The 110,572-nt window shown below is 70.2% G+C and carries 108 protein-coding genes and 1 pseudogene (1 of these 109 cut by a window edge); 55 read left to right on the forward strand and 54 right to left on the reverse strand.

Features of this window, described 5'->3' with window-relative positions:
- Positions 1-831 (forward strand): DNA translocase FtsK (locus BLT59_RS07625; RefSeq protein WP_139174026.1); only part of this gene is annotated, 831 nt, incomplete at its 5' end.
- Positions 832-1,107: 276 nt separating this feature from the next.
- Positions 1,108-2,004 (forward strand): LolA family protein, encoded by an 897-nt coding sequence (locus BLT59_RS07630; protein WP_091778144.1) that lies wholly within the window; start codon positions 1,108-1,110, stop codon positions 2,002-2,004.
- Positions 2,005-2,011: 7 nt separating this feature from the next.
- On the opposite strand, the gene BLT59_RS07635 is transcribed toward BLT59_RS07630, so the two are convergent.
- Positions 2,012-2,752, reverse strand: a complete 741-nt coding sequence (locus BLT59_RS07635; protein ID WP_091778146.1) for a lysophospholipid acyltransferase family protein — start codon at positions 2,750-2,752, stop codon at positions 2,012-2,014.
- 160 nt (positions 2,753-2,912) lie between these two features.
- Here BLT59_RS07635 and xth point away from each other — a divergent pair, with 160 nt between their 5' ends.
- The gene (gene xth / locus BLT59_RS07640; protein ID WP_091778148.1) at positions 2,913-3,722 is read left to right on the forward strand and encodes an exodeoxyribonuclease III; all 810 of its coding nucleotides are present in this window, start codon (positions 2,913-2,915) and stop codon (positions 3,720-3,722) included.
- A gap of 230 nt (positions 3,723-3,952) precedes the next feature.
- A pseudogene (locus BLT59_RS07645) lies at positions 3,953-4,132 on the forward strand (hypothetical protein); the annotation flags it as partial.
- A 306-nt stretch (positions 4,133-4,438) separates the two neighbouring features.
- On the opposite strand, the gene BLT59_RS07650 reads toward BLT59_RS07645, so the two are convergent.
- Positions 4,439-6,769, reverse strand: a complete 2,331-nt coding sequence (locus tag BLT59_RS07650) for an FdhF/YdeP family oxidoreductase (RefSeq protein ID WP_091778150.1) — start codon at positions 6,767-6,769, stop codon at positions 4,439-4,441.
- Between the two features lie 117 nt (positions 6,770-6,886).
- Between BLT59_RS07650 and BLT59_RS07655 the strand changes: the two genes are divergently transcribed.
- From BLT59_RS07655 to BLT59_RS07680, 6 genes are all read left to right on the forward strand, one after another.
- Positions 6,887-7,141: a hypothetical protein gene (locus tag BLT59_RS07655; protein WP_091778152.1), complete on the forward strand. Its 255-nt coding sequence runs from the start codon at positions 6,887-6,889 to the stop codon at positions 7,139-7,141.
- Positions 7,142-7,354: 213 nt separating this feature from the next.
- Entirely contained in the window at positions 7,355-8,137 is a 783-nt protein-coding gene (locus tag BLT59_RS07660) for an SDR family NAD(P)-dependent oxidoreductase (RefSeq protein WP_091778533.1), read from the forward strand.
- 90 nt (positions 8,138-8,227) lie between these two features.
- A complete protein-coding gene (locus tag BLT59_RS07665) occupies positions 8,228-8,524 on the forward strand; it encodes a hypothetical protein (protein WP_244513897.1) in 297 nt (98 codons plus the stop codon).
- A gap of 134 nt (positions 8,525-8,658) precedes the next feature.
- Positions 8,659-8,973, forward strand: a complete 315-nt coding sequence (locus BLT59_RS07670; RefSeq protein ID WP_091778156.1) for a hypothetical protein — start codon at positions 8,659-8,661, stop codon at positions 8,971-8,973.
- 138 nt (positions 8,974-9,111) lie between these two features.
- Positions 9,112-9,414, forward strand: coding sequence for a GCG_CRPN prefix-to-repeats domain-containing protein (locus BLT59_RS07675; RefSeq protein ID WP_091778158.1), 303 nt, complete (start codon positions 9,112-9,114; stop codon positions 9,412-9,414).
- 179 nt (positions 9,415-9,593) lie between these two features.
- Positions 9,594-10,061, forward strand: coding sequence for a hypothetical protein (locus tag BLT59_RS07680; RefSeq protein ID WP_091778160.1), 468 nt, complete (start codon positions 9,594-9,596; stop codon positions 10,059-10,061).
- 151 nt (positions 10,062-10,212) lie between these two features.
- Here the strand turns inward: BLT59_RS07680 and ssb are convergent, their stop codons facing one another.
- Positions 10,213-10,782 (reverse strand): single-stranded DNA-binding protein, encoded by a 570-nt coding sequence (gene ssb, locus BLT59_RS07685; protein WP_091778161.1) that lies wholly within the window; start codon positions 10,780-10,782, stop codon positions 10,213-10,215.
- A 168-nt stretch (positions 10,783-10,950) separates the two neighbouring features.
- Positions 10,951-11,970: an NADP-dependent oxidoreductase gene (locus tag BLT59_RS07690; protein ID WP_091778163.1), complete on the reverse strand. Its 1,020-nt coding sequence runs from the start codon at positions 11,968-11,970 to the stop codon at positions 10,951-10,953.
- A 124-nt stretch (positions 11,971-12,094) separates the two neighbouring features.
- On the opposite strand from BLT59_RS07690, the gene BLT59_RS07695 reads away from it, so the two are divergent.
- Together BLT59_RS07695 and BLT59_RS31205 are read left to right on the forward strand one after the other, a co-directional pair.
- Positions 12,095-12,493: a DUF4174 domain-containing protein gene (locus BLT59_RS07695; protein WP_091778165.1), complete on the forward strand. Its 399-nt coding sequence runs from the start codon at positions 12,095-12,097 to the stop codon at positions 12,491-12,493.
- A 137-nt stretch (positions 12,494-12,630) separates the two neighbouring features.
- Entirely contained in the window at positions 12,631-12,807 is a 177-nt protein-coding gene (locus BLT59_RS31205; RefSeq protein WP_164706367.1) for a hypothetical protein, read from the forward strand.
- A 14-nt stretch (positions 12,808-12,821) separates the two neighbouring features.
- Here the strand turns inward: BLT59_RS31205 and BLT59_RS07700 are convergent, their stop codons facing one another.
- The 3 genes from BLT59_RS07700 to BLT59_RS07710 all read right to left on the reverse strand — a co-directional run bounded on the left by BLT59_RS07700 (position 12,822) and on the right by BLT59_RS07710 (position 14,694).
- Positions 12,822-13,196 (reverse strand): hypothetical protein, encoded by a 375-nt coding sequence (locus BLT59_RS07700; RefSeq protein ID WP_139174029.1) that lies wholly within the window; start codon positions 13,194-13,196, stop codon positions 12,822-12,824.
- Positions 13,197-13,306: 110 nt separating this feature from the next.
- Positions 13,307-13,696 carry a hypothetical protein gene (locus BLT59_RS07705; protein WP_175543965.1) on the reverse strand — a complete coding sequence of 130 codons (390 nt, stop codon included), beginning with the start codon at positions 13,694-13,696 and terminating at the stop codon, positions 13,307-13,309.
- Between the two features lie 68 nt (positions 13,697-13,764).
- Positions 13,765-14,694, reverse strand: a complete 930-nt coding sequence (locus BLT59_RS07710) for a protein-methionine-sulfoxide reductase heme-binding subunit MsrQ (protein WP_091778170.1) — start codon at positions 14,692-14,694, stop codon at positions 13,765-13,767.
- A 205-nt stretch (positions 14,695-14,899) separates the two neighbouring features.
- Here BLT59_RS07710 and BLT59_RS07715 point away from each other — a divergent pair, with 205 nt between their 5' ends.
- The 11 genes from BLT59_RS07715 (at position 14,900) to BLT59_RS07765 (ending at position 29,532) form a co-directional block, all read left to right on the forward strand.
- Complete coding sequence (locus BLT59_RS07715) at positions 14,900-15,910, forward strand: aldo/keto reductase (RefSeq protein ID WP_091778172.1); 1,011 nt, start codon at positions 14,900-14,902, stop codon at positions 15,908-15,910.
- A 361-nt stretch (positions 15,911-16,271) separates the two neighbouring features.
- Positions 16,272-17,036, forward strand: coding sequence for a ribosome maturation factor RimP (gene rimP, locus BLT59_RS07720; RefSeq protein WP_091778173.1), 765 nt, complete (start codon positions 16,272-16,274; stop codon positions 17,034-17,036).
- Between the two features lie 64 nt (positions 17,037-17,100).
- Entirely contained in the window at positions 17,101-18,735 is a 1,635-nt protein-coding gene (nusA, locus tag BLT59_RS07725; RefSeq protein ID WP_091778174.1) for a transcription termination factor NusA, read from the forward strand.
- A 23-nt stretch (positions 18,736-18,758) separates the two neighbouring features.
- Positions 18,759-19,481: an RNA-binding protein gene (locus BLT59_RS07730; protein ID WP_091778176.1), complete on the forward strand. Its 723-nt coding sequence runs from the start codon at positions 18,759-18,761 to the stop codon at positions 19,479-19,481.
- A gap of 76 nt (positions 19,482-19,557) precedes the next feature.
- Positions 19,558-22,497: a translation initiation factor IF-2 gene (gene infB, locus BLT59_RS07735; protein WP_091778178.1), complete on the forward strand. Its 2,940-nt coding sequence runs from the start codon at positions 19,558-19,560 to the stop codon at positions 22,495-22,497.
- A 103-nt stretch (positions 22,498-22,600) separates the two neighbouring features.
- Positions 22,601-23,029, forward strand: coding sequence for a 30S ribosome-binding factor RbfA (gene rbfA, locus BLT59_RS07740; protein WP_091778180.1), 429 nt, complete (start codon positions 22,601-22,603; stop codon positions 23,027-23,029).
- Positions 23,030-23,130: 101 nt separating this feature from the next.
- Complete coding sequence (gene truB / locus BLT59_RS07745) at positions 23,131-24,111, forward strand: tRNA pseudouridine(55) synthase TruB (RefSeq protein ID WP_244513907.1); 981 nt, start codon at positions 23,131-23,133, stop codon at positions 24,109-24,111.
- 134 nt (positions 24,112-24,245) lie between these two features.
- The gene (locus tag BLT59_RS07750; protein WP_091778537.1) at positions 24,246-25,631 is read left to right on the forward strand and encodes a dihydrolipoyl dehydrogenase; all 1,386 of its coding nucleotides are present in this window, start codon (positions 24,246-24,248) and stop codon (positions 25,629-25,631) included.
- Between the two features lie 84 nt (positions 25,632-25,715).
- Positions 25,716-28,328 (forward strand): histidine kinase dimerization/phosphoacceptor domain -containing protein, encoded by a 2,613-nt coding sequence (locus BLT59_RS07755; protein ID WP_091778184.1) that lies wholly within the window; start codon positions 25,716-25,718, stop codon positions 28,326-28,328.
- On the forward strand, positions 28,328-28,918 hold the full coding sequence (locus BLT59_RS07760) for a biliverdin-producing heme oxygenase (RefSeq protein WP_175543971.1): 591 nt from the start codon (positions 28,328-28,330) through the stop codon (positions 28,916-28,918). The genes BLT59_RS07755 and BLT59_RS07760 overlap by 1 nt, the downstream gene beginning before the upstream one ends.
- Before the next feature lie 167 nt (positions 28,919-29,085).
- Entirely contained in the window at positions 29,086-29,532 is a 447-nt protein-coding gene (locus tag BLT59_RS07765) for a DMT family transporter (RefSeq protein ID WP_091778188.1), read from the forward strand.
- Positions 29,533-29,643: 111 nt separating this feature from the next.
- Here the strand turns inward: BLT59_RS07765 and gmk are convergent, their stop codons facing one another.
- The 7 genes from gmk to BLT59_RS07800 all read right to left on the reverse strand — a co-directional run bounded on the left by gmk (position 29,644) and on the right by BLT59_RS07800 (position 36,659).
- The gene (gene gmk / locus BLT59_RS07770) at positions 29,644-30,306 is read right to left on the reverse strand and encodes a guanylate kinase (RefSeq protein WP_091778190.1); all 663 of its coding nucleotides are present in this window, start codon (positions 30,304-30,306) and stop codon (positions 29,644-29,646) included.
- Positions 30,307-30,358: 52 nt separating this feature from the next.
- Positions 30,359-31,234: a YicC/YloC family endoribonuclease gene (locus tag BLT59_RS07775; protein ID WP_091778192.1), complete on the reverse strand. Its 876-nt coding sequence runs from the start codon at positions 31,232-31,234 to the stop codon at positions 30,359-30,361.
- 268 nt (positions 31,235-31,502) lie between these two features.
- Entirely contained in the window at positions 31,503-32,918 is a 1,416-nt protein-coding gene (gene mltG / locus BLT59_RS07780) for an endolytic transglycosylase MltG (protein ID WP_091778194.1), read from the reverse strand.
- A gap of 151 nt (positions 32,919-33,069) precedes the next feature.
- Complete coding sequence (gene mutM / locus BLT59_RS07785; protein WP_091778196.1) at positions 33,070-33,960, reverse strand: bifunctional DNA-formamidopyrimidine glycosylase/DNA-(apurinic or apyrimidinic site) lyase; 891 nt, start codon at positions 33,958-33,960, stop codon at positions 33,070-33,072.
- Between the two features lie 124 nt (positions 33,961-34,084).
- Positions 34,085-34,720 carry a Smr/MutS family protein gene (locus tag BLT59_RS07790; protein WP_091778198.1) on the reverse strand — a complete coding sequence of 212 codons (636 nt, stop codon included), beginning with the start codon at positions 34,718-34,720 and terminating at the stop codon, positions 34,085-34,087.
- The gene (locus BLT59_RS07795; protein WP_091778200.1) at positions 34,717-35,913 is read right to left on the reverse strand and encodes an MltA domain-containing protein; all 1,197 of its coding nucleotides are present in this window, start codon (positions 35,911-35,913) and stop codon (positions 34,717-34,719) included. The genes BLT59_RS07790 and BLT59_RS07795 overlap by 4 nt, the downstream gene beginning before the upstream one ends.
- Positions 35,914-35,945: 32 nt before the next feature.
- A complete protein-coding gene (locus BLT59_RS07800; protein ID WP_091778202.1) occupies positions 35,946-36,659 on the reverse strand; it encodes a Tim44/TimA family putative adaptor protein in 714 nt (237 codons plus the stop codon).
- A gap of 346 nt (positions 36,660-37,005) precedes the next feature.
- On the opposite strand from BLT59_RS07800, the gene secB reads away from it, so the two are divergent.
- On the forward strand, positions 37,006-37,506 hold the full coding sequence (gene secB, locus BLT59_RS07805; RefSeq protein WP_091778204.1) for a protein-export chaperone SecB: 501 nt from the start codon (positions 37,006-37,008) through the stop codon (positions 37,504-37,506).
- Between the two features lie 19 nt (positions 37,507-37,525).
- On the opposite strand, the gene BLT59_RS07810 is transcribed toward secB, so the two are convergent.
- Positions 37,526-38,404: a LysR family transcriptional regulator gene (locus BLT59_RS07810; RefSeq protein WP_091778206.1), complete on the reverse strand. Its 879-nt coding sequence runs from the start codon at positions 38,402-38,404 to the stop codon at positions 37,526-37,528.
- An 87-nt stretch (positions 38,405-38,491) separates the two neighbouring features.
- Here BLT59_RS07810 and BLT59_RS07815 point away from each other — a divergent pair, with 87 nt between their 5' ends.
- From BLT59_RS07815 to BLT59_RS07825, 3 genes are all read left to right on the forward strand, one after another.
- Positions 38,492-39,052 (forward strand): DUF4865 family protein, encoded by a 561-nt coding sequence (locus BLT59_RS07815; RefSeq protein ID WP_091778208.1) that lies wholly within the window; start codon positions 38,492-38,494, stop codon positions 39,050-39,052.
- 23 nt (positions 39,053-39,075) lie between these two features.
- Positions 39,076-39,468 carry a tautomerase family protein gene (locus BLT59_RS07820; RefSeq protein ID WP_091778209.1) on the forward strand — a complete coding sequence of 131 codons (393 nt, stop codon included), beginning with the start codon at positions 39,076-39,078 and terminating at the stop codon, positions 39,466-39,468.
- A gap of 115 nt (positions 39,469-39,583) precedes the next feature.
- Entirely contained in the window at positions 39,584-40,816 is a 1,233-nt protein-coding gene (locus tag BLT59_RS07825) for an MFS transporter (protein WP_091778211.1), read from the forward strand.
- A gap of 219 nt (positions 40,817-41,035) precedes the next feature.
- Here BLT59_RS07825 and BLT59_RS07830 read toward each other — a convergent pair whose 3' ends face one another.
- The 8 genes from BLT59_RS07830 to BLT59_RS07865 form a co-directional block, all read right to left on the reverse strand.
- A complete protein-coding gene (locus BLT59_RS07830; protein WP_091778213.1) occupies positions 41,036-41,911 on the reverse strand; it encodes an RNA polymerase factor sigma-32 in 876 nt (291 codons plus the stop codon).
- Between the two features lie 315 nt (positions 41,912-42,226).
- Positions 42,227-42,832, reverse strand: a complete 606-nt coding sequence (locus BLT59_RS07835) for a CarD family transcriptional regulator (protein WP_091778215.1) — start codon at positions 42,830-42,832, stop codon at positions 42,227-42,229.
- A 458-nt stretch (positions 42,833-43,290) separates the two neighbouring features.
- Positions 43,291-43,629, reverse strand: a complete 339-nt coding sequence (fdxA, locus tag BLT59_RS07840) for a ferredoxin FdxA (protein ID WP_091778217.1) — start codon at positions 43,627-43,629, stop codon at positions 43,291-43,293.
- A 218-nt stretch (positions 43,630-43,847) separates the two neighbouring features.
- Positions 43,848-44,141, reverse strand: a complete 294-nt coding sequence (locus BLT59_RS07845) for an RNA-binding S4 domain-containing protein (RefSeq protein WP_091778219.1) — start codon at positions 44,139-44,141, stop codon at positions 43,848-43,850.
- Between the two features lie 12 nt (positions 44,142-44,153).
- The gene (locus BLT59_RS07850) at positions 44,154-47,387 is read right to left on the reverse strand and encodes a helicase-related protein (RefSeq protein ID WP_091778220.1); all 3,234 of its coding nucleotides are present in this window, start codon (positions 47,385-47,387) and stop codon (positions 44,154-44,156) included.
- A gap of 198 nt (positions 47,388-47,585) precedes the next feature.
- Complete coding sequence (locus BLT59_RS07855) at positions 47,586-47,903, reverse strand: hypothetical protein (RefSeq protein ID WP_091778222.1); 318 nt, start codon at positions 47,901-47,903, stop codon at positions 47,586-47,588.
- A gap of 96 nt (positions 47,904-47,999) precedes the next feature.
- A complete protein-coding gene (locus BLT59_RS07860) occupies positions 48,000-48,290 on the reverse strand; it encodes a DUF1330 domain-containing protein (protein ID WP_091778224.1) in 291 nt (96 codons plus the stop codon).
- Between the two features lie 72 nt (positions 48,291-48,362).
- Complete coding sequence (locus tag BLT59_RS07865; RefSeq protein WP_244513898.1) at positions 48,363-49,304, reverse strand: DUF3108 domain-containing protein; 942 nt, start codon at positions 49,302-49,304, stop codon at positions 48,363-48,365.
- A 352-nt stretch (positions 49,305-49,656) separates the two neighbouring features.
- On the opposite strand from BLT59_RS07865, the gene rpmB reads away from it, so the two are divergent.
- A complete protein-coding gene (gene rpmB / locus BLT59_RS07870; protein WP_091778228.1) occupies positions 49,657-49,959 on the forward strand; it encodes a 50S ribosomal protein L28 in 303 nt (100 codons plus the stop codon).
- A gap of 278 nt (positions 49,960-50,237) precedes the next feature.
- Here rpmB and cobT read toward each other — a convergent pair whose 3' ends face one another.
- The 4 genes from cobT to BLT59_RS07890 all read right to left on the reverse strand — a co-directional run bounded on the left by cobT (position 50,238) and on the right by BLT59_RS07890 (position 54,485).
- On the reverse strand, positions 50,238-52,145 hold the full coding sequence (cobT, locus tag BLT59_RS07875) for a cobaltochelatase subunit CobT (protein WP_091778230.1): 1,908 nt from the start codon (positions 52,143-52,145) through the stop codon (positions 50,238-50,240).
- 5 nt (positions 52,146-52,150) lie between these two features.
- A complete protein-coding gene (locus BLT59_RS07880; protein WP_238194729.1) occupies positions 52,151-52,648 on the reverse strand; it encodes a DUF29 domain-containing protein in 498 nt (165 codons plus the stop codon).
- 17 nt (positions 52,649-52,665) lie between these two features.
- On the reverse strand, positions 52,666-53,649 hold the full coding sequence (cobS, locus tag BLT59_RS07885; RefSeq protein WP_091778232.1) for a cobaltochelatase subunit CobS: 984 nt from the start codon (positions 53,647-53,649) through the stop codon (positions 52,666-52,668).
- Between the two features lie 209 nt (positions 53,650-53,858).
- Positions 53,859-54,485, reverse strand: a complete 627-nt coding sequence (locus BLT59_RS07890; protein WP_091778234.1) for a J domain-containing protein — start codon at positions 54,483-54,485, stop codon at positions 53,859-53,861.
- Between the two features lie 109 nt (positions 54,486-54,594).
- On the opposite strand from BLT59_RS07890, the gene BLT59_RS07895 reads away from it, so the two are divergent.
- Both BLT59_RS07895 and arfB read left to right on the forward strand, forming a co-directional pair.
- The gene (locus BLT59_RS07895; RefSeq protein ID WP_091778236.1) at positions 54,595-54,891 is read left to right on the forward strand and encodes a BolA family protein; all 297 of its coding nucleotides are present in this window, start codon (positions 54,595-54,597) and stop codon (positions 54,889-54,891) included.
- 250 nt (positions 54,892-55,141) lie between these two features.
- Entirely contained in the window at positions 55,142-55,573 is a 432-nt protein-coding gene (arfB, locus tag BLT59_RS07900) for an alternative ribosome rescue aminoacyl-tRNA hydrolase ArfB (RefSeq protein ID WP_091778238.1), read from the forward strand.
- 18 nt (positions 55,574-55,591) lie between these two features.
- Here arfB and BLT59_RS07905 read toward each other — a convergent pair whose 3' ends face one another.
- Positions 55,592-56,386, reverse strand: coding sequence for a YoaK family protein (locus BLT59_RS07905; RefSeq protein ID WP_091778240.1), 795 nt, complete (start codon positions 56,384-56,386; stop codon positions 55,592-55,594).
- A gap of 69 nt (positions 56,387-56,455) precedes the next feature.
- Positions 56,456-57,403, reverse strand: a complete 948-nt coding sequence (locus tag BLT59_RS07910) for a class I SAM-dependent DNA methyltransferase (protein WP_091778242.1) — start codon at positions 57,401-57,403, stop codon at positions 56,456-56,458.
- 68 nt (positions 57,404-57,471) lie between these two features.
- On the opposite strand from BLT59_RS07910, the gene BLT59_RS07915 reads away from it, so the two are divergent.
- From BLT59_RS07915 to BLT59_RS07930, 4 genes are all read left to right on the forward strand, one after another.
- On the forward strand, positions 57,472-58,527 hold the full coding sequence (locus BLT59_RS07915) for a ligase-associated DNA damage response exonuclease (protein ID WP_091778244.1): 1,056 nt from the start codon (positions 57,472-57,474) through the stop codon (positions 58,525-58,527).
- A complete protein-coding gene (locus BLT59_RS07920) occupies positions 58,524-60,242 on the forward strand; it encodes a cisplatin damage response ATP-dependent DNA ligase (protein WP_091778246.1) in 1,719 nt (572 codons plus the stop codon). Before BLT59_RS07915 ends, BLT59_RS07920 begins: the two co-directional genes overlap by 4 nt.
- Entirely contained in the window at positions 60,239-60,706 is a 468-nt protein-coding gene (locus BLT59_RS07925; RefSeq protein ID WP_091778249.1) for a secondary thiamine-phosphate synthase enzyme YjbQ, read from the forward strand. The genes BLT59_RS07920 and BLT59_RS07925 overlap by 4 nt, the downstream gene beginning before the upstream one ends.
- 144 nt (positions 60,707-60,850) lie before the next feature.
- A complete protein-coding gene (locus tag BLT59_RS07930) occupies positions 60,851-61,642 on the forward strand; it encodes a flagellar hook basal-body protein (RefSeq protein ID WP_091778251.1) in 792 nt (263 codons plus the stop codon).
- Between the two features lie 10 nt (positions 61,643-61,652).
- On the opposite strand, the gene BLT59_RS07935 is transcribed toward BLT59_RS07930, so the two are convergent.
- The 3 genes from BLT59_RS07935 to BLT59_RS07945 form a co-directional block, all read right to left on the reverse strand.
- Positions 61,653-63,188, reverse strand: coding sequence for an efflux transporter outer membrane subunit (locus tag BLT59_RS07935; protein WP_091778253.1), 1,536 nt, complete (start codon positions 63,186-63,188; stop codon positions 61,653-61,655).
- A gap of 143 nt (positions 63,189-63,331) precedes the next feature.
- Positions 63,332-66,481 (reverse strand): efflux RND transporter permease subunit, encoded by a 3,150-nt coding sequence (locus BLT59_RS07940; protein ID WP_091778255.1) that lies wholly within the window; start codon positions 66,479-66,481, stop codon positions 63,332-63,334.
- A gap of 16 nt (positions 66,482-66,497) precedes the next feature.
- Positions 66,498-67,820, reverse strand: coding sequence for an efflux RND transporter periplasmic adaptor subunit (locus tag BLT59_RS07945; RefSeq protein ID WP_091778540.1), 1,323 nt, complete (start codon positions 67,818-67,820; stop codon positions 66,498-66,500).
- A gap of 293 nt (positions 67,821-68,113) precedes the next feature.
- Here BLT59_RS07945 and BLT59_RS07950 point away from each other — a divergent pair, with 293 nt between their 5' ends.
- The 3 genes from BLT59_RS07950 (at position 68,114) to BLT59_RS07960 (ending at position 73,886) form a co-directional block, all read left to right on the forward strand.
- The gene (locus BLT59_RS07950) at positions 68,114-69,121 is read left to right on the forward strand and encodes a CobW family GTP-binding protein (RefSeq protein WP_091778258.1); all 1,008 of its coding nucleotides are present in this window, start codon (positions 68,114-68,116) and stop codon (positions 69,119-69,121) included.
- Positions 69,122-69,230: 109 nt separating this feature from the next.
- Entirely contained in the window at positions 69,231-70,502 is a 1,272-nt protein-coding gene (locus BLT59_RS07955) for an O-antigen ligase family protein (protein WP_091778260.1), read from the forward strand.
- A 54-nt stretch (positions 70,503-70,556) separates the two neighbouring features.
- Positions 70,557-73,886 carry a GAF domain-containing hybrid sensor histidine kinase/response regulator gene (locus BLT59_RS07960; protein ID WP_091778262.1) on the forward strand — a complete coding sequence of 1,110 codons (3,330 nt, stop codon included), beginning with the start codon at positions 70,557-70,559 and terminating at the stop codon, positions 73,884-73,886.
- Between the two features lie 33 nt (positions 73,887-73,919).
- Here BLT59_RS07960 and BLT59_RS07965 read toward each other — a convergent pair whose 3' ends face one another.
- From BLT59_RS07965 to maiA, 4 genes are all read right to left on the reverse strand, one after another.
- Positions 73,920-74,234, reverse strand: a complete 315-nt coding sequence (locus BLT59_RS07965; protein WP_091778264.1) for a hypothetical protein — start codon at positions 74,232-74,234, stop codon at positions 73,920-73,922.
- A complete protein-coding gene (locus tag BLT59_RS07970; protein WP_091778266.1) occupies positions 74,231-74,542 on the reverse strand; it encodes an EthD family reductase in 312 nt (103 codons plus the stop codon). Before BLT59_RS07970 ends, BLT59_RS07965 begins: the two co-directional genes overlap by 4 nt.
- 65 nt (positions 74,543-74,607) lie before the next feature.
- The gene (locus tag BLT59_RS07975) at positions 74,608-75,939 is read right to left on the reverse strand and encodes an NAD(P)/FAD-dependent oxidoreductase (protein WP_091778268.1); all 1,332 of its coding nucleotides are present in this window, start codon (positions 75,937-75,939) and stop codon (positions 74,608-74,610) included.
- Between the two features lie 128 nt (positions 75,940-76,067).
- Positions 76,068-76,715, reverse strand: a complete 648-nt coding sequence (gene maiA, locus BLT59_RS07980; RefSeq protein WP_091778270.1) for a maleylacetoacetate isomerase — start codon at positions 76,713-76,715, stop codon at positions 76,068-76,070.
- A 140-nt stretch (positions 76,716-76,855) separates the two neighbouring features.
- Between maiA and moaB the strand changes: the two genes are divergently transcribed.
- The gene (moaB, locus tag BLT59_RS07985) at positions 76,856-77,413 is read left to right on the forward strand and encodes a molybdenum cofactor biosynthesis protein B (protein WP_091778272.1); all 558 of its coding nucleotides are present in this window, start codon (positions 76,856-76,858) and stop codon (positions 77,411-77,413) included.
- Positions 77,414-77,497: 84 nt separating this feature from the next.
- On the opposite strand, the gene BLT59_RS07990 is transcribed toward moaB, so the two are convergent.
- Both BLT59_RS07990 and BLT59_RS07995 read right to left on the reverse strand, forming a co-directional pair.
- Positions 77,498-78,946: an amino acid permease gene (locus BLT59_RS07990; protein ID WP_091778274.1), complete on the reverse strand. Its 1,449-nt coding sequence runs from the start codon at positions 78,944-78,946 to the stop codon at positions 77,498-77,500.
- A 134-nt stretch (positions 78,947-79,080) separates the two neighbouring features.
- Positions 79,081-79,611, reverse strand: a complete 531-nt coding sequence (locus tag BLT59_RS07995) for a hypothetical protein (protein ID WP_091778276.1) — start codon at positions 79,609-79,611, stop codon at positions 79,081-79,083.
- A gap of 164 nt (positions 79,612-79,775) precedes the next feature.
- On the opposite strand from BLT59_RS07995, the gene BLT59_RS08000 reads away from it, so the two are divergent.
- On the forward strand, positions 79,776-80,882 hold the full coding sequence (locus tag BLT59_RS08000) for a PA0069 family radical SAM protein (protein ID WP_091778278.1): 1,107 nt from the start codon (positions 79,776-79,778) through the stop codon (positions 80,880-80,882).
- Between the two features lie 99 nt (positions 80,883-80,981).
- Here BLT59_RS08000 and BLT59_RS08005 read toward each other — a convergent pair whose 3' ends face one another.
- From BLT59_RS08005 to BLT59_RS08015, 3 genes are read right to left on the reverse strand one after another with little or no spacing between them, the layout of a single operon-like run.
- Positions 80,982-81,698, reverse strand: coding sequence for a ribonuclease HII (locus BLT59_RS08005; protein ID WP_244513900.1), 717 nt, complete (start codon positions 81,696-81,698; stop codon positions 80,982-80,984).
- Positions 81,699-81,736: 38 nt separating this feature from the next.
- Complete coding sequence (locus tag BLT59_RS08010) at positions 81,737-82,783, reverse strand: glycosyltransferase family 4 protein (RefSeq protein WP_091778280.1); 1,047 nt, start codon at positions 82,781-82,783, stop codon at positions 81,737-81,739.
- Between the two features lie 11 nt (positions 82,784-82,794).
- Complete coding sequence (locus BLT59_RS08015) at positions 82,795-83,610, reverse strand: UDP-2,3-diacylglucosamine diphosphatase (RefSeq protein WP_091778282.1); 816 nt, start codon at positions 83,608-83,610, stop codon at positions 82,795-82,797.
- 517 nt (positions 83,611-84,127) lie between these two features.
- Between BLT59_RS08015 and BLT59_RS08020 the strand changes: the two genes are divergently transcribed.
- The 8 genes from BLT59_RS08020 (at position 84,128) to BLT59_RS08060 (ending at position 94,877) form a co-directional block, all read left to right on the forward strand.
- Positions 84,128-85,336 carry an aminotransferase class V-fold PLP-dependent enzyme gene (locus tag BLT59_RS08020; RefSeq protein ID WP_091778284.1) on the forward strand — a complete coding sequence of 403 codons (1,209 nt, stop codon included), beginning with the start codon at positions 84,128-84,130 and terminating at the stop codon, positions 85,334-85,336.
- 103 nt (positions 85,337-85,439) lie between these two features.
- Positions 85,440-86,384: a D-2-hydroxyacid dehydrogenase gene (locus BLT59_RS08025; protein WP_091778286.1), complete on the forward strand. Its 945-nt coding sequence runs from the start codon at positions 85,440-85,442 to the stop codon at positions 86,382-86,384.
- Between the two features lie 209 nt (positions 86,385-86,593).
- Positions 86,594-87,457, forward strand: a complete 864-nt coding sequence (locus BLT59_RS08030; RefSeq protein WP_091778288.1) for an NADP-dependent methylenetetrahydromethanopterin/methylenetetrahydrofolate dehydrogenase — start codon at positions 86,594-86,596, stop codon at positions 87,455-87,457.
- Between the two features lie 10 nt (positions 87,458-87,467).
- Positions 87,468-88,109, forward strand: coding sequence for a methenyltetrahydrofolate cyclohydrolase (gene fchA, locus BLT59_RS08035; RefSeq protein WP_091778290.1), 642 nt, complete (start codon positions 87,468-87,470; stop codon positions 88,107-88,109).
- A gap of 433 nt (positions 88,110-88,542) precedes the next feature.
- The gene (locus BLT59_RS08040; RefSeq protein ID WP_091778292.1) at positions 88,543-89,721 is read left to right on the forward strand and encodes a malate--CoA ligase subunit beta; all 1,179 of its coding nucleotides are present in this window, start codon (positions 88,543-88,545) and stop codon (positions 89,719-89,721) included.
- Between the two features lie 18 nt (positions 89,722-89,739).
- Positions 89,740-90,630: a succinate--CoA ligase subunit alpha gene (gene sucD / locus BLT59_RS08045; protein ID WP_091778294.1), complete on the forward strand. Its 891-nt coding sequence runs from the start codon at positions 89,740-89,742 to the stop codon at positions 90,628-90,630.
- Positions 90,631-90,967: 337 nt separating this feature from the next.
- On the forward strand, positions 90,968-93,718 hold the full coding sequence (locus BLT59_RS08055; protein ID WP_091778298.1) for a phosphoenolpyruvate carboxylase: 2,751 nt from the start codon (positions 90,968-90,970) through the stop codon (positions 93,716-93,718).
- 187 nt (positions 93,719-93,905) lie between these two features.
- A complete protein-coding gene (locus BLT59_RS08060) occupies positions 93,906-94,877 on the forward strand; it encodes an HpcH/HpaI aldolase/citrate lyase family protein (protein ID WP_091778300.1) in 972 nt (323 codons plus the stop codon).
- Positions 94,878-95,049: 172 nt separating this feature from the next.
- On the opposite strand, the gene BLT59_RS08065 is transcribed toward BLT59_RS08060, so the two are convergent.
- The 4 genes from BLT59_RS08065 to BLT59_RS08080 all read right to left on the reverse strand — a co-directional run bounded on the left by BLT59_RS08065 (position 95,050) and on the right by BLT59_RS08080 (position 97,722).
- Positions 95,050-95,901, reverse strand: a complete 852-nt coding sequence (locus tag BLT59_RS08065; RefSeq protein ID WP_175543966.1) for a glycosyltransferase family 2 protein — start codon at positions 95,899-95,901, stop codon at positions 95,050-95,052.
- Positions 95,898-96,491: an SAM-dependent methyltransferase gene (locus BLT59_RS08070; protein ID WP_091778304.1), complete on the reverse strand. Its 594-nt coding sequence runs from the start codon at positions 96,489-96,491 to the stop codon at positions 95,898-95,900. The genes BLT59_RS08065 and BLT59_RS08070 overlap by 4 nt, the downstream gene beginning before the upstream one ends.
- Complete coding sequence (locus BLT59_RS08075) at positions 96,488-97,225, reverse strand: PIG-L deacetylase family protein (protein WP_091778306.1); 738 nt, start codon at positions 97,223-97,225, stop codon at positions 96,488-96,490. The genes BLT59_RS08070 and BLT59_RS08075 overlap by 4 nt, the downstream gene beginning before the upstream one ends.
- 173 nt (positions 97,226-97,398) lie before the next feature.
- Positions 97,399-97,722 (reverse strand): helix-turn-helix domain-containing protein, encoded by a 324-nt coding sequence (locus BLT59_RS08080; protein ID WP_091778541.1) that lies wholly within the window; start codon positions 97,720-97,722, stop codon positions 97,399-97,401.
- A gap of 219 nt (positions 97,723-97,941) precedes the next feature.
- On the opposite strand from BLT59_RS08080, the gene BLT59_RS08085 reads away from it, so the two are divergent.
- Complete coding sequence (locus BLT59_RS08085) at positions 97,942-98,457, forward strand: META domain-containing protein (RefSeq protein ID WP_091778308.1); 516 nt, start codon at positions 97,942-97,944, stop codon at positions 98,455-98,457.
- Between the two features lie 94 nt (positions 98,458-98,551).
- Positions 98,552-98,716: a hypothetical protein gene (locus BLT59_RS31210; RefSeq protein WP_175543967.1), complete on the forward strand. Its 165-nt coding sequence runs from the start codon at positions 98,552-98,554 to the stop codon at positions 98,714-98,716.
- Positions 98,717-98,748: 32 nt separating this feature from the next.
- Here the strand turns inward: BLT59_RS31210 and BLT59_RS08090 are convergent, their stop codons facing one another.
- Positions 98,749-98,964 carry a hypothetical protein gene (locus BLT59_RS08090; RefSeq protein ID WP_091778311.1) on the reverse strand — a complete coding sequence of 72 codons (216 nt, stop codon included), beginning with the start codon at positions 98,962-98,964 and terminating at the stop codon, positions 98,749-98,751.
- 109 nt (positions 98,965-99,073) lie between these two features.
- Positions 99,074-99,352, reverse strand: coding sequence for a hypothetical protein (locus tag BLT59_RS08095; RefSeq protein WP_091778313.1), 279 nt, complete (start codon positions 99,350-99,352; stop codon positions 99,074-99,076).
- 157 nt (positions 99,353-99,509) lie between these two features.
- Between BLT59_RS08095 and BLT59_RS08100 the strand changes: the two genes are divergently transcribed.
- Positions 99,510-100,043: a gamma carbonic anhydrase family protein gene (locus BLT59_RS08100; RefSeq protein ID WP_091778315.1), complete on the forward strand. Its 534-nt coding sequence runs from the start codon at positions 99,510-99,512 to the stop codon at positions 100,041-100,043.
- A 39-nt stretch (positions 100,044-100,082) separates the two neighbouring features.
- On the opposite strand, the gene ppa is transcribed toward BLT59_RS08100, so the two are convergent.
- Both ppa and BLT59_RS08110 read right to left on the reverse strand, forming a co-directional pair.
- On the reverse strand, positions 100,083-100,616 hold the full coding sequence (gene ppa, locus BLT59_RS08105) for an inorganic diphosphatase (RefSeq protein ID WP_091778317.1): 534 nt from the start codon (positions 100,614-100,616) through the stop codon (positions 100,083-100,085).
- A gap of 111 nt (positions 100,617-100,727) precedes the next feature.
- A complete protein-coding gene (locus BLT59_RS08110) occupies positions 100,728-101,234 on the reverse strand; it encodes a GNAT family N-acetyltransferase (RefSeq protein WP_091778319.1) in 507 nt (168 codons plus the stop codon).
- 195 nt (positions 101,235-101,429) lie between these two features.
- On the opposite strand from BLT59_RS08110, the gene BLT59_RS08115 reads away from it, so the two are divergent.
- Positions 101,430-102,155 carry a tyrosine-protein phosphatase gene (locus tag BLT59_RS08115; protein WP_091778321.1) on the forward strand — a complete coding sequence of 242 codons (726 nt, stop codon included), beginning with the start codon at positions 101,430-101,432 and terminating at the stop codon, positions 102,153-102,155.
- Between the two features lie 4 nt (positions 102,156-102,159).
- Here the strand turns inward: BLT59_RS08115 and BLT59_RS08120 are convergent, their stop codons facing one another.
- Positions 102,160-103,017: a prephenate dehydratase gene (locus BLT59_RS08120; RefSeq protein ID WP_091778322.1), complete on the reverse strand. Its 858-nt coding sequence runs from the start codon at positions 103,015-103,017 to the stop codon at positions 102,160-102,162.
- A gap of 24 nt (positions 103,018-103,041) precedes the next feature.
- The gene (locus tag BLT59_RS08125; protein ID WP_091778324.1) at positions 103,042-103,785 is read right to left on the reverse strand and encodes a 3-deoxy-manno-octulosonate cytidylyltransferase; all 744 of its coding nucleotides are present in this window, start codon (positions 103,783-103,785) and stop codon (positions 103,042-103,044) included.
- A 310-nt stretch (positions 103,786-104,095) separates the two neighbouring features.
- On the opposite strand from BLT59_RS08125, the gene BLT59_RS08130 reads away from it, so the two are divergent.
- From BLT59_RS08130 to BLT59_RS08140, 3 genes are all read left to right on the forward strand, one after another.
- Positions 104,096-105,073, forward strand: coding sequence for a c-type cytochrome (locus tag BLT59_RS08130; protein ID WP_091778326.1), 978 nt, complete (start codon positions 104,096-104,098; stop codon positions 105,071-105,073).
- A gap of 141 nt (positions 105,074-105,214) precedes the next feature.
- Positions 105,215-106,396 carry a multidrug effflux MFS transporter gene (locus BLT59_RS08135; RefSeq protein ID WP_091778328.1) on the forward strand — a complete coding sequence of 394 codons (1,182 nt, stop codon included), beginning with the start codon at positions 105,215-105,217 and terminating at the stop codon, positions 106,394-106,396.
- A 71-nt stretch (positions 106,397-106,467) separates the two neighbouring features.
- A complete protein-coding gene (locus BLT59_RS08140; RefSeq protein ID WP_091778330.1) occupies positions 106,468-106,737 on the forward strand; it encodes a hypothetical protein in 270 nt (89 codons plus the stop codon).
- Positions 106,738-106,826: 89 nt separating this feature from the next.
- Here BLT59_RS08140 and BLT59_RS08145 read toward each other — a convergent pair whose 3' ends face one another.
- Together BLT59_RS08145 and BLT59_RS08150 are read right to left on the reverse strand one after the other, a co-directional pair.
- The gene (locus BLT59_RS08145; protein ID WP_091778332.1) at positions 106,827-107,330 is read right to left on the reverse strand and encodes a GNAT family N-acetyltransferase; all 504 of its coding nucleotides are present in this window, start codon (positions 107,328-107,330) and stop codon (positions 106,827-106,829) included.
- Positions 107,331-107,394: 64 nt separating this feature from the next.
- Positions 107,395-108,591 (reverse strand): MFS transporter, encoded by a 1,197-nt coding sequence (locus BLT59_RS08150; protein ID WP_091778334.1) that lies wholly within the window; start codon positions 108,589-108,591, stop codon positions 107,395-107,397.
- Between the two features lie 62 nt (positions 108,592-108,653).
- Here BLT59_RS08150 and BLT59_RS08155 point away from each other — a divergent pair, with 62 nt between their 5' ends.
- Positions 108,654-109,472: an AraC family transcriptional regulator gene (locus BLT59_RS08155; RefSeq protein WP_091778336.1), complete on the forward strand. Its 819-nt coding sequence runs from the start codon at positions 108,654-108,656 to the stop codon at positions 109,470-109,472.
- A 7-nt stretch (positions 109,473-109,479) separates the two neighbouring features.
- Here the strand turns inward: BLT59_RS08155 and hmpA are convergent, their stop codons facing one another.
- A protein-coding gene (hmpA, locus tag BLT59_RS08160; protein WP_091778338.1) for an NO-inducible flavohemoprotein crosses the window boundary here: on the reverse strand, positions 109,480-110,572 show its 3' portion. It continues 149 nt past the right edge of the window; only the last 1,093 of its 1,242 coding nucleotides appear in the window; its start codon lies beyond the right edge, outside the window; the stop codon is at positions 109,480-109,482.

The raw sequence follows: 110,572 nt of genomic DNA on the forward strand, positions 1-110,572 counted from the left end.
CGCCACACCGGCGAGGCGGTGTACGAGGACGAGGCGATGGACCTGGCGCCGCTGCCCTACATCGTGATCGTGGTCGATGAGATGGCCGACCTGATGATGGTGGCCGGCAAGGACATCGAGGGGGCGATCCAGCGTCTGGCGCAGATGGCGCGGGCGGCGGGCATCCACCTGATCATGGCGACCCAGCGGCCGTCGGTGGACGTGATCACCGGCACGATCAAGGCGAACTTCCCGACCCGGATCAGCTTCCAGGTGACGAGCAAGATCGATAGCCGCACGATCCTGGGCGAGATGGGCGCCGAGCAGCTTCTGGGTCAGGGCGACATGCTGTTCATGGCCGGCGGCGGGCGCACGACGCGCGTGCACGGGCCGTTCTGCTCGGACAGCGAGGTCGAGACCGTGGTCGCCCACCTCAAGCGCCAGGGCCGCCCAAGCTACCTCGACGCCGTCACCGCCGACGATGCATCCGAGGAGCCCGCCAAGGAGGGCGGCCGGTCCGGCCGGGGCAAGGCCGCCGCGGCCGACAAGGCCGAGCGGTCCGACGAGTCCGAGGAGGAGGCTCCCGTCTTCGACATCGGCGCCTTCGCGGCGGCGACCGGCGGCGAGTCCGACGACCTCTACAAGCAGGCGATCGAGGTGGTGCTGCGCGACCAGAAGGCGTCGACCAGCTACATCCAGCGTCGTCTGCAGATCGGCTACAACCGCGCCGCCTCGATCATGGAGCGGATGGAGATCGAGGGGATCGTCGGCCCGGCCAACCATGCCGGCAAGCGCGAGATCCTAGTCGCCGGCGCGCCGCACATGTCGAGCGGCATGTACGACGACGAGTGAGACGCTGTCCGGGCCGCTTCCCCACGGGGCGGCCCGGACGTCGCATCTTCGCCACAGGGCGAGGTTCTAACGGGCCGCTGCGAAACCCTCCCATCCTCGTGAGCGGAGCGAACCAATCCCGGGCAGCGCGCCATCCGGCGCCGTGGCGCTCCTGGATTGCTTCGCTCCCCTCGCAAGGACGGGGGCGCCGAGATTTCCGCATCGGCCTGCAAACGTCATGTTCCGCCCTCAGCTCGCCGCCGGAGCCCACCAGCGGCTCCTCAGGAGACTCTGCCGATGATCGGCCGCCGCATCCGCACAGCCGGCTCCGTGATCGCCGCCGGGCTGTGGCTCGCGACCGTCAACCCGGCCGCGGCGCAGGTGGGCGCCTTCATCGACAGCCTGTTCGGTCACAAGGAAGAGCCCGCCCCTCAGCCGGAGGCCGCCCCGGCGGCGCCCGCGCCGGCCAAGAAGCCCACGCCCAAGGCCAAGGAGGCGAGCAAGGAGGCGAAGCCCGGCAGCGCAAAATCCGGCAAGGCCGGCGACAAGGCCGACCGCAAGCCGACCGAGCCGAAGGTCGCGGCGGTGGGTGCGCCGACGGCGATCGTCACCGGCGACTCGGCCGATCCCGCAACGCTGCTGGCGCAGGCCAACGCCTACTTCAACGGCATCGGTACCCTGACGGGCAGCTTCATGCAGATCGGCGCCGACGGGCGCCGGATCGGCGGCAAGCTGACGCTCGCCAAGCCCGGCCGCCTGCGCTTCGACTACGACCAGCCCTCGCCGCTGGAGGTGATCGCCGACGGCACCTCGGTGGCGGTGCGCGACCGCAAGCTCAACACCCAGGACCTCTACTTCATCGCCCAGACGCCGCTGAAATTCCTGCTGCGCGAGAAGATCGACCTCGCCCGCGACCTCACCGTCACCGACGTGGCGAACGACCCGGGCGGCGTGCGCATCAGCCTGGAAGACCGCGCCACCCTCGGCGGCACCTCGAAGATCCAGCTGTTCTTCGATGCCGAGATGAAGACCCTGTCGCAATGGCGGATCACCGACCCGCAGGGCTACGTCACCACGGTGACGCTCTCGAACCTGCAGAAGGGCAAGAGCGTCGACGGCAGCCTGTTCTTCATCAATTACGGGCGCGCCGAGGACAAGGCGATGCAGCAGCAGATCCAGCAGTCGCAGCAGTGACGGGCCGTCACGCCGCCTTCGCGTCGATCCCGCCGGGGGCGGCTCCGCGCCAGCGGTCGAGCTCCCGATCGATCGCCCCCTCGGTGCAGCGCAGGAACTCCGCGGCCGGCAGGTTCGGGGCGACCGCGGCAAGGTAGCTCACCACCACCGTGCCGGACCGGGTCGCGGCACCTCCGGGCCAGAACAGGCCGGAATTGAGCGCCACCGGCACCACCGGCAGGCCGAGCCGGCCGTAGAGCAATTCGACGCCGCGCTTGAAGCGCAGGGGGGCGTCGATCCCGCCCCGGGTGCCCTCGGGGAAGATCAGCACCGATCGGCCTGCCGCCACCGCCTCCCGGCCGCCGTCGATCATGGTGCGCAGGGCCTGGGTGCCGTTGGCGCGGTCGATGACGATCATCGGCGAGCGCCGCAGGAACCAGCCGACCACCGGGATCGCCAGCAGCTCCCGCTTGGCGACGATCGCCACGTCCGGCACCAGGACCAGGAAGGCCAGCGTTTCCCAGGTCGATTGATGATTGGCGACGATCAGGCAGGGTTCGGCCGGCAGGTGCTGGCGGCCCTCCTCGACGTAGCGCAGCCCGACGATGCGCCGCAGCCCGACCAGGATCCCGCGCGCCCAGAGCCGCGTCGCCCGGCGGATCGGCCGCTGCGGCGATCCGGACAGGAGGAAGATCGCCAGCGGCGCGAGGAACAGGGTCGTCCACGCGGCCCAGTAGAGGGCGAACAGGAGGGAGCGGGCATATGCCATGGCAGGGCCTCGACGAGGGGCCCGGGACAGGGCGGGGTCTGGGCATAGCGCCTACCGGTCGCGTGCGCACGGCCTTTTGCCCGACTGACGGTGAGCGGACTGTCGCGGGCCGCGAAATCGGCTATCGGAGCGCAACACCGTCAGAACCCCAGCGCCGCCCGTGCAATTCACCGTCACCACCTGGAACATCAACTCCGTGCGGCTGCGCATCGACCTGGTGCTGCGCTTCCTGGCCGAGCACAAGCCGGACGTGCTCTGCCTCCAGGAGACCAAGTGCCCGGACGACGCCTTCCCCCTGAAGGCCCTGCGCGGCTCCGGCTACGAGCACGTGATGTTCGCCGGGCAGAAGGGCTATAACGGCGTCGCGATCCTCTCCCGCCTCCCCCTGCAGACCCGCAGCGTGATGGGCTTCTGCGAGCGGCCGGATGCCCGCCACATCTCGGCGGTGCTCGGACCGGAGGCCGGGGCCGCCTCGGGCATCGTGCTGCACGATTTCTACGTCCCGGCCGGCGGCGACGTGCCGGACCGTGACCTCAACCCGAAATTCGCCCACAAGCTCGACTTCCTGGCCGAGCTGCGCGCCTGGGGCGGGAAGCGCGTCTCCGGCCCGGCCATCCTGATGGGCGACCTCAACGTCGCGCCGTTGGAGCACGATGTCTGGTCGCACAAGCAACTCCTCGACGTGGTGAGCCACACCCCCGCAGAGACGGAGGCGCTGGAGATCCTGCGCGGCGAGGCGGGCTGGATCGACACGGCGCGCCACCTCACCCCGGAGCCGGAGAAGATCTACACGTGGTGGAGCTACCGCTCCCCCGATTGGTCGGCCGCCAACAAGGGCCGGCGCCTGGATCACCTCTGGGTCTCGCCGGACCTCGCCGGGACTGTCCGCAAGGTCGAGGTGCTGCGCGAGGCCCGCGCCTGGGAGCGCCCTTCCGACCATGTCCCGGTGACCCTGACGCTGGAGCTGTGAGCGGGGGCGGAACTGCGGCGCGGTCCGAGCATTGCCCGCTCACGAACCCGTGATGTGAGCGAGCCCCGATGCGCAAGATCCTGATCGCCTTCCTTCTTCCCAAGGTCGTGTCCTACCTGCGCCGCCGTTACGGCGGCCAGCCGGCCGGACGCACCCGCGCTTTCTGAGACGATCCGGTACCTGCGCCCGGCCTTTGACGGCCAGGCGCAGGCGGCGACAGCCGGGGCAGCCTGAATGCGCGTGTGATCGTCCACGACGAGGAGCCGCGCCCTGGTGACGGCGAGGAGAGCTACGTCGGCAAGGGGCTTCGCGCCGGCCGGGCGGCGCTGATCACGGGCAGGGATCCCGGCATTGGCCGGGCGGTGCCCATCGCCTATGCCCGCGAGGGTGCCGACGTGGCGATCGCCTATCGCGAAACCGATCGAACCTGCTGGCTCCGCAGGGGATCGCGGTGAACTGCGTAGCACCGGGACCGGTCTGGACGCCGATCCAGCCGATGCTCTGAGCGGCCTCCGATTGCCGCCCGCCGGCGCCGAGGCGACACTCCCGTCAAATACGTGCCGACCGAAGCGCCTCAGGGCAGCGCGACATCCGTGCACGCGGCGCCGCTGGATTGCTGCGCGCGAGAACGGCACTGGAGCCAACGGCCGGCCCCGGGGCGTGCCCTGTTCCCGCGATGCCGGGCAATGGCCGCGCAGGCGCTCACCGCCGTGTGCTCACCCGGTGGCGTATTCGAGCTGCGGCGCGAGAACCGCATCGCCGTCGGCGTGGACCGTGACGGGGATGGACTTGGCGGCGGGCGTCTTGCTGCCGATCGCGTAGTGCCAGATCGGCATCAGCACGTTGCATTCGGGGTAGTAGCCGCCGATGCAGCCGACCGGGATGTCGTAGGCCACGACCAGCAGGCCTGAGAGCTTGCGGTCCACGCCGTCGTCGGCGACCGTCCGGAGCGTGACGGATTGGCCGATCTTGAGGCCCCGCCGGTCGATGTCCGAGCGGTTCATCAGCACCACCTTCCGGGTGTTCTTGATCCCCCGGAAGCGGTCATAATAGCCGTAGACCGTGGTGTTGAACTGATCGTTGCTGCGCAACGTCATCAGGCGCAGGGAGTCGTGCCCGACATCGGGCATGTCCGCATCCTCGTCGAGCCCCGTCGGGGTGACGAAATTGGCCTGGCCCGATTCCGTGTGCCATTCGCGCCGATTCGCCGGCAGGTCGCGCTGGAAGCCGCCGGGCTCCCACATGCGCCGCTCGTAATCCCAGAACGAGTCCGGCAACGTCTCGCCGATCTCCCGGCGGATCTCGGCGTAATCCTCGCTGTAGGCCTCCCAGCGCACGCGCGGATTCGGATCGAGCACGCGCTGCGCCAGCTCGCAGATCAGCCGGATCTCGCTGATCAGGTGCGGCGAGGCCGGCCGGCGCAGGCCGCGATTGCCATGCACGCAGGCCGAGGTGTCCTCCATGGAGAGCACCTGCTGGCCCTTGGACGTCTCGATGATCTCCAGGCGGCTGATCACCGGCAGGATGTAGCTGATCGCGCCCGGCAACAGTGCGGTCCGGTTGAGCTTGGTGATGACGTTGACGGTGAGGGGAATCCGGCGCCAGGCCGGCTCCATCTGGCCATGGTCGGGGATGGCGCGGGCGAAGTTGCCGCCCAGCATGACGAAGGCGCGGATCTCGTCCCGCAGGACCGCCTCGCAGACCTCGACGGTGTTGTAGCCCGGCTCGCGGGGCGGCTCGAAATTGAATTGTCGTCCCAGCCGGTCGAGGTCGAACAGCTCGGGCTTCTCGGTGATCCCCATCGTGCGCTGTCCCTGCACGTTGGAATGGCCGCGGATCGGGCAGATCCCGGCGCCGGAGCGGCCGATATTGCCGCGCATCAGGAGCAGGTTCACCAGCATCTGGACGGTCTCGACCCCGGCCCGATGCTGGGTCAGCCCCATGCCGTAGACGCCGATCACCGCCTTCGCGTGGCAATAGACATGGGCGGTCGATTCCATGTCGGCCCGGTGGAGGCCCGAGCGGCGCTCCAGCTCGTCCCAGTTCTGGGCGCGCAGCCAGGTGGCGAAGGCGTCGAAGCCGTGGGTGTTGTCGCGGATGAAGGCCTCGTCGAGGACGGCGTCGCCGCCCCGGGCGCGGGCCTCGTCGTGCTGGGCGAGAACCGCCTTGCAGATGCCGGCGATGGCGGCCAGATCGCCCCCCGCCTTCACCTGATGGTACTGCGAGCTGATCCGCGTCGCCTTCCCGGTCAGCATCTCGGTGGGCGATTGCGGGTTCAGGAACCGCTCCAGCCCGCGCTCGCGCAGCGGGTTGTAGGTGATGATCGGAACGCCGCGCCGGCTCGCCTCCTGAAGCGGATGCAGCATCCGCGGCGCATTGCTGCCGGGATTCTGGCCGAAGAACATGATGCAGTCGGAATGGGCGAAGTCGTCGAGCGACACGGAGCCCACGGACTGGCCGATGCTCGCGGGCAGCGCCACCGAGGTCGTCTCGTGGCACATGTTGGACGAGTCCGGCAGGTTGTTGTTGCCGTAGAGCCGGGCGAAGAGCTGGTAGAGGTAGCTCGCCTCGTTCGACAGGCGGCCCGAGCTGTAGAACGCGGTACCCTTCTGCCGGTCCTCGACGGCACGCAATGCGCGGGCAATTTCCTCGACGGCGTGGCCCCAGGAGACCGGCACGTACTTGTCGGTGGCCGGGTCGTAGCGCAGCGGATGGGTCAGGCGGCCGGTCTGCTCCAGCTGGTAATCGTCCCAGTCCAGCAGCTCCGTGACCGTGTGGGTGGCGAAGAAGTCCGGTGTGCAGCGATGGGCGGTGAGTTCCCACGCCACGGCCTTCACGCCATTCTCGCAATATTCGAAGGGAAGCGGATTCGCGGGCTTCACCCAGGCGCAGCTGTTGCACTGGTAGCCGTCGACCTTGTTGTGCCGGCTGAGCGCGATCGGTCCGCTCGCCAGGACGCCCTCACGCCGCAGGATGTTGCCGACCGAGAGGGCCGAGCCCCACCCGCCGGCGGGGAGGCGGTAGGGCTTGAATTCGGGCTTGTCCAAGGGGCGATCTCCGGATCGTGCCGCCGGGATACAGCGGCCGCGTCGCGACGTTCTCCGTTGAAACCGCGGGCGTGATGCTTTGTTCGTGAGAATAGTTTGATCCTAACGGAGGTTAGTATGGCCGTCGGCCGAGATTACATGCTGAAAAAGCCTTCCGGCACGTCGAGCCCGAAGCTGTTCCTCGACACGCAGGTCGTGCCGCTGGCCGCCAATATCGCGGGAAGCCTGGAGGTCGCGCTGGACCGCGTCGCGGCGCGCACGGGCGTCCGGCCGGCGCTGATCCTGGCCGGCGCGACCGGCCTGATCGGCCTCGGCCTGATCCGCCTGTTCACGCACCGGAGCGCGGCGAACGACCGGTTCGACCGGTTCTGAACGGCGGCCCCGAACACCAATCGTCGTGAGGCCGATGTTCGAGGAGACCCTCGACGGCGCCCGCGCGATCAATCAGACCTTAACCGCGGATCGGTTCTCAACGGCGGGACGGCCCTGCAGGCCTCCCGGGCCCGGCATGCGGCGATCGCGCCGCTGCGGACTCGAACCCTGCGCCGTGCCATCCGGGCGCGGCCGACCCCGACGGAGACGATGATGAGCGACGCCCAAGTCCGGACCGCGCTGGTGACGGGCGCCGCCCGCGGCATCGGGCTCGCCACCGCAAACCGCTTCCTCGCGGACGGCTGGAATGTCGCCCTGCTCGACATCGACGGGCCGGGCGTGGCGGCGGCGACCGAGCGGCTCGGCCGTCCAGAATCCGCGCTGGCGGTGACGGCCGACGTCTCCGAGCCCGATGCGGTGGCGGCGGCGATCCGGCAGGTCGCCGAACGGTTCGGGCGTCTCGACGCCCTGGTCAACAATGCCGGCATCGCGATCTTCAAGCCGCTGATGGAGACCACGTTCGCCGACTGGTCGCGGGTGCTGGCCGTCAACCTGTCCGGCGCGTTCCTGTGTACGCAGGCGGCCGTCCCGCTCCTATCCGAGCGCGGCGGAGCCATCGTGAACATCACCTCGATCTCGGGCCTGCGCGCCTCGACGCTGCGGACGGCCTACGGCACCAGCAAGGCGGCGCTGGCGCAACTCACCAAGCAGCAGGCGGTCGAATTGGCCCAGCACGGGATCCGCGTGAATGCGGTTGCCCCCGGCCCGGTGGACACCGCGATGGCCAAGGCGGTCCACAGCCCCGAGATCCGCGCGGATTATCACGACGCCGTGCCGCTCGGACGTTACGGGCTGGAGACGGAACTCGCGGAGGCGATCGTCTTCCTCTGCTCGGAACGCGCCTCTTTCATCACCGGGCAGCAGCTCGCCGTGGACGGCGGCTTCGAGGCAACCGGCATCGGCCTGAAGACGCTGCGGGGTGAGCGGAACGCCTGAACGCGCCGCCGGCCCCATCAGCTTTGTCCGGACAGAGTTCGTTAACCCTGTCGCCGTAGCTCGGAGGCTTGGTCAACAGGCGCGGATACCATGCCGAGACTCGGCTCCATGATCGTCGACGGTCTAGCGTTCCTCCTGGTGTCGATCTCCCTCGCGGCGGTCGTCGTCGGCTACGAGCGGAACCTGCCGGATCCGGCCGCGCCGCCGTCACGGGTCGCCGAGAGCGCCCCCATCTGGGCCGACCCGGACACGACCGGGTCGATCACGCCGGCGGCGTCGGGCGAGGCCTCCCGCTGGGTGGATGCACAGTTTCGGCTCCCGCCTTCCGGAGGGGATCGGGCAGACCGCGCCGCCGGCGGATCCTGGGTGAACCCGCCGCGCCGCTGAGACGTCCACATGTCGACCGTCAAGGCGGTTCGACCTGGCGCCGGTTGAAGCGGCGCCGCGATTCGGGCGATCACAACTGATCGTTAACTATGGTTGCCGAACCTTCCACCGCACAGCGAAGCGGAGGAGCACGCATGGCGCGCGACGGCAACCGACCCCACCCCAGCGCCCTGGCCCGGTATCCGGTTCCGATCGAGCTGATCTCGGCCCTGTTCCGCGCCGACGACGCGGAGCGAGACCGGCTGCTCGCGCCGATGCCGGCCTACGGCCGCGCCCGGATCGCCGCCTATTGCGCGGACCACGCGCGGCTCGAGGCGCTCGGCCTGAAGGTCGCGCGGTCCTGCGACGAGGCCATGCTGGTCAAGGCCGCAGGCCCGGCGCTCGGCGCCGATCTTTTCGTGCGCTCACGCGCGGGCGCACCGGCCCAGCTCCAGCGTCAGGCCGCTTGACCGACCCGTCACGTGCGGCCGGACCCTCCGATGCCGTCGGATTGATGAATGCCGGGGCCCGTCCCGGTTCAGAGCGGCCGGCGCATCCTCCTGTCATCGGCCCGGCGAACCCGGTCCGCAGGTTCAGGAGATCGTGTGATGATGCGCTCCAAGATGCTCGGTCTGGTCGCCGTGGTGACGGCGGGTCTCGCAACCGCCACGGCGGCGAACGCGGCACCGTTGGGCTACGGACCGCCGGATGCCGGGGTCATGATCCAGCGCGTGGCCGGCGGCTGCGGCCCGGGCTTCCACCCCAATCCCTGGGGCCATTGCCGGCCCAATGATCGCGGCTGGGGCTGGGGCGGCCCCCGCGGACCCTATGGCGGCCGGCCGGGTTACGGTGGCCCCGAGCGCGGTTACGGCGGCTACGACGGCCCGCGCCGGTCCTACGGCGGCTGGTGACCCGCGACCGTCCGGGTCGCCGTGACATGCTCGGCGCGCGACAGCCCGCTCCGCTTGTGCCGGATCAAGGCACGACCGCTCCCGTGTCCCGCCCGAACGGCCAAACGCATATTCACGGGGACATAGAGCCGTATTAATCTCTTCCGGGACGCCACATAGTGTCCCGGAGATTTTTCGTCATGAGCCGCTATGTATTTGCATCCTTGATGATTGTCGGCCTGGCCGCCGGAGCCTCGCCGGCTGCGGCGCTCTCCACCAAGGATTGTTCGGTGAAGTACCAGGCCGCCAAGCAGGCGGGGACGCTCAACGGGCAGAAGTGGAACGACTTCCGCAAGGCCGAATGCGGTGCGGCGGCCGACACCGCGCCGACGACCGCACCCAACCCGGTCTCGCCGACCGCGGCGACCACCGCGCCGCCGGCGACGGGTTCGCGCGCCGGGACGGCGCCGTCCGCCGCATCCGGGTCGGCCTCCTATCCCCGCGCCATCGATCCGAAATACGCCAAGGAATCGGCCGGCAAGGCCCGGATGCACACCTGCCTCGACAGCTACAACGCCGCCAAGGCCGCCGGCACGCTCGGCGGGATGAAGTGGATCGAGAAGGGCGGCGGCTACTACTCGGCCTGCAACAAGCAGCTCAAGGGCTGAACGGCGGCGTTCCGGGGCATTGAAGGCGGGCAACCCGGAACCGTCGCCGACGCGCGATCTGGGCGCGTCGGCGGGTCCGGATCCCGGGCTCCGCTGCGCGAGCCCGGGATGACGCGGTGAAACGGCGCAGCCGCTGGGGGCGGAAAAGATCCTAGAACGGGATGTCGTCGTCGAGGTCGTAACCGCCGCGGCTGCCACCGCCGCCGCCACCACCGCCCGAGGAGGCCGGGGCCGGTCGCCGTTCGCCGCCCTGAGCGCGGCCGCCGCCGAAATCGCCGCCGCGCTCAGCGCCCCGGCCGCCGCCGAAGTCGCCGCCGCGGCTGATCTGGCCGCCGCCCTCTTCCTCGCCGGCGAAGTCGCCGCCGCCGCCGCGCCCGTCGAGGATCGTCATCTCGCCGCGGAAGCGCTGGAGCACCACCTCGGTCGTGTACTTCTCGACGCCGGAATTGTCGGTCCACTTCCGGGTCTGGAGCTGGCCCTCGATGTAGACCTTCGAACCCTTGCGCAGGTACTGCTCGGCCACGCGGGCGAGGTTGTCGTTGTAGATCACGACCGAGTGCCACTCGGTCTTCTCCTTGCGCTCGCCGGTCGCCTTGTCCTTCCACGACTCCGACGTCGCGAGCCTCAGGTTGCAGACCGGGTCGCCCGAGCCGAGGCGGCGCATCTCGGGATCCCGCCCGAGATTGCCCACCAGAATCACCTTGTTGACGCTGCCCGCCATCGCTCTCTCCTCGTCGTACGGATCTCACAGGGCATCTGCCCGGCGGCGCGCGAACCATGCGCCCGGGCCTCCGGAGCGGCAACCTGCGGAGCGGGCTTGTGCCCGCTTTCCGCAGCGCCGCCGGGTCCGTTTGTTCTACATCTGTTCCCAATCGGCAGCAAGACGCTCTCAGGCGACGCGCACGACAAGCTTACCGAAATTCCGGCCCTTCAACAGGCCGATGAACGCCTCCGGAGCGCTCTCCAGCCCCTCGACCACGTCCTCGCGGTAGCGGACGCGCCCGTCGTGGATCCAGGCGCCGACCTCCTTGCGGAACGTCTCCGCCTGCTCGGCGAAATCCCAGACGATGAAACCCTGGATGTGCAGCCGGTTGGTCAGGACCGACCGCATCAGGCCGGGCAGGCGGTCCGGGCCGGGGGGCACCTCGGTGGCGTTGTAGGCGGAGACGAGGCCGCAGACCGGGATCCGCGCAAACGGGTTGAGCAGCGGCATCACGGCTGCGAAGACCGCGCCGCCGACATTCTCGAAATACACGTCGATCCCCTTCGGGCAGGCGGCGGCCAGCGCTCCGGGCAGGTCGGATCCGCGATGGTCGACCGCGGCGTCGAAGCCGAGCTCCTCGGTGAGGTAGCGGCACTTCTCCGGACCGCCCGCGATCCCGACGGCGCGGGCGCCGTGGATCTTGGCGATCTGACCGACCAGGGATCCGACGGGGCCGGCGGCGGCGGCCACCACGACGGTCTCTCCGAATTTCGGCCGGCCGATATTGAGAAGGCCGGTATAGGCGGTCATGCCCGGCATCCCGAGCACACCGAGGGCCGTCGAGGGCGGGGCGGCATCGGGATCGACCCGGCGCGAGCCCTTTCCATCGGTGACGAAGTATTCCTGCCACCCCGCGAAGGCCGTCAGCAGGTCGCCCACGGCGTGATCCGGATGGTTGGAGGCGACGACCTCGCCCACCGTCTCGGCGGTGATCGGCGCGCCGATCTCGACCGGGGTCGCGTAGGATTTCGCGTCGCTCATCCGGCCGCGCATATAGGGGTCCAGGGACAGCCAGCGGGTGCGCAGGAGGACCTGACCGGGCCCGGGCTGCGGCACCGGGACCTCCTCCAGGCGGAAGTTCTCGGGCCGCGGCTCGCCGTGCGGGCGCGAGGCCAGGACGATGCGGCGGTTCATGGCAGTGGGCATGGCGGACTCCCGGAGACTGTCTGTCGCACCCGATCTGGGGCGCCGGGCCGCGGAGGCAAAGGCGCGGCGGTGATCGCGCGGGCCGGTCGCGCGTTGTCTCGTCTCGTGAGCGGGGAGCGTCGGCATGCGGGAAACGGCTTTGGGGCTCGGGCTGGCGGCGATGGCGGCGGGGGCTGCCCTGGCCGGTCCCCTTGACGATTATCGCGACCGCGCGCGGGTGCTGGTCCTCTCGGCGCCCGAGGCCGGGGATGCGCAGCTGCGGGCGCAGCGGGCGGCCCTAGGTTCGGTCCGCACCGGCGCGGCCGAGCGCGACCTCGTGGTGCTGGAGGCGATCGGCTCCGGGGCGGAGGCGCGGGATCTGCGCGACCGGCTCGGCCTTCCGGCTGACAGCTTCCGGGCCGTGCTGATCGGGAAGGACGGGGGCGCCAAGCTCACCGCCGCGACCCCGATCGCGCCGCAGACGCTGTTCGCCATGATCGACGCGATGCCGATGCGCCGCGCCGAGATGCGCGGGCCTCGGTAGGGCCGGATCCCCTGTGAACAGGCAGGTCGCGGACACCAACGGTTAAGCCTACCGGCCTATCACCGGACCGTGTCGACGGCCGCGTATCGGCCGTCCGTTGAGGCCCGCCAGGACGCTCGGACGAGACGCTCGAATCGATGACTCGACAACAAGTCGCCACCGCCATCCGCCGCCTCGTCGACCTGCAGGTCGAGGATATCGAGCGCGCGGTCCGCGACGGCCACAAGACCATCGCGCTGAACGAGCTGGCGGATCTGAACCGTCAGCTCAAGGCCTTCGCGGCCGCCCTCAAGAAGGCGCCGGCCCGCATCTGAGCCGGCTCCCCACGCTACCAGCGCGGCCCGCCCCAGCGGCGGGGCGGGATGTCCTCCGGCGGCGGCGGCGGGGGCGGCCCGCGGTCGACGACCGGCTCGTCACAGACCCGCACCCGGCGCAGCACCGGCGCGCCATCCGGATCGAACCGACGCCGCACGAATTCCCGGAAGGTGTCGGGGGGCGCCGCGGTGAAGCGGGGGCCTCGGAATTCCGGTTCGGCCCGCGGCGGCGGAGGCAGGGGCCTCTGCTCGGGCTCCTCCTCCTGAGCGGGGCCGCCATAGCCGTGCGGCTGCGGATAGGGACCGTCGAAATCGGCGGCCAGTGCCGGGCCGGCAGCGAGGAGCAGGGCGCAGATACCGGTGCGCACGAGGAGACGACGAGCGGGCACGGGGGCCTCGGCGTGATCGGGCGCGCGGGGATCGCGGCCATCATCGCCGGAGGGTGCGCCGGAGCGCCTGAACCGCCGCCGTGTGGCGATGTCGGCTGCCGTTCAGCCGGCTAGTTCTGCATCGCGTTGACTTCGCACTGGGCGTAGTCCGCACTCGCCTTCACGTAGGCGTTGAGCTTCTGAAGGTAGGCCTCGGCGATCGGGCGGAAGGCCTGCGCCTGCAGGTTATAGGCCTTGATCGCGTCGTTGTAGCTGTAGGCCTCCCAGCCCGGGCAGCCCTCCTTGGCGTCGAGGCAGGCGGGCTTGGCCGGAAGCGCCGGCTTTGTCGGCCGGGCGGAGGCCGGCGGCGGCTCGGGCGGCGCGCAGGCCGCCGCGGCCGGTGCGGGGGCCGCCTGGGGTGGCGCGGCGGGGGCCGCCTTGGCGGCCGGCTTCGCGGGCGGGGCCGCCATGGCGGCGGTCGAGGCGAGTAAGCCCGCGATCAGGAGAAGCGTGCCGCGCATGGCGTCTTGAAAGCTCCGCTCGGCCCGGAACCGCCGGCGGCGGAGGACCGGGAGCGGGTTCTGCGGCATCAGGCCGGCGGCGACAAGGCCTCCCGCGTGGGCTCCCGCGTGGCCTCCCGGCGGGGCGGGTGCGCCGGCCGTCTGCTCGGTGCCTGCCCGGCCGCGCGCGGCTTCGGACCCCGCACCAGCGCCATGGCCGGCAGCGACAGCCCCACGGCCAGCACCCACCAAGCCGGCCGGATCGGGCCGGAAAAGTCCAGGTTGGCGGCGAGCACGAGGTTGGCCGGGACGCCGCTGGCAAGACCGTACCACGCCGCTTCCAGCCCGGCGGTCGCGAGGGCGGCGAGTACCGCCAGGAGGAGGAGCGACCAGGGCCGTTCCGGCCACTGGAAGCGCCGCATCGCCCGCCAGCCCATCAGCAGCAGGAACAGCCCGGCGGAGAAGACCGGGTCGGTGACGTCGATCTTCGACTGCAGGAAGTAGTGGGCCAGCGCCAGCACGGCGATCGTGTAGGTAAGCCGGTGCAGCCGGTTCCAGTTCGGGCCGAGATGGCGGATCGCCGCGTCCGTGGAGGTCAGCCCCAGGGCGATCAGGCCGACCAGGGCCGCGAAGCCGATCGTCAGGTAGAGCCGGAGCGCGATCTCCGAGACGACCTTGGTCAGGATCAGGTTCTGGTCGACCGCGTAGAGGGTGAGATGGGCCACCGCGTAGGCCATCACGGTGACGCCGAGCATGCGCCGGACGACGATGACCTTCGGCCAGTCGGCGAGGCGGCGCAGCGGCGAGATCGCCAGCGAGAAGAGCAGGAAGCGCACCGCCCACTCGCCGGTGGCATGGATCAGCGCCGTGATCGGCTTCGCGCCGAGGGCGTCGAGCCGGTAGGCGGCCGCGAGGTACAGGGCCGGCGCGATGCAGGCGAGGAACACCGCGAGCTTCAGCCAGGACAGGCGGCCGGCTCGGTCGAGCCAGGGGAGGGGGACGGCCAAGCGATCGATCATGGATCCGAACGGTAGCTTCTCGGTGGACGACGGCGGTGCGGCGCCGGGGATAAGCCCCGGGCTGGAACGGCTGCCCCGGCCATCGGTGCCGCCACGGGGCGGTTCGCCGCGGCCGCGCAGCGGTTACAGGGACGCGTTGACCTGTGTGGTTGACCTCTCCGCCCCTGGAGCGAGATAGCGGGGCGACGGACACCGGATGGATCCCATGCAGTACCGCAATCTCGGCCGCTCCGGCCTCAAGGTCTCGCCGATCTGCCTCGGCACGATGATGTTCGGCGGCCCCACCGACGAGGCCACCGCCGGCCGCATCGTCGGGAGCGCCCGGGAGGCGGGAATCAACTTCATCGACACGGCCAATGTCTACACGGACGGCCGCTCCGAGGAGATCACCGGCCGGGCGATCGGGCCTGAGCGCAACGCCTGGATCCTGGCCACCAAGGTGGCCAACCCGACGGGGCAAGGCGTCAACGACCGCGGCCTGTCGCGGGTCCACGTGATGAAGGCGGCCGAGGACAGCCTGCGCCGGCTCGGCACCGACTTCATCGACATCTACTACCTCCACAAGGAGGATCACGACACACCACTGGCCGAGACGGTCCGGGCGATGGCCGACCTCGTGCGGGCGGGCAAGATCCGCCATTTCGGGGTCTCGAATCACCGGTCCTGGCGGGTCGCCGAGATCTGCCGGCTCTGCGACGAACTCGGCATCGACCGGCCGGTGGTGAGCCAGCCCTACTACAACGCGTTCAACCGCATGCCCGAGACCGAGCATCTGCCGGCCTGCGCCCATTTCGGTCTCGGGGTCGTGCCGTACTCGCCGCTGGCCCGCGGCGTGCTCACCGGCAAGTACGACCCCGACGCGCCGCCGCCGGCCGAGTCCCGTGCCGGCCGCCAGGATACGCGGATGATGCAGACCGAGTGGCGCCCGGAATCCCTGCGGATCGCCCGGACGCTGAAGGAGCATGCCGAGGCCCGCGGCATCACGGCCGGCCAGTTCGCCACCGCCTGGGTGCTGAACAACCGCCTCGTCACCGGCGTTATCGCCGGTCCGCGCACGGAGGCGCAGTGGCAGGAATATCTCGGCGCCCTCGACTACGCCTTCACCCCGGAGGACGAGGCGCTGGTCGACGGGTTCGTCGCCGCCGGCCACCCGACGACGCCGGGCTACAACGATCCGGCCTATCCCCTGGAGGGGCGGGTGCCGAGGAGCGGCTGACGGCGCTTGAGAGCGGCCGATCTGCAAACGACCGCCTCATCCTGAGGTGACCGCGTCAGCGGACCTCGAAGGCGGGGTCCAGGGATCGCTGCGACCGCTGGAGGGTTCCTTCGAAGCCTCCGCTGGGCTCCGGCACCTCAGGATGAGGGCGAGATTTGGAAGAGCCGGGCCGCGCGCTGCAGCGGATCTGCCTTGCGCTCCCGGCGAAGGGTCGCTATCTATCCCTCAACAGTTCTGATGGCAGTCGAAAGGCTGCGGTTCGGGAGTGGGCCCCACCGGGTCCGCTCTTTTTTTTCGCCGCGCGAACCGCACGCCGCGGGCGAGCCAGGCAGAACGCCGCAAAGGTTGCGCGCTCAAATCCATGTCGTCCGAGATCGAAGCGGATCTGTCCGAGAAGCGCCTCGTCCGCGAGGCCGGCGTTGCTGCGCGTGTCGCGCAGACAATCGAGGGTCCGATCCAGGGCCTGGGCTTCCGGCTCGTCCGGGTGAAGATGTCCAACATCAACGGCTGCACCGTGCAGATCATGGCGGAGCGGCCGGACGGCACCTTCACCATCGACGATTGCGAAGCGGTGAGCCGTGCGATCTCGCCGATCCTCGATGTCGACGATCCGGTGGGTGGCGCCTACAATCTGGAAGTCTCCTCGCCGGGGATCGACCGGCCGCTGGTGCGGGTCTCGGATTTCGCCCGCTGGGTCGGCTACGAGGCCAAGGTCGAGCTGAGCCCGCCGCTCGACGGGCGCAAGCGCTTCCGCGGCATCCTCGGCGCGCCGGATCCGGCGGGCCTCACCGTGCCGATCGATCTGCCCGACGTGAAGGAAGGCCTGCCGAGCCGCATCGATCTGCCGCTCAAGGACCTCGCCGAGGCCCATCTCGTCCTCACCGACGAGCTGATCCGCGAGTCGCTCCGCCGCGGCGGTCCGGCCCCCGGCCACGAGGATGACGAGGCCGAGGACGAGGCGCCGGCCGAGGACAGTGCGGCGCCGCCTGCGCGAAGCCCGTTCCGGCCGCAGGGGCCGAAGAAGGCCAGCCCCGCGGCCAAGCCCAAGCATCCGGCCCGGGCCGGTCCCAGGAAGCCGGTCGTCACCAAGGCGTCCCGGCTCAAGGACCGCGACTCCCTGCACTGAGACCCCAGCGTCGGCCGTCCAGCGGCCGGCCCGAAGATTTGACGGAAGAGAAGGACCGAAACCGATGGCCGTCGTCAGCGCCAACAGGCTCGAACTCCTCCAGATCGCCGACGCGGTCGCCCGCGAGAAGGTGATCGACCGCTCCATCGTGATCGACGCGATGGAGGAGGCGATCGCCAAGGCGGCCCGCTCCCGCTACGGCGCCGAGACCGACGTTCACGCCGAGATCGACAACAAGACCGGGGCGCTGCGCCTGTCGCGCCATCTCCTGGTCGTCGATCAGGTCGAGAACGACGCCCGCGAGATCACGCTGGAGCAGGCCCGCCGCTACAATCCGGGCGCGCTCGTCGGCGACGTGATCTCCGACACCCTGCCGCCCTTCGATTTCGGCCGGGTGGCCGCGCAATCGGCCAAGCAGGTCATCGTCCAGAAGGTGCGCGACGCCGAGCGCGCCCGCCAGTTCGACGAGTACAAGGACCGCATCGGCGAGATCCTCAACGGCATAGTGAAGCGCGTCGAGTACGGCAACGTCATCGTCGATCTCGGTCGCGGCGAGGGTATCGTGCGCCGGGACGAGATGATCCCGCGCGAGACCTTCCGCCCGGGCGACCGGATCCGCTCCTACCTGTTCGACGTGCGCTCGGAAGTGCGCGGGCCGCAGATCTTCCTGTCGCGCTCGCACCCGCAGTTCATGGCCAAGCTGTTCGGCCAGGAAGTGCCCGAGATCTACGACGGCATCGTCGAGGTGAAGGCGGTGGCCCGCGATCCGGGATCGCGCGCCAAGATCGCGGTGATCTCCCGCGACGGCAGCATCGACCCGGTCGGCGCCTGCGTCGGCATGCGCGGCTCGCGCGTGCAGGCCGTGGTCGGCGAGCTGCAGGGCGAGAAGATCGACATCATCCCGTGGTCCGAGGACGAGGCGACCTTCATTGTCAACGCGCTCCAGCCCGCCGAGGTGGTGAAGGTGGTGCTCGACGAGGAGGCCGACCGGATCGAGGTGGTGGTGCCGGACGATCAGCTGTCGCTCGCCATCGGCCGCCGCGGCCAGAACGTGCGGCTGGCCTCCCAGCTCACCGGCTGGGACATCGACATCCTCACCGAGGCCGAGGAATCGGAGCGTCGCCAGAAGGAGTTCGCCGAGCGGACCCAGGTGTTCATGGAGGCGCTCGACGTCGACGAGACCGTCGGCCAGCTGCTCGCCGCGGAAGGCTTCCGCAACGTCGAGGAGATCGCCTACGTCGACATCCAGGAGCTGTCCGGCATCCAGGGTCTCGACGAGGAGACCGGCACCGAGATCCAGGCCCGCGCGCAGGACCACCTCGCCCGGATCGAGCAGGCCCACGACGCCCGCCGGACCGAGCTCGGCGTCGCCGACGAGCTGCGCGAGATCGAGGGCATCACCACGCCCATGATGGTCGCGCTCGGCGAGAACGACGTGAAGAGTGTCGAGGATCTGGCGGGCTGCGCCACCGACGACCTCGTCGGCTACACGGAGGGGCGGGGCCCCGAGGCCGTGCGCCATGCCGGCTACCTCGACGGGTTCGACCTGTCGCGCGCCGAGGCCGAGGCCCTGATCATGGCTGCCCGCCTGAAGGCCGGCTGGATCGAGGCCTTGCCGGAGCCGGAAGGCGAGGAGGGCGCGGAAGGCGCCGAGGCCGCCGAGGGCGATGAGGCCGCCTCCGCACGGGCCGAGGCCTGAGCGAGAGTCGGCGCGGAGGCGCGATGGCCGCGGTCGACACGACCTTGCCCGAGGACGGGCTGGTTGCCGGGGGGCTCGATGCCGGCCCCGGCCGCCGCGCGCCTGAGCGGACCTGCATCGTCACCCGCGTCGCCCAGGCGCCGGAGGCGATGATCCGGTTCGTACGCGGGCCGGACGGCAGCGTCGTGCCCGACCTGCGCGCCAAGCTTCCGGGCCGCGGCGCCTGGGTGAGCGCCCGGCGCGAGACGGTCGCCACCGCCGTGCGGAAAAACCTGTTCTCGCGGGCCTTCAAGGGGCCGACGCCGGCCGCCCCCGACCTGCCGGACCGGATCGCCGCGGCGCTCCGGGAGGACCTGCGGCAGGCGATCGCGATGGCCAACAAGGCGGGCTGCATCGTGGCGGGCTTCTCGAAGGTCGAGGCCGCGATCGGCGGCCAGCCGGGTGCGATCGCGGTGATTCACGCCGCCGAGGCGAGCCCGGACGGCCGGCGGAAGATCGCCGCGGCCTTGTACCGGCGCCGTGGCGAGGCCATGTCAAGGATCCCGATCATCGATGACCTGTCCGAAGACGAATTGGACATGGCCTTAGGTCGGGATCATGTGATACACGCTGCGCTCGTCGCAGGAGCCGGAGCCGCCGGCTGCCTGTCGCGTTGGCGTCGGCTACGCTCCTTCGAGGGCGCCGCCGCGGCGACCGGGGAGCCCGATCCAGCCCGAATCGGCGGGATCGACGAAGCCTCACGTTGACGACGCAGGACGGATTTGGCCGGCGCCACCGGGCGTCGGTTCACGGGACGATGGAAACCCTCAGGGTTCAGGCTGAATGAGCGATACGAACAACCCGGGCGACAAGACTCTGAATCGGACTTCCCCGAAGCCGCTGTCCCTCAAGCGGCCGATCGAGGCGGGCACCGTGCGTCAGAGCTTCTCCCATGGCCGCTCCAAGCAGGTCGTGGTCGAGACGGTGAAGCGCCGCGTCATCGGCGCGGCGCCGGCCGCCCCCACCCGTGAACCTGCGCCCGCGCCGCGTCCGGCACCGGCCGCGCCGCCGACCGCCGCTGCCCCGCGCCCCGCTCAGCGGCCGGCCTCGGGCGTGGTCCTGCGCACGTTGAGCGAGCAGGAGAGCGCCGCCCGCGCCGCGGCCCTCGCCGACGCGCAGCGCCGTGAGGCCGAAGCCCGCCGAAAGGCCGAGGCGGAAGCCGAGGCGCGCCGCCAGGAGGCCGAGGCTCAGGCCCGCCGCGAGCGCGAGGCCGCCGAGGCCCGCCGCCGCGAGGAGGAGGAGCGCAAGGCCGCAGCCGCTGCGGCCGCCGCGGAAGCGGCCGAGGCCGCCAAAGCTGCTGCCGCGGCTCCGGCGCCCGCGCCTGCCACTCCAGCTCCCGCCGCCGAGGCGCCGGCCGCTGCGCCGTCCAGCCCGGCTCCGGCTCCGGCGTCTGCCCAGCCCGCAGCCACGCCGGCTCGCCCGGTTGCGGCCCCGGCCCGTCCGGCCGCTCCGGCGCGTCAGCCCGAGGCCGCGCGTCCGGCCGCAGCGCGTGCCGCGCCCGCCGCCGCGGCTCCGGCCGCTCCGCGTCCGCCGCTGACGCCGCGCCCCTCCACGGGTGAGCCGCGCAAGACCATCACGGCAGATTCGCGCAAGCCGCGCGACCTCAACTTCATGGCCCGGCCCGCCCCGGCGCCGGAGCCCGAGAAGAGCGCGACGCCGGCGACCGCCGCGCGTCCCGCCGGTGCGGGCGCGGCTGCGCGTCCCGCCGGTCGCGGTGCCCAGACCAACGACGACGAGTCCGAGACCAAGCGGGTCATCCGCCGTCCCGGCATGCCGCTCAAGATCATCACCCCGCCCAAGACGCCGAAATCGCCGGGCGGCGACCGCAACCGCGGCCGTCTGACCATCGCGACCGCGACGTCGGGCGAGGACGAGCGCACGCGCTCCGTCGCCTCGTTCCGCCGCCGCCAGCAGCGGATGAGCGGTCGGGGTCATGTCGAGCAGAAAGAGAAGCTGTCTCGCGAGGTGACCATCCCCGAGACGATCACCATCCAGGAACTCGCCAACCGCATGTCGGAGCGGGCCGTGGACGTGATCCGCATGCTGATGAAGCAGGGCCAGATCCACAAGATCACCGACGTGATCGATTCGGATACCGCCCAGCTCATCGCCGAGGAGCTCGGCCACACGGTGCGGCGCGTCGCCGAGTCCGACGTCGAGGAAGGCCTGTCGTCCGACGAGCCGGATCTGGAGGAGGATCTCGATCCCCGTCCGCCGGTGGTCACCATCATGGGCCACGTCGATCACGGCAAGACGTCGCTGCTCGACGCGATCCGCAAGGCGAACGTGGTCGAGGGCGAGGCCGGCGGCATCACCCAGCACATCGGCGCCTATCAGGTCGCGGCCCCGTCCGGCGACATGATCACCTTCATCGACACCCCGGGCCACGCGGCGTTCACGTCGATGCGCGCCCGCGGCGCCAAGGTCACCGATATCGTGGTGATCGTGGTGGCGGCCGATGACGGCGTCATGCCCCAGACGATCGAGGCCATCCAGCACGCCAAGGCGGCGGGCGTCCCGATGATCATCGCGGTCAACAAGATCGACAAGCCGGATGCCAAGCCGGAGCGGGTCCGCACGGAACTGCTGCAGCACGACATCCAGGTCGAGTCGATGGGCGGTGAGACCCTCGAGTTCGAGGTCTCGGCCAAGACCGGCGCCGGTGTCCCGGAGCTTCTGGAGGGTATCCAGATCCAGGCCGAGATCATGAACCTGCGCGCCAACGAGAAGCGCGACGGTGAGGGCACGGTCATCGAGGCGCAGCTCGACCGCGGTCGCGGCCCCGTGGCCACGGTCCTGGTCCAGCGCGGCACCCTGTTCACCGGTGACATCGTCGTGGCGGGCGCCGAGTGGGGCCGCGTGCGCGCCCTGATCGACGACCTCGGCGAGAACGTCCAGTATGCCGGCCCCTCGGTGCCGGTGGAGGTGCTGGGCTTCAACGGCACGCCCGATGCCGGCGACCGCGTGACCGTGGTGCCGAGCGAGGCCCGCGCCCGCGAGGTCACCGAGTACCGCGCCCGCCAGAAGCGCGAGCGCCAGAACGCCCGGACCGGCGGTGCCAACCGCTCGCTGGTCGACATGATGCGCGACCTCAAGGAAGGCGCCGGCCGCAAGGAGCTGCCGGTCGTCATCAAGGGCGACGTGCAGGGCTCGGTGGAGGCGATCTCGGGCGCGCTCGAGAAGCTCGGCAACGACGAGGTCGCGGCCCGCATCCTCCTGTCCGGCGTCGGCGGCATCACCGAGTCTGACATCACCCTGGCGCAGGCGTCGAAGGCGGTCGTGATCGGCTTCAACGTGCGCGCCCTCAAGGAGGCCCGCGAGGCCGCCGAGCGGGCCGGCATCGAGATCCGGTACTACAACATCATCTACGACCTCGTGGACGACATCAAAGCCACGCTGTCGGGGATGCTGCCGCCGACCCTGCGGGAGGATCGCCTCGGCGAGGCGACCATCCAGGAGGTCTTCGAGGTCTCGAAGGTCGGCAAGGTCGCGGGTTGCCGCGTCACCGACGGTATCGTGGAGCGCGGCGCCCATGTTCGCCTGATCCGCGATAGCGTCGTGATCCACGAGGGCAAGCTCAAGACGCTCAAGCGCTTCAAGGACGATGCGAAGGAAGTCACCTCCGGTCAGGAGTGCGGCATGGCCTTCGAGAACTTCGAGAACATGCGCGCGGGCGACGTGATCGAGTGCTATCGGGTCGAGGAGATCCGCCGCACCCTCTGACACGCCGGACTCTTCCGGACAGGGCGGCCGCGGCACCTGCCGCGGCCGTCTTTTCTTTTTCAGGACGTGAGCCGTCCGCTTCGGCGGAGAGGCCCGAGACAGAATGGCCCAGAAACCGACCTCCACCGGCCCCTCGCAGCGTCAGCAGCGCGTGGCCGAACTCGTGCGCCACGCGCTCGCCGAAGTGCTCCAGCGCGGCGACATCCAGGATCCGGTGCTCGGCACGCATGTCGTGACCGTGCCGGAGGTCCGGATGTCGCCGGACCTGAAGCTCGCCACCGCCTATGTGATGCCGCTCGGCGGCCTCGACGAGGCGCCGGTGATCGCCGCCCTGGAGCGCCACCGGAAGGTGCTGCGCCAGGAGGTGGCGCGGCGGGTGAACCTGAAATACGCGCCTGAGCTGCGGTTCCGGCGGGACGAGACCTTCGACGAGGCGGCGCGCATCGACAAGCTGCTGCGGGATGAGCGGGTCCAGCGCGACCTCGAGACCGGGCACGAGGACGACGAACCGGAGACCGGGACGGGGCATTGAGCTCCGATACCAAGCAGAAAGGGACGGGGCATCGACCCCGGGGACACGCGGACATGACGGTTTCCATGGAAGATTTTCCGCCGGCCGAGCACCAGGCTCCCATGCCGAGTGCTGAGCGCCGTGGTCCGGAGGGCCGCCGTCCCCAGCGCGGACCGCGTCCCGACCGCCCGAAGCGCCGGGACGTCTCGGGCTGGGTCATCCTCGACAAGCATGTTGGCATGACCTCGACCCATGCGGTCGCCGTGGTGAAGCGTGCTTTCAACGCCAAGAAGGCGGGCCATGCCGGCACCCTCGACCCGCTGGCCTCCGGCATCTTGCCGATCGCGCTCGGCGAGGCGACCAAGACCGTCCCGTTCGTGATGGATGGCCGCAAGGCCTACCGGTTCACCGTGCAGTGGGGGATCGAGACCGACACCGATGATGCCGAGGGGCGTCCCGTGGCGACCAGCGACGCCCGTCCCGACCGTGCCGCGGTCGAGGCGGCGCTACCGGTCTTCGTGGGGGCGATCGAACAGGTGCCACCGCGCTATTCGGCGATCAAGATCCAGGGCGAGCGCGCCTACGATCTCGCCCGCGAAGGCGAGACCGTGGAACTGGTTGCCCGGCCGGTGCAGATCGACCGGCTCGCGGTCGTCGAGCACGACGGCGAGCGTACCGTGATCGAGGCGGAGTGCGGCAAGGGCACCTATGTGCGGGCGCTCGCCCGCGACCTCGGCCGCATGCTCGGCTGCTACGGCCACGTGGCGGCCCTGCGCCGAACCCGTGTCGGGCCCTTCTCGGAGGCTGAGGCCTGCCCGGTCTCAGCCCTGACCGACGGAAGTCCCGAGGCGGCGCTCGCCTTCCTGCGTCCGGTCGAGACGGCCCTCGATGCCATTCCGGAGGTGGCCGTCTCCCGCGATCTGGGCCTGCGCCTGATGCGCGGGCAGCCTGTGATCCTGCGGGGCCGGGATGCTCCCGTCGCGGGCAAGGTCTTCGCGACCTGCGCCGGCATTCTCGTCGCCGTGGGCGACGTGGAGCGCGGCGAACTGATCCCGCACCGGGTATTCCACCTCGGCGGCACGGCGCCCGGCCGCAGCTCCTGAGCTCCCGGCTCCGCATTGCCCGATGCGGCGCGTGCGGAGCCCCGGCCGGTCCAGGTCGGGTTGAGTCGTGATCGCGCGGGCGGAACGAACCTGAGCCGTCACGCTTTGGCTCCGGCGAACGGTCCGGGATGCTGATGCGCGAACTCGACTACGACGTGGCGGTGATCGGCGCCGGGACGGCCGGCATCGCCGCCCATCGCGCCGCTGCGGCCTCGGGGGCGCGGTCGGTGCTGATCGAGCGCGGGCCGGGCGGGACGACCTGCGCGCGGGTCGGCTGCATGCCGTCGAAGCTCCTGATCGCCGCCGGCACCGCCGCCCATACGGCACGCAGCACCGACCTGTTCGGCATCCGGGTCGCCGACGTCGCGGTTGACGGGCCCGCCGTGCTGCGCCGCCTCCGCGCGGAGCGCGACCGGTTCGTTGCCAGTGTGTTCGATGGACTCGGCGATCTGCCCGATCACGCGCGCCTCGACGGCACGGCGCGGTTCGAGAGCGACCGCACGCTGCTGATCGGCGATGCGATCCGGATCCGGTTCCGGGCGGCCGTCATCGCCACCGGTTCGAGCCCGATCGTACCGGAATTCCTGCGGGAGCTCGGCGCGCGCGTCCTGACAACCGACACGCTCTTCGAGATTCCCGATCTTCCCGATTCGCTGGCTGTCCTCGGGGCCGGGGCGGTCGGGATCGAGATCGCCCAGGCGATGGCACGGCTCGGCGTTGCCGTCACGGTCATCGATACGGGCGAGGCCGTCGCCGGCTTGAGCGAGCCGGGGCTCGTCCAGCAGGCCGCCGAAATCTTCGGCTCGGAGCTGGATCTTCATCGGGGCGCCGAGATTCGGGCCGCCGCTCCGGACGGCGACGGCGTGTGTCTCCACTGGACCGACCGCGACGGGCGCGAACAGGTCACGCGGGCGTCGCGGGTGCTGGCCGCCATCGGACGGGCACCGAACCTGGAGCCCCTCGGGCTGGAGGCGGTCGGCCTTCGCCACGGCGCGGACGGCCTGCCGGATTTCGACCGGCGCAGCCTCGTCTGCGCGGGTGCGCCGATCCTGATCGCGGGCGATGCCGATGGCTGGCGGCCGGTCCTGCACGAGGCCAGCCGCCAGGGGCGGATCGCCGGCGCCAACGCGGCCGCTCTGGCTGCGGGGCGCGCGCCCGCGGCGCCGGCACCGTGGACGAGCCTCGCAATGGTCTTCACCCATCCCCAGGCGGCCGTGATCGGCGCACCGTACGATCCGGAGGACGACGGACGCGTCATCGGCGCCATGGATTTCTCCGATCAGGGGCGCGCCCGCGTCGAGGGGCTGAACCGCGGCGGCATTCGGATCTGGGCCGATCGGTCCGGGCAGCTGCTCGGCGGCGAAATGCTCGGTCCTGCCGTGGAGCACCTCGCACATCTGCTTGCTTACGCGGTCGCCGACAAGCAGACGGCCCAGTCCGTGCATGATCGGCCAGTATATCATCCTACGGTTGAAGAAGGGCTGTTCAGTATTATGTCTACGATCATACAGAAGATCTGAGGTGTTGATCGTGCCGACGTCACACGCATTGCGCCCGACGGCTCCCGTCGCCATACCCGTCTGAATGCGCCGGTTTCGTTCTTGATGCCGCCCAGCCAAGCCCCCCATACGGACGTCGATCTCGACGTCATCGCACCGGATGCGCTCGATCGCCTCGACCAGGGCGTGATCGCGCTCGATGCGGCCGGCACCGTCGTGGCCTTCAGCGAGGGCGCGAGCACGATCTCCGGCCTGTCGCGCGAGGCCGTCCTCGGACGCGACTATTTCCGGGACGTGATGCCGGGCACCAACGTGCCGAGCTTCCGGGGGCGGTTCCTGGCGGGCGCGCGGCGCGGCGCCCTGGACGAGACCTTCGATTACGTGTTCGGCCGGCTGCCGCAGCCGCTGCGTGCCCGGATCCACATGCGTCACGGACGGATCGCCGGCACGGGTCCGGTAACATGGCTGACCATCGATCCGGTCGAGAGCCTCGGGGCCGACCGGTCGCGCGAGGCCGTGGTTGCGGCGATCGGCCGGCGGGTGCGGGCCGAGCCGGTCGATGCCAGCCTCTGCGAGCGGGAGCCGATCCATATCCCGGGCTCGATCCAGCCCAACGCCGTGATGCTCGCAGCCGACGCCGGGACTCTTCTGGTGGTCGCCTACTCGGCCAATGTCGGAGAGATCATCGATCCGATCGAGCCGCCGCTCGCGGGCCGGCCCCTGGCGGACGTGCTCCCGGCGGATTTCGTCGCGGCGCTCCGCGCGCGCCTGGCAAGCGGGACTTTCCAGCACGGCACGGCGGTGCGCCGGACCGTGACGGTCCCCGGCCGGGGCGCATACCACGCGATCGCCCATGCCCATGCGGGCCGGCTCATCGTCGAGATGGAGCTGGAGCCGGATTCGGTCGAAGATTTCGCCACCGCCAGCCAGATCGATACCGAACTGGCTGTCGGGCGCCTGCGCGGGGCCGAGACGCTTGCGGAGGCAGCCCGGATCGCCGCCCTAGAGATCCGGTCGCTCACCGGGTTCGAGGCGGTCCTGGTCTACCGCTTCGACACGGACTGGAACGGCGAGGCCGTGGCTGAGGACAAGGCGCCCGACTGGTCGCGCAGCCTGTTGGGTCTCCACTTCCCTGCTTCCGACATCCCGGCCCAAGCCCGCGCCCTCTACACCAAGGCCAAGAGCCGCTTCGTCATCGACCGTGACAGCGTGCCGGTCGGGCTGGTCTCGGCGCCCGGCTCCGGAAACGGCCCGATCGATCTGACCTTCGCCCAGCACCGCACGCTTTCGCCGATCCACCTGGAGTACCAGCGCAACCTCGGCGTGAACGGCTCCATGTCGATCTCGATCATGGTCGAGGGACGGCTCTGGGGCCTGATGATCGGTCATCATCGCCGTCCGCACTACGTCACGCCGGAGACCCGGGCGGCCGCCACGGTGCTCACCGACGCCTTCGCCATGCGGGTGCAGGAGATCGAATCGCGCCGGCTCTGGGCCGAGCGGCAGGCGCATCTCGACGTCGAAGGGCGCCTCGTGCGTGGCCTGACTCGTTCCGACGACTTCGTGGCCGCCCTGACCGGTGGGACGACGACGCTGCTCGACCTGTTCAGCGCCACGGGCGCCGGCATCGTCTCCAGCGATCGGGTCACGCTGATCGGTCGGACGCCGCCGGCCGACATGGTGGCGGCGATCGCCACCTGGCTGCGGGCGCGCGTGCCGGCGGGCGAGGTCGGCTACAGCAGCGACAGCGTCACGGTGGATTATCCGGAGGCCGGCCCGCATCGGGAGATCGCCAGCGGCCTGCTCGCCGTCTTCGTCGACGCCTCGCGCGAGAACCTGCTGCTCTGGTTCCGGCCGGAAGTGTCCAGCACGGTCACCTGGGGTGGCGACCCGCGCAATCCCGTGCTCGCCGGCAGCGGTCCCGTGGCCGTGCTGCCCCGCCGCTCCTTCGAGCGCTGGGTCGAGGAGCGCACCGGCTTCGCCGCTCCTTTCGCGGAATGGCAGATCCAGCTCGCCGGCTCCCTGGCGGAGGCGGTCGAGGGTGTCGTGCTGCGCCAGCGGCGCAAGATCGACGAGCTGACCGGCCTGCTCGCCGAGAAGGAGCGCCTGCTCGAGCAGAAGGATCTGCTCACCCGGGAGATCGACCACCGGGTCAAGAATTCCCTGCAGATCGTCTCGGCCTTCCTGCAGATGCAGCGGCGCCAGATCGCCGACGGCGAGGCCCGGCAGGCCTTCGCCGACACCTCCGCCCGGGTGATGAGCGTCGCGCGGGTGCATGACAGCCTGTACCAGGCGGAACGGTTCGACGAGGTCGATCTCGGCCAGACCATCGAGAACCTGTGCAGCGACCTCGCGGGGCTCGCCGGCGACGGCCACGCCGTCGATCTCTCGGCGGAGCCCGGCCTGATGGTGCCCTACCGCAAGGCGGTGGCGCTCTCGCTGATCGCCACGGAACTCGTCACCAACGCCTTCAAGTACGCGGCCACGCCCGAAGGCATCGGCCGCGTCGAGGTGAGCGTCTCGGCCTCCGGCCCCGGCGAGGTCCAGCTGCGCGTCTGCGACGACGGCGCCGGCCTGCCGGACGACTGGGCCGATGCGCGAGCCCGCAGCAAGGGCTCCGGCCTGGGCATGAAGCTCATCCGGGCGATGCTCGACCAGATCAACGCCAAGCTCACCGTCGCCAACACTCCCGGCGCCTGCTTCACGATCACCGCGTGATGTCCCGCGACGGCCTGCACGCGCGGCTGCGCGCCGCGACCGATCCGGCCCACCGGGCTCTGGAGGCGTCCCTCGACTGGCAGGCGCGGGTGGCGACGCTGGACGGCTATCGCGACCTGCTGGGGCGTCTCTACGGGTTCCACGCGGTGTGGGAATCCGCTATCGCGGCCGGGCTCGCCGACGAATCGTTCCTGGCCCCGCGCCGCCGCCTCGCCCTGGTCGCGAGCGACCTCGACCATCTCGGCCTTCCGCCCTCCGCGATCACGGCACTTCCGAAGCCGGTCTCCCCGATGCTCGACGGGCCGGCTGCCGCCACGGGCGCACTCTACGTGCTGGAAGGATCGACGCTCGGCGGCCAGCTGATCGGCCGGCACATCGCCGGGCTGCACGGCTTCTCGAGCGCGGGTCTCGCCTATTACCGCGCGCACGGACCCGCCGCGGGGGCAATGTGGGCTGCCTTCCGGAAACGCCTCGAAATCTTCGGTGACGATCCGGTCGCGGAGGCCGCTCTCACCGGCGCGGCCGTGTCGACCTTCTCGGCGATGCGCGCGTGGCTCTGTGACGGTCCGGAGACACCGGCCGCGACCTGACCGGCTCAGGTTCGGCCCACAGGGCGCATCACGGCGCGGATGCGGTCGCGATGCGCGTGTTCCGGCATGCCGAAAATGCATGGGCGCGGGACAGTACGGCATTTGACGGCCTCGGCCCGGACGGTTGTCAATGGCGCCCGCCCCCTGACCCAGAGGCCCGCCCCTCGATGCTCGCCTTCGCGCTTTCCGCCCTGCTCGCCGTTCTGGCGGGCGCCGGTCTCGTCCTGCAGCAGATCCTGAACGCGAATCTCCGCGCGGGCCTCGATTCCGCGTCCTGGGCCGGCGTCTCCAGCTACGCGGTCGGCCTTGCCTGCATGGCGCTCCTCGCCGCCGCCCTGCGCGATCCGGTGCCGACGGCGGGCGTGGCCGAGCGGATCCCGTGGTGGACCTGGAGCGGCGGCCTGTTCGGCGCGGTGTTCATCGGCCTCGCGATCCTGCTCGTCCCGAAGCTCGGCGCCGCGACCTTCTTCGCCCTCTTGGTCACGGGCCAGATGCTCGCCTCGGTGGTGTTCGATCAGGTGGGCCTGCTCGGCCTCGCGCAGCGGCCCGTCGATCTGCCGCGCCTCCTCGGGATCGCGCTCCTGATCGGCGGCGTGGTGCTGATCCGCCGCTAGAGCATTTTCAGCCGAAGCGGATTCCGGTTCGGCGAAAGAAAATGCAGAATAAGCAAGAGGATAGAGCGTTTTCTGCGATCCAAGGATTGCAGAAAACGCTCTAGAGCCCGATCACGGCGTCTCCGCCAGCAATCTCTCGACGAAGGGGGCGAGGCCGGTGCGGCGCGCGCGGCGGAGCCGCTCGGCCGCCAGGATCCCCTGGAGCGCCCGGAAGGCGTTCTGAAGATCTTCGTTGACGATGACGTAATCGTACTCGACCCAGCGCTGAATCTCGGTCCGGGCGTTGGCGAGACGCTTCTCGATCGTCTCGGCGGAATCCTCCGCCCGGCGCTCCAGCCGCTGGCGCAGCTCGGCCATGCTGGGCGGCAGGATGAAGACCGTCACCACGTCCTGGGCGAGCTTGGAGCGCACCTGCCGGGTGCCCTGGTAGTCGATGTCGAAGATCATGTCCCGGCCGGAGCCGAGCACCTTCTCCACCGGCCGCCGGGGCGTGCCGTAGAAATTGCCGTGGACCTCCGCCCATTCGAGCAGGTCGTCCCGATTGCGCAGATCGTCGAAGGCCTCGCGATCGATGAAGTGGTAGTGCCGCCCGTCGATCTCGGAGGGGCGTCGCCCGCGCGTGGTCACCGAGATCGACAGGTCGAGTGCCCAGCTCGGATCCTGCGCGATCGCCCGCGTCAGGGTGGTCTTCCCCGCCCCGGAGGGCGAGGAGAGGATCAGGATCAACCCGCGCCGCGCGATCGAGTCGGAGACGCTCCCGGCCGGCTCGGTCATGCGCGTGGCTCCCCGACATTTCGCATCCGTATCCTCACGTCCTGATCCGGCATCACTCGATGTTCTGGACCTGCTCGCGGAACTGCTCGACCACGGCCTTCAGGTCGAGTCCGATCCGCGACAGGCTGATGTCGTTGGCCTTGGCGCACAAGGTGTTGGCCTCGCGGCCGAATTCCTGGGCCAGGAAGTCCAGGCGGCGGCCGATTGCGCCGCCGGCCGCCAGCAACTCGCGGGCACTCGCCACGTGGGCGCGGAGCCGGTCCAGCTCCTCGCGCACATCCGCCTTGCCGGCGAGCAGCATCGCCTCCTGGTGCAGGCGGTCCGGGTCGAGGCCGCTGCCGCCGAGCGCCGCGACGGCCGCCTCCAGGCGCGCCCGCACGGCCTCGGGCCGACGCGCGGGGTTCGCCTCCGCGGCCTCGGTCAGCGCGGCGATCCGGTCGACCTGCGCGGCGACGACCTGTTCGAGCTGGCGCCCCTCGGCGCGGCGGGCCTCGACGAGATCCGCAACCAGCCGGACCACGCCCGCGGCCAGATCCCGGGCCAGGATGTCGGTCTCCGCCGCCTCGTCCTCGACCTCGACCACGCCGCGCACGCCCAGCAGCCCGTCCAGCGTGGCGGGGGCGACGCCTTCGGGGACCGGAACCCGGGCGACCGCCTGGGCGAGGCTCGCCAGGAGGGCCTCGTTGATCCGCACCCGCGCGGTCGTCTCCGGCTTGGTGAGCGTCAGGGTCAGCTGGCACTGGCCGCGGGCTAGGGTCTTCTGCAGGGCGGTGCGTGCGGTCTCGCCGAGCCCGTCATAGCCGGCCGGCACCCGGATGCGCACGTCGAGGCCGCGCCCGTTGACGCTGCGGACCTCCCAGGCCCAGTGCACCGGTCCGGCACTGCCCGCCGTCCGGGCGAAACCGGTCATGCTCGCGATCTGGGCCATGCCGACCCCCGTCCCCCATGAAGATCGGGGCCTGTAGCACGGATCTCTCGACTGGGAAGAGGCCGCTTGTCGCCGATCTCGATGCCGCCGGGGCTAAGCGGGTTCGGCCGCTGCTCGAGGTTCTGCTGTGTGGACTGGGATTGCAGATCGCCGCGACCCTGCCGGGCGGAGCGCCGGACAAGCGCCCACGGAACCCGAAGGCGCCTCGTGTCCGTCCCGAGGCCGAGCCGAAAGCGTCAGGGTGGCGTCGCCGCCCCGCGGCCGAATCTCAGCGGCGGCCCCGTGGCGCCGGTGCCGGCTCGCTCAGGCTCGGCACTGTCTTGGGCGAACCGAGATCGTAGCTGCGGTTCTTCAGCGGGTCGAGGCGCGTGCCCTCGGAGGCATCGAAGGCGCGCGAACCCGGCGTGCCGTTATCCAGGGCGAAGGCCGCGTTGGTGTTGATTCCGTTGCCCGCGGGCGCGCCGGCCGGCGCGTAGGCCGAGGCGCGGCCCGGCGTGGCCGGATCCGGACCCGGCTCCACCTTGTCGACGGCGTCCGGCGGCGCCTGCCGGCTCTTCTCCACCGCCCGCCAGCGGGCCACGTTGCGCTGGTGCGCCTCGAGCGAGTCGGCGAAGGCGTGGCCGCCGGTACCGTCTGCCACGAAGTAGAGATCCCTGGTCCGGGAGGGGTTGGCCACCGCCTCCAGGGCGGCCCGGCCGGGATTGGCGATCGGGCCCGGCGGCAGGCCCTCGATGACGTAGGTGTTGTAGGGCGTCGGCCGGTCGATCTCGGAGCGCAGGATGCCACGTCCGAGGGTGCCGCGCCCGCCCACGAGCCCGTAGACGATCGTCGGATCGGATTGCAGCTTCATCCGCTTGTTGAGGCGGTTGATGAAGACGCCGGCGACCCGGGGGCGCTCGTCGGCGCGGCCGGTCTCCTTCTCCACGATGGACGCGAGGGTGACCATCTCGGCCGGAGTCCGCACCGGCACCTCGGCGCTGCGGCGCAGCCAGATCTGGTTCAGAACCTCGCGCTGCTTGGCTTTCATCAGGTTGACGATCTGCTGCCGGGTCGCGCCGCGCTCGAACTTGTAGGTGTCGGGCAGGAGCGAACCCTCCGGCGGGATCTCGTTGATCTCGCCGGTGAGGACGTCGTTCTCGTTGAGGCGGTTGACGATCTGCTCGGAGGTCAGGCCCTCCGGGAAGGTGACGGCGTGCTGGACCTGCCGGCCGGTGGCGATCGTGTCGAGAGCGTCGGAGATGCTCGCATGCGCCTTGAACACGTACTCGCCGGCCCGGAGCGCCGGACGGCCGCCGAACCGGGCGGCGAACTCGAACAGGCCGGTATGATCGATCACCCCCTCGCGCTTCAGGGTCTCGGCGATCTCGGACGTTCCGCTATGGGTCGGGATCACCACGACCTTGTCGGCCGCCAGGGGGCCCGGCTCGCGTACCTGCCGCTGGAACAGCGTGATCCCGATCATCGCCGCGATGGCGATGACGACCGCGAAGGTCAGCGCTCCGCTGATGAGGCCCACGAAGCCGCTTCGCTCGCGCCCGGGCTTTTCCGGGGGCGGCGGTGCGATGGTCGGCTTGATCGCCTCACCCGGCGAGCGCGGCGAGAGCCGCTGCGGCAGGGCGGGCTCGTCCGTCGGATCCTGCGCGGGAGTCTCGGGCGCGGGCGTCTTTGAGCGGCGGAAGAACATCGGGATCCTGTCTGGGCCCGTGCGACCCGTCTCGCGCTGTGGGCCGGGATCGGCTGCCCGCAACCGGATGCGCACGTCGAGCGCTGCGACCCTAGCCGGGTTTGTGGCGAAAATGCCGTTTTGCGGCGCGATAGGGCGCGGATCGGTGCCGTCAGCCGGGGGGCTGACAGGCGGCGCAGAAGAAGGTCGAGCGGTTGGCCTGCACGATGCGGGTGATCGCACCGGCGCAGCCCGGCCGGCTGCAGGGCAGGCCGACCCGGTCGTAGACCCGGAAGGCGTGCTGGAAGGCGCCCGCGCTGCCGTCGGTCTGGGCGTAGTCGCGCAGGGTCGAGCCACCGGCCTTCACGGCTTCCTCGAGAACCGTCACGATCGCCTTTGCCAGGGCATTGGCCTTGGGCGTCGGGCGTCCGTCCTGTCTGGCGAGGCTTCCGGCGGGCGTTTCCGGATGCAGGCGTGCCCGGTGCAGCGCCTCGCAGACGTAGATGTTGCCGAGGCCCGCGATCAGGCGCTGATCGAGGAGGGCAGCCTTCAGCGGCGCGGTCTTGTGGCGGAAGAGCTGCGCGATCACCGCTCCGGTGAGCCCGTCGAGGGGCTCGATGCCCATCCGGGCGAAGTGGCGGCAGGCGGCGAGATCGGCACTCGGGACGAGATCCATGAAGCCGAAGCGGCGGGCGTCGTTGTAGGTCACCGTGGCGCCGGTGCTCATCGCCATGACCACGTGGTCGTGCGTGGGCGTGCCCTGGGCCCCTTCCAGGTAGAAGTCCCCCGGTGACAGATTGCTGCCGTCGGGCAAAGCCACGTCGAACCGGCCGCTCATGCCGAGATGCATGACCAGCGTCTCGCCCGAATCGAGCGCGGCGGTGAGGTATTTCGCCCGGCGCGCGAGGCTCGTGACGGTCCGTCCCTCCAGCCGGGCGGCGAAGCGGTCCGGGAACGGGAAGCGCAGGTTGGCCCGGCGCAGGGTGACGCGGGTGAAGCGGGCTCCCACCAGCGCGGGCGCCAATCCCCGCCGCACCGTCTCGACCTCTGGAAGCTCCGGCATCTCTCTCGCGGCTTTGCGTGCGGGGCGCCTCGTGCGCCGACACCGGATATCGGCGGGATCGAGCCGGGCCGCAACCGCGTGGGTCCGGCGCGGTTTGCCGCGCAGGCCGCCTGGGCCCGGCGGCCTACCGGCGGCGCAGGCGGACGTAGAGGGCGCCGCCGCCGCCATGGTGGCGGGCCGCCTCCTCGAAGCCGAGGACGATCCCGCGCAATTCCGGTCCGCGCAGCCAGTGCGGCACGCTGCGGCGGAGCACCCCACGCTCCGCGAAGGCCTCGGCGTAGCCCGCGCCGCCCTTGCCGGTGACGACCAGCACGTAGGCATGGCCGGCCGCGCGTGCCCGGAGCAGGAAGCCCGTCAGCGCGGCGTGCGCCTCCGCCTGCACCATGCCATGCAGGTCGATCCGCGCCTCGATCGCCAGCCGCCCGCGCCGCAGGCCGACCTTGGCCGACCGCTCCAGACCGCTGCTCGGTGTATGGCGCTGCGGCGGCGGCTGGTACGGCGCGGACGTGGCCGGACGCGGCGGCTCCGGCGTCGGCTTCGGCGGATGCTTCGCCCGCGGTGTCGTGGCGGCCGGCGGCGCGCTGGGCTTCAGGATCGGCGCCGACAAGGCCGGCATGGTGGCATTCGGCGCCGCCGGCGGGGCGCCGGTTTCGGGTTTTGCGGATGCGCGATCCGGCAGCGGCGTCACCAGCTTGGCGATCGCGTCCCAGAGCCGGGCTTCTCCCGCGGTGAGCCGGCGCCCGCGGCGCGGGGACCTCACGGCGCGGCTCCGGAGGCACCGCCGCGGCGCGGCAGGAGGACGACGAAGCCGATGGAATCGCGGAGGTTTCCGGCGACCGCGCCGGCCTCGGGACCGGTGCCGACGAAGAGGTCGCCGCGGGCCGGGCCGACGATCGCCGATCCGGTATCGGCGGCGATGACGAGGCGCCCCGCCTCCCCCGCGGCTCCGGCCCGCCCCGCGGCGGGGAGGGGGCCCGCGAGCCAGAACGGCAGACCGTAGCGCCAGAGGGTCGAATCCACCGCCAGGCTGAATCCCGGGCTGAGCGGCGCGTTCGCGGCGCCCGGCGGCCCGAGCGCCGGATCGTCCACCGGGGCGAGACGGAAGAAGATGTAGGAGGCGTTGGTGCGGATCAGGCGCTTGGCGATCTCGGGATGCGCCCGCAGCCAGCCGGTCCAGCGGGCGAGCGTCAGGCCTTCCAGGGGCAAGTGCCCCTCCTGAACGATCAGCTTGGCCACCGCTGTGTAGGGGCGGCCGTTGCGCCCGTCATAGAGAACACGCACCGCGCGCCCGTCCGGCAGCCGGACGCGCCCGGATCCCTGGACCTGCAGGATCAGAAGGTCGATCGCGTCGCGCAGCCACAGGAGCGGTTTCGCGCGCGCCCCGAGAGCCCCGTCCTCGATCGCGGCGCGGTCGGGATAGGGGGCGAAGCCCTCCCCGGTGGCGCGGGCGGCGCGCAGGGTCGGGTCGAGCCCCGGACGGGTCTCGCCGGGGCCGAGGGAGATCAGGTCGTCGGGACGGGCGAGCACCGGCGTCGGAAAATCAGGCCCGTGCTCGAGGGAGCCGCTCAGCTCCGGCTCGAAATAGCCGGTCAGGAAGCCCGGCCGATCCGCGCCGGGCCGCGCGATGCGGAAGGCGTCAAACCGATCGCGGAAGAAGGCAGCCGCGTCCGGCACGGGGCCGGCGGCGGCCGCACAGGTCTCGGCGAGGGCGGCGGGATCGCCCGCGATGCCGTCGGGCTGGGGCAGGGCGGGCGGCGGTGCCGCGCAGACCCGGCGGAAGGCGTCGAGGGCGGCTGCGGCCTCCGCGCCGGGAAAGCCCGGCAACTCCGCCGGAGCGATCGGTATCAGGTTCGCGCCGCCGACCGCCGCCGGGGCGGCAGAGGCGGGATCGCTCAGGAGGAACGCGAGGAGGGCGGCCGGGACTGTTCCGGACCGGGCGCGGGGGATCGGCACGGCAAGTGTGTCACGGCACGCAGGTCACGGGCTCAGGCGCCGGCCTCGGTGGCCACGAGCTGCCAGTTCGGGTCCCGCGAGCCGAGGGTGCGGGAGAAGGTCCAGACATCCGGCACCTCGACCACCGTCTCGGCGCTGCCATCCACCACCTTGCCCTCCGCGTTGCGGGTGGCCGTGATGAGGTTCGACAGGAAGCGCACCGTGACATGCGCCACGCGGTTGCGCACCTCGACGGCCACGATCTCAGCCTTGTCGATCGACACGAAGGTGGTCTCCAGCGTCTGACGGTTGCGCTCGCGCTCCGCGATCGCCCGCTCGAACGCCTCGCCGACCTCCTTGGAGAGGAGTCCGCGCAGGGTCTTCCGGTCGCCCTTGGCGAAGGCGATCATGATGGCTTCGTAGGCGGATTTCGCGCCCTCGATGAACGCACGCGGATCGAAGCTGGGCTCGGCCTGGATGCAGGCCTCGAGGCCGCGGGCCACCTCGGATCCCGGCTCGGCGATCCCCCGCCAGTCTCGCGGCGCGGCAGCGGGTGGCGGCGCGGCCTGGACCCGGTCGGCACCCGGCAGGCGCACCACGTTGTCGCCGTCGGAGCGGGCCTGCGGCTCGGTGCGGCTGCGGTCGACCGGCTTGAACGGCGAGCGCTCGGCGCCGGTCTTCTGACCGAGCACCGAGCGCAGACGCCAGATCACGAAGACGGCCAGCGCGAGGAAGATGATCGTCGTAACGTCGAAACTGTCCTGCATCACCGATCCGATGGTGGCCGCGGCGAGACCCTTGCCCCTTGCTCAGGTCATGCGCGGTGCGGCGCCGGCTAAGCGCGCATAGGTCTGGCCGACTCATATCCGACCAACGCGTCGGGAGCGAGCCGGTTGTGGTGCCCGGTCAACCGATCCCGCGCGTCAATTGCGATACCGGGCGATATGGGTTGCGGGGGCCGCCGGCGCCAGCGCCGCCCCCGCTCGCTTGTCGAGGCTCGGCCCGCGTGTTAGCGGCCCTGCCGTTTGGGCAGTTCCGCGGCGTGATCCAGCGGCTCCCGCCGCGACAGCAATCCGCGCCGGCCCTGCCGGTCGATCGAGAAGGATGATCCGCATGGCCGATTCCCCGGCAGCGAACGGCAATGGCGGCGGCATGCCGCAGGGCGATGTGCCGACCATCAATGCCCTCGCGCAGTACACGAAGGATCTCTCCTTCGAGAACCCGAACGCGCCCCGCTCCCTGCAGCCCAAGGAGGGCCAGGGGCCGCAGATCAACATCCAGGTGAACGTCAACGCGCAGCAGCTCTCCGAGACCGACTTCGAGGTCGAGCTGAAGCTCGAGGGCGACGCCAAGGTCCAGAACGAGGTGCTGTTCGCCTTCGAGGTGACCTATGCGGGGGTCTTCCGGCTCCTCAACATCCCGGCCGACCAGATCCATCCGGCGGTGATGATCGAGTGCCCGCGCCTGCTCTTCCCCTTCGCCCGCCAGATCGTGGCCGAGGCGGTGCGCAACGGCGGCTTCCCGCCCCTGTACATCGACCCGATCGATTTCGTCGGCCTCTACCGGCAGAAGGTGATGGAGCAGCAGGGCGCGCAGGGCCCGCTCGCCTCCTGAGGAAGCGACCGGCGGCCGCTCAGCGGCCGCCGGGACCACGATAGGCCGCCGCCAGCGCGCGCAGGGCCTCCGCGGGGCGCCCGGCCAAGCGGCGGGCGCGCAGCACGACGAAGGTGCGGGGCAGATCGGGCAGGCCGAACCGGCCGCCGACCTCCACGGCGCCGGACGGTGCCGTGCTCGGCGCCAGGGCCGCCACTGCGAGCCCGGCCATCACCGCCGCGCCGACCGCCAGCACCCCGCCGCCGACGAACACCTCCGTCCAGGCAAGGCCGGCCGCGTCGAGGACGCGCATCGCCGCGCCCCGGACAGTGCAGGGCCCCGCGAGGCCCGCGAGCCGCAGCGTTTCACCCGGCTCGGGCGCGGGAAAGTCCGGCGCGGCGAACCAGCCCAGCCGCTCCTCCGCCAGAATCGTCCCGCCGTGCCCGGATTGCTCCTCGGTCCGGAGGATCACCGCGTCGAAGCCGCCCTCGCCGGAGGATCCGAACGCCGCCGACAGGTCGCGCGAGGGCACGATCCGCACTTCCGTGATGAGCCCGGCCCGATCCAGCCCCAGGCGGCGCAGCAGCGCGGGCAGGTCCGGGCCGGCGACGTGATCGCTGATTCCAAGGCTCAGCCGGGCCGGCACCGCGCCCGCCACGTCGGCCACGGCGCTGTCATGGGCCTCCAGCAGACGCCGGGCTGCCGGAAGGAACAGGGCACCCTGCCGGGTCACATCCACGTGCCGCGGAGTCCGGTCCAGGAGGCGCGTGCCGAGCCTGTCCTCCAGGCGCTTCAGGCGCAGGCTGATTGCCGCCTGCGACGTGGCGAGCGCCTCGGCGGCCCGCGTGAAGCTGCCGAGATCGACCACGCGCACGAAGGCCAGAACACCTTCAAGATCGAGGGGCCGATCGAGAGACATAACGAATCCTTATCATAGATACCGTGTGTGATATGTCGCCGTTATCGCGGCCGCGTGCAAATCTGGCGCTCCCTTCAGGAGTGTCCCATGCTGATCGCCCGCTACCGGCATCGTCTGCCGGCCGACTACGCCATGGACAGGATCCGCGAGCGCGTCGCCGCCCGCGCGCCGGCCTGGGACGCGGTGCCCGGCCTCGTCTTCAAGGCTTTCGCGATCGAGGACCGGGCGCGCGGGGCGGCGGCCAACGCCTACAGCTCCCTCTATCTCTGGCAGGATGCCGGCGCCGCCGCCGATTTCCTGGCCGGACCCGGATTCCGCGCCGTGATCGAGGGCTTCGGCCGCCCTCGGATCGAGACCTGGCTGACCGTCGCTTCCGCCTTCGGACCGGGCGGATCGGCGCGCACCCTCGCGGAGGAGACCCGGCTCGTCGCACCCGCGGAGGATCTTGCCGGCCTGCGCGACGACGAGGTGAGCCGTGGGCGCGACATCGCGGCGGATCGCGACGTCCTCGCGACGGTGGCCGGCCTCGATCCCGACGGATGGCGGCTCACCCGGTTCACCCTCCGGGCTGAGCCGACGGCCGCGGCGTCCGAGGCCGAGATCGCCCATCTCGCCGCGCCGGGCCTCGACGCGGCCCGCGGCCGCTGATTCCCCTCCCCAGGAGCCAAGCCATGCCTCTGACCCGCATCTCCCTGCGCGCCGGAACGACCGACGCCTACCGGGCCGCCCTCGTCGCGGGGGTCTACGACGCCATGCGCGAGACCTTCGCGGTGCCGGAGGGCGACCTGTTCGCCCTCGTGCATCAGCATGACGCCCCGGATTTCGTCTACGGTCCCGATTATCTCGGGATTCGGCGCAGCGAGCGCCTCGTGATCATCCAGATCACCGCCAACGCCACGCGCGGCACCGAACAGAAGCGTACCCTCTACGCCGCTGTGACGCGCAATCTCACGCGCGATCCCGGCTTGGCGCCGGCGGATGTCTTCATCAACCTCGTCGAGGTCAGCCCGGAAAACTGGTCGTTCGGGGACGGGCTGATGCAGTACGGCCCGCCGGAACCGTGACGCCTGAGCGAGCGAAGCCGCAGGGCTGCCCGTGCGGCGATGGCGGCGACGATCCGGGCTTGACCGTTCCAGGGTCCAAGTACAGGTCCGGGGCCCGAAACGGCCCCAGGATCGCATGGCTCCCACCGCTAACCTCGCCCTGATCAACCTGTTCATCGGAGACATCCAAGGCGGCCTCGGACCCTTCCTCGGAACCTGGCTGGCGCAGTCGGCCTCTTGGAGTCCGGCCCGGGTCGGGTTCGTCATCACCCTGGTGGGGATCGGCACGCTGTTCCTGAGCGGTCCATTCGGTGCCCTGGTGGACCGGTTCCCGCGCCCGCGTCTGCTGATCGCTCTGGCCTGCGGTGCGATCCTGGCGGGAACGCTGCTGCTTCTGCCGGCCCGCAGCGTCCCGGCGGTGCTGGGCGCGCAGCTCCTCGCCGCGGCCGGAGGCACCCTGCTGCTGCCCGCCGTCGCGTCGCTGACCCTGGGGATCGTCGGGAAGGAGCGGTTTCCCAACCAGCAGGGGCGCAACCAGGCCTTCAATCACATCGGCATCCTGGTCGCGGCGGGCGGCATCAGCCTCGGGACCGGCTATTTCGGCCCGGCGATCGCGTTCTGGGTGCTCGGCGGCATGGCGCTGGCGGCGATCGTCGCGACACTGACGACGCCGGTCGGAGCCTGGAACCGCCGCCGTGCCGTCGGCTGGAAGGAGGACGATTCGGACGAGCCGGAGCGCGGGGGCATCCGCCAGGTCCTGGGGAATCGCCGCCTGCTGGTGCTGACGGTGGCGCTGACCCTGTTCAATCTCGGCAATGGCGGCATGCTCTCGCTGCTCGGCCAGAAGCTGGTGGCGACTGCGGCCGACGCGACGACCTGGACGGCCCGCTACGTGATGGTCGCGCAGCTGGTGATGGTCCCGGTGGCGCTGTTTGCCGGATCGCTCGCCGACAAGCGCGGCCGCCGCCAACTGCTGATGGTCGCCTTCGCCGTCCTGCCGGTACGGGCGCTCCTGTCAGGCCTGATCGACGATCCCGTCTGGCTGATCGCCGCCGAGGTGCTGGACGGCGTCGCCTCGGGCATCGTCGGGGTGGCCGTGCCGGTGGTGGTCGCGGACCTGACCTGGGGATCGGGACGAACCCAGACGGCCCTCGGCAGCGTCAACGCCGTGCAGGGCGTCGGTGGCGCGCTCTCGGGCTGGTATGGCGGCCTGTCCTACGGGCTGTTCGGCTGGACCGGCGCCTTCCTGGCCCTCGGCGTGCCGGCGCTCGTCGCACTGGCGCTGGTGATCTGGCTCGACGCCACCCCCGAGCCCGGCCGGCGCCGGCGCCGGCGGGAGCTGCGCAGCGCCGCCATTCAGGAGGCGTGAGGCGCCGCCCGAACCGGCTTCTCGGTCATGCGCCTCGCATCGTCCCGTCCTCGCGGGCGCAGCGAAGCAGTCCTGACAGCGCCCCGTCGGCCACTCGCGCGCTGCCGACGCCCGCTCACCGGGCCCGCGAGGGCGGGCCCAGTGAGCGGGCAATCCTCGAAAACACGAAAGCCCGGCCGCAGGGCCGGGCTTCGGGACGACGATGCTGCGCCGCGCGGCTCAGCCGATATACGGGCTGCCGGTGGCGGCCGGGAACCGGTCGGCCAGCGCGCGGCGGAGTTTCTCCAGGGCGCGGTTCTCGATCTGGCGGACCCGCTCCTTCGAGATGCCGAGCCGCTGACCCAGAGCCTCCAGGGTCGCCTGATCCTCCGCGAGGCGCCGCTCGCGCAGGATGCGCAATTCGCGCTCGGACAGGACCGTCAGGGCCTGCTGAAGCCAGCTGAGGCGACGCTCGCCGTCGACCGTGGCGCTCACGGTCTCGTCCGGCAGGGCGGCGCCGTCGACCAGGAAATCCATTCGCTCCGAGGACGCGTCGCTGTCCTCGCCCACGGGGGCGTTGAGCGACATGTCGGGGCCGGACAGGCGCGCATCCATCAGCGCGACGTCGTCGCGCGAGACGCCGATGGCGTTGGCGATGCGCCGGTGGATCTCGTCACCGACATGCTCCTCGGTGGATTGCATCAGCCGGGCGCGCAGCCGGCGCAGGTTGAAGAACAGGGCCTTCTGGGCCGAGGAGGTGCCGCCGCGCACGATCGACCAGTTGCGCAGGATGTAATCCTGGATCGAGGCCCGGATCCACCACGTCGCGTAGGTGGAGAAGCGGACATCCCGCTCCGGCTCGAAGCGGGCGGCGGCCTCCATCAGGCCGACATGACCTTCCTGAACCAGATCGGCCATCGGCAGGCCGTAGTGACGAAAACGCCCCGCCAGGGCGATGACGAGGCGCATATGGGCCGAGATCAGACGGTGGAGGGCCCGCTCGTCCCGCTCGTCCTTCCATCGGACGGCGAGGCCACGCTCTTCTTCCCTCGCCAGAAAGGGTGCCTCCATGGCAGTCCGTATGAACTGCCGTCGAATTCCCGCGATCTCAGCCATCCGCCTGCCTCTTGTTGCCGAGTGCTGTTGCGGCGCCGGGCCAATGCCCCGACGCGCAGGCGCCACCCGAGGGGCGACGCCAGGCAACCGACAACGGGAGGCCAAACGCGAAAGTTCCGTCCCGCTGCCCCAGAATGCGACAGCCGGGCAGCCACGATTTCGTGTTCCGTCCGGATGACATGGGATCGCCGGTCGCGCCGTCCAGTCCAGGATCCGCAAAACGACGGCGCGGAGGCGCTGTCCCGATTCCGCGACGCATAAAAAAACCCGGCCCCCAGGGCCGGGTTCTCTGCCGTCTGTTGGGAGAAGCGCGCCTCAGGCGGCTTCCTCCTGAAGGTCGTCGCCCTCGTTGTCCCCTTCGGCCTCGGCCTCGGGCTCGGCCTCGTTCTTCGCCCGGCGGGGCGACTTGGCGAGGCTCTGCTCGATCAGCTTCAGCGCCTCGGTCTCGGTGATGCGGTTGACCGAGGAGATCTCGCGCACGATCCGGTCCAGGGCGGCCTCGTAGAGCTGCCGCTCGGAGTAGGACTGCTCGGGCTGGGCCTCGGAGCGGAACAGGTCGCGCACGACCTCCGTCACCGAAAGCAGATCGCCCGAGTTGATCTTGGCCTCGTATTCCTGGGCGCGGCGCGACCACATGGTGCGCTTGACCCGGGCACGGCCGGTCAGCAGGTCGAGCGCCTTCTTCACCAGTTCCGGCTCGGCGAGCTTGCGCATGCCGACGCTGTTGGCCTTCGCGGTGGGGACGCGCAGGACCATCTTGTCCTTCTCGAACGAGACGACGAACAGCTCAAGCTTGTAGCCCGCGATCTCCTGCTCCTCGATCGCCGTGATGCGACCGACGCCGTGGGCCGGATACACGACAGCCTCGCCGGTCTTGAAGCCCTGCCGGCCTGCGGTCGTCGTCTTCTTGGCTGTGGTCATGCGAGAAGGGCCTCCACTGGCGCGCAGCGTTCGGCGCCGCGCGAAACCGTGTTCTTCCGGGCGGGACACCCGGTCTGCCTCGCCGCTCCCGGACCCCGCGCGCAGCACGAGATTCCCGGTCGTTCCCCGGCGCGGCCGTGCGAACGCCTTGCCCGCCCGCCGAAGTCAGTTCGGCGGTCGGGCGCGTACTACTCCTAACCCGCGAAGATCGAAGGTGTTTCGGCCGGAGGGAGCACGTCAGGCGCGAGCGACGGCAGGCGGATTGTCTACCACAATCCGGCGCGCAGATCAAAGCATCCCTGAAGACGCACGCGCGGGCCAAGCGCGGCGTCAAAGAGTTTTACACTGGTGCGGCGGGACAGGAATGACCTGACCGCGTATCAGGGCTTCGTATGACGCAGCCCCACCGCGCAGTTCAACGGCGCGCCGGCGTCAGGTCGTGCGGATCTCGGCCAGGTTCAGTCGCCGGAACCGGGGTTGGGCGAGAAATGCGCCTCCAGCTTCCCGGACTTGCCGTCCCACTCCTTGGCGTCGGCCGGAGCCTCTTTCTTCTGCGTGATGTTGGGCCAGGTCTTGGCGTAGTCGGCGTTCAGCTTCAGCCACGTGTCGAGATTCGACTCCGTGTCGGGCTTGATCGCCTCGGCGGGGCATTCCGGCTCGCAGACGCCGCAATCGATGCACTCGTCCGGGTGAATGACGAGCATATTCTCGCCTTCGTAGAAGCAATCCACCGGACAGACCTCGACGCAGTCCGTGTACTTGCACTTGATGCAATTGTCGGTGACGACGTAGGTCATCGGATGTCTTCGTCCTAAAACTCGACTCGGCCCGGGCGGAGCCTGGGGACGGCCCGCATGCCCCGGGGGCGCTGCGAGGGAAACGCCGGTGAGGCCCGGCGCGGAGCCGGGCCTCGGAGGCCCACGGCTCTAGACGCTGCCTTCCGGGCTGACAAGCGTGCGGGCGCCGCATGCGGTTCGTGCCGGGTCGCTCGCGCGGTCGCTGTGGCGCGGCCTCATCACTCGGGCGGCTCTTCCGGCCGGGCGCTGCCCGACAGGTCGTCGTAGAGCAGCCGCGCCTCGGGGGCCGGGCCCCGCCGCAGGCCGAGGCCGAGCACCCGCACCGCCAGGGTCGCGTGCGGCGCGGCGACCGTCACCACGTCGCCGATGCCGATGGCTTTCGCGGGATTCTCGGCCCGGATTCCGTTCACCCGCACGAAGCCGTCGGAGGCCAGCCGTGCCGCGAGCGACCGGGTCCGGGCGAAGCGCGCGAACCACAGCCACTTGTCGAGGCGCTGCCGATCCTCCCGCATCCGCGGCGGGGATCAGCGTTTCCCGCCGTCGCCGGCTTCGAGCTGCGCCTTGAGCGCGGCCAGCTTGGCGAAGGGCGAATCCGGATCCGGCGCCCGCTCACGCCGCGGCGGCCGCTGATCGGGCCGCGGGCCGGCATGGCGCTGCTCCGCGTTGCGCTGATCGTCGCGGCGTTCCGGCCGGCCGCCCTCGAAGCGGTCGCGGCGCGGACCGCGATCCCGCCCGGGGCGGGGGCCGCCGCCGTCGCCCTCGGCCCGACGCTGCTCGGGCCGACCGCCCTCCGGACGGCCCTGTCCCGCATGCTGGCCCTGCTGGCCGCCATCCCGGCCGCGACCGGCGCCGCGGGGACGGTTCTGCGGACGCTGGTGCGCCGGGCGCTGATGCCGCTGCAGCCGCCAGACCTCGATCTGGGGGATCTCGGTCTCCGGTCCGCCCTCCGCGGGCGCGGCCTCCGGGGTGGCCGGATCCGTGTCTGCGGCAGCTTCGGCCGGATCCGCCTCGGCCGTCACGGGTGCCGCCTCGCCGGCTTCGGCTGCGGGCTCGAGCGCAGGCACGGCCTCGACGGGCGCTTCGGGCGGGACGGGCGCGGCCTCGATTTCGGCTGCGGCGTCCGCGGGCGCCTCCGTCACGGTCTCAGCGGCCGGACCCTCGACCGCCGCGGGGGCTGCGGCCTCCTCGGTCGGCGTCCGGGTCTCGGTGCCGGTCGCCTCGGCTCCTTCAGAAGCCTCCGCGGCCGGGGGCTCGTCGCCGGCGGGCTCGTCTCCGGCGGGTTCGACGGCGGCGGCCTGCGCGTCGACGGCCTCGTCGGAGGCCGCTTCAGCCGCGGCTGCCGGTGCGGCCGGCGTCGTGGCGGCGGCCGGGACGAGCGGCACCGTGATGGCGGGGCCGGGCCGCGTCTCCGCGTTGTAGCCGAGCGACTTCAGGATGGAGGCGAAATCCTCGCCCGAGCAACCGACCAGCGAGGTCATGCCGACGGTGGCCACGAAGCCGTCGCCGTCGGCGGTGCCGTCCGGCGGGGCGCCCGGGGTGGTGCCGGGCCGGTAGGCGATGGCCGGGCGGATCAGGTCGGCGAGCCGCTCCAGGATGTCGACGCGCACGGCCCGCTCGCCGCTGACCCGGAACCCGGCGGCGCGGTAGAGCCCCTTGGCGATCTCGCGGTCGACCTTGATCGAGGTGCGGCCGGAGCCGGCCAGATGCGCGATCTCGTCGAGGCCGCGCTGGTCGAGGCCGCCGTTGCGCAGGGCCCAGAGCTGGGCGGCGAGCGTCCGGGGCGCCGGCTTGAGCAGGGCCGGCAGGAAGATGTGGTAGGCGCCGAAGCGGACGCCGTGGCGGCGCAGCGCCCCGCGGCCATCCTGGTCGAGGCTGCGCATCTCGTGCGCCACCTTGGAGCGCTCCAGCACGCCGAGCGCCTCGACCACCTGGTAGCCGATGCCCTTGGCGAGACCGGTGAGGTCGGCCGCGGTCTCGATCTCCATGAGCGGGCCGAGCAGGCGCACGATATAGGCCTTCAGCCACGCATCCAGGCGCGCCTCGACCTTCTCGCGATGGGCGCCGGTGAGGCTATCGTCCGCCAGCAGACGGATCTGCGGGGCGAACAGCTTCTCGCCGGGCGTGAGCTTGGCGACGGGCGCGCCGGTCCACCGGATCGTCCCGTCATGCGCGAGCACGAGCGTCGAATCGGCGGTCGCGGCGAATCGTTCGGCCCGCGCCTCGATCTCGCCGGCGAGCGCCTTCTCGGCGGCGCTCCTCAGGGTCTTGGCCTCGTGCCCCTCTGCGCTCGCATCGGGAACGAACAGGAATCCGTGAAGGTGGCCGACATGCTGACCCTCGACGGTGACGTCACCGTCGGGGGTGATCTGGGCTTCGAGCATCGTGTTCTCTCTCAGGCGCCGCATCAGGACGCTTGTGCGCCGGTCGACGAAGCGGCTCGCGAGGCGTTCGTGCAGGGCGTCGGACAGCCTGTCCTCTACCCGACGCGTCTCGCCCTGCCAATGTTCTGGGTCGCGCAGCCAATCGGGACGGTTTGCCACGAAGGTCCAGGTGCGGCCTTGTGCGATCCGGCGGGACAGCGTGTCGATGTCGCCGTCGGTGCGGTCGATCATCGCCACCTGCTCGGCGAACCATGTGTCGGGGATCCGCCCGGCCATGCCCTTCATGAGGAATCGGTAGAGCTGGGCCACGAGGTCGGCATGCACCTGCGGGTGGACCTTGCGGTAGTCGGGCACGCCGCAGACGTCCCACAGCCTCCGGACCGTGGCGGCGCTCCGCGCCATGTCGCGGATGTCGTCCTCCTTCATCAGGATCTCGAGCGCCTGCTGGTCCTCGCCCATCGGGGCGCGGGTCAGGCCTGATTCGCGCGGGTGCTCGTCCAGGCTCGCCTGCAAGCCCTCCAGGCTGCCGAAGCTGAGATCCGGGTTGCGCCATTGCAGGATGCGCAGCGGGTCGAAATCGTGGCTCTCCAGGCGCTCCACCAATTCGGCCTCGAAGGGCGGGCAGCGTCCGGTGGAGCCGAAGGTGCCGTCCGCAAGGTGGCGCCCGGCCCGGCCGGCGATCTGGCCCATCTCGGCGGGGGTGAGCTTGCGGAATCGGGTGCCGTCGTATTTCCAGTTGGCCGCGAAGGCGACGTGGTCGACGTCGAGGTTGAGCCCCATCCCGACCGCGTCGGTGGCGACGAGGTAGTCGACGTCCCCCGCCTGGTACATCTCGACCTGGGCATTGCGGGTCCGGGGCGAGAGCGCGCCCAGCACCACCGCGGCCCCGCCCCGCTGGCGGCGGATCAGCTCGGCGATCGCGTAGACCTCCTCGGCCGAGAACGCCACGATGGCGGTGCGCCGGGGCAGACGCGACAGCCGCTTCTCCCCGGCGAAGGAGAGCTGCGACAGCCGCGGCCGGGTCGTGGTGTGGACGTTCGGGATCAGGCTCTGGACCAGCGGCAGCATGGTCGAGGAGCCGATCAGCAGGGTCTCCTCCCGGCCGCGCACGTAGAGCAGGCGGTCGGTGAAGACGTGGCCGCGGTCCATGTCGGCGGCGAGCTGGATCTCGTCGATAGCGACGTAAGCCACGTCGAGGTCGCGGGGCATCGCCTCGATGGTGCAGATCCAGTAGCGCGGCCGGTCCGGCTTGATCTTCTCCTCACCGGTGACCAGCGCGACCTTCTCGGGGCCGACCTTGGCGACGACGCGCAGATAGACCTCCCGGGCGAGCAGCCGCAGGGGCAGCCCGATCATGCCGGTCGGGTGCGCGAGCATCCGCTCGATGGCGAGATGCGTCTTGCCGGTATTGGTCGGCCCGAGGACCGCGGTGACGCCGCGGGCGCGGGCATCGCGGGACAGCGAGCGGCTGGGCGAGGGGCGGAGCAGCGCGTCGATGGTCGGCGGTTCCTTCGGCCGGGACGGCCGTCGCGGCGCCGTCGCGGCGCGGAAGGCGGGCTCGACCGGCCGGTCGCGTCAGGGACGGTAGGGCCGGTACGATCCTCCCCCATATGGGATGCCGCCCCCGCCAGGTCCAATCTCCGGCGTGATCATCGGGTAGACGTCGATCTGCGTCGTCGGCGTGCCCGGCTGGGGTGCGACATCGGCGCAGAGCGTCTGAGGGACCGCCACGAGGGGACCGCGGCGCGGCGGCTTGTTCTCGACGACCTCGGCCGACGAGAAGGCGTCGCCGCCGCAACCGGGCTCGGCAGTGCCGGCGCTCAGGGGCTGGGCGGCGGCCGGGCCGGTGAGCGCGGCCAGGGCAAGGGCGATTCGGAGAGCGGACGGTCGCATGCGCGCATTATCGCGCGGAACGTGAAGATTCCTCCCACCGTCGCGCGGGAAGATCGCGGAGGCCGCGTCGACCGAGGGTTGCGAGCCAGTCGCGGATCAGTCCACGCCCTCGACGAGGACCACCTCGCCGATCCCCGCGGGCCGGCGCTTGGCCACGGCGGCCTGGTATTCGGGCGAGAAGTAGTAGGTGCGGGCCGCCTCGTAGGACTCGAACTCCAGCACGACGTTGCGCGGACGGCCCTCGCCCTCCAGCGCCTCGCAGCGGCCGCCGCGGACCAGCGGCGTGCAGCCGTATTTGCGCATGGCCTCGGAGGCCATGGCGGCGTATTCCTTGTAGATATCCGGGTCGGTGACCGTCATCCGGACGATGATGTAGCCCTTGGGCATTGGCTGGCCTCCCTGGCGCGTCTGCCGCGCCGCGCGGACGTGCCGGGAAAGCCGCCGACGGTCAAACCGCCGCTACTGCCCGGACAGGCTCGCCTGCGCGACGCTGGTGCCGGCGGCGCCCGCCGTCCCGGTCGCGCCCGCGGTGCCGCCCTGGCTCCAGCGCGTCGCCTCGATGATGTTGGTGCCGATCGTGGTGAGCACCGAGATGCGCAGCGGGATCAGGACGCGGGTCCCTTCGACGGGAGCGAGCCAGACCGACATCTCGCGGTTCTCCTCCATGAACTTCACCCCCGGCCGGTCCGGGCGGTGGCCGGCCACCGCCTGGTAGCGGGCGGTGCAGACGAGGACCGGGCCGGCATAGCCCGGCTTCTGCACCGGGCGGGTCTCGGCGTAGCTCAGCACCACGTTGAAGCGGGTGGCGCCGTCGAAGACCGGAAGGGTCCGGTTGCAATTCTCCGGGTCGAGGGGCTCGCCGCGCCCCCGGGTCGGCATCAGAAGGGCGCTGACCGGATCGATGATGCCGCGCTTGTTGGCGGGGGTGACCGGCACGCGGTCCTGCATGTCGACGAGGGGCGGCGTGACCTCGGCCTGGACCACGTTGCCGTGCGCCAGGGCCATGCGCACCGCGATGCCGGAACTCGCCGTCTGGGTCGCGATGGCGAAGGCGCCGGGCTGCGGTGCTGCCGTGAAGCTGCCGGAGGCCCGGGCCGAGCCCTTGCCGCCGGTGATCGCACCGACGAGGCCCGTGAGCACCGCCGACACGTCCATGAGGTAGCGGTCGCGGTCGAAGGACCCGGCCAGGCGCGCCGTGCCGATCGGCAGGCCGGCGAGGTTGATGCCGTAATCGACCGCCACGGTTGCGGCGGCCGCAGCGGCCCGCTTCGAGCGCGACGCGCGCGCTGCGGCATCGGTCGGGGCCGCGAGGGCGGCGACCGCGAGGAGGCTGACCGCGAGACGCCCGGCAGCGTGCTTTGTCACAGGCTTGATCATCCGACGGACTGGCGTGGCGCTCATGATCCGGATCGCATCCCAGGATGGGCAATCCGAGACACGCGCTCGGACAGACCCTCTCGAACACACCCGCTCGTCGGCCGTCTCTCGACGCCCGAAGCCGGGAGAGACGCCTTCCTGCAGGTGGAAGAAGGCTATATCCCGGCATCGTGGTTAACAGACCGTTGGGCGGCTGCCGCGGCCGCGGCGTCGGCCGGCACCTTGACGCACCGCGGCTTCGTCGCCTATAGGCTCGCGCCTTCAACAGGACTCCGCCGGACCTGGAAGACGCAATGGGCGCCGCCCGCTGCGACGATGATCGCGCTGGCCGCGATCGGGTCTGTTCGGGCGGAACGAGACGGGATCGTTTTTTATCATGGCACGCCGCTGCGAACTCACCGGCAAGGCCGTTCAGGTCGGCCACCTCGTGAGCCACTCGAACCGCAAGACCAAGTGCCGGTTCCTTCCGAACCTGTGCAACGTCACCCTGCAGTCCGACGCGCTGGGCAAGCGCGTTCGCCTGCGGGTCACCGCACATGCCCTGCGCTCGGTGGAGCACCGCGGCGGCCTCGACGCCTTCCTGATCAAGGCCGGCGAGGGCGACCTGTCGCAGACCGCCCGCCTCCTGAAGCGCGAGATCCACAAGAAGCTCGCCGAGGCTCCGGCCGCCGCGGCCTGAGCCCCGGGCTTCGCGCCTTCCTTATCGGACGGGTTGAGCCGCCGTGGCCCTTGAGGCCGCGGCGGTTTCCGCTTGCGCGCCAGGCAGTCTGAGCCGGACGACCCCGTTCACGGCCTCATCCTGAGATACCCGCGCCAGCGGGCCTCGAAGGAGGGCTCCAGGGGTCGCGCGGCTGGCCGGATCCCTCCTTCGTCGCGGCTTCGCCGCAGCTCAGGACGAGGGCGGGGGTCGGAGAGGCCGGAGGCGGGAGCACGGCATTTGCCGCGCTGCGGACACGCTCAGCGCCGCCCCCCTGCTGTCCGCAGCATCCGGCCCGTCGGGGCGGACGCGCCGTCCTCCTCGAACAGTTCCGCCAGCTTCTCGGTCATCGCGCCACCGAGTTCCTCGGCGTCGATGATCGTCACGGCACGGCGATAGTAGCGCGTCACGTCGTGGCCGATGCCGATGGCGAGAAGCTCCACCGGCGAGCGCGTCTCGATCTCCTCGATCATCCAGCGCAGGTGCCGCTCCAGGTAGTTGCCGGCGTTGACCGAGAGGGTCGAATCGTCGACCGGCGCGCCGTCCGAGATCACCATCAGGATCTTGCGCTGCTCCGGCCGTCCGAGCAGGCGCTTGTGCGCCCAGTCGAGCGCCTCGCCGTCGATATTCTCCTTGAGCAGCCCCTCGCGCATCATCAGGCCGAGGTTCTTGCGCGCGCGGCGCCAGGGTGCGTCGGCCGACTTGTAGACGATGTGGCGCAGGTCGTTCAGGCGGCCGGGATTGACCGGCTTGCCGGCGGCGAGCCACGCCTCGCGGCTCTGGCCGCCCTTCCAGGCGCGGGTGGTGAAGCCCAGGATCTCCACCTTCACGCCGCAGCGCTCCAGCGTCCGCGCCAGGATGTCGGCGCAGGTCGCCGCCACGGTGATCGGCCGGCCGCGCATCGAGCCCGAATTGTCGAGGAGCAGCGTGACGACCGTATCGCGGAAATTCGTGTCCTTCTCCTGCTTGAAGGAGAGGGGCTGGTACGGGTCGATGACCACGCGCACGAGCCGCGCCGGATCGAGCTGGCCCTCTTCCAGATCGAAATCCCAGGCGCGGTTCTGCTGGGCCAGGAGGCGCCGCTGCAGCCGGTTGGCGAGGCGCCCGACCACGCCCTGCAGGTGCGAGAGCTGCTTGTCGAGGTAGGAGCGCAGGCGCGACAGCTCGTCGGCGTCGCACAGCTCCTCGGCGTGAATGACCTCGTCGAACCGGGGGTTGAACACCCGGTATTCCGGCCCGCGGGCCTCGTTGCCCTGCCGCTGCGGCGGGCGCGACGCCTCCGAGGCCTCCTCGGATTCCGCGTCCTCGGCCTCCTCGGGCAACTCGCCCGAGGGCGCGTCGGCGGATTCCTGAGCGCCTTCCTCGATCTCGTCGGAGGCCTCCTCGGAGGTCTCGATCTCGGCGCGCTCGCCCTGGCTCTTCTCCTCCGAATCGCCCTCGCTCGGATTCTGCTCGTCGTCCTGGGCGTCGTTCTCGTCGTCGTTCTCGTCGTCCTCGGCGTCGAACGGCGTCTCGTCCGACATGTCGAGGGAGGTGAGGAGGTCGCGCACCGAGCGGGCGAACTTGCGCTGGTCCTCGATCGAGCCGAGCAGCCCGTCGAGATTCGGGCCGGCCTTGGCCTCGATATGCTCGCGCCACAACTCGACGATCTTGGCGGCGGCCTCGGGCGGCTGCTGGCCGGTCAGGCGCTCGCGCACCATCAGGGCGACCGCGTCCTCCATGGGGGCGTCGGCCCGGTCGGTGATGTTCTCGTACTTGCCGCCGCGGTGGTAGCGGTCCTCCAGCATCGCCGTGATGTTGCTGGCGACCCCCGCCATCCGGCGCGAGCCGATCGCCTCGACCCGGGCCTGCTCGACCGCGTCGTAGACCGCCCGGGCGGCGGCATTCTCGGGGGCGAAGCGGCGATGCAAGGCGACGTCGTGACAGCCGAGGCGCAGCGCCATGGCGTCGGCGTTGCCGCGCAGCACCGCGACGTCCTGCGCTGAGAGCTTGCGCGGCGGCTCGGGGAGGCGGGCCTTGTCGCCGGTGAGCGCCGGCCGGTCGGTGGCGTAGGTGACCTCGACCTCGGAGCGCCGCGCGATGGCGCGCAGGCACCCCGCCACCGAGCGCTTCAGGGGCTCGGCCACGGGTTCGCGGCGCTCGCCGGGCTTGCGGTTGGAGATGGACATGCGGGCTACTTCTTCGCGGAATCGAGATCGAAGGGGCGAGCCCGGATCTCATCCCAGCTGTAGGGACAGGCAGACGGAAACTCGTCCGGCATCAGATGGGTCTCGTCGGCGGCCCAGTCGCGCGCGTCCGGGTAGGCCTGTGCCAGAGCCTCCTCGAGGCGGGCCTTGAGGCTCGGGCTCTCGGTCAGCAGACGGTCGAAGCGCCGGCGTTGCTCGCGGATCGAGTAGATCCAGCTCGGCGTGCGGTGCTCGGGCTGCTGATCCCACTTCAGCATGTGCATCAGGAGGACGCGCAGACAGCTGTAGAGCTTGGAGAATTCGCGCCTCGACACGTCCTCCAGCTCCTCCGCGACGCGCTCGACGTCGATCTCGTCGAACCGGCGGGCGCGGAGCAGGGCGACCTGCTCCCGCGCCCAGCTGTGAAGGTCGTCCTCGTAGCGCGTGCGGATGGCCGCGGACGAGGTGTCCACGTCCATCACAGCGGTCTCGGCCGGACGCGCCACGGGCTCCTCCATGCGGGTCAGCTCAGCGCGACGTTCACCGCGCTCTCGGGCAGCTCCTTGCCGAAGGCGCGCTGGTAGAACTCGGCCACCAATGTCCGCTCCAGCTCGTCGCACTTGTTCAGGAAGGTCACCCGGAAGGCGAAGCCGATATCCTTGAAGATGTCGGCGTTCTCGGCCCAGGTGATCACCGTGCGGGGGCTCATCACGGTCGACAGGTCGCCGTTCATGAAGGCGTTGCGGGTGAGATCGGCCACGCGCACCATCCGGTTGACGATGTCGCGGCCCTGGTCGCTCCGGTAATGGGTGGCCTTCGAGAGCACGATGTCGACCTCGCGGTCGTGCGGCAGGTAGTTCAGCGTGGTGACGATCGACCAGCGGTCCATCTGGCCCTGGTTGATCTGCTGGGTGCCGTGATAGAGGCCGGACGTGTCGCCGAGGCCCACCGTGTTGGCGGTGGCGAACAGCCGGAAGGCCGGGTGCGGGCGGATCACGCGCTTCTGGTCGAGCAGCGTCAGGCGGCCCGACAGCTCCAGCACGCGCTGGATCACGAACATCACGTCCGGACGCCCGGCATCGTACTCGTCGAACACGAGCGCGACGTTGTTCTGCAGCGCCCAGGGCAGGATGCCGTCCTGGAAGGCGGTGACCTGCTTGCCGTCCTGCAGGACGATGGCGTCCTTGCCGACGAGGTCGATGCGCGAGACGTGGCTGTCGAGGTTGATCCGGATGCACGGCCAGTTCAGCCGGGCGGCGACCTGCTCGATATGGGTCGACTTGCCGGTGCCGTGATAGCCGGTGACCATCACGCGGCGGTTGCGCGCGAAGCCGGCCAGAATCGCCAGAGTCGTCTCCCGGTCGAAGATGTAGTCCGGATCGAGATCCGGCACGTGCTCCTCGGGCTCGGCATAGGCCGGGACCTTGAGGTCGAGGTCGATGCCGAAGACCTCGCGGACGGAGACGGTGCGGTCGGGGAGCCGGGCGGGCGTATCGTCAGAGAGCATTCGGAACCTCGTGAGGCGCGGGCGCTCCACTCCCAACAGTGAAGCATCTGCGCGGAAGAACGTCGAGCCGGGCCTCCGCGGCGGGGCGGAGCCATCCTTAGACGGCGACGCGCGCGCGCGCCACCGACCGGCATGGATCCCATATAGGGTCGCCCCGCGCGGTTTGCCCTATCCTGGATGCGATCCGGCCTGCATCCTTCGTGCCGCGGTCAGCAGAGCCCGGCCGCGCGCAGCACGTCGTGGGCGCGGATGATGTCGCGCAGCCGCTCCTCGAACGACCGGTCGCCGCCATTGGCATCCGGGTGGAAGCGCTTCACCAGCACCTTGTACTGCGCCTTGATGGCGGCCGTATCGGCGGTCTCCTCAAGCCCCATCACGTCGAGGGCCCGGCGGATCGTGGCCGAGTGTTTGGGCTTGCGCGGCTCCTCGGGCTGGCGGGCGCGCCGACGGGCGTCGCCGACGCCCTCGCCGCGCAGGATGCCGAGCGGGTCGACATAGGCCCAGTCCCGAACCGGCTCGTCCGCGGGCTTCGCCTCGCCCGTCCGGTTCACGCCCATCGCCCAGGTCGGACGATGTCCGATGATCGCGTCCTTCTGGTAGGCCTGGACGGCGGCATCGTTCATGCCGTCGAAGTAGTTGTAGGTGGCGTTGTAGGCGCGGACATGGTCGATGCAGAAGCGCCAGTACTGGCCCTCCGCCTTCCGGCCCTTCGGCGCCCGATACAGGCCCGGATGGGTGCAGCCCGGGCTCTCGCAGCCGGCCTCGGCCGCGGGCTTCGGCTCGTCGCAGGACGGTTTGATCCGGATGCTGTCGAACAGGCGCGAGTTGAGATCCATGACGAGCCGATTATGAGGGGGCGGACCTGAGACACAAGGGCACCGGGCCTGATGACGCATGCGCGGGATCGGGCTTGACGGCGGCCCACGAACACGACGCGAGGGCACGATGGCGGATGGTGCGGGCGCGGGCGGCACCCTGCGGGACTGGATGGAGGCGCGGCTGCAGGAACAGCTCGCGCCGGCGCGGCTCGACGTGATCGACGAGTCGCATCTGCATGCCGGCCATGCCGGGGCACGGCCGGGGGGCGAGACCCATTACCGGCTCGACATCGTCGCGTCGGCGTTCGAGGGCAAGAGCCGCGTCGAGCGGCACCGCTTGGTGAACGCGCTGCTCGACGACGCGTTCAAGCGGGGCCTGCACGCCCTCGCGCTCCGCGCCCGCACGCCGGCCGAGGCCGCCTGACGTCGCCGCGGACCTTGCGAGCGGAGCGAGGCAATCCAGCCGCGCCACCCTTGGCTATGTCGCGCTGCCCCGGGTCGCTTCGCTGCGCTCGCGACGACGGAGAGACGATTTCGATGGCGCGCCATGAGCGGAACGGGGGGCACGGGCGAGATATGGTGACGCGGACGTCGATCCGCATCCTTCGCCGCATCGGCCCCGCGCCCGGCGCGGCAGCGCCGCGCGCCGTCAGCGCGCTGCCGGGGAGGCCGCCATGTCCCTGCGGGTGACGCCGCGCATCGCCATCGCCGAGGACGAGATCGCGCTGTCCTTCATGCGCGCCTCGGGAGCGGGCGGCCAGAACGTCAACAAGGTCGAGACCGCGGTCCAGCTCCGATGGGCGGCCCTCGCGTCGCCCTCCGTGGATGATCGCGTCAAGGCGAATCTCGTGCGGCTCGCCGGGCGGCGCATGACCAAGGACGGCGTCCTCGTCCTCGCCGGGCAGCGGCACCGGACGCAGGAGCGCAACCGGGCCGATGTCCTGCAGCGCCTCGTCGATCTCGTGGCGGAGGCGGCCAAGCCGCCGCCGCCGATCCGCCGGCCGACGAAGCCCACGCGCGGCTCGCAGGAACGGCGCATCGGCGCCAAGAAGAACCGCGCCACGATCAAGCAGGGCCGGGGCACCTTCCGGGATTCCGACGGATGACCCCGCGCCGCTCAGGCTTCAGTGGATCGCGTCGATGACCTCGGCCTTCGGGCTGGCGTCGGGTGCCGGCGACGAGCCGGCGACCAGGGCGCTGCCGGGCTTGGCGATGGTGAGGGCGATCGCGATCAGCGCCAGGATGGCGGCCAGCGCCGCCGGGAACAGGAAAGCCGATTCGCCGTAGCGCATGTCGAGCAGGCCGCCCACTACCGCACCGGTGCTGAGGCCCGCCCAGAGCGGCGCCTGGAGCCAGAAGGACGGCGCCACCGTGCCGAGCAGCAGGTTGGCGCAGCCGGTGCCGAAACGGACCACGGCGCCGGTGACGTAGGTGAGCGCCAGGGAGCGGCCGCCCTCGTCCTGCAGCGTCGCGTTCTGAAGGCCCAGCGCCAGGACGATCGGATAGGCGTGCAGCGGATAGGCGAAGGTGCCCCAGGGCATCAGCAGGCCGCCGGCGAGGAGCAGGGCCTGGAGCGTCAGCAGCACGGCAAGGCGCCAGCGCCCGACCCAGGCGGCGATCAGCGTCCCCAGGAAGGCGCCGAAGCAGAACAGGCAGATGGTGCTGGCGACCCGGCTGACATTCTCCCAGTCGCCATTGGCCACCGCGACGCCGAAGCGCGTGGTGTTGCCCGACATGAACGACATGAACAGCTGCGAGAATTCCAGGAAGCCGATGGAATCGGCGCAGCCCGCAAGCGCGGCCAGGGCGATCGCGAAGGGGATGCGGGTGCGCGGATCGGCCGGAAAGGACTTGTCGGCGGGCGGTTCGGGTTTCCGCTCCGGTATCGCTGCTCCTGTCCGATTGCCGTAATCCGCCATGCTGATCCCCCGATCGAGCGACCGCGCCTAGCCGCGGCCGACTGACAATGGACGAACAGCCAAGCGGTTTCATGCCGCTGTGCGCCGCAACACAACGACGCGCCCCGGTACCGGATGGCCCCCTTCGCGCCGGATTGCGGCGGGACGCGAGGTCAGGATCTCCAAGCCCGCCGCCGCGGCCCTCGCGCCGATATGGGCCTCGGCGTGGGCGTAGCGGCCGTCCTGGCCCAGAACGTAGCCGGGACCATCGTGGGATTGGACCGTGACGGCGCAGAGACCGCCCGGCCGCAGGACCCGGCCGATTCCAGCCAGGAACGCCGCGAGGTCCGCCACGTAGATCAGGACGTCCGCGGCAAGACAGAGATCGGCGGACGATCCGGGCATGTCCGCCAGGGCCGCAATGAGGTCGCCTTCGATCAGGCGGTCATAGAGCGGTCGATCCCGCCACGCCTTGGCCCGCGCCAGCGTCAGCATCCCCGGCGAGAGGTCGATTCCGGTGAGATGACCGATCCGGTCGCGCAGAGCGGCGCCCATGAGCCCCGTGCCGCAGCCGAGATCCAGAGCCACCGCGAAGCGCCCCGGGACACCCGGCAGGGCATCGCGGACGAGCTGCGGGCCTATATAGGCCAGGCCCTCCACGAGGTGGTGCTCGAAACGCGGCGCGTAGCCGTCGAATAGGGCCCGGATATAGGTGGGGGACATGGCCGGGAGGTCGCCGCCGACACCCAGGCGGACGAGATGCGTGCGCACGCCGAGCCCGTCCTCCGGATCGATGTCGAGGGCGTCGGCATAGGCGCGCGCCGCCGCTTCGCGCAGGGCCGGATCGCCGCTGGCGGCGGCCATCGCCGCGCGCGCCCGGCCCAGCAGGAGCCAGGCCGGCGTGTAGCGCGGTGCAAGGTCCAGGACCTGCACGGCGAGGTCGGCGGCGGCCTCGTGGTCGCCCTCGGCCAGGCAGGCCTCGGCGTAGCGATAGCGGCGATCGGCGAGGAGGTCGCCGGAACTGAGCTGCGAGGCCATGCGTCTGCCGGATCGGGGGCGCCTATATACCGGGGCCACCGGCGGACACCACCGGCTGCACGGACCCGATGCCGATAAGCGCCAGCGAACTCCTCACCCTGACCCGCGAGGGTCTCTACTGCCCGCTCGGGCGTTTCCACGTCGATCCGACCTGGCCGGTGGAGCGCGCGCTGATCACCCACGGCCACGCCGACCATGCCCGCGCCGGCCACGGCCAGGTGCTGGCGACACCCGAGACCCTGCGGATCATGGCGGTGCGCTACGGCGCGGAGTTCTGCCGCCAGCGGCAGGAAGCCCGGCTCGGCGAGCCGATCCGTGTCGGCGACGTCACCGTGCGCTTCGCGCCGGCCGGCCACGTCCTCGGCTCGGCGCAGATCGCCATCGAGCGGGACGGGGTCCGGGTGGTGGTCTCGGGCGACTACAAGCGGGCGCCGGATCCGACCTGCCTGCCCTTCGAGGTGGTGCCCTGCGACGTGTTCATCACCGAGGCGACCTTCGGCCTGCCGGTCTTCACCCATCCCGACACGCGGGACGAGGTCCGCAAGCTCCTCGACTCGGTCCGGCTGTTCCCGGAGCGCGCCCACATCGTGGGGGCCTACGCCCTCGGCAAGGCGCAGCGGGTGATGGCGCTCCTGCGGGAGGAGGGCTGGGACCGCCCGATCCACCTGCACGGCGCCATGGAGAAGCTGACGGCGCTGTACAAGGAGGAAGGGGTGCCGCTGGGCGACACGCCCAAGGTCGTGGCCGCCGAGCGCAAGGACCTGCACGGGGCGATCGTGATCTGCCCGCCTTCGTCGATCCAGGATCTGTGGTCGCGCAAATTTCCCGACCCGGTGACCTGCTTCGCCTCGGGCTGGATGCGCGTGCGTGCCCGCGCCCGCCAGAAGGGCGTCGAGCTGCCGCTGGTGATCTCCGACCATTCCGACTGGCCGGACCTGTGCCGCACCATCCGGGACACCGGCGCCGGGGAGGTCTGGGTCACGCACGGGCAGGAGGACGCCTTGGTCCATTGGTGCGGAACGCAGGGCATCCGGGCGAAGCCGCTCCACCTGCTCGGCTACGGCGATGACGGCGAGGTCGAGGGGACCTCAGAGTCGGGATCCGAGGCGGAGGCGGCCGCGTGAACGAGTTCGCCCATCTCCTCGACCGCCTCGCCTACGAGCCGCGCCGCAACGCCAAGCTGCGCATGCTCCAGGACTATTTCGCACGCACGCCCGATCCCGAGCGCGGCTACGCGCTGGGCGCCATGACCGGCACGCTGAGTTTCCGCGAGGCCAAGCCCGCCCTGATCCGGGGGCTGGTGGAGGAGCGGATCGACCCGGTGCTGTTCCGGCTGTCGCACAATTACGTGGGCGACCTCGCCGAGACGACGGCGCTGATCTGGCCGGGACCGGCGGAGGCGCCGCGGGAACCGGGCCCTGGCCACAACAACCCGCCGCCGCAGGTCCCGACCCTGGCGGAGGTCGTCGGGACGCTGGCGACGATCCCCAAGCGCGAGCTGCCCCGCCATCTCGCGGACTGGCTCGACGCCCTCGACGAGACCGGGCGCTGGGCGCTCCTGAAGCTCGTCACCGGCAACCTGCGGGTCGGTGTCTCGGCGCGGCTCGCCAAGACGGCGGTCGGCGCGCTGGGCGGCCACGACGCCGACGCCGTCGAGGAGGTCTGGCACGGGCTGACCCCGCCGTTCGAGACCCTGTTCGCCTGGGTCGAGGGCCGGGCCGCGCGGCCCGAGACCCTGAACCCGGCGCCGTTCCGGCCGCCGATGCTGTCGCATCCGATCGAGGAGGAGGCCGACCTCGAGAAGCTGGAGCCCGCGGCGTTCTCGGCCGAGTGGAAGTGGGACGGCATCCGCGTCCAGCTCGTCGGCGGCCCCGATCGGGCGGGCCACCAGGTCGGAAAGGTCTATTCCCGCACCGGTGAGGACATCACCGGGGCGTTCCCGGATCTCGCCGAGGCCATCACCTTCACGGGGTCGCTGGACGGCGAGCTGCTGATCCTGCGCGAGCGTCGCGTGCAGAGCTTCAACGTCCTCCAGCAGCGCCTGAACCGGAAGGCGGTCACGGCCAGGCTTCTGGAGGAGTTCCCCGCCCATGTCCGCGCCTACGACCTCCTCACCCTCGGGGGCGACGACCTGAGGACCGAGCCCTTCGCGGTCCGGCGGGAGAAGCTGGAGGCGCTGGTGACCCGCCTCGATCACGCGCGGATCGATATCTCGCCGCTCGTGCCCTTCGCCGATTGGGAGGCGCTGGCGGCCGCCCGCGCGGATCCGGCCTCGGTGGGGGCTGGCGAGGATGCCGATGCCATCGAGGGGGTGATGCTCAAGCGCCTCAACAGCCCCTACCTGCCGGGCCGTCCCAAGGGACCGTGGTGGAAGTGGAAGCGCGAGCCGCACATCGTCGACGCCGTGATGATGTACGCCCAGCGCGGGCACGGGAAGCGCTCGTCCTTCTACTCGGACTACACGTTCGGGGTCTGGCGGGCGGCCCCCGAGGGCGGGGACGAGCTGGTGCCGGTCGGCAAGGCCTATCACGGCTTCACCGACGCGGAACTGGCCAAGCTCGACCGCTACGTCCGCAACAACACCACCAAGCGTTTCGGCCCGGTGCGCGAGGTCGCCCATGGCCGCGAGGCGGGCCTCGTCCTGGAGATCGCCTTCGAGGGCGTGCAGCGCTCGACCCGGCACAAGTCGGGGGTGGCGATGCGCTTCCCGCGGGTCAGCCGCATCCGCTGGGACAAGCCGCCCGCGGAGGCCGACCGGATCGACGTGCTGGAGCGCATCCTGGCCCGGGGCGAACGGGAGATCGCCCCGGGGGCGACGCTGATGGAGACGTCCGCATGAAGCAGGGCAAGATCGGTCCGGTGGAGACGATGGCCGCAGGTCCGGTGCAGCGGCATGCGAGCGGGCGGCTGACCATCGCGACCGCGGGTCCGGGCTTCACGGATTTCACAGCCGCGGTGGCTGGGTTCGTGCGCGGCAGCGGCATCCGGGACGGTCTCGTCACGGTGTTCTGCCGGCACACCTCGGCCTCGCTCACCATCCAGGAGAACGCCGACCCCGACGTCCAGACCGACCTGATGGCCGCTCTGGACGGGTTCGCGCCGCGGCATGCCGGCTACGTCCACGGCGCCGAGGGGCCGGACGACATGCCGGCCCATATCCGCACGATGGTGACCGATTCGGCCCTGACCATCCCGCTGATCGAGGGCCGGCTGGCCCTCGGCACGTGGCAGGGGATCTACCTGATCGAGCATCGCGACCGGCCGCACCGACGGGAGATCGTGCTGAGCGCGATCGGGTCGTGACGCGTCCGCCACCACCGCTCCGCGCGCCTCGCCGGCGCCTTCGGCCCAGCAACACGCGGTCACACACCGTCGGTTAACCATGTCGGGCTCTTATCGGTCTCCGTCGGAGCGGGGACCGTGCCGCTCCGGCGAACGGAGACCCCGATGGGCCTTTTCACCGCGCTCTCGAACTCGATTTCCGGCGCCTCGGCGCAGTCGCTGGCCCTGAACAACATCTCGGGGAACATCGCCAACACCCAGACGGTGGGCTTCAAGTCCACCGAGACGAGCTTCGCCGACATGCTCGCCGAGACCGACCGCAGCACGCAGCTGGCCGGGGGGGTTGCGTCGAACACGCGCAACAGCCTCAACATTCAGGGTTCGATGCAGTCGACCGGCGTCTCGACGAACCTCGCCATCTCGGGCAACGGCTACTTCATCGTGAAGCAGAATACCGGGACGCCGCAGAGCCCGACCTTCAGCGGCGACACGGGTTACACCCGGCGCGGCGACTTCGCTCCGGACGCCAGCGGCTATCTCAGCAATGGCGCGGGCTACTACCTGTTCGCCGGTCCCTCGGCCACCGCCCCCGTCCAGGTCCCGACCGGCGCCAACACCTTGGGAAGCCTCGCGGTCTCGCCCGCCGGTACCTTGACGGGCACGGCCGCCGACGGCAGCTCCGTGGCCCTCGGCACGCTGCAGCTGGCGCAGTTCGGCATGCAGGACAACCTCGCTTCGCTCGACGGCGGCACCTACGTCGCCACCGGCAAGTCGGGGACGCCGAGCTACGGCCTCAACGGCGCGACCATCACGGCCGGCTCGGTGGAGCAGTCGAATGCCGGGATTTCGGATCAGTTCTCGAAGATGATCGAGACCCAGCAGGCCTACACGGCCAACACCAAGGTCATGAGCACGACCGACCAGATGCTCCAGGACGCGATCGCGATGTACTCGTGATGCCGCCCCGTCACAGAAATTTCAGCGGGTCCTTCTCGGGCGGGGGCGGTGCCACGTCGGCGCGGTTCCACCAGCCGCCGCCCAGCGCCACGAACAGGGCCGCGGTGTCGGCATACTGGGTCGCCCGCGCCGCGGCCGAGGTCACGAGCGCCGACAGGTAGCCCTGCTGGGCGATCAGCACCTGCGAGGAGGTGATCGCCCCCGCCGTGTACTGCTTGCGGATCAGCCCGAGGCTCTGGTTCGTGGCGCTCACCGCGGCGTCGGCGGCAGCCACGGCCTTCGCGTCGGCCTGGAGCGCCCGCAGCGCGTCCGCGACGTTCTGGAAGGCGGTGATCACCGTCGCCTTGTACTGCGCCTGCGCCTCCGTCAGCGACTCCTCGGCGGCCCGCTGGCGCCGGAACAGGGTCCCGGCATCGAAGATCGGCGCCGTCGCCTGACCGATGATCGTGAAGAACGCCGCCCCCGGACTGGTCACCTGCGCGATCCGCGTGGCGCTGGAGCCGCCCGTGGCGGTCAGGCTGAACTGCGGCAGGCGGTTCGCCACCGCGACGCCGACATTGGCGCTCGCCTGCTGCACCAGGGCCTCCGCCGCCTTCACGTCGGGCCGCTGCTGCACGAGCCGCGAGGGCAGGCTCACCGGGAGCCGGGTCGGCAGGCGCAGGGCAGCGAGGTCGAAGGTCTCGGAGACCTCGTCGGAGGGCAGGCGTCCTGCCAGCGCGGTCAGAAGGTTGCGCTGCTGCGCGAGCGCCTTCTCCAGCGGCGGCAGAAGCTGCTGCGACAGCGCCAGCGCCGCCTGCTGCTGCACCACGTCGGCCCCTGCGATCTGACCCAGCGACAGCTGCTTGTTGTAGAGCTGCAGCACCTCGGTCTGCGCCTGGATCACCTTGCGGGTCGCGTCGATCTGCGCGCGCAGCGAGGCTTCCTGGATCGCGGCGGCGACGACGTTGGCAGTCAGGCTCAGATAGGCCGCTTCCAGCTGGAAGCGCTGGTTCTCTGTGGTGGCCTCCAGGGACTCAATCTGCCGCCGGTTCCCGCCGAACACGTCCGGATTGTATGAGACCACCGCCTGCGGCGTGGACAGGCTGTAGAGATACTGGTTCTGGTTGTTGAGGGGCGATTGCAGGTCGAGGCCGGGCGCCAGCGCCCCCTGGATCTGCGGCGTCGCGGTCAGGCTCGGGTAGAGCGTGCCCTTCTGGGCGAGCACGTTCTGCTGCGCCACCCGCAGGGAGGCCTGCGCGGCCTCAAGCGACGGGTTGTTGGCGAGCGCCTGCTCCACGAGGCGGTTCAGCGCCTTCGAGTGGAACAGGGTCCACCACGAGCCCGGGATATCGGCGCCGGAGACGAAGCTCTGGTCGGCCGAGCCGCCCTGCCGGGTCCGGATCTTGTCGGCCGCGGAGGGGTTCTGCAGCGGTTCCTTGGTGTAGCGGCCGACCGGCGGAGTCTCGGGCGCCACGTAGTTCGGGCCGACCGCGCAGGCCGACAGGCCGAGGGAGGCCGCCAGCCACGCGGTCGCCCGTCCGCACCGTCTCGGCGCAAAGCTCACCATCCCGCCCCCGAAAACCGCACCTTCGTAGAGCGGCGCGACCCGCTGCCAAGTCAATCCGACCATCCCCAGATGGCGCGCGCGGCGAGTAGGTTGTGGCGCTCCTGCAACGGGCGACGCCACGGTCCGCGCGATCCTGAACCAGCTCACGCGGCGGCCCGATGCGCGGGCCGCGCCTGGGCGTGCGGGTTCGGGCGGCGTCGGGAGAACAGGGAGATCAGCACCGGGACGATCACGAGGATCAGGTTCGGCGCCAGGATGATGCCGCCCACCACCACGAGCGCCAACGGCTTCTGCACCTGCGAGCCGATGCCGGTGGAGACCGCGGCCGGCAGCAGGCCGACGCAGGCCGCCACGCAGGTCATCATCACCGGGCGCATGCGCACCACGGCGGCGTGCCAGACCGCCTCCTGCCGCTTCCAGCCCTCGTCGAGCAGCTGGTTGTAGTAGGCGAGCAGGATCACGCCCTCCATGGTCGAGATCCCGAACAGCGCGATGAAGCCGATCGCCGCCGAGATCGAGAACGGCGTACCGGTCAGCGCCAGGGCGAAGATGCCGCCGATCATCGCCATCGGGATGACCGACAGGGTCAGCAGCATGTCGGCCACCGACGAGAAGTTGATGTAGAGGAGCAGCGCGATCAGCAGCAGCGTGATCGGCACCACGAGGCTCAGCCGGGCGGCCGCCTCCTTCAGGTTGGTGAACTGCCCGACCCATTCCAGCCGGTAGCCCGGCGGCAGGTCGACCGCATCGGCGACCTTGCGCTGGGCCTCAAGCACAGCGCTGCCGAGGTCGCGGCCGCGCACCGAGAACTTCACCGGAATGTAGCGCTGCTGGTCCTCGCGGTAGATGAACGAGGCGCCGGAGACGAGATCGACGTCGGCGATCTCGGAGAGCGGCACCTGGATCACGCCGCCGTTGGGGTTCTGGGCGCCGACCGCGATGTTGCGGATGCCCGCGAGCGACGAGCGGTACTCCTTGGCGAGCCGGACCCGCATCGGGAAGTGGCGGTCCGAGCCGTACTCGTAGAGGTCGCCCGCGGTCTGGCCGCCGATCGCCGCCTGGATCGTGGTGTTCACGTCGCCGATCGACAGGCCGTAGCGCGCTGCCTTGTGGCGGTCGACGTCGATCCGCACCGTCGGCTGGCCGAGGGATTCGAACACCGACAGGTCGGTGACGCCCTGCACGGTGGCGAGCGCGGCCTTGACGGCGTTGGCGGTCTTGGTGAGCTGCGCGAGGTCGTTGCCGTAGATCTTGACCGAGTTCTCACCCTTCACGCCCGAGGCCGCTTCCTGGACGTTGTCCTCGATATACTGCGAGAAGTTGAACTCGATGCCGGGAAATTCGGCCTCGAGCTTCTTGCTGAGGTCTTGGATCAGCGTCTCCTTGTCGAGGCCCTTGCGCCACTGGTCGATGGGCTTGAGCGGCGCCAGGATCTCGACGTTGAAGAAGCCCGTGGCGTCGGTGCCGTCGTTCGGGCGGCCCTGGTGCGATAGGACGGTGGTGACCTCCGGGACCTCCTGGAAGATCTTGCGCATGCGCTGGACGTAGGCGTTGCCGGCCTCCAGCGAGATCGAGGACGGCATCGTCCCGCGCACGTAGAGGTTGCCCTCCTCGAGCCGCGGCAGGAATTCGAGGCCGAGATTGCGGGCCGTGAGGCCCGAGACCAGCAGCACCGCCAGCATCACGGCGATCGCCAGGACGCGGTTGCGCAGGCCGAAGCGCAGAGCCGCCTCGTGGCCGACGCGCAGCACCCGCACGATCAGGGTGTCGCGCTCCTCGAGCTTCTTCGGCAGCATCAGGGCCGAGAGCGCGGGTGAGACCGTGAAGGTCGCGAGCAGGCCGCCGAGCAGCGCGTACGCGTAGGTCTTGGCCATCGGGCCGAAGATGTGGCCCTCGACGCCGGTCATCGTGAACAGCGGCAGGAAGCCGACGATGATGATCGTCGCCGAGAAGAAGATCGCCCGGTTCACCTCGCGGCCCGCGATCGCGATGGTGCCGAGCCGGCCCGTCAGGCCGTCGGGCGGATCCTCGCCTTTCACGTGGTCGGGCTCGGCGATGTGGCGGAACACGTTCTCCACCATGATCACGGTCGCGTCGACGATCAGACCGAAATCGATTGCGCCGAGCGACAGCAGGTTGGCCGAGTCGCCCCGCACCACCAGGATCAGGATCGCAAAGCCGAGCGCGAACGGGATCGTGGCCGCCACGATGATCGCGCTGGTGAGCGAGCCGAGGAACAGCCACTGCACCACGAAGACCAGCACCACGCCGAAGACGAGGTTGTGCATCACCGTGTGGGTGGTGGTGTGGATCAGGCCCGAGCGATCGTAGATCCGCTCGATCTTCACGTCGGGCGGCAGGATCGTGGAGCTGTTGATCTTGTCGATCTCGGCCTCGACCCGCTCCAGCGTCGGCAGGCTCTTGCCGCCGCGGGTCATCAGCACGATGCCCTCGACGATGTCGCGCTGGTTGTCGTGGCCGACGATGCCGAGGCGCGGGGCGTTCGACACGCGCACCTCCGCCACGTCCCGCACCAGCACCGGGGTGCCGTTGACGAGGCTGATCATCGTGTCGCGAATGTCGTCCATGTCGCGGATCAGGCCGATGCCGCGCACCACCGCCGATTGCTGCCCGACGTTCAGCGTCTGGCCGCCGACGTTGATCGAGGCGTTGTTCAGCGCGGTGGTCAGCTGCACCAGGGTCAGGCCCTGGGCCTGGAGGCGGTTCAGGTCGACCGCGACCTCGTACTCCTTGGCCCTGCCGCCGAAGGCCGTGACGTCGACGACGCCGGGGATCGCCTTGAACCGGCGCTGCAGCACCCAGTCCTGCAGGGTCTTCATGTCCATGGGCGAGTAGCCCGCCGGGCCGACGAGCTTGTAACGCATGATCTCGCCCACCGGGCTCGTCGGCGAGATCTGCGGCGTGGCGCCGTTGGGCAGCGCCGGGGCCTGCGACAGGCGGTTGAGGACCCGCTGCAGCGCCTGCTCGTACGTGTACTCGTAGTTGAACTGGACCTTCACGTCCGAGAGGCCGAACAGCGAGATCGTCCGCACAACCTGGGCGTTCGGGATGCCGGCGAGCGCCACCTCCAGGGGAATCGTGATGTAGCGCTCGATCTCGTCGGCGGACTGGCCCGGATTCTGGGTGATCACGTCGACGAGCGGCGGGACCGGATCCGGGTAGGCCTCGATGTTGAGCTGCGTGTAGGCGCCGTAGCCGACGCCGAGCATCACCACGAACAGCAGCACCACCAGCACGCGCTGGCGCAGCGAGAAGGCGATCAGGGCGTTCATCGGACCGGATCCCCGCTCAGGACGCCTTGTCGCCGGTGGCCGCCCGGTCGATGAACAGGGCGCCCCGGGTGACGACCTGCTCGCCCGCGCGCAGGCCCTGGACGACCTGGGCGTTGTCGCCGTTGATCAGGCCGAGCTTGATGTCGCGCGCCTCCACGGCCCCATCGGGCCGCGCCACCCAGACATGGGTGCGGTCGCCCTCGTACACGATGGCGGCCACCGGCACGCTCGGGCTCGGCTCGCCCTTGCCGGTGATGATCGTGTAGGTGGCGAACATCTCCGGGCGCAGCAGCCGGTCCGGGTTGTCGACCTCGCTGCGTACGGCGAGCCGGCGGGTCGCGGGATCGAGGCTGGAGGCCATGTAGTTCACCCGGGCCTTGAACACCCGCGCGCCGAAGCCTGCCACCTTCGCCTCGACCTCCTGGCCGATGCGGATCCTTGGGATCTCGCTTTCCCGGACATTGGCCACGAGCCAGACCGTCGAGAGGTCGCCGATCACGAAGACGGGGTCGCTGGAGGCCGAGAGATACTGCCCGATGCCGACCTTGCGCTGGACGATCGTGCCGGCGATCGGCGCGCGGATCTGCGTCTCGGCGCTCATCGTGCCCTTCTTCTCGAAGGCGGCGATCTCGGCGTCGGTCTTGCCCAACATGCGCAGGCGGTTCTTCACCGCGTCGAGGGCGGCCTCGGCGGTCTTCAAGTCGCTCTGGGCGGCGATGACGTCGTTCTGGGCCGACTGGTAGTCCTTCAGCGCCGTCGCGTGGGCCTGGAACAGCTCCTGCTGGCGCTGCGCGATGGTCTGGTCGAGCTTCAGAAGCGCCTGCTGCTTCTGGAGGTTGTTCACGGCGGCCTGGTAGTCGTTCTGCGCCTGGACCATGTCGGTGGCCTCGAGCGTCAGCAGCACGTCGCCGGCCTTCACGTCGTCGCCGGCGCGGACCAGGACCTTCGTCACCCGGCCGGCATAGGGCGAGACCACCGGGACGTTGTCGTCGTCGTTGAGGGCGATCCGTCCCTCGGCGGAGCCCTCGGGCCGGAACACGAGGTTGGCGACCGGCAGGATCTCGAAGGCGGCGCGCTGCTCCTTGGTGGGCCGGAACACCCGCTCCACCGGCCCGGCCTTCTCCACATCGATGCCCGGGTCGGGGTTGCCCGACGCGAACAGCCCGGTCAGCGCGGCGACGAGGTTCGAGGCGGTCTCACGGGTTCTCTCGGGGAACGCAAACGCCACGGCCAACGCGACAGCGAGCAGGACGGCAACGACCAGGAGGCCGGTCCACCGGCCCCTGCGTGCGGACAGGGTGACGGCCTCGTCCTGGTCCAGCGGATTTCGGGCGTCCATGCGGATGATCTTCTGGGTCCGGGCCAAGAGACCGGGCTGATTGACGAGAGTACGAGTCGTGCCAGGACGACGCCTACATCAATGCGATCGCTGGTGCTTTTCTATGGCGCGCCGCGGGATGATTCCTGCAGCACCGCGTGCCTAGAGCAAAGTTTGTCAGACAGGCAATCGATCCGGCGCCTCAGTCGCGAAACCGTGTGGCCCCGTCTTCCTTTGACGGAGTTTGTTACAATATGACAACGCTCGTGGGTCCAGACCCGCTCGATCCCGCATCTGTCAGCGAAGAACCCGTCATGTCCGATACGAGCAACGCTTCAGCCCAGGCCGCATCCGGCTCAGCCGCTGGCAAGATCCCGGTCACCGTGCTCACCGGCTATCTCGGCGCGGGCAAGACCACGCTCCTCAACCGGATCCTCACCGAGAATCACGGCAAGCGCTACGCCGTGATCGTCAACGAGTTCGGCGAGATCGGCATCGACAACGACCTCGTCGTCGGCGCGGACGAGGAGGTGTTCGAGATGAACAACGGCTGCGTCTGCTGCACAGTGCGCGGCGACCTGATCCGGATCATGGACGGGCTGGTCAAGCGCCGGGGCAAGTTCGACGCGATCATCGTCGAGACCACCGGCCTCGCTGACCCGGCCCCCGTGGCGCAGACCTTCTTCGTCGACCAGGATGTCGGCGAGGCTGCCCGCCTTGACGCCGTGGTGACGGTGGCCGACGCCAAGTGGCTGTCCGACCGCCTGAAGGATGCGCCGGAGGCCAAGAACCAGATCGCCTTCGCGGACGTGATCCTGCTCAACAAGAGCGACCTCGTCTCCCCGGCCGACCTCGACCGCGTCGAGGCCGAGATCCGCACGATCAACCCGCTGGCCAAGCTCCACCGCACGCAGAACTGCGCGGTTCCCCTCGACGCCGTGCTGGAGCGCAACGCCTTCGACCTCGACCGCATCCTCGACGTCGAGCCCGACTTCCTGGAGGCGGGGCACCACCACCATCACGATTCCGACATCCGGTCGATCTCGGCAAAGATCGAGGGCGAGGTCGATCCGGACAAGTTCATGCCCTGGATCTCGAACCTGACCCAGTCGCAGGGTCCGGATATCCTGCGGTGCAAGGGGATCGTGGCCTTCCCGAACGAGCCGAAGCGCTTCGTCTTCCAGGGCGTGCACATGATCCTCGACGGGGACGTGCAGGGCGACTGGGGCAAGGACGAGAAGCGCGTCTCGCGGGTGGTGTTCATCGGGCGCAATCTCGATCCGGCGGCGATCACCGAGGGCTTCGAGGCTTGCCGCGCCTGAACGGGCGGCGCCTCCCGGGCGCCCCGCGACGGGAAGGCGATTCTCAACGTTTCCATGGCATCACGGACGGCGCGGGCCCGCGTAACCGGCCCGTGGAGCCCGCGTATCCATGGCCCACACCGCAGCGCCCGCAGGCCCGGTCCCGTCCGGGTCGGCGGGCGGTTTCCCGCTCATCGTGGCCATCGAGGGGCTGGCCAAGGCGCTGTTCGCGGCGTTCATCTTCTTCGCCTGCTTCGCCTTCTCCGAGACCTCCCCCTACGACGCGGTCGCGATCCCCACGATCCTGCTCTGGCTCTGCCTCGGCGTGCGGCTGCACCGCGGGGCGGTGCCCCTAGTCGCGCTCCTCCTGCTCTACCTCGCCGCCATCGTCATGGCGCTGATGCCGTACCTGAATGAGGATTTCCCGGTCACCTGGACGGTGCAGCTGATCTACCTCTCGGTCACCTGCATCTTCTTCGCCATGTTCTTCGCGGACGACACGCACGCCCGGATGGAACTGGCGCTCAAGGCCTACACGGCCAGCTGCGTATTCTCGGCGGCTCTGGGCATCGTCGGCTACCTACAATGGCTCGGGATCGAGGACCTGTTCTACAAATACGACCGAGCCTCGGGCACCTTCCAGGACCCGAACGTCTTCGGCTCGTTCCTGACGCTCGGCGCCCTCTACCTGATGCACGGCCTGCTCACCGGCACCACCCGCCGCCCGCTCGTGTCCCTCGTCGGCCTGCTGATCATCGTGGCCGGGATCTTCCTGTCGTTCTCGCGCGGCTCCTGGGGCGGAAGCGTCGTGGCGGTGCTCCTGATGGTGGGGTCGGTCTATGCCGGCAGCGCATCCCCGCGCCTGCGCCGCCGCATCGTGCTCCTGACCCTCGGGACGATCGTCCTCGGCACCGTGGCGGTGATCGGGCTGCTCTCGGTCGACCACGTGCACAAGATGTTCGAGACCCGGGCGGCCCTGACCCAGGACTACGACCAGGGCGAGACCGGCCGCTTCGGCAACCAGATCCGCGGCTTCGCCATGCTGCTCGAGCGGCCGTTCGGGATGGGGCCGATGCACTGGCGGCTGACCTTCGGGCTCGAGCCGCACAATTCCTATATCGGCTCCTTCGCCAATGGGGGCTGGCTCGGGGGCGCGGTGTTCATCGGCCTCGTGGTGACGACCGGCCTCGTCGGGTTCCGGCTCCTGGCGCGCCCGTCGCCGTTCCGGGCGCATGCCCAGATCGTCTGGCCGGCGCTGCTGATGTTCTTCCTGCAGGCCGTGCAGATCGACATCGAGAAGTGGCGCCACGTCTACATGATGCTGGGCATGGTCTGGGCGCTGGAGGCCGCGCGGTTACGCGCGGGCGGGCTGCAGGCAGGTGCGCTTGAAACGCGGCGCTAGGCGCGGCATCGCTCGGCTGCGGCCGAGCTGACGATCCGCACCCGAGGACGATACGTGAACACACAGCCGGACAACGAGGCCGACCGGCTCGAGGCGCTCAACGCCCTCGCCATCCTCGGGACTCCGTCCGAGCCGCATTTCGACGCGGTCTGCCGAACGGCCCGCCGCCTGTTCGGCGTGCGCACCGCGTTCGTGGCCTTCCTGGACGACGAGCGTCAATGGCTCAAGACAGCCTGCGAGGCTATGCCCACCACGATGCGGCGGGAGGAGAGTTTCTGCCAGCACACGATTCGGAGCGACGCCCTACTCGTTGTCCCCGACGCCCGGCGCGATGCGCGTTTCCGCGACCTGCCCGTCGCTGCTGCCCCGCATGGGATCAGGTTCTACGCGGGTATCGCCTTGAGCCTTCAGCCCGGTCTGCGGATCGGAACCCTCTGTGTCGCCGACCCCGAGCCCCGTGCCGGCTTCTCGCCCGAGGACGCGGCCGCCTTCCGCGACCTGGCCGAGATCGTCGTGGCGCATCTGCGCCTGACGGAGGCCAATGTGCGGCGCGACCGGGAGATCGAGCAGGCGGCGACCCGCGAGGCGCTGATCCGGGAGCAGCACCGCGAGATCAACGCCAGGGCCAGCGCCCAGGAGGCGGCGGACCACCAGCTCACCATGGCCGAGCAACTCGCCAGCGTCGGGAATTGGCGTGTGGAACTCGCGAATGGTCAGCCGGTCTGGTCGGCCAGCCTGTACGCAATCGCTGGCCGCGACCCCGCGACGCCGCCGCCGCGCCTCGACGCCTTTTCGCAGCTCTATCATCCCGATGACTGCGCCCGGCTTGAGGCGATCGTCGCCGACGCGATCGCCCGCAGGGAACGGTTCGAGTTTGCGGCCCGGCTGCTGCGGCCCGGCGGCGAAATCCGCGACGTGGTCGTCCGCGGCATGGCCCGGGGGGAGGGCGAGAGCGCCGGCCTTTCCGGCGTGCTGATCGACGTGACGGAGCGTCGACGCGCCGAGGACGAGGTCCGCCGCAGCGAGCTTCGCTATCGCGGCCTCGCGGAGGCGCTGCCGCTCCTGGTCTGGACCATGCGGGTCGGGGACGGGCAGGCGACCTACGTCAATGCGCAGTTCCAGACCTATTACGGACCAATCGGCCCCGAGCGCGCGGAGCGCCTCGTCCGAAATCATCCGGGGGATGCCGCCGCCATGGAGGCGGCCTGGACCCGAGCGGTCGAGACCGGCACAGGGTACAGCGGTCAGTGGCGGATCCGGCGCCATGACGGCGTCTACCGGTGGCACAAGCTCTCTCTGATCCCGATCCGCCTCGATCCGGCGGACGGCGCGGTGGCAGAGTGGCTCGGGACCGCGCTCGACATCGACGACATCATCACGGCGCGGCTCGCCGTCGAGGAGGCCCGTGGCCTGCTCGGCATTGCCCTGGACGCCGCCGAGGCCGGTACCTGGGACTGGGACATGCGCACCGGTCTGGCCGTCCTGAGCCCCGAGAGCGCTCGAATGTACGACCTGCCGGATACGGGCGCCGCCCACACGATCTCGGCTTCCGACTGGACGGCGCTGATCCATCCCGAAGACGCCGCCGATGTCTGGACCGAGATCCGGCGGGCCGTCGAGTCCGGCACCGGCTACGCGGCCGAATTCCGCGTCGGCGCGCGCTGGCTCTACGCGCGCGGGCGCACGCTCTGCGGGGCCGAGGGGAACCCGCAGCGCATGGTCGGCCTCCATCTCGACATCACCGAGCGCAAGGCGGTCGAGGCGGCCCTGCGCACTGCCACCCGGGATGCGGAGGCGGCCCGCACCGAGGCGGAGCGCGCGAGCGCGGCCAAGAGCGAGTTCCTCGCGGCCATGAGCCACGAGATCCGTACCCCGCTCAATGGCATCCTCGGCTATGCCGAGCTGTTGCTCGATGGCGATGCGATCCAGAGCGAGGACAGGCGCCGCCTCGAGCTGATCCAGAATTCCGGAGCGGCGTTGCTCACGGTCGTCAACGACATCCTCGACTTTTCGAAGATCGAGGCGGGCGAACTTACCCTCGATCCGGTCACCTTCCCGCTGGTGTCGATCGTGGACGGCACAGTCTCGATCATGCGGGGCAGCGCGCTCCATAGCGGCCTCGCCATCGAGGCCCGGATCGATCCGGCCGTGCCGACCTTGGTGATCGGCGACGCCGGACGCCTGCGGCAGGTTCTGCTCAATCTCCTGAACAATGCCGTGAAGTTTACCCCCGCGGGTTCTGTCACCGTGACCGTGCAGCGGGAAGGCGACGGCATCACTCCCGACGGCCGGCCCGGCGACGCGATCCGGTTCGCCGTAGTCGATACCGGCATCGGCATCGCGCCGGCACAGCAGGACCGGCTATTCAAGCGGTTCAGCCAGGTCGATGGGTCGATCAGCCGGCGCTTCGGCGGCACCGGCCTCGGTCTCGCGATCTCCCGACACCTCGTGACACTGATGGGTGGCGAGATCGGAGTCGAGAGCCGCGAGGGGGCGGGCTCGACCTTCTGGTTCCGGCTCGTTCTGCCCCGGGGCGAGCACGGCGCCGAGACCATGAGGATCCAGGCCGATGCGGGCGCGGCGCTGCGTCCGCCGCGGGCTTCGGTGGCCGGGGATGTGCCGAGTGCAGCGCTTCGGCTGCTCCTCGTCGAGGACGTGCCGCTCAACCAGGAACTCGCCTGCGCGGTGCTGGAATCCCAGGGTTATAGGGTGGATGTCGCCGGGGACGGCGCCGAGGCGATCACGGCGGTGGGGTCATCGGTCGCGGCCGGTCGAGCCTACGATCTCGTGCTCATGGACGTCCAGATGCCCCGCGTCGACGGGCTCACGGCAACCCGCCGCATCCGCGCGCTGGCGCCGCCCGCCTGCGATATCCCGATCGTGGCCATGACCGCCAACGTGCTGCCCACGCAGATCGAAGAACTGCGCGAAGCCGGGATGGACGATTATGTCGGCAAGCCGTTCCGGCGAGCGGACCTCTTTGCCACGATCAGCCGCTGGACGACCCCGGGGGCGCGCCGCCCGGCGCGGACCGACGGTCCGTGCACTCTGCCGGACATCGATTCCGCAGTTCTCGATGCGGCGGTGCTCACCGACATGAGGGCGAGCTTCGGCTCCGACCGGGTGGGAGCGCTGCTCGATCTCCTGGCCAACGAGCTGTCCGAGCGGTTCCGGCCGAGCGAGACCGACCGTCTTCAGATCGCCCACGACGCGCACGCCCTGGTGGCGGCCGCCGGGCTCCTGGGCTTCGTCGGCCTGTCGAGCCTGTGCCGCGAGGTCGAGGCTGCCGCCCATGCGGGCGCCGACCTGATGCCGCTGATCCGCCGACTGGAAATCCAGCGGGCAACGGCGCTCCGCGCCATCCGGCAGCTGCGCGCGGCCTGACTCGGAGCGGCGCCCGCGGGCGCCGCTTCTCCTTCAAAGGTCTTCCGCCTCGTTGGTCTCGGACAGCGGGTCGCCGGTCCAGGTCGTCGCGAACGCAGCCAGCTCCCGCGCGTCGCCGAAGGCCGCCACGGTGACCTCGCGTTCGGCTGGCTCCGCGCCCGGGTAGGGGGCGAGCAGGATCCGCACCCGGGCGAGCCGGCCGCTGGGCGCCTTGTCGGCGATCCAGGCTCGCGCCTCCGGCGTGAAGCGCTCCGGGCCGTCGAGGGCCCGGGCGTCAGTGCGCAGCACGACCACGTAGGTGCCGAGGCTCGGATCGGCCTCCTGTACGGCCTTGACGATGTCGATCACGGGCTTTCCGCAAAGTCGTTGATCTGGACCTGAGCCTGGGCCGCCGTGAAGTTCGGGATGTCGGCGAAGATCTCCTCGCCATGGGCCGCCACGGCCTTCTTGAAGGCGTCGACCGACTCGAAGGTCAGCAGGGCCATCACCTGGAACGGGGCGGTGCCGCCGTCCGGCGTGCCGGCGCCCTTGACGACCTTCGCGTCGTGAAGGCCGAGGGAGGACCAGCGCTCGCGCACCAGCGGCATATGGTGGCCGAGATAGTAGCCCATGTCGAAGCTCGGGCCGGCCGGATACATCACGCTTACCAGGATCATGGCGTTTCCTTCGTGTGTCGCGCCCGGACAGACCGGGCGCTCGTTCTCGGGTCGTACGGCGACGGTCAGTGCAGCTTTACCCGCGGTTCGGTGCGCCGCGTGAGCGCGCGGGCCAGGGTGTCGAGCACCGTCTTAGCCGTGCCGTGGAGCGCCCGCTCGTGCATCTTGTAGAGCGAGCGGTACATCATCCGGGCGAACAGACCTGCAATGAGCATGTTCTTGCCGCGGACGAAGCCCATCAGGCTGCCCACCGTCGAGTATTCGCCGAGTGAGACCAGCGAGCCGAAATCCTTGTACCGGAACGGCTTCAGCGGCTTGCCGTCGATCTTGGCCTGGATCTGGCCGATCAGGTGGCTCGCCTGCTGGTGGGCCGCCTGAGCGCGGGGTGGAACCGGCGTGTCGGAGCCCGCCTCGACCAGATAGGCGCAGTCGCCGATGGCAAAAATGTCGGGGTCGCGGGTGGTCTGCAGCGTCGGCGTCACCACCAGCTGGTTGGTCCGCGTCGTCTCCAGGCCGCCGATGCCCTGCAGGAAGGGGGGCGCCTTTACGCCCGCCGCCCAGACGACCAACTCGGACGGGATGAAGGTGCCGTCCGCGAGCTGCACGCCGTCCGCGCGCACCTCGGTGACCCGCGCCTTCACGCGCACGTCGACGCCGATCTTGTTGAGGAGCTGCAGCACCTCCGCCGAGAGGCGCTGCGGCACGGCCGGCAGGATCCGGTCGGCGGCCTCGACCAGGGTGATGCGGATGTCCTTGCCCGGATCGATCTTGTCGAGCCCGGTGGCGACGACGTGGCGTAGGGTCCGATGCAGCTCGGCCGCGAGCTCCGTCCCGGTCGCTCCCGCGCCGATCACCGTGACGTGGAGCTGACCGGGCCGGACCGGGCCGACCTGCGTGTGCGCCCGCAGCGAGGCATTCACGAGGCGCTGGTGGAAGCGCACCGCCTGGTCCTGGGTGTCGAGGGCGATGGCGTGCTCGGCGACGCCCGGCGTGCCGAAATCGTTGGTGGTGGAGCCCACCGCCATCACCAGCGTGTCGTAGGGGACGGCGCGCTCGGGCGTGACCTCGCGCCCTTCTGCGTCGTAGCTCGCCGCGAGCTGGATGGTGCGCGCTTCCCGGTCGAGCCCGGTCATGCGCCCGATCCGATAGCGGAAGCCGTGCATGTGGGCGTGGTGCAGGTAGTCCACCGCATGGTGGCCGACGTCGAGGCTGCCGGCTGCCACCTCGTGGAGTAGCGGCTTCCAGATATGCGTCCGGGCACGATCCACGAGGGTGATGTGCGCGCGCTTGCCGCGCCCGAGCTTGTCGCCGAGCTTCGTCACCAGCTGGAGGCCGGCAGCGCCACCGCCGACAACCACGACACGATGCAGGCCGGACTCGTTCTCGACGGATGCCATCGACACTCTTTCTTCCCCGGACCGGGATTAACCGCCGGCCTCCTTACACGGCCTGGGTTGCCGAATTCCACATCCCCTTGCCGCGGCTCCACGTCACGAGCGCCAAGTCACGAGCGAGCGGAGCGCGATCACGCCGACGGTGCGCCCGGTTGACGCAACGGGTGTGCCTCCGCGACTGCGGGAAGGGCGAGGCAAGCCTGCGCGATTCGCGCGACCGTCGGGTAGGCGGAGGTATCGATACCGAAGATGCCGGTCCCGACCCAGAGGCTGACGAGGCAGAGGTCGGCATGGCTCACCGAATCTCCCTGGCAGAACCGTCCTGTCCCCGGCTCGGTGGCGAGCCGCGTTTCCAGGGTCCTGAGGCCGGTCTCGAAGGCGTTGCGCAGGAAATCCAGCATGCGCTCCCGGGGCAGGCCGTAATGCTCCATCAGGAAGGTTCGCACGCGGGGCACGTAGAGCGGATGGGTATCGCACGCGACCACCTGCGCCAGCGAGCGGGCCCGGGCCCGCCCCCGGGGCTCCTCGGGCAGGAGGCGCACGCCGCCTCTCGTCTCCTCCAGGTAGTCGAGGATCGCCAGCGACTGGGTGAGCGGCGGCCCGTCGCCGTCGAACAGGGCCGGCACCGCGCCCTGCGGGTTGATCGTGCGGAATTCCGGCTTGTGCTGGTCGCCCGCATCGAGGTCGATGAACGTCTCCTCGTAGGGGATGCCCTTCAGCTTCAGGGCGATCCGCACCCGGAAGGCTGCGGCCGAACGCCAGTTGCCGTACATGTGCATGAGGGAGCGATCTCCGACGGGACCCGGAGAGCACAGCCGAGTTTTCGGCGGCCCGCAAGGGGAACGTGGACGCGGCTGCCGGGGGCGACAAGCGGTTCCGGCCGGCCCATATCGGTCTCCCGCCCCGGAGAGCCCGTACGATGGCCGATCAGACCGACGCCCGCCGCTTCATCCCCCTGAACATCGCGGTCCTGACCGTTTCCGACACGCGCCGTCCGGAGGACGACCGCTCAGGGGATACCCTGAGCCAGCGTCTCACCGAGGCGGGGCACCGCCTGGCGGCCCGGTCGATCGTGCCGGACGAGGTCCCGGCGATCCGCGAGCGGGTGGAGGCGTGGCTGCGCGATCCCGGCATCGACGTGGTGATCACCACCGGCGGCACCGGCTTCACCGGCCGCGACGTCACCCCGGAAGCGCTGGAGCCGCTGTTCGAGAAACGGATGGACGGCTTCTCGGCCGTGTTTCACCGGATCTCGTACGACAAGATCGGCACCTCGACCCTGCAATCGCGTGCCACCGCAGGGGTCGCGCAGGCGACCTACGTGTTCGTGCTTCCGGGCTCCCCCGGCGCCTGCCGGGATGCTTGGGATGGGATCCTCGCCCAGCAGCTCGATTACCGGCACCGGCCCTGCAACTTCGTGGAGATCATGCCCCGGCTCGACGAGCACCTGCGGCGCGGTGCGAGCATCGCGGTATGAAAATGCGCCCGCATTCCAGGCTCGCGTGCGGCGGCCCGCGATAGCGGATCGCCGTGGGGACGATACGCAGCCGGTCGCTCGGCGCTACGCCGCATTCCCCTCTTTCCGGCGCAGGACCGAGTGCTTGCGGCTGTAGAAGAAGTACACGACGAGGCCGATCGCCATCCAGATCACGAGCCGCAGCCACGTGTCGAGGGGCAGGCCGATCATCAGGAGCAGGCAGAACAGGATGCCGAGGATCGGCACGATCGGCACGGCCGGCGCCCGGAACGGCCGTTTCATGTGACGCTCGGTCCGCCGCAGGTAGAGCACCGAACCGCAGACAAGGATGAAGGCGGCGAGGGTGCCGATGCTCACCATCTCGCCGAGGATGTGGATCGGCACCAGGGCCGCCACCAAGGCGACCGCGGCCCCGATGAGCGCCTGGCTGCGATACGGCGTCTGGTAGGTCGGGTGGACGTGGGAGAACATCTTCGGCAGCAGGCCGTCCTGGGCCATGGTGAAGAAGATCCGGCTCTGGCCATAGAGCAGGACCAGGATCACCGTCGTCAGCCCTGTCAGCGCTCCCAGCTTGATCAGGAGGGCGAACCAGCCGATGCCGATCACGTCGACGCCCTTGGCGATCGGGTCCGGGACGTTCAGGTCCTTGTAGGGCACGATCCCGGTCAGCACGGCGGCGACGAGCACGTACAGGATCGTGCAGACCGCCAGTGAGCCCAGGATGCCGATGGGCATGTCCTTCTGGGGCTTGCGCGCTTCCTGGGCGGCGGTCGAGACCGCGTCGAACCCGATGAAGGCGAAGAACACCACGCCCGCGCCGCGCAGGATCCCGCTGTAGCCGTAATGCCCGAATGTGCCGTCGTTGGGCGGGATGAGCGGGCTCCAATGCACGGTGTCGACATGGCCCCAGCCCAGGACGATGAAGGCGACCACCACGGTGAGCTTCACCGCGACCATGATGTTGTTGAAGCGCGCCGATTCCTTGGTGCCGCGCATTAGCAGGATCGTGATCAGCGCCACGATCAGCACCGCCGGCAGGTTGAACAGCGCGGTTCCGCCGCCGTCGATCGGCGTGCCAGGCGCGTTCGCGAATTGGGCGGGGATCACGATCCCGACATCCTTCAGGATGCTGGTGACGTAGCCCGACCAGCCCACCGCCACGGTGGCGGCGCCCATGGCGTATTCGAGGATCAGGTCCCAGCCGATCAGCCACGCGAAGAACTCGCCCAGCGTTGCGTAGGTGTAGGTGTAGCTCGATCCAGCGACTGGGATCAGCGCGGCCATCTCGGAATAGCACAGGCCGACGAAAGCGCAGGCGATGCCGCCCAGCACGAAGGACAGCATGATCCCCGGCCCGGCATACTGGGCGGCGGCGGTGCCGGTGAGAACGAAGATGCCGGCGCCGATGATGGCGCCAATGCCCATGGCAGTGATCGAGAGGGCGCCCAGCGACTTCGAAAGCTGCTGTTCGCCCTCACCGCTCTCGACGATGTCGTCGAGCGATTTGCGGCCCATCAGGCCCGACGAGTCCATGGCACCATCCTTCAAGGCCGGGGTGGGCCGGCCCGTGTCCACGCCTGCAGAGATCGCAAAATTCCTGCCGCGCTTGAGGAGTTGTAGAGGCGGATTGGCCGACAACAACGCGCGACGGTGCAAGATTCTTCCAGTCAGGCGCGTTCAATGCGCGCAATCAACGGTCTGACCTTGAGGCGCGTCGTCAATACACCCCCGGCGCGCAGGGCTTCGCGCCGTACGACATCTCCGGCCCGGGCCTGTCGGGCGCCGACGACGCGTTCCACGCGCCTGACGAGGCGACTGAGCCAGCTCCCGGCCGGACGGTGTAGGCGGCCGAGTATCGTCTCAGGCCGAGCAGTTCCGACGAAGCGGTCCAGGGTGCGGATCCAGCCCTCGGCCGGAACGTCCCCGGCTTCCAGGCAGAGAACCCAATCCCGCCGGGCCGCGGCGGCGCCGACGGCGTAGGGATTCCCACTCCGGTGCAGCACCAGCGTGGCGCCCGTGGCTTCCGCGACGGCCGCCACGGCCTCGCTCGCGCAGCCCGAGACGATCACCGCATCGCCGACGAGGCCGCCGGCCACGCCGGAGACGAGCACGCTCAGCGTGTCGGCCAAGCGATCGATCGCGTCCGGATCGGCCGGGTCGGCCAGATAGGTCACGGCGGAGAGCATGAGCGCGCGCATAGACGATTCTGCGGCGCCGTAAACAGCCCTTCCGCCTCTGGGCGGATGCGCCGCTACTCGGAAAGCCAGCAAAGCTGAGTTTGCCTCGAAAAGAGGCATTCGACCTCGGAATGTTCGCTATATGTTCGGCAGCAGGCATGAATGGGGGAATCGTCGTGGGACATATGCGTGACGGGTTTCCATCCCGAACCTTGCCGCGACTCGGCGCGAGCGCGCCGCCTCAGGACTCGCGGCGCGGCCGCGGGGCTACGGCCAATCCCACAAGCCGGTACGAGCCGGCCCAACGCGAGGCGTTCCACGACGAGACTTGGATGGCGGACGCTCCGGCGCCGCTGCGCACGCAGGTCACCCCGGAGCGGTCCGCCCGGATCATCGCCCGCAACAGCTCGCCCGACATTCCATTCGACCGATCGATCAATCCCTATCGGGGCTGCGAGCACGGCTGCATCTACTGCTACGCGCGCCCCACCCATGCCTGGCTCGGCCTATCGCCGGGGCTCGACTTCGAGTCGCGGATCTTCACCAAGCCGGACGCCGCGAGGCTGCTCGCCCGCGAGATCGCCGCGCCGGGCTACCGACCCGAGACGATCGCCCTCGGCACAGCTACGGATCCCTATCAGCCGGCCGAGCGCGAGCACCGGCTCACCCGCGCGGTGCTGGAGGTGCTGCGGGAAGCCCGCCATCCCGTCAGCATCACCACCAAGTCCGACCTCGTGCTGCGCGACCTCGATATCCTGAGCGAGATGGCGGCGGAGAACCTGGTGCTGGCCGCGGTCTCGTTGCCGACGCTGGATCCGGACCTCGCGCGCCGCCTCGATCCGCGGGCGCCTCGGCCGGACAAGCGACTCGCGGCGATGCGGGCGCTGAATGCGGCGGGAGTGCCCGTCATGGTCAACGTCTCGCCGATCATTCCCGGCCTGACCGACCACGAGATCGAGTCGATTCTCGGCCGCGCACGCGAGAACGGCGCGAGCCGTATCGGACACGCGCTTCTCCGGCTTCCCGGTGAGGTCGCCGACCTCATGGCGGACTGGTTCGCCGAGCATTACCCCGAACGGCGCACGCGGACCTTTGCACTCCTGCGCGAGGCTCGGGGTGGCCGCGAGAACGACCCGCGCTTCGGCCACCGTTTCCGTGGAGAGGGGGCCTACGCGGCGATGATCGGCCAGCGGGTCCGACTTGCCGGCACACGGCTCGGTTTCGCCTTCGGGAGGATCGCGTTGAATTGCGACGCTTTCCGCAAGCCAGGGACGCAACTGGCACTATTCTGACGCGATCCGGCCGGCTCGTCCGCAAGGCTTGACGGAGCCGGCAAAGCCGATCGGCCCGGCAGCCGATCACCGGCTCTTGGCCGCGACAGCGCTGGTGCGTCAGTCGGAGTCGCTGACCGCCGACGTCGAGCGCTGCCTGACCGGCGTCCGGGCCGCGTGACCCATCGGGCCCGGCTCGTCGAAGGCGCGGGTGAAGCTGAGCCGGTGATGAGGGCTGCGGCCGAGCTGCGTCAGGCCGGCGCGGTGGACGGCCGTGCCGTAGCCGACATTGCGCTCCCAGCCGTAGCCGGGATGGCGTCCGGCCAGGCGCCGCATCATCCGGTCGCGGAACACCTTGGCGACGATCGAGGCGGCGGCGATCTGCGGAACCATGCGGTCACCGCCCACCACGGCGCGGCCTGGGAGGCCGGGCAGGGCGTCGCGCCCGTCGACCAGCACGGGTGCGTCGAGACCGAGCCGGGCGACTGCCCGCGTCATCGCGTCGAGGGTCGCACCACGGATGTTGATCCGGTCAATCAGGGCGCGGGAGCCTGCCGCCACCGCGACCTGGGCATGGGCGCGGATCAGGGGCGCCAGCCGGTTCCGGACCGGCTCTGGAAGGCGCTTGCTGTCGTCGAGGGCGGCGAGCAGATCGGCCGGGATCGCCGTCGGATCGAACCAGACCGCGGCCACCACCACCGGACCGCAGAGCGCGCCGCGCCCGACCTCGTCGCAGCCGATCACCGTCGGATACGCGGCAGCCCGGGCCGGATCGAACGGCGAACGGGCGGCCATCGGCCTGGGGGCGGGCGTCGGGGGCAACTTCGCGGGCGGCATGGATCCGTCCTGCCATTCCGCGCGGACGCCGTCACGCGTCAGGCGGCGTCACGCGTACCCCGCGCGCCGCCATGCGCCTCAATGATGTTGCCGAAGAACTGCCGGGCACTCACGTCCCAGCCGCACCGCAGGGCCTCGACCCGGCACTCGGCGCGCGACAGCCGCAGCGCCGCCAGGGCGGCAACCCGCAGATCCGGATCGAGCACGCCGACCCGCGTGCCGCCGACGACGTCGTTCGGGCCCGGCACCGGGAAGGCCGCCACCGGAAGGCCGCTGGCCAGGGCCTCCAGGAGCACGATGCCGAACGTGTCGGTAAGGCTCGGGAAGACGAAGACGTCGCAGGCGGCGTAGATTGCCGCAAGGCCCCCGCCGGTGCGGGTGCCGAGGAAGCGGGCCTCCGGCGCAAGCGCCTGCAGGCGCGCGCGGTCCGGCCCGTCGCCGACCACCACCTTCGTGCCGGGCAGATCGAGGCTCAGGAAGGCCGCGACGTTCTTTTCCACCGCCAGCCGCCCGACATAGAGGAACAGCGGCCCGGGCAGGCCGGCGAGTTCCGCCGGTACTCGCGTCCCCGGCTCGGCTGGCCGGAACCGCTCCGTGTCAACGCCCCGGGTCCAGCGCATTAGCCGGCCAAAACCGCGCGCCGCCAACTCGCCCTGAAGCGAGGCGGTGCTGACCATGGTGCCTCGGGCGGCGCCGTGGAACCGGCGCAGATACGCATAGGACCACGCCTCCGGCACGGGCGCCCGGGCCGCGAGATATTCCGGAAAGCGCGTGTGGTAGCTCGTCGTGAAGGGGAGGTCGTGGGCGAGGCAGTGTCGCCGGGCGGCGAGCCCGACCGGTCCCTCGGTGGCGATATGCACGTGGCTCGGCCGCTCCGCCTTCCAACGCGCCGCCACCCGCTCGCGCCCCGCATAAGCGAGGCGGATCTCCGGATAGCCCGGAAGCGGCAGCGAGCGGAAATCCGTTACGGAGAGCAAGGCCGTCGCGAAGCCGTGCTCTGGCGCGCGGCGGACCATCTGCTCCAGGGAGCGCACGACGCCGTTGACCTGAGGATGCCACGCGTCGCTGGCGATGAGGAGTTTCACGGGCGGTGACCTCACGCCACCGCGCGCCGGCCCGGCAGGGGCTGCGGCACGGCCTCGGCCTCCCGTGCCCGAAGGAGGCTCGGATAGTGCAGAACCTCGATGCGGCCGTCGTAATGCTCGACGAGGCCGGTGCAGGATTCCACCCAGTCGCCGGTGTTGAGGTAGCGCAGGTCGCCGATCGGCCGGTCGGCCGCGTGGTGGATGTGGCCGCAGATCACGCCGTCGGCGCCCTGCCGGCGCGCCTCCTCGGCCAGGATCGTCTCGAAGCGGCCGATGAAGCTGACGGCGTTCTTCACGCGCAGCTTCGCCCAGGCGGACAGCGACCAGTAGGACAGGCCAAGGCGCCGGCGCGCCTTGTTGATCACGGTGTTGAGGGACAGGGCCAGCGTGTAGGCGCCGTCGCCGAGATGGGCCAGCCAGCGCGAGTGGCGCACCACCATGTCGAACTGGTCGCCGTGGATCACGAGGTAGCGCCGGCCGTCGGCCGCCTCGTGGATCGCGGTCTCGGCCAGCTCGATCCCGCCGAAACTGGTCCCGACATAGTCGCGCAGGAACTCGTCGTGGTTGCCCGGCAGGTAGACGATGCGGGTTCCCTTGCGGACCTTGCGCAGGAGCTTCTGCACGACGTCGTTGTGCTCCTGCGGCCAGTACCATCCGGAGCGCAGCTGCCAGCCGTCCACGATATCGCCGACGAGGTAGATCGTATCGGCGTCGTAATCCTTCAGAAACGACAGCAGCAGGCCGGCCTGGCAGCCGCGCGTGCCGAGATGCAGGTCGGACAGGAACAACGTCCGAACCCGGACCGGCATCTCCTCAACCTCGGCCACGGCACTCTCTCCCGGCGGCTGTACGGTGCCGGGATCCAGAGCGCGATCGCATCTCAGTTTGATGACGCGGGTCCTGGGCGGCGGAGCCGGCGCTGGTGCGGTGCCGCGACGCCCCTCAACTCGAGATCATCTTCGTTGCGCTGCACAAAAAATTTTTTTGCCAAGTTCCGGAAGTTTTTCCGGTTTTCCTTTCCAGCCCCACCGCCTCATAATACCAGGAACCGGCGGCTCGGCACGAGCTCGGCCGGACCTTGACAGGAAGGCGGCGAGGACGGCCCTGAGGCCGTTGGACGGGACGGCATTTCGGAGGCGACCGGCGCGCGGGGGCGTGCCGCGACGCGAGCGGCGTGAGGCCGCCTGCCGCTCCGCGGAGGCCCCCCGATCACGGCAGAGGATGGCGTTCGAGGGGGTGCGGCGCGAGCCGCTTTCGACGGCGCCCGACCGACTCCCTGACGACGCTTGAACAACCCGGCGCGGGTTCACGCTCGCGCGCAATGGACTTTTCGGAGGAAACATCATGGCCGCAACCCGGCGCCCCGGTCGCAACCACCTCTTCATCCCGGGTCCCACCAACATCCCGGAGCGCGTCCTGCGCGCCATGCACGTCCCGTCGGAGGATCACCGCTCGCCGAGCTTCCCCGAGCTGGTGAAGCCGCTGCTGCAGGATTCCAAGATGGTGTTCGGCTCGACCGCCGGAACGGTCATCCTGTTCCCGTCCTCGGGCACAGGCATCTGGGAATCGGCGCTGTCCAACACCCTCTGCCGCGGCGACACGGTGCTGACCTCGCGCTACGGCCAGTTCAGCCACCTCTGGGTCGACATGGCCCAGCGCCTCGGCCTCGACGTGGTCGTCCAGGAGGAGGAGTGGGGCACCGGCGCCGATCCGCAGAAGATCGAGGAGGCCCTGCGCGCCGACAAGGACCATAAGATCAAGGCCGTAATGGTCGTCCACAACGAGACCGCCACCGGCGTCACCAGCGACATCGGCGCGGTGCGCAAGGCCATCGACGCCGCCGGCCACCCGGCGCTGCTGTTCGTGGACGGGATCTCGTCGATCGGCTCGCTGCCGTTTTATATGGACGACTGGAAGGTCGATTGCGCCATCGCGGGCTCGCAGAAGGGCTTCATGCTGCCGGCCGGCCTCGGCCTGATCTGCATCAGCCCGAAGGCGCTCAAGATCGCCGAGAGCGGCACCGGCCGCAACGACCGGCTCGGCCACGCCTACTTCGCCTGGAAGGACCAGCTGGCCGCCAATGCGACCGGCTACTTCCCCTACACCCCCGTCCTGCCGCTGCTCTACGGCCTGCGCGAGGCCCTGGCGATCGTGAAGGAGGAGGGGCTGGAGAACGTCTACCACCGCCATCACGTGCTCGGCGAGGCGACCCGTCAGGCCGTGGCGGCCTGGGGCCTCAAGCCCTGCGCCAAGGAGCCGAAGTGGAACTCCGACACGGTCACGGCGATCGTGGTGCCGGAGGGCGCCGACGCCGCCAAGGTGATCACCCACGCCTACGAGCGCTACAACCTCTCGCTGGGCGCCGGCCTGTCGAAAGTCGCCGGTAAGGTGTTCCGCATCGGTCACCTTGGCGACCTGAACGAGCTCTCGCTGCTGGGCGCCATCGCGGGCGCCGAGATGGCCATGCTCGATTGCGGCATCAAGGTCACGCCGGGCTCGGGCGTCGCCGCCGCCTCCAGCTACCTGCGCGAGAATCCGCTGCATAAGGCGTGATCGGCGCACGCGATCGGGGCGGGACCGGGTTGCCGGGCCCGCCCCGACGCGCAAGTAAGACCAAGACTATCGAGGAAACTGCCCGTCGTCCGAGAGGGGTCCTATGACCAAGAAGATCGTGTTCCTGGATCGTGAATCCCTCGATGCCAGGGTCCGACCGTTCAACTTCCCGCACGAATACGTCGAGCACGAATCGACCTGGACGCCGGAAGAGATCGTCTCCCGCCTCCAGGGGGCGGAGATCGCCCTGATCAACAAGGTCCCGATGCGGGCCGAGACGCTGAAGCAGCTCCCCGACCTGAAGCTGATCGCGGTCGCCGCCACCGGCACCGACGTGGTCGACAAGGCCCAGGCGAAGGCGCAAGGGGTCACCGTCGTCAACATCCGGAACTACGCGTTCAACACCGTGCCGGAGCACGTGGTCGGGCTGATGTTCGCCCTGCGCCGGGCGATCGTGCCCTACGCCAACTCGGTGCGGCGCGGCGACTGGGCGAAGTCCAAGCAGTTCTGCTACTTCGACTACCCGATCTACGACATCGCCGGCTCGACGCTGGGCATCGTCGGTTACGGGGCGCTGGGCAAGTCGATCGCCAAGCGCGCCGAGGCGCTGGGCATGAAGGTCATCGCCTACGACGTGTTCCCGCAGGACGGGCTCGTCGATTTCGAGACGATTCTCACCCAGTCCGACGTGATCACGCTGCACGTGCCGCTGACCCCCGACACCAAGGGGATGATCGGCGCCGCCGAGCTCAAGAAGATGAAGAAGAGCGCGATCCTCATCAACACGGCCCGGGGCGGGCTCGTGGACGAGGCGGCCCTTCTCGAGGCGCTCAAGGACGGCACCATCGCGGGCGCCGGCTTCGACGTGGTGGCGCAGGAGCCGCCCAAGGACGGCAACATCCTGTGCGAGGCCGACCTGCCGAACCTGATCGTCACGCCGCACGTCGCCTGGGCGAGCAAGGAGGCGATGCAGATTCTGGCCGACCAGCTCGTCGACAACGTCGAGGCCTTCGTGGCGGGCAAGCCTCAGAACGTGGTCGAGGCTTAACCGCAAGATCTACGGCGGGCGTTCCCCTCCCCCTTGTGGGGAGAGGCTAGGGGTGGGGGTGGTGCAGGAGGCACCGCTTCGCTCAATTCTGCACCACCCCCACCTCCTGCTCCTCCCCGCAAGGGGGAGGAGAGGGGCTGCGTCTCCGCATCGACACAGTCAACATCAGCGCCGGCGCCTCACGGGCGCGACGGAAAGGTCCCCAAGAAATGACAAAGAAGCTGCTGTTCCTGTTCGACACCGATGCCGTGCCGAACGTGTTCGACACGGTCGTCGGCTACGACGGCGGCGCGGACCACATCACCGGCTACGGCGGCGTGAATCCCGACAATGTCGGCGCGCTGGTCGACGGCACGATCTACACCCGCGGCGGTTCCGAGAAGAAGTCGACGGCGATCTTCGTCGGCGGCGGCAGCATGGCGGCGGGCGAAGAGCTGTTCACCGCGGTCAAGAAGCGCTTCTTCGGCCCGTTCCGCGTCTCGGTGATGCTCGATTCCAATGGCTCCAACACCACGGCCGCCGCGGGCGTCGCCCTGGTTGCCAAGGCCGCGGGCTCGCTCCAGGGCAAGAAGGCCGTCGTGCTGGCCGGCACCGGCCCGGTCGGCATGCGCTCGGCCGCGCTCCTCGCCGGCGAGGGCGCCGAGGTCACGATCGCGGGCCGCGCCCTCGACAAGACCCAGGCCGCCGCGGACCAGATCAACAAGCGCTTCAAGGTCAACGTAAAGGCCGCCGCGACCCCCGACGAGGCCTCCCGCGTCGCCCTGGTGAAAGGTACGAACCTCGTGTTTACGGCCGGCGCCATCGGCGTCGAGCTGCTGCCGGAAGCGGCCTGGGCGCAGGAATCGTCCATCGAGTTCGTCGCCGACTACAACGCCCAGCCCCCGACCGGCATCGGCGGCATCGACGTGATGGACAAGGGCAAGGAGCGCCACGGCAAGCAGGCCTTCGGGGCGCTGGGCATCGGCGGCCTGAAGCTCAAGCTGCACCGCGCCTGCGTCGGCCAGCTCTTCGAGAGCACCGACAAGGTGCTCGACGCCGAGGAGATCTACGCCCTCGCCAAGTCGATGGCCTGAGGAGGCACCGGTGACCGAGACGCATCGCCCCGAGACCGACAGCATCGAAAAGTTCCTGACGGAGCTGGCGAGCGCCGCCCCGACCCCCGGGGGCGGCGGCGCGGCGGCGATCTCCGGCGCCATGGGCGCGGCCCTGGTCTCGATGGTCTGCAACCTCACCATCGGCAAGAAGAAGTACGTCGAGGTCGAGGCCGAGCTGAAGGAGGTCCTGGCCAAGTCCGAGGGCCTGCGGGGCGTGCTGACCGGCATGATCGGCGAGGACGTGCAGGCTTTTGATGCCGTGATGGGCGCCTACGGCCTGCCGAAGACCACCGATGACGAGAAGTCGACGCGCTCGGAGAAGATCCAGGCGGCGCTCAAGACGGCCTGCGACGTGCCGCTCGCCTGCTGCCGGGCCTGCCGCGCGGTGATCGACCTCGCGGCCATCACGGCCGACAAGGGCAACCTCAACGTCGTGTCGGATGCCGGGGTCGCGGTGCTGTCCGCCTATGCCGGCCTGCGCAGCGCGGCGCTGAACGTCTACGTCAACGCCAAGGGACTCGAGGACCGAGGCTTCGCCGACGAGCGGCTGAAGGAGCTGGAGGATCTGCTCGCGGAGGCCGGCGCGCTCACCGAGAAGGTCTACGGGATCGTGAAGGCCAAAGTGAACTGAACCGCGACGCCCTCCGTCCTTCGCAGAGGGAGGGCGCGCGCCCGCAGGGGCAGCGCAGAGCTGAACAGCGTGTCCGGCTGATCACGTCGACGCCGTCGTCTTTGCGAGCGAAGCGAAGCAATCCAGTTGGCGCCACGATCTCAGTGGTCGCGCTGCCCTGGGTCACTTCGCTGCGCTCGTGATGACGGAGCGGGCGTTTCAGACGAAGCGTTCGAACAAAAACGTATCGGATCAACAATTGAGGCCGGGTGCATCATGCCCCGGCCTCGTTGTTTTCCTGTATGGTGCGTCGCAATATCGAATACGATCCGTGCTGCGGCCGCGAAAAAGTCTCGGTCAATCAGCCGCTTAAAAAATTTGACGGGCGTAATCTTTCGACTCAACTAAAGTAGATGGCGTCAACGGCGGCAACGAACCGCGGAGGAGGCGCCGAATGGACGTCCACGAGTATCAGGCCAAGGAGCTTCTTGCGAGCTTCGGCGTGGCCGTCCCGAAAGGGGCCATCGCGTTCAGCCCGGACCAGGCGGTCTACGCGGCCACCGAGCTCGGCGGCTCGTTCTGGGCCGTGAAGGCACAGATCCACGCCGGCGCCCGCGGCAAGGCCGGCGGCATCAAGCTATGCCGGACCTACAACGAGGTCCGCGACGCGGCCAAGGACCTCCTCGGTAAGCGCCTCGTCACGCACCAGACCGGCCCCGAGGGCAAGCCGGTGCAGCGGGTCTACGTCGAGACCGCCGACCCGTTCGAGCGCGAGCTCTACCTCGGCTACGTGCTGGACCGGAAGGCTGAGCGCGTCCGGGTCATCGCCAGCCAGCGCGGCGGCATGGACATCGAGGAGATCGCCGCCAAGGAGCCCGACTCGCTCATCCAGGTGGTGGTCGAGCCGGCGGTGGGCCTGCAGCAGTTTCAGGCGCGGGAGATCGCCTTTCAGCTCGGGCTGAACATCAAGCAGGTCTCGGCCGCGGTGAAGACGATCATGAACGCCTACCGGGCGTTCCGCGACTGCGACGGCACCATGCTGGAGATCAACCCGCTCGTCGTCACCAAGGACGACCGGGTGCTGGCGCTCGACGCCAAGATGAGCTTCGACGACAACGCCCTGTTCCGCCGGCCGGGCATCGCCGACATGCACGACCCGTCGCAGGGCGACCCCCGCGAGGCCCAGGCCGCCGAGCACAACCTCAGCTACATCGGCCTCGAGGGCGAGATCGGCTGCATCGTCAACGGCGCAGGGCTGGCCATGGCCACCATGGACATGATCAAGCACGCGGGCGGTGAGCCGGCGAACTTTTTGGATGTCGGCGGCGGTGCTTCCCCTGAGCGGGTGGCCACGGCCTTCAGGCTGGTGCTCTCCGACCGGAACGTGAAGGCGATCCTCGTCAACATTTTCGCCGGCATCAACCGCTGCGACTGGGTCGCCGAGGGCGTCGCCCAAGCCGCCCGCGAGGTGAAGATCGACGTGCCGCTGGTGGTCCGGCTGGCCGGCACGAATGTGGAGGCGGGCAAGAAGATCCTCGCCGAGAGCGGCCTCGACCTGATCACCGCCGACACCCTGGCGGAGGCGGCCAAGAAGGCGGTCGACGCCTGCGCCGCCGCCAAGACGCAGCACTGAGAGGGGGGAGACCGCGCCATGAGCATCCTCATCGACGAGACCACCCCGATCATCGTCCAGGGCATCACGGGCGACAAGGGCACCTTCCACGCCAAGGAGATGCTGGACTACGGCTCGAACGTCGTCGGCGGCGTCACCCCGGGCAAGGGCGGGCGCACCCATCTCGGCCTGCCGGTGTTCAACACCGTCAAGGAGGCCGTGGCGGCGACCGGTGCCACGACCTCGATCACCTTCGTGGCGCCCCCCTTCGCGGCGGACGCCATCATGGAAGCGGCCGATGCCGGGTTGCGCTTGGTCTGCTCGATCACCGACGGCATTCCCGCCCAGGACATGATGCGGGTGAAGCGCTACCTGTACCGCTACCCGAAAGAGAAGCGGACCATGGTGGTCGGCCCGAACTGCGCCGGCATCATCTCGCCCGGCAAGGCGATGCTCGGCATCATGCCCGGCCACATCTACCTCCCGGGCAATGTCGGGGTCATCTCGCGCTCGGGTACGCTCGGCTACGAGGCCGCCTCGCAGCTCAAGGAGCTCGGGTTGGGGATCTCGACCTCGGTGGGCATCGGCGGCGACCCGATCAACGGCTCGTCGTTCCTCGACCACCTCGCCCTGTTCGAGACCGACCCGGACACCGACGCGGTGCTGATGATCGGCGAGATCGGCGGCCCGCAGGAGGCCGAGGCCTCGGCCTGGATCCGCGAGAACATGTCGAAGCCGGTGATCGGCTTCGTGGCCGGGCTCACGGCGCCGAAGGGCCGGCGGATGGGCCATGCCGGCGCGATCATCTCGGCGGCCGGCGACAGCGCCGCCGAGAAGGCCGAGATCATGCGCTCCTACGGGCTGACGGTGGCGCCGGATCCGGGCTCGTTCGGGCAGACGGTCGCCGACGTGCTGGCCCGGGTGGCGTAGCGCCTCGGCATCCGAGAGCGTGACGCCCCACCCTCGCGGAGGCTCGCACGCACACCGTCGGGTCAGCCGCAAGGTCTTAGTAGAATGCGGCGTGGGTCCCTTCTCTCGAGCGGGAGAGAGGCAGGGTGAGGGCGAGAATGATCCGGAGGAGGCGCGCCCTACTGGCGCTTCCATGCGGCGCTCCGTCCTGAAGCGCTTCGTCCTTCACCCTAACCCTCTCGCGCTCGGGAGAGGGGCCCGCCGCGCCCGGCACGGGCTGATGCGTATCGCTCCCCACCAAGGGGAAGGGCGCTTTGCGCCGATCCTTGAAAAGTAACATGCGCCACGAGGTGGCCCCATGACCCGCACCCTTCACGCAACCCCAGGTCTCGTCGATGCCACGGCCTTCGCGCCGCCGGTAATCGTCGGCACGTCGTCGGAGCAGGCGCTGGACATCCTGTTCCAGGCGCTGCTCGACGTCGCCCGCCGGCACGACCCCGACCTCGAGGCGGTCCTGCACGGCACGGCCGACATCTCGCGCTTCTCGCCGCAGATGCTGGCGCGCGCGTTGCAGGTTCAGGGCATCTGGTTCCAACTGATCTCTATCGCCGAGCAGAACGCCGCGATGCGCCGCCGCCGGCACGTGGAGCGCACGGAGGGACGCGCTGCGCTCGGCGGCTCCTTCGCCAAGGTCTTCTCGGATGCCCGCCGGCAGGGCGTGCCCCCGGAGAAGATCCAGGCGCTGCTCAGCGACTTGCGCATCCGCCCGACGCTGACCGCCCACCCGACCGAGGGTAAGCGGGTGACGGTGCTGGAGAAGTTCCGGCGCATCTACCTCGTGCTGCGCGAACTGGAGATGCCGCGCTGGACCGACCGTGAGCGCAACGGGCTCATGAACGAGCTGCGCGACCAGATCGAGCTGGTCTGGATGACGGGCGAGCTGCACCTGGAGAAGGCCACGGTCGAACGGGAGGTGGCCTGGGGGCTGCACTTCTTCGACGAGACCCTGTTCGAGATGCTGCCCGAGACTCTGGAGACTCTGCACGAGGCGCTGGCCGAGACCTATCCGGGCACGGAATTCAGGGTCCCGCCGTTCTTCCAGTTCGGCTCGTGGATCGGCGGCGATCGGGACGGCAACCCCTACGTCACGGCGGCGGTCACCCGGCAGACCCTGCACCGCAACGCGCTCGCCTCGCTCACCCGCTACCGCGACGGCGTCCGCGAGCTGGGCCGGACCCTCTCGCTCACCGAGCGCTCCCTGCCGCTGCCCGAGGCCTTCCGCGCGGAACTCGACCGGCAGCTCGCCGAGAGCGGCCAAGCGCGCGCGATCACCCGGCGCAACCCGGGCGAGCCCTATCGGCAGTATCTCTCCTGCGTCTCGCGCAAGATCGAGGCGACGATCGCGCGCAACGAGGGCGAGCACCCGTCGGGTCCCGACTACGCGAGCGCTGACGGGCTGATCGAGGATCTGCGCACCCTGGAGCGCGGCCTCACCGAGGCCAAGTGCGGGGCGCTGGCGCGGGACCTCGTCCGCCCGGTCCGGCGCATGGTGGAGATCTTCCGCTTCTCGACGGTCCGGCTCGACCTGCGCGAGAACACCACCCGGACCACCGACACGCTCCACGCCCTCTGGCGCCAGCGCAACGGCGAGGGCGAGCCGCCGGCCCTCGGCTCGGCCGCGTGGCGCCAGTGGCTCGACACGGAGCTCGCCCGGCCGCGCGATCCCGAGCGCTCCTTCGAGGACCTGCCCGACGCGGCGCGCGAGACGCTCGCCACCTTCGCCCTCGTCGCGGAGATGCGCGAGGCCCTCGACCGCGAGGCATTCGGCGCCTTCGTGCTGTCGATGACCCGCTCGGTGGAGGACGTGCTCGGCGCGTACCTGCTGGCCAAGGAGGCGGGGGTGTTCCTCGACGCCGCCGGCACGGAGATCTGCCCGCTGCCGATCGTGCCCCTGTTCGAGACCATCGACGACCTGCGCGCCGCGCCGGCGATCATGCGGGCGCTGCTGAACGTGCCGGTGGTCCGCCGCTCAACCCGCTGGCAGGGCGGCGTGCAGGAGGTGATGATCGGCTATTCCGACTCCAATAAGGACGGGGGTTTCATTGCCGCCAACTGGGAGCTCTACAAGGCGCAGAGCAAGCTGACCCGCCTCGGCCAGGAACTCGGCGTCGGCATCGCGTTCTTCCACGGGCGCGGCGGCTCGGTGAGCCGCGGCGGCGTGCCGACTCATCGGGGCATCATGGCCCAGCCGCCGGGTTCGATCCGCGGCCGTTTCCGCATCACCGAGCAGGGCGAGGTCGTCTCGTTCAAATATGCCAACCGCGGCACCGCCGCCTACCAGATGGAGCTGCTGGCGGCCTCGGTGTTCGAGCATGCGCTGGCTGGCGATGGCGAGCGGGCCGGTCCAGGCCACGACGACGCTCTGGAAGCCTTGGCCGGAGCTTCACGGGCGGCCTACGTCCAGCTGCTCCAGACCGACGGCCTCGTCGATTACTTCCAGGCCGCGAGTCCGCTCGACGAGATCGCGCTCCTGAACATCGGCTCGCGCCCGGCCCGCCGCTTCGGCGCCCGCTCCCTGTCGGACCTGCGGGCGATTCCGTGGGTGTTCGCCTGGTCGCAGAACCGGCACGTGATCACCGGCTGGTACGGGGTGGGCTCTGGGCTCGCGAGCTTTGTCGACGTGCGCGGACGGGACGGCGAGGCGACCCTCAAGCGCCTTTTCCAGGAATCCCGGGTGCTGCGCCTCGTCCTCGACGAGGTCGAGAAGACGCTGATGATGGTCGATCTCGACATCGCCCGCGCCTATGCGGGCCTCGTCCCGGACGCGGCAACCCGGGACAGGATCTTCTCGATGATCGAGGCCGAGTACGCGCTCACCCGCGAGATGGTGCTGCGGGTGAGCGGCGGCACCGAGCTCGCCGAGCGCTTCCCTCTGTTCCGGGATCGCCTCAAGGGTCGGCTCCCGACCATCAACCAAGTGAGCCGCGAGCAGGTCGAGCTGCTCGCCCGCTACCGCGCGGAGACCGACGAGGACCGGCGCGAGGCGGTGAAGTCGGCCCTGCTTCTGTCCATCAACTGCATCGCGGTCGGCTTCGGGGCGACCGGATAGAGGAGGGCCAACGCGCTCCCTCTCCCGCACGGGACAGGGGACCCGCGCTTCGACCCGGCACCGTTGAAACCGGTCCATTCGTGCAGCCGCGCCCTGTCAGGGACCACTGCGCGCGCCATTTGCCGCCGATGAACGGGATCGCATCCCGCAACGGCATCAGAACCGTCACCAAGAGAGAGAACCCAAGATGAGCTTCACCCTGATCCAGCAGGCCAAGCCGCGCCTGCACCGGTCCGAACTCGCCGTTCCGGGCTCGAACCCGACCTTCATGGAGAAGTCGGCCTCCTCGGCGGCGGACGTCATCTTCCTCGACCTCGAGGACGCCGTCGCCCCCGACGACAAGGAAAAGGCCCGTACCAACATCATCCAGGCGCTCAACGACCTGGATTGGGGCAACAAGACCATGATGATCCGCATCAACGGTCTCGATACCCACTACATGTACCGCGACGTGGTCGACATCGTCGAAGCCTGCCCGCGGCTCGACATGATCCTGATCCCCAAGGTCGGCGTGCCGGCCGACGTCTACGCCATCGACGTGCTGGTCACCCAGATCGAGCAGGCCAAGAAGCGCGAGAAGCAGATCGGCTTCGAGGTGCTGATCGAGACGGCCCTCGGCATGGCCAATGTCGAGGCGATCGCCCAGTCGTCCAAGCGCCTGGAGGCGATGTCCTTCGGCGTCGCCGACTACGCCGCCTCGACCCGCGCCCGCTCCACCGTCATCGGCGGCGTGAACCCCGACTTCTCGGTGCTCACCGACAAGGACGAGTCCGGCAATCGCCAGACCCACTGGCAGGACCCGTGGCTGTTCGCCCAGAACCGCATGCTGGTGGCCTGCCGCGCCTACGGCCTGCGCCCGATCGACGGGCCGTTCGGCGACTTCTCGGATCCGGATGGCTACCGCTCGGCGGCCCGCCGCTGCGCTGCCCTCGGCTTCGAGGGCAAGTGGGCGATCCACCCCTCGCAGATCGACCTCGCCAACGAGGTGTTCACCCCCTCCGAGGCCGAGGTCACGAAGGCCCGCCGGATCCTGGAGGCCATGGAAGAGGCCGCCAAGGCTGGCCGCGGCGCCGTGTCCCTGGATGGTCGCCTCATCGACATCGCCTCGATCCGCATGGCCGAGGCGCTGATCGAGAAGGCGAACGCCATGAAGGGCTGAGACAGCCCGCGGCGCGACAGGCGCCCGAGACACCGAGATCGGAATCGCCCGGCCTCGGCAGACCGGAGCCCATTTGGGTGAGAGGGAGACAACCCCGGAGAGGGCGCACCCCTCACCCTGTCCCTTCGCAAGCAGGGACCGACTCTGCGGCGCGGCTGCGACGGCGACGGTCCTAGAACGGCCGATCGTCCGGCAGCCGCGCCGCGGCCACCTCGTCCGGCGTCGGATCGCGGTGGATCACGACCCCGTTCGACCGGTCCGCCGCGATCAGCCCGAGTTGGGCGAACCCGTCGAGCCAGCCGTCCATCGGCCAGATTCCGTGGCGGGCTTGGAAGCGCGTCGCGTTGGCGACGATATCGCGGAAGTGCTGCAGGGGCGGGTCGTAGCCCGGATGGTGCTGGTGATAGGCCTGGGGACCGCCGAGGAACAGGATCGGCACGCCGGCACGCTCGGCCCGGAACGCGAGGTCGGTATCCTCCGCGCCGTAGCCCGAAAAACTCTCGTCGAAACCGCCGAGCCGGTCGTAGGTCGCGGCCCGCACTGCGAAGGCCAGGGACCAGAACAGACCAGGCTGCGGCGCCGGCGCCACCTCACCGGCGGGCGGAAAGGCCCGCACCGGGTGCGGCCGGCCGAGACGCTCCAGATCCGCCGCGCGCCAGCCGTCCGCGACCGCGCCGGCCGGCAGGTAGCCGATCTCGCAGCAGATCAGGCCGTCATGCACGGCCACCGCGCGCGACAATCCAGCGACGAGCCCCTCCGAGGGGATGCAATCCACGTCGAGAAAGATCAGCGTCTCGGCCTGAGCCGCCCGGCGTCCGGCGTTGCGCGCTGCAGCCAGCGGCAGGCCGGCATGCGGGAACGCGACGCGCTCCACCGGGAAGGGCAGGGAAGGGTATGGCGCCGTGTCGCCGCCGATCTCGACGACGATGCAGCGATCGGGGAGAGCACCGCGGCTGAGACCTTCGAGCAGGCGGGTGAGATGCGCGCGCCGGCCCTTGTTGAGGGTGATGACGGCGATGCTCACGATGCAGGTCCAGCGCGCAGGACATCAATCCGGTAATCGGCGGTCCGCGACTGATTGAGGACTTGAGCGAACGAGGCAGCGAGCCGGATGAAGCTGTCGGCGGCGCCGTCACCCGAGAGGGGATAATCGGTCTCGCCCAGCCAGTGCACCAGCACGATGTCGCCCCCCGGCTCGATCGTCGCGCCGGCCCGCCGCACGAGTTCGGCGAAATCGGCCGGCGCCAGGAAGTAAAGAAACTCGGAGAGGACGATGAGATCGAATCGTTCCTCCGGCCAGTCCGCCGGCATGGTCCCCGGCCGGACCTCGACATGGGTGCGATCCGCGCATCGCGAACGCGCTGCCTCCACGGCCGCCGGGACTAGGTCGGTGGCAAGCAACCGCTCGCAGCGCTCGGACAGGGCGCGGGTGAAGACGCCGATGGAGCAGGCCGGCTCGAAGGCGGCGCGGTAGTGCGCCTGCGGCAGTGCCGCCAGCGTCGCCGCGTACTTGTCGCGCTCGTAGGACGACGTGGTGAAGCGCCAGGGATCCGGGTCGCTGGCGTAGATGCCGAGGAAGTAATCCTCCGGCAAGGTCTGGGTCCGCCGGGTCATGCGGGGACGGCGACGAAGCGTTCGTAGGGGCCGCAGAGCCGGTCGATCATGGCGGGCTCGAGCCGGAAGCCCTGGGGATCGTCCGCGATCAGGTCGGTGGTCTGCGATTCGTGCGCGGCGACGGCGCGCGTCTTGGTCTCGCGATAGGCCGAGACGTCGAGGCGCAGGCCGGCCGGACTCGGCCCGACGTCGGTCTCGGGCGGTAGGGTCCAGCCCCAGACCGGGTACTCGTAGACCCGCACCCCCGGCATCTGCGGCCGGGCGAGGGCAACGATCGCGGCGGCCGCCTTGTGATCGCAATGGGGATCGTGGCGCCACGTGACGAAGACCGCACCGGCCCCGATCGCCGCGACCGCGCGGGCCACCGCGGACGCGGCCGCCTCGGCCGCCGGGCCCTCGCTCGGGACATGCGCGTCGGGCAGGCGCAGGAAGGTCACGGCGTCGGGGCCAAGCCCGAGGACCGCCGCGGCCCGCCGTGTCTCCGCCTCGCGCAGGGTACGCAGCTTCTCCGGCGGGTATAGGCGGGAATGCGTGTGCGACCCGCAGCCGTCGCTGATGACGACGAGGTGCCCGGGCCGCCCGGATGCCCGGGCGGCGGCGATCAGGCCGCCGCATCCGAGGCTCTCGTCGTCGGGATGGGGCGCGACGACCACGAGCCCCCGGTTCCCCAGGAGTGCGTCGAGGCTCGCCAGGGGCAGCGCGTCGGCGGCTTCCAGGAAGGCATCGGCGCGCATCAGCGGCCTCCGGTCCGGTCGCCGACGGGAACGGTATACCGGTCGCTCCGCGACAGGATGCTGACGAGGTCGGTCACGATACGCTCCAGGGATGGTGCGCGGGTTCGGGCGTCCCTGGCTATTGGGCCCGACGCCTGAACAAGCCATGAGCGGCGCGTTCGGGTCGGGAGGCGTTACCGGTCGTTCTCGGTGGTGAGGGCGTCCGCGCGGGTACCCTCGTCGACGCTCGATCCCGCCGCGAGATGGACGCCGGGCGTCGGCGAATCGGTGAACACCGTGCCGGCCGCGCTGAGGGCGCTCCGCAGAGCCTCGATCTGCCCGCTCGGCGGATCGCTGTAGCCGCCCTCGAAATCCCGCACGAGCTGCTCGTCCAGACCGACCTTCCCGGCGAGATCGGCCTCCGACCAGCCGAGCAGCCCGCGGGCCGCCCGCGACTGCGCCGGGCTCATGGCCTGCGCCCGAGTTCCGCTCTGCGCGCCCTCATCTGATCCTGCCAAGGTCATCCTCCCGCCCCGCGACAATCAACAACGAACACGGTCCCGGATCGTTTCCGTGCGGTCCCCGTGGGATCGCGACCATAATTGCGCTGAAATCTTGTCGCATCCGCCAGGGCGCAAGGATTCGGGGCGGACTCTCGCGAGGCCGGTCCGCGCGGCCGGCGCGGCGCTTCCGGACCGGGATGACCTGCGCAGTGTGCGCGATATGGGGACTGGACGATGAGAGGGGTGCTGATCGCGAGCCTGGCCTGTGCCGTGCTGGCCATGGACCTATCCGCGGCAACGCAAGCGCAGGCTCAGATGGGCGGCTCGCCGACGGGTTTCGGCCGGGGCAACCGGCGGCCCGGCGGTGAAGAAGAGAAGAAGCCCCAGTACGTGCCGGGGACCAAGGCCAGCGAGAAGATCTTCCCGCTGGACTCGACCTGGACCGCCGTGAGCCTGAACGGCAAGCCATTCACGGGCGGGGACCGGCCGAGCTTCATCATCGACAAGCAATATCGTGCCCGCGGCTACGGCGGCTGCAACACCTTCGCGGCGACCGCCTTCCCGCTCAAGGAGCAGCACATCGCCGTGGGCCCGCTCGCGCTCACCAAGAAGAGCTGTGACAAGGGCCTCGCAGCCACGGAGCAGGCCTTCTTCATCGCCCTGCGCACCTCGGCGGTTTGGGATCTGGTCGGTTCGCAACTCGTGCTCAAAAGCCCGAACGGTGAGTTGAAGTTCGACCGCGCTCTTTAAGGGCCGGTTCACCACGCTGCAGGAAGACGGCCGCCGATTCAGACGCCTTTGAGGGGCGTCGGGGTTCACTCCTCGGGTGTCGAGGAGGCGATTGATGCCAGTCGGGATCGGGATCGGACGCGGGGATCCCTCGCGTCCTGCGGTGACGCGAACCCTGCACTTCTCGGGTCCCGAGGGTTTCCATCCCGGTGCCCTGTGGCTTGCCACGGCGATGCCGATCCTGGCGACGCTTCTTCTCCTCGTTCGGCTAGCGTCCTGAGAAGCGCATTGCGCGGAGCGGGCCGCCAACGATCATCTCGTCTCGGTCGTGCCGCGCGATCGGCCGACTCCGAAGGAGCGGCCCGGCTCGGGCGCAGACTGCGCACGCGGGATCACTGGCGGAAACAGATCCGCCAGACCTGCAGCGACGCCGTAGAGGATGGGGTCGGCATCCAGGCCTGCCTCAGGCGGACGGAGATCGCTCTTCAGCATGGTGCGCCGGCGGGCATCGCGCGCGTTCGCGAGCATCTGTCCGCGTCTCCGTTCTTCACCTGTTCGAGCATGGTCAATGCCGCGTTCCGCGTTTCGTTGCCGCAGCGGCCGGAATTTTTTCCCGAGGACGAATCGCGGCAGGATCTCAGCCGCGGCGCCGGAGGACTGACAGGGGACCGCCGTCGAGCAATGGGCAGGCGGTCGGGACGACACTGATGATCGTCGCACTCGGACAGCGCGCCCGGCAGCCCTGGGCCGCCGCGATCTGATCGCGGCCGCAGGCGTCGGCGAAGCAGAAGGTCCCCAGATCCTCGCAGGTCGCCCGGAAACGGCCGAGCGGCCCGACCTCCCGAAAATCCGCGGCTCCCGCACTCTGCGTCAGCAGGAGGACGGTCAGGCCGAGCAGGATCGGGAGCCGTGCCATCTTCGTTTCCAATCCAGGTTGCGACCGCTTGCCGAGCCTGCCTAGCATTGGCAGCTTGGACGCGTCGTACCATTCCCGCGACAGACGATGCACGCCATCTGACGCGATCCCGGTCGCGCCGCGCGGCCGTCAAGCCCGTTTCCTCCGAAAGGCCGCCATGCCGCTCTACGCCCTCGACGATCACGTCCCCGCCCTCGCCGACCCCGCCCGTATCTGGATCGCGCCCGACGCGCAGGTGGTCGGCCGCGTACATCTCGGTCTCGATGTCGGGATCTGGTTCGGGGCGGCCCTGCGCGGCGACAACGAGCCGATCCGGATCGGCGACCGCACCAATGTCCAGGAGGGCGTGATCATGCACGTCGATCCCGGCTTTCCCCTCGTCATCGGCAACGACGTCACGATCGGCCACGGCGCGATCGTGCATGGCTGCACCATCGGCGACGGGAGCCTCGTCGGCATGGGGGCGACGGTTCTGAACGGGGCCAGGATCGGGCGCGGCTGCCTCATCGGTGCCAACGCGCTGGTCACCGAGGGCAAGGAATTCCCGGATCACAGCCTGATCGTCGGGGCGCCGGCCAAGGCCGTGCGCACCCTCGACGGAGCCGCTGTCGAAGGGCTCCGCCAAGCCGCCCTGCGCTATGTGGAAAATGCCCGGCGCTACAAGGCCGGGCTGCGCCGCATCGACGGCTGACCTTGAGCGGCCACTTCCATACCGGAGTGGCCCGGCCGCTTACTTCTTCGCCTTGCCGCGCTCGATCGCTTCCTCGATGAGGCGGTGGGCCTCCTCCTTGTCGCCCCAGCGGACGAACTTGACCCACTTGCCGGGCTCCAGATCCTTGTAGTGCTCGAAGAAGTGCTGGATCTGCTGGATCGTGATGTCGGGCAGGTCGGTGTAGTTCTCGACCCGGTCGTAGCGCTTGGTCAGGTGGCGCGACGGTACCGCGATGATCTTCTCGTCCTCCCCGCCCTCGTCCTGCATCACCATCACACCCACGGGGCGCGCGCTGATGATCGCCCCCGGCAGGACGGCGCGGGTGTTGGCCACCAGCACGTCGCAGGGGTCGCCGTCGCCCGACAGCGTGTGGGGAATGAAGCCGTAATTGCCCGGGTAGAACATCGGCGTATAGAGGAACCGGTCGACGACCAGTGCGCCGGATTCCTTGTCCATCTCGTACTTGATCGGCTCGCCGCCGAGGGGCACTTCGACGATCACATTGACGTCGTGCGGTGGCTTCTTGCCGAGCGGGATGACGTCGATCTTCATGGCGTATCGCTTCCGGAAGGCGGTCTCGTCCGCTTCCCGGATCTCTTAGAGGCGCGGCCTGGCAAAGCAAATCGGCCGTTGGTGCGGTCCGGCAACGAGCGCTGGAAAACGTTAGCCGAACAGGAAGCCGACCTTGGGCAGGGGCACGCCGGCCACGCGATCCAGGACCCGCGGGCCGGCGACGCCGCCGAGCCCCGCGTAGAAGGCGCCGGCGCGGGCGTTGTCCTCCAGGCTCCACACGCCGAGCCGCGCGAGGCCGTGATCGGCCAGATCGTTGCGCACTGCCCGGAACAGGCGCCGCCCAAGGCCGACACCCTGATATTCCGGCAACAGGTAGAGTTCATCGATCTCGGCCTCGGCGCCGAGTGCCCGGCTGCGCGTCCGTCCATACGCCGCGTAACCGACGACGAGTTCCCCCGTCTCGACCACCGCGAGCGGCCGCCCGCGGCGCAGGGCGCCCAGCCACCAGGCCCGGTCCCGGGTGGAGATCAGCCGCTCCAGAGCGACCCCCGGGATGATGCCGCGATAGGCTTCGCGCCACGACGCATCGAACACCTTGGACAAGCCGCCGAGATCGGCCTCGCGGGCCCGGCGGATGCTCGTGGTGCGCGTGGTCATGGGCTTCGGGCCTCCCATCGTCCGTCCGGCGGATAACCCGCGCGGTCCGCCCAGGTTCGATGCCGATCCGGGCGGAGTGAAGGCAAGAATGGCGCCGCATGTCGGCGCTCGACCGTCGGAAGGCCACCGGCTCGCGAATTGCCGGGGTGTCGAGCGGCTGATAGAGGCCGGGCTCGTTTCCTCGGCAGCACGGCCTTGTTCAACCGCTTCCTCAAGCCCGAGACGCGCTACGCGCGCCGCATGGCCCGGATCGCCCGCTTCGAGCGGCCGATCTCCGGCCCCGGCGATCGGCTCATGGCATGGGCCAACATGCTGCTGATCGACCACGGCGTCTTCCGCCTCGCCTATCTCAATCGGCACCGCGTCGGCGCCGGCAGCCTCTGGCGCTCCGCCCAGCCAGGCCCCCACCAGCTCGCCCGCTTCCGGGCCGAGGGCGTTCGGACGATCATCTCCCTGCGCGGCGGGCGTGAGCACGGGTCCTGGCCGCTGCAGCGTGAGGCCTGCGAACGCCACGGACTCAAGCTCGTCGAGTTCGTGCTCCGCTCCCGGGAGGCGCCCGACCGCGCCACCATCCTCGGCGCCAAGGCCTTCTTCGCCAGCATCGAGTACCCGGCGGTGATGCACTGCAAGTCCGGCGCCGACCGCGCCGGCCTCGCCTCGGCCCTCTACCTGATCCTGCACGAGGGCCGTCCGGTGGCCGAGGCCGCCCGGCAGCTCTCCGCCCGCTACGGTCATCTCCGCTTCGCCAAGACCGGGATCCTCGACGCGTTCTTCGCGCGCTACCGCGTCGAGGGCGAGGCAAAGGGGCTCGACTTCCTGACCTGGGTCGAGACCGTCTACGACCCTGAGGCGCTCAAGCGCGATTTCCGGCCGGGCTTCTGGTCGGATCTGGCGGTGGACCGGGTGCTGCGGCGGGAGTGAGGAATCACTCCGCTGCCGGCCGCGCCGCTTCGCGGAACGGGTGGGCCGGGTAAGTGCCGATCACTCGCAACTCGCGCGAGAAGAAGCCGAGTTCGTCCAATGCGCGGCTGAGGCCCGGATCCTCGGGATGGCCGTCGACCTCGGCGTAGAACTGCGTAGCGGTGAATTCGCCGTCGACCATGTAGCTCTCGAGCTTCGACATGTTGACGCCGTTGGTCGCGAAGCCGCCCAACGCCTTGTAGAGAGCGGCCGGGATGTTGCGGACCCGGAACACGAAGCTCGTCACGCACGGGCCGGTCCCGGCGGCGACGGTCTCGGGCTCGGGGGAGAACACCACGAACCGGGTGGTGTTGTGCGCCTCGTCCTCGACGTCGCGCTCCAGCATGTCGAGGCCGTAGACCGCAGCGGCGAGCGCCGGCGCAAGCGCGGCCCGGGTCGGATCGCCGATCTCGGCGATCTCGCGCGCCGCCCCGGCCGTATCGCCGGCGACCACCGCCTTCAGGCCCAGCCGGCGAATGATCCGCCGGCACTGGCCGAGGGCGTGGACGTGGCTGTGGACGGTCCGCAGCGACTCTATCCGCGTGCCCGGGAGCACCATCAGCTGGAAGTGGATCGGCAGGAAGTGCTCGGCCACGATGTGCAGCGGCGAGATCGGGATCAGGTGGTGGATGTCGGCGACGCGGCCCGCGATCGAGTTCTCGATCGGGATCATCGCCCGCTGGGCGCGCCCCTCGGTCACCGCCGCGAAGGCGTCCTCGAAGGTCGGGCAGGGGAGAGGCGTCCAGTCGGGATACGCCTCCGCGCAGATGATGTGCGAGTTGGCCCCGGGCTCACCCTGATAGGCGATGGTGCGGTTGGTCATGGCGGCGCAGATTCGTTCGTCGGGTCAGTTCAGGCGCCGGCTCTGCAGCAGGGCGCGGGCCCGTTCCAGGTCGGCAGGGGTGTCGACGCCGAGCGGCAGGTCGTCGACGATGGCGGCATCGATGCGCATCCCGGCCTCGAGCGCGCGCAGCTGCTCCAGCTTCTCCCGCACCTCCAGCTCGCCGGGCGGCAGGGCGACGAACCGGCTGAGCGCCCTGCGCCGGTAGGCATAGAGGCCGATATGGTGCCAGAGGGGCCCGTCGCCCCAGGGGGCGCGGGCGCGGGTGAAGTACAGCGCACGCAGGCGACCGGGGCCGATCGTGTGGCCGACGAGCTTGACCACGTTGGGGTTGTCGGCCTCGTGCGGATCGGTGATCGGCGCACAGAGTGTCACGATGTCGACGGTGCGGTCGGCGAGGGGCGCGATGGAGGCGCCGATGATCGCCGGATCGATGGTCGGCAGGTCGCCCTGAACGTTGACCACCACGTCGTGGCGGCCTTCCGGATCAACGACCTCCAGCGCCTCGGCCAGCCGGTCGGAGCCCGACGGATGGTCGGTCCGGGTCATTACCGCGAGCCCGCCCGCGGCCTCGACCGTCCGAGCGATCTCCACCGCGTCGGTCGCCACCACCACGGGGCCGATGCCGGCCTCCACGGCGCGGCGCCAGACATGCACGATCATGGCCTCGCCGGCGATGTCGGCCAGCGGCTTGTTCGGCAGGCGAGTCGCGGCGAGGCGGGCCGGGATCAGGACCAGGGGATCGGACATCGAGATTCGGATCCGGATGCGCGGATCGGGTGGCCGCGGCAGGAGGCGGCCGGCTGCTTAACAGGCCCGCCCCCGGTTGTCGTCCCCCGGGAGACGGGCGGAACCGCGGTGGAGAAAAGGTGCCACGCGGTGACAAGCTGAGCAATTCGGTGGAACAATCCTGCGCTGGAGCGACGCGGAGCGCCTTGGCGGCATTGTCAGGAACCGCCTGAAACCGCTAAGGCAACCTCGAAATCTTCCAATGTCCGGTGCCCGAGCCTGCTCGCCCGTGTCAGGCGCGCGTTCGGCACGGCCGAGTTGCGAGAAGAGCATGAACTCGTTCGAGGTGAACAAGGTTGTGGGTGCTGTCCTCGGCGCCCTTCTGTTCGCGGCCGGATCGGGTTTCGTCGCCGAGTTGATCTACCATCCGAAGCCCGCGGGCAAAGCCGGCTACGATCTCCCCGAGCCGGAGACCAAGGCTGCCGCCGCGGCGCCCGAGGCCAAGGTCGAGCCGATCGCCGTCCGCCTCGCCAGTGCCAATGTCGAGAAGGGCGAGGCCGGCACCAAGGCTTGCCACGCCTGCCACAATTTCGAGAAGGGCGGCCCCAACAAGGTCGGCCCCGACCTGTACGGCGTGGTGGAGCGGCCGAAGGGCTCGCATCCGGGCTTCGACTATTCTGCGGCCCTGAAGGAGAAGGGCGGGACCTGGACCTATGCCGATCTCGACGAGTTCCTGACCAATCCGAAGGGCTACGTGAAGGGCACCAAGATGGCCTTCGCCGGCATCGCCTCGCCCCAGGATCGGGCCAACGTCATCGGCTACCTGCGCACGCTTGCCGATCAGCCCAAGCCGCTGCCCGCCGTCGAGAAGAGTGACGCGGTGCCGGCTGCCGCGCCAGCCAAGGCGGAGGACAAGCCTGCCGAAAAGGCCCCTGCCGACAAGCCGTCCGCCGACAAGCCGGCCGCCAGCAAGGCCTCCGACGGTAAGGACAGCCCGGCCAAGCCGGCCGATCCCAGCACCGCCAAGCCCGTGGAGGCGAAGTCGCCCGGCAGCCCGCGGGTGACCGGCGAATCAAGCGACCGCAACGCGCCGGCGCCGCCGGCCAATGCCCATGACAGCGACCAGCAGGGTGCGCCGTCGAGCCTCATTCCCCCGGAGCCGACCGCGCCCTCTTCCCCGGCGGCCAAGGAACCGCCGGCGCAGGCCAATCCGGAGGCGGTCGAACGGGCGAAGGATCTCGAGGTCGGCGGCCCGACCAAGGACCTGAATGCGCCCCTGCCGACCCCGCAGCCGCTTCCAAAGGAGTAGAGGCACGAGGCCGAGTGCGGGCAGGAAAGTCCTGCCCCTCGCGTGTCAGGCGCGTTTCGCCGGCATGGCTCCAGGCCCGGCCCTTGCTGTGAGGCGGCCGTGCCTCGGCATCCTGCCGAGCTGAAAACCGCGTAGGCCCCCTTGGCTGACCGAAGTCCTGATGTCGAGGAGCGTCGCGCTCCCCTGCCGCTGCTCGTCGCCGTGACCATGACCGGAACGGTGGCGCTGCATATCTTCGTGCCGGCACTGGCGGCGGCGGCGGTCGACCTCGGCACCAATGCCGCCGGCGCGCAACTGACGATCACCGTGTACCTGATCGGTCTCGCGGGCGGTCAGCTACTCTACGGCCCCCTGTCGGATCGATACGGGCGGCGGCCGATCCTGATCGCAGGGCTCGGCCTCTACCTCGCCGGACTGCTGCTCGCGATTCCCGCGCCGAATATCGGGGTCCTGCTCGTCGCCCGGGTTCTGCAGTCGCTCGGGGCCTGCGGCTCGCTGGTGATCGGCCGGGCAATGGTGCGCGACGTCTCGACCCGCGAGGATGCGGCCCGCAAGCTCGCGATCCTCACCACCGCGATGACGCTGACACCCGCCCTGGCGCCTGCGATCGGCGGTTTGGTGAACGAGGCCTTCGGCTGGCGCGCGGTGTTCTTGGTGCTGGCCGGCCTCGTGGCCGTGCTGGGCGCGCTCGTGATCTTCATCCTGCCCGAGACCAACCGCCACAAGGTGGCGCTGCCGGGCTTCGTCGCCGTTCTGTCCGGCTACCTCCGGCTGGTTCGGATCCCGGTCTTCCGCGCCTACCTCGTGGCGGGAGCCTGCGGCGGCACCAGCCTCTACGCCTTCCTGGCCGTGGCGCCGTTCCTCCTCGTGGATCGCCTCGGGCGCTCCTCGCAGGAAGTGGGGTTCGATTGCCTGATCGTCGTGTTCGGCATGGTCGGCGGTGCCGTCCTGGCGAGCCGGCTCGCCGCCCGGGTGCCGATCCGCAAGGCGGCGCGCAGCGGTAACCTTCTCTGCATCGCCGCGGCCCTGACGCTGCTGGTCGTGGATCGCACCGGGATGCTCGGCGTCGTCAGCCTGATCGTGCCGCTCTTCGCCTACGCGGTCGGGGTCGGTCTGCTCAGCCCGAACGCGGTGGCGGGGCTGATGAACGTCGATCCGCATGCGGCAGGATCGGCCTCCAGTCTCTACGGCTTCACGCAGATGACCTTCGGAGCCCTGTTCACGGTCGCTGCCTCCGCGTGGCCCGCGACCTCGGCCATGCCGGTGGCGCTGGCGCTGCTCGCTGCCGGGCTGATCGCAGCTCTGGCGCTGCGGCGGGCGTGAGCCCAGCCGCTCAGCATGGAACGAACCGGGCAGGTTCGGCATTGAGAGCGCCCAACAGGAGGAGAAACGACATGTCGCGCCTGCCCATCATCGTTCTCGCCACGCTCACCCTCGGCGGCACCGCCTTCGCGGCCGAGCAGGGAGCCGCCTCGCGGACGCCCGGTCACGAGATGCAGGACCACGGAAGCCGGGCCGGCAGCCCAGGCGCCTCCGGCTACGCGCCCGGTCACGAAATGAAGTCCGGCACATCGGACACGACCGGTTCGACGTCCCGCACGGGCGGTTCGGGAACCGGCACCACCGGCACCTCGGGAACCGGCGGTTCCGGCACCCGCCGCTGACATCGTGAGCGAACGCCTCGACCCCGGCCTTCCGGTCGGGTGAGGCGGAGTGACGGGCATCCGGTCCCCAGGGGCCGGATGCCCGGTCGCTACGCACGTACCGCTTCCACAAGGCCCACGGCCCGGTCGCGAAATCCGTCGACCAGTTCCAGCCACAACAGGCGCGCCGGATCCACGGGTCCCGGCAGGACCAAGCGCCCGGGCGGCACCGACGCGAATCCGAGCCGGCCGTAATAGGGCGCATCGCCCACCAGGATCACCAGACCTTCCCCCGCCTTCCGCGCGCCCTCGATCGCCGCGCGTGTCAGGGTGCCGCCGATGCCCCTTCCCTCGAAGCTCGGGTCCACTGCCAGTGGGCCGAGCATCACGAAGGGGGTCGCTCCGGCCCGTACCGGACCCATCCGAACGGACCCGACCAGGAAGCTGCCGACCGAAGCGGTGATGCCGAGATCCATCCGCTCAGCCGCACCCTCGCGGAGGCGATAGGCGGTTCGGGCGAAGCGGCCGGGTCCGAAGGCCCGGGCATGGAGCCGCTCGATGGCGGAGGCATCCTCCGTCCGCTCGGGCCGGATGACGAGGGACAAGTCGGTCACGGGATACTCGCGGGTCGGATGGCCGCCGCGTAGCAGCGTCGGGCCGGACCCGCAAACCGCCGCGCTACTCGGCGGCCGCCAGCGCGGGCCGCTCACCGCCCTGCGTCAGCCTCAGGAAGCCGAGGGCCGAGAGCCAGATCACCGCACCGCAGGCGGAGGCGACGCCGAGGACCAGCGCGAAGCCGCCGCGATCGTGCAGGAGGGCGATCGCCGGCACCACGAAGCCGCTCGCCGTAAAGCCGACGAAGTAGCGCACGCTGTAGGCCCGAGCCCGATAGGCGGGCGGAACGTAGCGGGCGATCATCGCATCGTTGATCACCACCTGCCCGTAGATCGCCGTCATGGCGAGGACGAGCCCGGCCAGCAGCGGCAGTCCGGTCGAAACCGCCGCGATCCCGAGCCCCAGCGGCTGCAGCACCGAGAGCGCCACGAACAGGGACGGCAGGCTGTAGCGGTCGATCAGGCGGCCCATGGCGAGCTGCATCAGCGCGCCGAACAGGAAGACGCCCGTGGCAAGCGAGCCGGTGAGCGCCAGCGGCAGTGCCTGTCCGACACCCTCGTCGATGACCTTGGGCAGGCTGATCGTCGTCAGGTTGAAAGTCAGACCACCCGCGAAGATCGACAGGGCGAACATCGCCATGAGCGCCCAGGGCCGTGTCACCGGGATCACCGCCGCGCCGCCGGCCTTCCTGCCCGCGCTGTCGCCGTCCCCCGGAACCAGGGCCACGAAGGCCGCTCCGCAGGCGAGGCAGACGAGGCCCGGGACCACGAAGGCCGCCCGCCAGCTGATCGTGGCGGCGAGCAGCGCCGTGAGGCCGGAGGCTGCGGCCGCGCCGAAATTGCCCCAGACGCCGTTGATGCCGAGGTCGCGCCCGAGCCGGCGGGCATGGGTCACCAGCATGGCCGAGCCGACCGGGTGATAAATCGCCGAGGCGAGCCCGAGCACGCAGAGCCAGAGGGCGAAGCCGAGCGGCGTCGAAGCGCTCGCAACACCGAGGCAGGAGAGACCGTAGCCGAAGAAGAACACCGCCAGCATGTTGCGCCGCCCGAACCGGTCGGCGAGCGAGCCCATCGGCAGCGAGCAGAGCCCGAAGGCCACGAAGGCGCCGGTGGCGAGCCCGATCAGCTCGCCGTAGCCGAGCCCTGTCTGAGCCGCGATGGCGATGACCGCCGTCGGATAGATCAGCAGCACGAAATGGTCGAGGGCATGCGCGACGTTGACGAAGCGCAGGGTGCGGCGGGACAGCGTATCCGAATCCATCGCGGCGTATCCTCCGGGACGGCACCCTGATAGCCTGACCCGACGGCGGTGTTGGGCCGGATATGTATGCGAATGGGCCATTGTCGACAGAGGCGCGCGTCGTTGTGGGGCGATCGACCGATGCAGCCGACTATCAGGACGTGCCCCGCCCGGTCGCGGTGATGCCCAAGACCTATGCCGCCGGGATGCATCTCGCCCGGCACTTCCACCCGCGCGCGCAACTTCTCTACGCCACAGCCGGCCTGATGATGGCGTTCGCGGAGGACGGCACCTGGGTCGTTCCCGAGGGGCACGCCCTCTGGATCCCGCCGCGCCTCCCGCACGCCGTCGCGACCCACGGCGCCGTCTCGATGTGCTCGGCCTATATCGATCCGGCCTCGGCCCGATCCTTCCCGGCGAGCTGCCGGGTGATCGCGGTTTCGCGGCTCCTCGCCTCCGCGCTCACGGCGCTCGCGGAGGAGCCGGTGCTCTACGCGGTCGATGGGCGCGGCGGCCATCTCGCCGCGCTGGTGCTCGACGAGATCGGCCGGGCCCCCGCGACGCCCCTCGCGCTGCCGCTCCCGCGCGACCCGCGCCTGCGCCGGGTCTGCCTCGGGCTGATCGAGGATCCGGCCTCGAAGGCTGATCTCGACGCCTGGGCCGAGCGCGCCGGGGCGAGCCGGCGTACGCTGACCCGCGGGTTTCGCGCGGAGACGGGCCTGAGCTTCGGCGATTGGCGGGCCCGAGCCCGGGTGATCCGCGCGTTGGCCCTCACGGCCGAGGGGCGGCCGCCGCGGGTGGTCGCGACGGCGGTGGGTTATCGCAGCGCCCAGGCCCTGCGAACGACCGTCGCGCGGGTGCTCGGACCGGAGCGCCCGCCTTGGGGCGATGCGGCCGGCTGACCGCCGCCTAGGCGGCCTGCCGGGGTTCCTCGAAGAGTTCGTCGGCAGGCCCGAAGAACTCGAACTTCACCCTCTCGATCGGGACGCCGTGGCGCACGAGCCCGGTGACGAGATCCCGCAGGAACGGCTTGGGACCGCAGAGATAGTAGGTCGCCCGGTCGTGCGGGGTGTGCTGCACGAGCCAATCCGCCGTGATCAGGCCCTGAACGTCATAGTCTTCGCCTTGCCGGTCCGCGGCTTCGGGCTCCGCGTAGAAGGTCGCGACCTTGGTGTGCCGGGCCTGCGTCGCGAGCGACCGGGCCTGGTCGCGCAGGGCGTGTACACGGCCGAACAGGGCGCCGTGAACGTACCAGGTCGGCCGATCCGGGCTGCCGGCCGCGATAGTCTCCAGCATGCTGATCATCGGGGTCAGCCCGACGCCGCCGCTGACCAGAACCACCGGCTCGTCGCTCTGGGCGTCGAGGGCGAAGTCACCTGCGGGCGCGGCGACCTTCAGCACCGTGCCGGGTCGGACGTGATCGTGCAGCCAGTTGGAGGCGAGCCCGGCCGGCCGGCCCGGCGCCGCCTCGCGCTTGACGGTGATGCGGTAGGCCCGGTCATTCGGTGCGCAGGAAATCGAGTAGTTCCGCTTCAGCACGCCGCGGCCGGGCAGGTCCATCAGGAAGCCGAGATACTGCCCCGGCTGATGCCGCAGCACGGGACCGCCATCGGCGGGGACAAGCACGAAGGAGCGGATCGTCTCGCTCTCCTGGGACACGCCCTCGACCACGAAGTCGCGCCAGCCGTTCCAGCCGCCCGGCTTGCCGGCATGGTCGCGATAGATCGCGGCCTCCCGGCCGATCAGCAGCTCTGCCAGGAACCAGTAGGCCTCCCCCCAGGCCGTGGCGATCTCCGGCGTGGCGGCCTCGCCGAGCACGTCCCCGATCGCGCCGAGCAGGGCATCGGCCACGTAGGGATAGTGCTCCGGCAGGATGTTCAGCGCGACGTGCTTCTGCGCGATGCGCTCCACGGCTCCCGCCAAAACACCGAGATTGTCGATGTTGCGGGCATAGGCCAGCACGGCCTGCGCCAGGGCTTTCGGCTGCGAGCCCGTCTCACCA

It is taken from the genome of Methylobacterium sp. UNC378MF (assembly GCF_900103195.1).
GTDB lineage: Bacteria > Pseudomonadota > Alphaproteobacteria > Rhizobiales > Beijerinckiaceae > Methylobacterium.

Bases quoted from the DNA above. Each gene is read 5' to 3' on its own strand.
- BLT59_RS07715 (WP_091778172.1), top strand. From the start codon at position 14,900: ATGCAGTACCGCAATCTCGGCCGCTCCGGCCTCAAGGTCTCGCCGATC.
- BLT59_RS08020 (WP_091778284.1), top strand. From the start codon at position 84,128: ATGGCCGCAACCCGGCGCCCCGGTCGCAACCACCTCTTCATCCCGGGT.
- rimP (WP_091778173.1), top strand. From the start codon at position 16,272: ATGTCGTCCGAGATCGAAGCGGATCTGTCCGAGAAGCGCCTCGTCCGC.
- BLT59_RS07815 (WP_091778208.1), top strand. From the start codon at position 38,492: ATGCTGATCGCCCGCTACCGGCATCGTCTGCCGGCCGACTACGCCATG.
- BLT59_RS07860 (WP_091778224.1), bottom strand. From the start codon at position 48,290: ATGCCCAAGGGCTACATCATCGTCCGGATGACGGTCACCGACCCGGAT.
- ssb (WP_091778161.1), bottom strand. From the start codon at position 10,782: ATGGCGGGCAGCGTCAACAAGGTGATTCTGGTGGGCAATCTCGGGCGG.
- BLT59_RS07905 (WP_091778240.1), bottom strand. From the start codon at position 56,386: ATGGCGGATTACGGCAATCGGACAGGAGCAGCGATACCGGAGCGGAAA.
- BLT59_RS07710 (WP_091778170.1), bottom strand. From the start codon at position 14,694: ATGATCGATCGCTTGGCCGTCCCCCTCCCCTGGCTCGACCGAGCCGGC.
- BLT59_RS07630 (WP_091778144.1), top strand. From the start codon at position 1,108: ATGATCGGCCGCCGCATCCGCACAGCCGGCTCCGTGATCGCCGCCGGG.
- BLT59_RS08110 (WP_091778319.1), bottom strand. From the start codon at position 101,234: ATGACCACGCGCACCACGAGCATCCGCCGGGCCCGCGAGGCCGATCTC.
- BLT59_RS07675 (WP_091778158.1), top strand. From the start codon at position 9,112: ATGATGCGCTCCAAGATGCTCGGTCTGGTCGCCGTGGTGACGGCGGGT.
- BLT59_RS07930 (WP_091778251.1), top strand. From the start codon at position 60,851: ATGGGCCTTTTCACCGCGCTCTCGAACTCGATTTCCGGCGCCTCGGCG.
- BLT59_RS07695 (WP_091778165.1), top strand. From the start codon at position 12,095: ATGCGGGAAACGGCTTTGGGGCTCGGGCTGGCGGCGATGGCGGCGGGG.
- rpmB (WP_091778228.1), top strand. From the start codon at position 49,657: ATGGCACGCCGCTGCGAACTCACCGGCAAGGCCGTTCAGGTCGGCCAC.
- BLT59_RS08040 (WP_091778292.1), top strand. From the start codon at position 88,543: ATGGACGTCCACGAGTATCAGGCCAAGGAGCTTCTTGCGAGCTTCGGC.
- BLT59_RS07955 (WP_091778260.1), top strand. From the start codon at position 69,231: ATGGCCCACACCGCAGCGCCCGCAGGCCCGGTCCCGTCCGGGTCGGCG.
- BLT59_RS07755 (WP_091778184.1), top strand. From the start codon at position 25,716: ATGCCGCCCAGCCAAGCCCCCCATACGGACGTCGATCTCGACGTCATC.
- rbfA (WP_091778180.1), top strand. From the start codon at position 22,601: ATGGCCCAGAAACCGACCTCCACCGGCCCCTCGCAGCGTCAGCAGCGC.
- BLT59_RS07865 (WP_244513898.1), bottom strand. From the start codon at position 49,304: ATGAGCGCCACGCCAGTCCGTCGGATGATCAAGCCTGTGACAAAGCAC.
- BLT59_RS08030 (WP_091778288.1), top strand. From the start codon at position 86,594: ATGACAAAGAAGCTGCTGTTCCTGTTCGACACCGATGCCGTGCCGAAC.
- fdxA (WP_091778217.1), bottom strand. From the start codon at position 43,629: ATGACCTACGTCGTCACCGACAATTGCATCAAGTGCAAGTACACGGAC.
- BLT59_RS08060 (WP_091778300.1), top strand. From the start codon at position 93,906: ATGAGCTTCACCCTGATCCAGCAGGCCAAGCCGCGCCTGCACCGGTCC.
- BLT59_RS07705 (WP_175543965.1), bottom strand. From the start codon at position 13,696: ATGCGCGGCACGCTTCTCCTGATCGCGGGCTTACTCGCCTCGACCGCC.
- BLT59_RS07995 (WP_091778276.1), bottom strand. From the start codon at position 79,611: ATGCGCGCGCTCATGCTCTCCGCCGTGACCTATCTGGCCGACCCGGCC.
- sucD (WP_091778294.1), top strand. From the start codon at position 89,740: ATGAGCATCCTCATCGACGAGACCACCCCGATCATCGTCCAGGGCATC.
- BLT59_RS08055 (WP_091778298.1), top strand. From the start codon at position 90,968: ATGACCCGCACCCTTCACGCAACCCCAGGTCTCGTCGATGCCACGGCC.
- BLT59_RS07665 (WP_244513897.1), top strand. From the start codon at position 8,228: ATGCCGAGACTCGGCTCCATGATCGTCGACGGTCTAGCGTTCCTCCTG.
- BLT59_RS07635 (WP_091778146.1), bottom strand. From the start codon at position 2,752: ATGGCATATGCCCGCTCCCTCCTGTTCGCCCTCTACTGGGCCGCGTGG.
- BLT59_RS07915 (WP_091778244.1), top strand. From the start codon at position 57,472: ATGCCGATAAGCGCCAGCGAACTCCTCACCCTGACCCGCGAGGGTCTC.
- BLT59_RS08120 (WP_091778322.1), bottom strand. From the start codon at position 103,017: ATGACCAACCGCACCATCGCCTATCAGGGTGAGCCCGGGGCCAACTCG.
- BLT59_RS07890 (WP_091778234.1), bottom strand. From the start codon at position 54,485: ATGGATCTCAACTCGCGCCTGTTCGACAGCATCCGGATCAAACCGTCC.
- nusA (WP_091778174.1), top strand. From the start codon at position 17,101: ATGGCCGTCGTCAGCGCCAACAGGCTCGAACTCCTCCAGATCGCCGAC.
- BLT59_RS07970 (WP_091778266.1), bottom strand. From the start codon at position 74,542: ATGATCCTGGTAAGCGTGATGTATCCGGCCGGCCCGAGCTTCGACATG.
- BLT59_RS07910 (WP_091778242.1), bottom strand. From the start codon at position 57,403: ATGGCCTCGCAGCTCAGTTCCGGCGACCTCCTCGCCGATCGCCGCTAT.
- BLT59_RS07825 (WP_091778211.1), top strand. From the start codon at position 39,584: ATGGCTCCCACCGCTAACCTCGCCCTGATCAACCTGTTCATCGGAGAC.
- BLT59_RS31205 (WP_164706367.1), top strand. From the start codon at position 12,631: ATGACTCGACAACAAGTCGCCACCGCCATCCGCCGCCTCGTCGACCTG.
- gmk (WP_091778190.1), bottom strand. From the start codon at position 30,306: ATGACCGAGCCGGCCGGGAGCGTCTCCGACTCGATCGCGCGGCGCGGG.
- mutM (WP_091778196.1), bottom strand. From the start codon at position 33,960: ATGCCGGAGCTTCCAGAGGTCGAGACGGTGCGGCGGGGATTGGCGCCC.
- BLT59_RS07855 (WP_091778222.1), bottom strand. From the start codon at position 47,903: ATGCGACCGTCCGCTCTCCGAATCGCCCTTGCCCTGGCCGCGCTCACC.
- arfB (WP_091778238.1), top strand. From the start codon at position 55,142: ATGTCCCTGCGGGTGACGCCGCGCATCGCCATCGCCGAGGACGAGATC.
- BLT59_RS07835 (WP_091778215.1), bottom strand. From the start codon at position 42,832: ATGACCACAGCCAAGAAGACGACGACCGCAGGCCGGCAGGGCTTCAAG.
- BLT59_RS07940 (WP_091778255.1), bottom strand. From the start codon at position 66,481: ATGAACGCCCTGATCGCCTTCTCGCTGCGCCAGCGCGTGCTGGTGGTG.
- secB (WP_091778204.1), top strand. From the start codon at position 37,006: ATGGCCGATTCCCCGGCAGCGAACGGCAATGGCGGCGGCATGCCGCAG.
- BLT59_RS08025 (WP_091778286.1), top strand. From the start codon at position 85,440: ATGACCAAGAAGATCGTGTTCCTGGATCGTGAATCCCTCGATGCCAGG.
- BLT59_RS08140 (WP_091778330.1), top strand. From the start codon at position 106,468: ATGTCGCGCCTGCCCATCATCGTTCTCGCCACGCTCACCCTCGGCGGC.
- BLT59_RS07660 (WP_091778533.1), top strand. From the start codon at position 7,355: ATGAGCGACGCCCAAGTCCGGACCGCGCTGGTGACGGGCGCCGCCCGC.
- BLT59_RS08150 (WP_091778334.1), bottom strand. From the start codon at position 108,591: ATGGATTCGGATACGCTGTCCCGCCGCACCCTGCGCTTCGTCAACGTC.
- BLT59_RS07895 (WP_091778236.1), top strand. From the start codon at position 54,595: ATGGCGGATGGTGCGGGCGCGGGCGGCACCCTGCGGGACTGGATGGAG.
- BLT59_RS07850 (WP_091778220.1), bottom strand. From the start codon at position 47,387: ATGCTCGCGCACCCGACCGGCATGATCGGGCTGCCCCTGCGGCTGCTC.
- BLT59_RS08085 (WP_091778308.1), top strand. From the start codon at position 97,942: ATGAGAGGGGTGCTGATCGCGAGCCTGGCCTGTGCCGTGCTGGCCATG.
- mltG (WP_091778194.1), bottom strand. From the start codon at position 32,918: ATGTTCTTCCGCCGCTCAAAGACGCCCGCGCCCGAGACTCCCGCGCAG.
- BLT59_RS08075 (WP_091778306.1), bottom strand. From the start codon at position 97,225: ATGCGCGCCGATGCCTTCCTGGAAGCCGCCGACGCGCTGCCCCTGGCG.
- BLT59_RS07950 (WP_091778258.1), top strand. From the start codon at position 68,114: ATGTCCGATACGAGCAACGCTTCAGCCCAGGCCGCATCCGGCTCAGCC.
- BLT59_RS07775 (WP_091778192.1), bottom strand. From the start codon at position 31,234: ATGGCCCAGATCGCGAGCATGACCGGTTTCGCCCGGACGGCGGGCAGT.
- BLT59_RS08155 (WP_091778336.1), top strand. From the start codon at position 108,654: ATGTATGCGAATGGGCCATTGTCGACAGAGGCGCGCGTCGTTGTGGGG.
- BLT59_RS07845 (WP_091778219.1), bottom strand. From the start codon at position 44,141: ATGCGGGAGGATCGGCAGCGCCTCGACAAGTGGCTGTGGTTCGCGCGC.
- BLT59_RS07760 (WP_175543971.1), top strand. From the start codon at position 28,328: ATGTCCCGCGACGGCCTGCACGCGCGGCTGCGCGCCGCGACCGATCCG.
- BLT59_RS07800 (WP_091778202.1), bottom strand. From the start codon at position 36,659: ATGCAGGACAGTTTCGACGTTACGACGATCATCTTCCTCGCGCTGGCC.
- BLT59_RS07670 (WP_091778156.1), top strand. From the start codon at position 8,659: ATGGCGCGCGACGGCAACCGACCCCACCCCAGCGCCCTGGCCCGGTAT.
- BLT59_RS07935 (WP_091778253.1), bottom strand. From the start codon at position 63,188: ATGGTGAGCTTTGCGCCGAGACGGTGCGGACGGGCGACCGCGTGGCTG.
- truB (WP_244513907.1), top strand. From the start codon at position 23,131: ATGCCGAGTGCTGAGCGCCGTGGTCCGGAGGGCCGCCGTCCCCAGCGC.
- BLT59_RS08125 (WP_091778324.1), bottom strand. From the start codon at position 103,785: ATGTCCGATCCCCTGGTCCTGATCCCGGCCCGCCTCGCCGCGACTCGC.
- BLT59_RS07820 (WP_091778209.1), top strand. From the start codon at position 39,076: ATGCCTCTGACCCGCATCTCCCTGCGCGCCGGAACGACCGACGCCTAC.
- BLT59_RS08095 (WP_091778313.1), bottom strand. From the start codon at position 99,352: ATGGCACGGCTCCCGATCCTGCTCGGCCTGACCGTCCTCCTGCTGACG.
- BLT59_RS07730 (WP_091778176.1), top strand. From the start codon at position 18,759: ATGGCCGCGGTCGACACGACCTTGCCCGAGGACGGGCTGGTTGCCGGG.
- BLT59_RS08070 (WP_091778304.1), bottom strand. From the start codon at position 96,491: ATGACCCGGCGGACCCAGACCTTGCCGGAGGATTACTTCCTCGGCATC.
- cobS (WP_091778232.1), bottom strand. From the start codon at position 53,649: ATGCTCTCTGACGATACGCCCGCCCGGCTCCCCGACCGCACCGTCTCC.
- maiA (WP_091778270.1), bottom strand. From the start codon at position 76,715: ATGCACATGTACGGCAACTGGCGTTCGGCCGCAGCCTTCCGGGTGCGG.
- BLT59_RS07810 (WP_091778206.1), bottom strand. From the start codon at position 38,404: ATGTCTCTCGATCGGCCCCTCGATCTTGAAGGTGTTCTGGCCTTCGTG.
- BLT59_RS08100 (WP_091778315.1), top strand. From the start codon at position 99,510: ATGCCGCTCTACGCCCTCGACGATCACGTCCCCGCCCTCGCCGACCCC.
- BLT59_RS07830 (WP_091778213.1), bottom strand. From the start codon at position 41,911: ATGGCTGAGATCGCGGGAATTCGACGGCAGTTCATACGGACTGCCATG.
- cobT (WP_091778230.1), bottom strand. From the start codon at position 52,145: ATGTCCATCTCCAACCGCAAGCCCGGCGAGCGCCGCGAACCCGTGGCC.
- BLT59_RS07990 (WP_091778274.1), bottom strand. From the start codon at position 78,946: ATGGACTCGTCGGGCCTGATGGGCCGCAAATCGCTCGACGACATCGTC.
- moaB (WP_091778272.1), top strand. From the start codon at position 76,856: ATGGCCGATCAGACCGACGCCCGCCGCTTCATCCCCCTGAACATCGCG.
- BLT59_RS07765 (WP_091778188.1), top strand. From the start codon at position 29,086: ATGCTCGCCTTCGCGCTTTCCGCCCTGCTCGCCGTTCTGGCGGGCGCC.
- BLT59_RS08130 (WP_091778326.1), top strand. From the start codon at position 104,096: ATGAACTCGTTCGAGGTGAACAAGGTTGTGGGTGCTGTCCTCGGCGCC.
- BLT59_RS07945 (WP_091778540.1), bottom strand. From the start codon at position 67,820: ATGGACGCCCGAAATCCGCTGGACCAGGACGAGGCCGTCACCCTGTCC.
- BLT59_RS08005 (WP_244513900.1), bottom strand. From the start codon at position 81,698: ATGCCGCCCGCGAAGTTGCCCCCGACGCCCGCCCCCAGGCCGATGGCC.
- BLT59_RS07680 (WP_091778160.1), top strand. From the start codon at position 9,594: ATGAGCCGCTATGTATTTGCATCCTTGATGATTGTCGGCCTGGCCGCC.
- BLT59_RS07690 (WP_091778163.1), bottom strand. From the start codon at position 11,970: ATGCCCACTGCCATGAACCGCCGCATCGTCCTGGCCTCGCGCCCGCAC.
- BLT59_RS31210 (WP_175543967.1), top strand. From the start codon at position 98,552: ATGCCAGTCGGGATCGGGATCGGACGCGGGGATCCCTCGCGTCCTGCG.
- BLT59_RS08000 (WP_091778278.1), top strand. From the start codon at position 79,776: ATGCGTGACGGGTTTCCATCCCGAACCTTGCCGCGACTCGGCGCGAGC.
- BLT59_RS08090 (WP_091778311.1), bottom strand. From the start codon at position 98,964: ATGCTCGCGAACGCGCGCGATGCCCGCCGGCGCACCATGCTGAAGAGC.
- infB (WP_091778178.1), top strand. From the start codon at position 19,558: ATGAGCGATACGAACAACCCGGGCGACAAGACTCTGAATCGGACTTCC.
- ppa (WP_091778317.1), bottom strand. From the start codon at position 100,616: ATGAAGATCGACGTCATCCCGCTCGGCAAGAAGCCACCGCACGACGTC.
- BLT59_RS07975 (WP_091778268.1), bottom strand. From the start codon at position 75,939: ATGGCATCCGTCGAGAACGAGTCCGGCCTGCATCGTGTCGTGGTTGTC.
- BLT59_RS07750 (WP_091778537.1), top strand. From the start codon at position 24,246: ATGCGCGAACTCGACTACGACGTGGCGGTGATCGGCGCCGGGACGGCC.
- BLT59_RS07925 (WP_091778249.1), top strand. From the start codon at position 60,239: ATGAAGCAGGGCAAGATCGGTCCGGTGGAGACGATGGCCGCAGGTCCG.
- BLT59_RS07655 (WP_091778152.1), top strand. From the start codon at position 6,887: ATGGCCGTCGGCCGAGATTACATGCTGAAAAAGCCTTCCGGCACGTCG.